This window comes from Kitasatospora sp. NBC_01302, from assembly GCF_035976515.1.
Classification (GTDB): domain Bacteria; phylum Actinomycetota; class Actinomycetes; order Streptomycetales; family Streptomycetaceae; genus Kitasatospora.
Genome location: NZ_CP108404.1, coordinates 7,880,290 through 7,995,632, shown reverse-complemented (window position 1 = coordinate 7,995,632; position 115,343 = coordinate 7,880,290). Strand labels below are relative to the sequence as shown.

Annotated in this window: 85 protein-coding genes and 4 pseudogenes (2 of these 89 only partly in view); 44 read left to right on the top strand and 45 right to left on the bottom strand. The window is 73.5% G+C overall.

What is annotated here, in order from left to right:
- The 5 genes and pseudogenes from OG294_RS34825 to OG294_RS34805 form a co-directional block, all read right to left on the bottom strand.
- Positions 1 to 4,530, bottom strand: partial view of an SDR family NAD(P)-dependent oxidoreductase gene (locus OG294_RS34825; protein WP_327070547.1) — the 5' portion only. Its footprint begins 2,472 nt before the window's first position; 4,530 of the gene's 7,002 nt are visible here — the first part of the coding sequence; its start codon is at positions 4,528 to 4,530; its stop codon lies beyond the left edge, outside the window.
- Between the two features lie 327 nt (positions 4,531 to 4,857).
- Positions 4,858 to 5,180 (bottom strand): annotated as a pseudogene (locus OG294_RS34820) (hypothetical protein); the annotation flags it as partial.
- Between the two features lie 102 nt (positions 5,181 to 5,282).
- Positions 5,283 to 6,056 (bottom strand): class I SAM-dependent methyltransferase, encoded by a 774-nt coding sequence (locus OG294_RS34815; protein WP_327070546.1) that lies wholly within the window; start codon positions 6,054 to 6,056, stop codon positions 5,283 to 5,285.
- A 180-nt stretch (positions 6,057 to 6,236) separates the two neighbouring features.
- Positions 6,237 to 7,628 (bottom strand): C39 family peptidase, encoded by a 1,392-nt coding sequence (locus OG294_RS34810; protein WP_327070545.1) that lies wholly within the window; start codon positions 7,626 to 7,628, stop codon positions 6,237 to 6,239.
- 61 nt (positions 7,629 to 7,689) lie between these two features.
- The gene (locus OG294_RS34805) at positions 7,690 to 8,145 is read right to left on the bottom strand and encodes a MarR family winged helix-turn-helix transcriptional regulator (RefSeq protein ID WP_327070544.1); all 456 of its coding nucleotides are present in this window, start codon (positions 8,143 to 8,145) and stop codon (positions 7,690 to 7,692) included.
- 151 nt (positions 8,146 to 8,296) lie between these two features.
- Between OG294_RS34805 and OG294_RS34800 the strand changes: the two genes are divergently transcribed.
- The 4 genes and pseudogenes from OG294_RS34800 (at position 8,297) to OG294_RS34785 (ending at position 12,804) form a co-directional block, all read left to right on the top strand.
- Positions 8,297 to 9,799 carry an MFS transporter gene (locus tag OG294_RS34800; RefSeq protein ID WP_327070543.1) on the top strand — a complete coding sequence of 501 codons (1,503 nt, stop codon included), beginning with the start codon at positions 8,297 to 8,299 and terminating at the stop codon, positions 9,797 to 9,799.
- A gap of 62 nt (positions 9,800 to 9,861) precedes the next feature.
- Positions 9,862 to 10,560, top strand: a pseudogene (locus tag OG294_RS34795) (type 1 glutamine amidotransferase domain-containing protein); the annotation flags it as partial.
- Positions 10,555 to 11,874, top strand: coding sequence for an aldehyde dehydrogenase family protein (locus OG294_RS34790; RefSeq protein ID WP_327071780.1), 1,320 nt, complete (start codon positions 10,555 to 10,557; stop codon positions 11,872 to 11,874). The pseudogene OG294_RS34795 and the gene OG294_RS34790, both read left to right, overlap by 6 nt.
- Positions 11,875 to 12,012: 138 nt before the next feature.
- Positions 12,013 to 12,804 (top strand): maleylpyruvate isomerase family mycothiol-dependent enzyme, encoded by a 792-nt coding sequence (locus OG294_RS34785; RefSeq protein WP_327070542.1) that lies wholly within the window; start codon positions 12,013 to 12,015, stop codon positions 12,802 to 12,804.
- A 61-nt stretch (positions 12,805 to 12,865) separates the two neighbouring features.
- On the opposite strand, the gene OG294_RS34780 is transcribed toward OG294_RS34785, so the two are convergent.
- A complete protein-coding gene (locus OG294_RS34780) occupies positions 12,866 to 13,801 on the bottom strand; it encodes a hypothetical protein (protein ID WP_327070541.1) in 936 nt (311 codons plus the stop codon).
- Between the two features lie 245 nt (positions 13,802 to 14,046).
- Between OG294_RS34780 and OG294_RS34775 the strand changes: the two genes are divergently transcribed.
- The gene (locus OG294_RS34775) at positions 14,047 to 16,491 is read left to right on the top strand and encodes a hypothetical protein (RefSeq protein WP_327070540.1); all 2,445 of its coding nucleotides are present in this window, start codon (positions 14,047 to 14,049) and stop codon (positions 16,489 to 16,491) included.
- A 79-nt stretch (positions 16,492 to 16,570) separates the two neighbouring features.
- On the opposite strand, the gene OG294_RS34770 is transcribed toward OG294_RS34775, so the two are convergent.
- A complete protein-coding gene (locus OG294_RS34770; protein WP_327070539.1) occupies positions 16,571 to 17,785 on the bottom strand; it encodes a glycosyltransferase in 1,215 nt (404 codons plus the stop codon).
- Positions 17,786 to 18,009: 224 nt separating this feature from the next.
- Between OG294_RS34770 and OG294_RS34765 the strand changes: the two genes are divergently transcribed.
- A complete protein-coding gene (locus OG294_RS34765; RefSeq protein ID WP_442789278.1) occupies positions 18,010 to 20,427 on the top strand; it encodes an immune inhibitor A domain-containing protein in 2,418 nt (805 codons plus the stop codon).
- 68 nt (positions 20,428 to 20,495) lie between these two features.
- Complete coding sequence (locus OG294_RS34760) at positions 20,496 to 21,584, top strand: MsnO8 family LLM class oxidoreductase (protein ID WP_442789380.1); 1,089 nt, start codon at positions 20,496 to 20,498, stop codon at positions 21,582 to 21,584.
- Positions 21,585 to 21,596: 12 nt separating this feature from the next.
- Here OG294_RS34760 and OG294_RS34755 read toward each other — a convergent pair whose 3' ends face one another.
- The 3 genes from OG294_RS34755 to OG294_RS34745 are packed head-to-tail and all read right to left on the bottom strand — an operon-like array spanning position 21,597 to position 23,916.
- Positions 21,597 to 22,490 carry a fructosamine kinase family protein gene (locus tag OG294_RS34755; protein WP_327070537.1) on the bottom strand — a complete coding sequence of 298 codons (894 nt, stop codon included), beginning with the start codon at positions 22,488 to 22,490 and terminating at the stop codon, positions 21,597 to 21,599.
- The gene (locus OG294_RS34750; protein WP_327070536.1) at positions 22,487 to 22,744 is read right to left on the bottom strand and encodes a phosphopantetheine-binding protein; all 258 of its coding nucleotides are present in this window, start codon (positions 22,742 to 22,744) and stop codon (positions 22,487 to 22,489) included. The genes OG294_RS34755 and OG294_RS34750 overlap by 4 nt, the downstream gene beginning before the upstream one ends.
- Positions 22,745 to 22,800: 56 nt before the next feature.
- A complete protein-coding gene (locus OG294_RS34745; protein ID WP_327070535.1) occupies positions 22,801 to 23,916 on the bottom strand; it encodes an S-adenosylmethionine:tRNA ribosyltransferase-isomerase in 1,116 nt (371 codons plus the stop codon).
- A 202-nt stretch (positions 23,917 to 24,118) separates the two neighbouring features.
- Between OG294_RS34745 and OG294_RS34740 the strand changes: the two genes are divergently transcribed.
- From OG294_RS34740 to OG294_RS34725, 4 genes are read left to right on the top strand one after another with little or no spacing between them, the layout of a single operon-like run.
- Positions 24,119 to 26,119 carry a condensation domain-containing protein gene (locus OG294_RS34740; RefSeq protein WP_327070534.1) on the top strand — a complete coding sequence of 667 codons (2,001 nt, stop codon included), beginning with the start codon at positions 24,119 to 24,121 and terminating at the stop codon, positions 26,117 to 26,119.
- Positions 26,116 to 28,059, top strand: a complete 1,944-nt coding sequence (locus OG294_RS34735; RefSeq protein ID WP_327070533.1) for an ABC transporter ATP-binding protein — start codon at positions 26,116 to 26,118, stop codon at positions 28,057 to 28,059. The genes OG294_RS34740 and OG294_RS34735 overlap by 4 nt, the downstream gene beginning before the upstream one ends.
- Positions 28,056 to 29,921, top strand: a complete 1,866-nt coding sequence (locus OG294_RS34730; RefSeq protein WP_327070532.1) for an ABC transporter ATP-binding protein — start codon at positions 28,056 to 28,058, stop codon at positions 29,919 to 29,921. Before OG294_RS34735 ends, OG294_RS34730 begins: the two co-directional genes overlap by 4 nt.
- Positions 29,899 to 31,680, top strand: coding sequence for an amino acid adenylation domain-containing protein (locus OG294_RS34725; RefSeq protein WP_327070531.1), 1,782 nt, complete (start codon positions 29,899 to 29,901; stop codon positions 31,678 to 31,680). Before OG294_RS34730 ends, OG294_RS34725 begins: the two co-directional genes overlap by 23 nt.
- Here the strand turns inward: OG294_RS34725 and lepB are convergent.
- Complete coding sequence (lepB, locus tag OG294_RS34720) at positions 31,677 to 32,588, bottom strand: signal peptidase I (RefSeq protein ID WP_327070530.1); 912 nt, start codon at positions 32,586 to 32,588, stop codon at positions 31,677 to 31,679. The two genes, OG294_RS34725 and lepB, sit on opposite strands and share 4 nt — an antisense overlap.
- A 174-nt stretch (positions 32,589 to 32,762) precedes the next feature.
- Here lepB and OG294_RS34715 point away from each other — a divergent pair, with 174 nt between their 5' ends.
- Together OG294_RS34715 and OG294_RS34710 are read left to right on the top strand one after the other, a co-directional pair.
- The gene (locus OG294_RS34715) at positions 32,763 to 33,164 is read left to right on the top strand and encodes a hypothetical protein (protein WP_327070529.1); all 402 of its coding nucleotides are present in this window, start codon (positions 32,763 to 32,765) and stop codon (positions 33,162 to 33,164) included.
- Between the two features lie 156 nt (positions 33,165 to 33,320).
- Positions 33,321 to 33,488 carry a hypothetical protein gene (locus OG294_RS34710; protein WP_327070528.1) on the top strand — a complete coding sequence of 56 codons (168 nt, stop codon included), beginning with the start codon at positions 33,321 to 33,323 and terminating at the stop codon, positions 33,486 to 33,488.
- Positions 33,489 to 33,560: 72 nt separating this feature from the next.
- On the opposite strand, the gene OG294_RS34705 is transcribed toward OG294_RS34710, so the two are convergent.
- Positions 33,561 to 36,623: an AfsR/SARP family transcriptional regulator gene (locus tag OG294_RS34705; protein ID WP_327070527.1), complete on the bottom strand. Its 3,063-nt coding sequence runs from the start codon at positions 36,621 to 36,623 to the stop codon at positions 33,561 to 33,563.
- A 368-nt stretch (positions 36,624 to 36,991) separates the two neighbouring features.
- Here OG294_RS34705 and OG294_RS34700 point away from each other — a divergent pair, with 368 nt between their 5' ends.
- Positions 36,992 to 38,596, top strand: a complete 1,605-nt coding sequence (locus OG294_RS34700) for a helix-turn-helix domain-containing protein (RefSeq protein WP_327070526.1) — start codon at positions 36,992 to 36,994, stop codon at positions 38,594 to 38,596.
- Between the two features lie 108 nt (positions 38,597 to 38,704).
- On the opposite strand, the gene ddaH is transcribed toward OG294_RS34700, so the two are convergent.
- The 11 genes from ddaH to OG294_RS34645 form a co-directional block, all read right to left on the bottom strand.
- Complete coding sequence (gene ddaH / locus OG294_RS34695) at positions 38,705 to 39,526, bottom strand: dimethylargininase (protein ID WP_327071778.1); 822 nt, start codon at positions 39,524 to 39,526, stop codon at positions 38,705 to 38,707.
- A 68-nt stretch (positions 39,527 to 39,594) separates the two neighbouring features.
- Positions 39,595 to 41,025 carry an MFS transporter gene (locus tag OG294_RS34690; RefSeq protein ID WP_327070525.1) on the bottom strand — a complete coding sequence of 477 codons (1,431 nt, stop codon included), beginning with the start codon at positions 41,023 to 41,025 and terminating at the stop codon, positions 39,595 to 39,597.
- Entirely contained in the window at positions 41,019 to 42,683 is a 1,665-nt protein-coding gene (locus tag OG294_RS34685) for an amino acid adenylation domain-containing protein (RefSeq protein ID WP_327070524.1), read from the bottom strand. The genes OG294_RS34690 and OG294_RS34685 overlap by 7 nt, the downstream gene beginning before the upstream one ends.
- Entirely contained in the window at positions 42,676 to 43,428 is a 753-nt protein-coding gene (locus OG294_RS34680; protein ID WP_327070523.1) for a thioesterase II family protein, read from the bottom strand. Before OG294_RS34680 ends, OG294_RS34685 begins: the two co-directional genes overlap by 8 nt.
- Complete coding sequence (locus OG294_RS34675) at positions 43,425 to 44,963, bottom strand: condensation domain-containing protein (protein WP_327070522.1); 1,539 nt, start codon at positions 44,961 to 44,963, stop codon at positions 43,425 to 43,427. The genes OG294_RS34680 and OG294_RS34675 overlap by 4 nt, the downstream gene beginning before the upstream one ends.
- A 44-nt stretch (positions 44,964 to 45,007) precedes the next feature.
- Positions 45,008 to 47,059, bottom strand: a complete 2,052-nt coding sequence (locus OG294_RS34670) for a cytochrome P450 (protein WP_327070521.1) — start codon at positions 47,057 to 47,059, stop codon at positions 45,008 to 45,010.
- Positions 47,056 to 48,675 carry a condensation domain-containing protein gene (locus tag OG294_RS34665; protein ID WP_327070520.1) on the bottom strand — a complete coding sequence of 540 codons (1,620 nt, stop codon included), beginning with the start codon at positions 48,673 to 48,675 and terminating at the stop codon, positions 47,056 to 47,058. Before OG294_RS34665 ends, OG294_RS34670 begins: the two co-directional genes overlap by 4 nt.
- Entirely contained in the window at positions 48,672 to 50,570 is a 1,899-nt protein-coding gene (locus tag OG294_RS34660; protein WP_327070519.1) for a non-ribosomal peptide synthetase, read from the bottom strand. The genes OG294_RS34665 and OG294_RS34660 overlap by 4 nt, the downstream gene beginning before the upstream one ends.
- On the bottom strand, positions 50,567 to 50,785 hold the full coding sequence (locus OG294_RS34655) for an MbtH family protein (RefSeq protein WP_327070518.1): 219 nt from the start codon (positions 50,783 to 50,785) through the stop codon (positions 50,567 to 50,569). Before OG294_RS34655 ends, OG294_RS34660 begins: the two co-directional genes overlap by 4 nt.
- A gap of 61 nt (positions 50,786 to 50,846) precedes the next feature.
- Positions 50,847 to 55,391 carry a non-ribosomal peptide synthetase gene (locus tag OG294_RS34650; RefSeq protein ID WP_327070517.1) on the bottom strand — a complete coding sequence of 1,515 codons (4,545 nt, stop codon included), beginning with the start codon at positions 55,389 to 55,391 and terminating at the stop codon, positions 50,847 to 50,849.
- Between the two features lie 26 nt (positions 55,392 to 55,417).
- The gene (locus OG294_RS34645; protein ID WP_327070516.1) at positions 55,418 to 60,313 is read right to left on the bottom strand and encodes a non-ribosomal peptide synthetase; all 4,896 of its coding nucleotides are present in this window, start codon (positions 60,311 to 60,313) and stop codon (positions 55,418 to 55,420) included.
- A 205-nt stretch (positions 60,314 to 60,518) separates the two neighbouring features.
- Here OG294_RS34645 and OG294_RS34640 point away from each other — a divergent pair, with 205 nt between their 5' ends.
- Both OG294_RS34640 and OG294_RS34635 read left to right on the top strand, forming a co-directional pair.
- On the top strand, positions 60,519 to 60,782 hold the full coding sequence (locus OG294_RS34640; RefSeq protein ID WP_327070515.1) for a CopG family transcriptional regulator: 264 nt from the start codon (positions 60,519 to 60,521) through the stop codon (positions 60,780 to 60,782).
- Positions 60,779 to 61,192: a DNA-binding protein gene (locus OG294_RS34635; RefSeq protein WP_327070514.1), complete on the top strand. Its 414-nt coding sequence runs from the start codon at positions 60,779 to 60,781 to the stop codon at positions 61,190 to 61,192. Before OG294_RS34640 ends, OG294_RS34635 begins: the two co-directional genes overlap by 4 nt.
- Before the next feature lie 98 nt (positions 61,193 to 61,290).
- Here the strand turns inward: OG294_RS34635 and OG294_RS34630 are convergent, their stop codons facing one another.
- The 5 genes from OG294_RS34630 to OG294_RS34610 form a co-directional block, all read right to left on the bottom strand.
- Positions 61,291 to 62,625 (bottom strand): hypothetical protein, encoded by a 1,335-nt coding sequence (locus OG294_RS34630; protein ID WP_327070513.1) that lies wholly within the window; start codon positions 62,623 to 62,625, stop codon positions 61,291 to 61,293.
- Between the two features lie 656 nt (positions 62,626 to 63,281).
- On the bottom strand, positions 63,282 to 64,904 hold the full coding sequence (locus tag OG294_RS34625; protein ID WP_327070512.1) for a GDSL-type esterase/lipase family protein: 1,623 nt from the start codon (positions 64,902 to 64,904) through the stop codon (positions 63,282 to 63,284).
- A 92-nt stretch (positions 64,905 to 64,996) separates the two neighbouring features.
- Entirely contained in the window at positions 64,997 to 66,424 is a 1,428-nt protein-coding gene (locus OG294_RS34620) for a hypothetical protein (protein ID WP_327070511.1), read from the bottom strand.
- Positions 66,425 to 66,473: 49 nt separating this feature from the next.
- On the bottom strand, positions 66,474 to 67,616 hold the full coding sequence (locus OG294_RS34615) for a transglycosylase family protein (RefSeq protein ID WP_327070510.1): 1,143 nt from the start codon (positions 67,614 to 67,616) through the stop codon (positions 66,474 to 66,476).
- A gap of 477 nt (positions 67,617 to 68,093) precedes the next feature.
- Positions 68,094 to 68,237, bottom strand: coding sequence for a hypothetical protein (locus tag OG294_RS34610; RefSeq protein ID WP_327070509.1), 144 nt, complete (start codon positions 68,235 to 68,237; stop codon positions 68,094 to 68,096).
- Between the two features lie 273 nt (positions 68,238 to 68,510).
- Here OG294_RS34610 and OG294_RS34605 point away from each other — a divergent pair, with 273 nt between their 5' ends.
- The gene (locus OG294_RS34605; protein ID WP_327071777.1) at positions 68,511 to 69,497 is read left to right on the top strand and encodes a helix-turn-helix transcriptional regulator; all 987 of its coding nucleotides are present in this window, start codon (positions 68,511 to 68,513) and stop codon (positions 69,495 to 69,497) included.
- A 161-nt stretch (positions 69,498 to 69,658) separates the two neighbouring features.
- Here OG294_RS34605 and OG294_RS34600 read toward each other — a convergent pair whose 3' ends face one another.
- Positions 69,659 to 70,069: a hypothetical protein gene (locus OG294_RS34600; RefSeq protein WP_327070508.1), complete on the bottom strand. Its 411-nt coding sequence runs from the start codon at positions 70,067 to 70,069 to the stop codon at positions 69,659 to 69,661.
- 133 nt (positions 70,070 to 70,202) lie between these two features.
- Positions 70,203 to 72,062 carry a hydroxysqualene dehydroxylase gene (locus OG294_RS34595; protein ID WP_327070507.1) on the bottom strand — a complete coding sequence of 620 codons (1,860 nt, stop codon included), beginning with the start codon at positions 72,060 to 72,062 and terminating at the stop codon, positions 70,203 to 70,205.
- A 351-nt stretch (positions 72,063 to 72,413) separates the two neighbouring features.
- Between OG294_RS34595 and OG294_RS34590 the strand changes: the two genes are divergently transcribed.
- The 4 genes from OG294_RS34590 (at position 72,414) to OG294_RS34575 (ending at position 76,780) form a co-directional block, all read left to right on the top strand.
- A complete protein-coding gene (locus tag OG294_RS34590; RefSeq protein ID WP_327070506.1) occupies positions 72,414 to 73,907 on the top strand; it encodes a purine-cytosine permease family protein in 1,494 nt (497 codons plus the stop codon).
- 154 nt (positions 73,908 to 74,061) lie between these two features.
- Positions 74,062 to 74,775 carry a spermidine synthase gene (locus OG294_RS34585; protein WP_327070505.1) on the top strand — a complete coding sequence of 238 codons (714 nt, stop codon included), beginning with the start codon at positions 74,062 to 74,064 and terminating at the stop codon, positions 74,773 to 74,775.
- Positions 74,776 to 74,828: 53 nt separating this feature from the next.
- Positions 74,829 to 76,238, top strand: a complete 1,410-nt coding sequence (locus OG294_RS34580; RefSeq protein ID WP_327070504.1) for a PLP-dependent cysteine synthase family protein — start codon at positions 74,829 to 74,831, stop codon at positions 76,236 to 76,238.
- 197 nt (positions 76,239 to 76,435) lie between these two features.
- A complete protein-coding gene (locus OG294_RS34575; RefSeq protein WP_327070503.1) occupies positions 76,436 to 76,780 on the top strand; it encodes a hypothetical protein in 345 nt (114 codons plus the stop codon).
- 19 nt (positions 76,781 to 76,799) lie between these two features.
- Here the strand turns inward: OG294_RS34575 and OG294_RS34570 are convergent, their stop codons facing one another.
- The gene (locus OG294_RS34570; RefSeq protein ID WP_327070502.1) at positions 76,800 to 77,759 is read right to left on the bottom strand and encodes an aminodeoxychorismate lyase; all 960 of its coding nucleotides are present in this window, start codon (positions 77,757 to 77,759) and stop codon (positions 76,800 to 76,802) included.
- A gap of 210 nt (positions 77,760 to 77,969) precedes the next feature.
- Here OG294_RS34570 and OG294_RS34565 point away from each other — a divergent pair, with 210 nt between their 5' ends.
- From OG294_RS34565 to OG294_RS34530, 8 genes are all read left to right on the top strand, one after another.
- Positions 77,970 to 78,704 (top strand): alpha/beta fold hydrolase, encoded by a 735-nt coding sequence (locus tag OG294_RS34565; protein WP_327070501.1) that lies wholly within the window; start codon positions 77,970 to 77,972, stop codon positions 78,702 to 78,704.
- 248 nt (positions 78,705 to 78,952) lie between these two features.
- On the top strand, positions 78,953 to 80,014 hold the full coding sequence (locus OG294_RS34560; RefSeq protein ID WP_327070500.1) for a 3-oxoacyl-ACP synthase III family protein: 1,062 nt from the start codon (positions 78,953 to 78,955) through the stop codon (positions 80,012 to 80,014).
- A gap of 5 nt (positions 80,015 to 80,019) precedes the next feature.
- Positions 80,020 to 80,943: a hypothetical protein gene (locus OG294_RS34555; protein ID WP_327070499.1), complete on the top strand. Its 924-nt coding sequence runs from the start codon at positions 80,020 to 80,022 to the stop codon at positions 80,941 to 80,943.
- Positions 80,940 to 83,003: a fatty acid CoA ligase family protein gene (locus OG294_RS34550; protein WP_327070498.1), complete on the top strand. Its 2,064-nt coding sequence runs from the start codon at positions 80,940 to 80,942 to the stop codon at positions 83,001 to 83,003. Before OG294_RS34555 ends, OG294_RS34550 begins: the two co-directional genes overlap by 4 nt.
- The gene (locus tag OG294_RS34545) at positions 83,000 to 84,043 is read left to right on the top strand and encodes an NAD-dependent epimerase/dehydratase family protein (RefSeq protein WP_327070497.1); all 1,044 of its coding nucleotides are present in this window, start codon (positions 83,000 to 83,002) and stop codon (positions 84,041 to 84,043) included. The genes OG294_RS34550 and OG294_RS34545 overlap by 4 nt, the downstream gene beginning before the upstream one ends.
- 109 nt (positions 84,044 to 84,152) lie before the next feature.
- The gene (locus tag OG294_RS34540; RefSeq protein ID WP_327070496.1) at positions 84,153 to 87,413 is read left to right on the top strand and encodes a non-ribosomal peptide synthetase; all 3,261 of its coding nucleotides are present in this window, start codon (positions 84,153 to 84,155) and stop codon (positions 87,411 to 87,413) included.
- Positions 87,410 to 88,096 (top strand): formyltransferase family protein, encoded by a 687-nt coding sequence (locus OG294_RS34535; protein WP_327070495.1) that lies wholly within the window; start codon positions 87,410 to 87,412, stop codon positions 88,094 to 88,096. Before OG294_RS34540 ends, OG294_RS34535 begins: the two co-directional genes overlap by 4 nt.
- A 138-nt stretch (positions 88,097 to 88,234) precedes the next feature.
- Positions 88,235 to 88,612: a nuclear transport factor 2 family protein gene (locus OG294_RS34530; protein WP_327070494.1), complete on the top strand. Its 378-nt coding sequence runs from the start codon at positions 88,235 to 88,237 to the stop codon at positions 88,610 to 88,612.
- 81 nt (positions 88,613 to 88,693) lie between these two features.
- Here OG294_RS34530 and OG294_RS34525 read toward each other — a convergent pair whose 3' ends face one another.
- Positions 88,694 to 89,266, bottom strand: coding sequence for a hypothetical protein (locus OG294_RS34525; protein WP_327070493.1), 573 nt, complete (start codon positions 89,264 to 89,266; stop codon positions 88,694 to 88,696).
- A 307-nt stretch (positions 89,267 to 89,573) separates the two neighbouring features.
- On the opposite strand from OG294_RS34525, the gene OG294_RS34520 reads away from it, so the two are divergent.
- Together OG294_RS34520 and OG294_RS34515 are read left to right on the top strand one after the other, a co-directional pair.
- Positions 89,574 to 90,410, top strand: coding sequence for an isocitrate lyase/PEP mutase family protein (locus OG294_RS34520; RefSeq protein WP_327070492.1), 837 nt, complete (start codon positions 89,574 to 89,576; stop codon positions 90,408 to 90,410).
- A 232-nt stretch (positions 90,411 to 90,642) separates the two neighbouring features.
- Positions 90,643 to 91,251, top strand: coding sequence for a helix-turn-helix domain-containing protein (locus tag OG294_RS34515; protein ID WP_327070491.1), 609 nt, complete (start codon positions 90,643 to 90,645; stop codon positions 91,249 to 91,251).
- 189 nt (positions 91,252 to 91,440) lie between these two features.
- On the opposite strand, the gene OG294_RS34510 is transcribed toward OG294_RS34515, so the two are convergent.
- Positions 91,441 to 93,705: a tetratricopeptide repeat protein gene (locus OG294_RS34510; RefSeq protein WP_327070490.1), complete on the bottom strand. Its 2,265-nt coding sequence runs from the start codon at positions 93,703 to 93,705 to the stop codon at positions 91,441 to 91,443.
- 17 nt (positions 93,706 to 93,722) lie between these two features.
- Entirely contained in the window at positions 93,723 to 94,982 is a 1,260-nt protein-coding gene (locus OG294_RS34505; RefSeq protein WP_327070489.1) for a hypothetical protein, read from the bottom strand.
- Positions 94,983 to 95,694: 712 nt separating this feature from the next.
- Here OG294_RS34505 and OG294_RS34500 point away from each other — a divergent pair.
- Positions 95,695 to 96,270, top strand: a complete 576-nt coding sequence (locus OG294_RS34500) for an HD domain-containing protein (RefSeq protein ID WP_327070488.1) — start codon at positions 95,695 to 95,697, stop codon at positions 96,268 to 96,270.
- A gap of 374 nt (positions 96,271 to 96,644) precedes the next feature.
- Here the strand turns inward: OG294_RS34500 and OG294_RS34495 are convergent, their stop codons facing one another.
- Positions 96,645 to 96,857 (bottom strand): DUF397 domain-containing protein, encoded by a 213-nt coding sequence (locus OG294_RS34495; protein WP_327070487.1) that lies wholly within the window; start codon positions 96,855 to 96,857, stop codon positions 96,645 to 96,647.
- Positions 96,844 to 97,731, bottom strand: a complete 888-nt coding sequence (locus OG294_RS34490) for a helix-turn-helix domain-containing protein (RefSeq protein ID WP_327070486.1) — start codon at positions 97,729 to 97,731, stop codon at positions 96,844 to 96,846. The genes OG294_RS34495 and OG294_RS34490 overlap by 14 nt, the downstream gene beginning before the upstream one ends.
- 300 nt (positions 97,732 to 98,031) lie before the next feature.
- Between OG294_RS34490 and OG294_RS34485 the strand changes: the two genes are divergently transcribed.
- The 4 genes and pseudogenes from OG294_RS34485 (at position 98,032) to OG294_RS34470 (ending at position 100,160) form a co-directional block, all read left to right on the top strand.
- On the top strand, positions 98,032 to 98,451 hold the full coding sequence (locus OG294_RS34485) for an ATP-binding protein (protein ID WP_327070485.1): 420 nt from the start codon (positions 98,032 to 98,034) through the stop codon (positions 98,449 to 98,451).
- 9 nt (positions 98,452 to 98,460) lie between these two features.
- Positions 98,461 to 98,890: pseudogene (locus OG294_RS41260) on the top strand (transposase); the annotation flags it as partial.
- Positions 98,891 to 99,045: 155 nt separating this feature from the next.
- Positions 99,046 to 99,230: pseudogene (locus OG294_RS41255) on the top strand (transposase); the annotation flags it as partial.
- 351 nt (positions 99,231 to 99,581) lie between these two features.
- Positions 99,582 to 100,160: a hypothetical protein gene (locus OG294_RS34470; RefSeq protein WP_327070483.1), complete on the top strand. Its 579-nt coding sequence runs from the start codon at positions 99,582 to 99,584 to the stop codon at positions 100,158 to 100,160.
- Positions 100,161 to 100,307: 147 nt separating this feature from the next.
- Here the strand turns inward: OG294_RS34470 and OG294_RS34465 are convergent, their stop codons facing one another.
- Together OG294_RS34465 and OG294_RS34460 are read right to left on the bottom strand one after the other, a co-directional pair.
- On the bottom strand, positions 100,308 to 100,658 hold the full coding sequence (locus OG294_RS34465) for a hypothetical protein (RefSeq protein ID WP_327070482.1): 351 nt from the start codon (positions 100,656 to 100,658) through the stop codon (positions 100,308 to 100,310).
- 100 nt (positions 100,659 to 100,758) lie between these two features.
- Positions 100,759 to 101,142 carry a bleomycin resistance protein gene (locus OG294_RS34460; protein ID WP_327070481.1) on the bottom strand — a complete coding sequence of 128 codons (384 nt, stop codon included), beginning with the start codon at positions 101,140 to 101,142 and terminating at the stop codon, positions 100,759 to 100,761.
- Between the two features lie 146 nt (positions 101,143 to 101,288).
- Here OG294_RS34460 and OG294_RS34455 point away from each other — a divergent pair, with 146 nt between their 5' ends.
- Together OG294_RS34455 and OG294_RS34450 are read left to right on the top strand one after the other, a co-directional pair.
- The gene (locus OG294_RS34455) at positions 101,289 to 102,545 is read left to right on the top strand and encodes a GNAT family N-acetyltransferase (protein ID WP_327070480.1); all 1,257 of its coding nucleotides are present in this window, start codon (positions 101,289 to 101,291) and stop codon (positions 102,543 to 102,545) included.
- A 9-nt stretch (positions 102,546 to 102,554) separates the two neighbouring features.
- The gene (locus tag OG294_RS34450; protein WP_327070479.1) at positions 102,555 to 102,689 is read left to right on the top strand and encodes a hypothetical protein; all 135 of its coding nucleotides are present in this window, start codon (positions 102,555 to 102,557) and stop codon (positions 102,687 to 102,689) included.
- Between the two features lie 31 nt (positions 102,690 to 102,720).
- On the opposite strand, the gene OG294_RS34445 is transcribed toward OG294_RS34450, so the two are convergent.
- The gene (locus OG294_RS34445) at positions 102,721 to 103,722 is read right to left on the bottom strand and encodes an ArsR/SmtB family transcription factor (RefSeq protein ID WP_327070478.1); all 1,002 of its coding nucleotides are present in this window, start codon (positions 103,720 to 103,722) and stop codon (positions 102,721 to 102,723) included.
- 193 nt (positions 103,723 to 103,915) lie between these two features.
- On the opposite strand from OG294_RS34445, the gene OG294_RS34440 reads away from it, so the two are divergent.
- Positions 103,916 to 104,833 (top strand): aldo/keto reductase, encoded by a 918-nt coding sequence (locus OG294_RS34440; protein WP_327070477.1) that lies wholly within the window; start codon positions 103,916 to 103,918, stop codon positions 104,831 to 104,833.
- A gap of 102 nt (positions 104,834 to 104,935) precedes the next feature.
- On the opposite strand, the gene OG294_RS34435 is transcribed toward OG294_RS34440, so the two are convergent.
- From OG294_RS34435 to OG294_RS34425, 3 genes are all read right to left on the bottom strand, one after another.
- Complete coding sequence (locus OG294_RS34435) at positions 104,936 to 105,577, bottom strand: DUF2461 domain-containing protein (RefSeq protein ID WP_327070476.1); 642 nt, start codon at positions 105,575 to 105,577, stop codon at positions 104,936 to 104,938.
- 101 nt (positions 105,578 to 105,678) lie between these two features.
- Entirely contained in the window at positions 105,679 to 106,338 is a 660-nt protein-coding gene (locus OG294_RS34430) for a hypothetical protein (RefSeq protein ID WP_327070475.1), read from the bottom strand.
- A gap of 112 nt (positions 106,339 to 106,450) precedes the next feature.
- A complete protein-coding gene (locus OG294_RS34425) occupies positions 106,451 to 107,086 on the bottom strand; it encodes a hypothetical protein (protein WP_327070474.1) in 636 nt (211 codons plus the stop codon).
- A gap of 320 nt (positions 107,087 to 107,406) precedes the next feature.
- On the opposite strand from OG294_RS34425, the gene OG294_RS34420 reads away from it, so the two are divergent.
- The 5 genes from OG294_RS34420 to OG294_RS34400 all read left to right on the top strand — a co-directional run bounded on the left by OG294_RS34420 (position 107,407) and on the right by OG294_RS34400 (position 112,631).
- Positions 107,407 to 109,257 (top strand): gamma-glutamyltransferase family protein, encoded by a 1,851-nt coding sequence (locus tag OG294_RS34420; RefSeq protein ID WP_327070473.1) that lies wholly within the window; start codon positions 107,407 to 107,409, stop codon positions 109,255 to 109,257.
- A gap of 176 nt (positions 109,258 to 109,433) precedes the next feature.
- Positions 109,434 to 110,276, top strand: a complete 843-nt coding sequence (locus tag OG294_RS34415) for a siderophore-interacting protein (RefSeq protein WP_327070472.1) — start codon at positions 109,434 to 109,436, stop codon at positions 110,274 to 110,276.
- 234 nt (positions 110,277 to 110,510) lie between these two features.
- On the top strand, positions 110,511 to 111,824 hold the full coding sequence (locus OG294_RS34410) for a DUF3533 domain-containing protein (protein ID WP_327070471.1): 1,314 nt from the start codon (positions 110,511 to 110,513) through the stop codon (positions 111,822 to 111,824).
- 76 nt (positions 111,825 to 111,900) lie between these two features.
- A complete protein-coding gene (locus tag OG294_RS34405; protein ID WP_327070470.1) occupies positions 111,901 to 112,041 on the top strand; it encodes a hypothetical protein in 141 nt (46 codons plus the stop codon).
- Positions 112,038 to 112,631 carry a hypothetical protein gene (locus OG294_RS34400; protein WP_327070469.1) on the top strand — a complete coding sequence of 198 codons (594 nt, stop codon included), beginning with the start codon at positions 112,038 to 112,040 and terminating at the stop codon, positions 112,629 to 112,631. Before OG294_RS34405 ends, OG294_RS34400 begins: the two co-directional genes overlap by 4 nt.
- Positions 112,632 to 112,669: 38 nt before the next feature.
- Here OG294_RS34400 and OG294_RS34395 read toward each other — a convergent pair whose 3' ends face one another.
- From OG294_RS34395 to OG294_RS34385, 3 genes are all read right to left on the bottom strand, one after another.
- A complete protein-coding gene (locus OG294_RS34395) occupies positions 112,670 to 113,914 on the bottom strand; it encodes an MFS transporter (protein WP_327070468.1) in 1,245 nt (414 codons plus the stop codon).
- A 158-nt stretch (positions 113,915 to 114,072) separates the two neighbouring features.
- On the bottom strand, positions 114,073 to 114,870 hold the full coding sequence (locus tag OG294_RS34390) for an HAD hydrolase family protein (RefSeq protein ID WP_327070467.1): 798 nt from the start codon (positions 114,868 to 114,870) through the stop codon (positions 114,073 to 114,075).
- A gap of 42 nt (positions 114,871 to 114,912) precedes the next feature.
- Positions 114,913 to 115,343, bottom strand: the 3' portion of a protein-coding gene (locus OG294_RS34385; protein ID WP_327071776.1) for a phosphoribosylaminoimidazolesuccinocarboxamide synthase. 271 nt of this gene lie beyond the right edge of the window; 431 of the gene's 702 nt are visible here — the last part of the coding sequence; its start codon lies off the right edge, out of view; the stop codon is at positions 114,913 to 114,915.

Genomic DNA, 115,343 nt, shown 5'->3' with positions numbered 1-115,343 from the left:
CACGCGGTGCGGCCGCTCGCCCAGGACCGACGAGACCAGCCGGCACAGCACCGACCCCGGACCGGCCTCGACGAACACCCGGGCACCTGCCGCGTACATGGCCTCGATCTGCTCGGCGAACCGCACCGGCGCGCCGATCTGCGCCGCGAGTTCGGCCCGGACCCCGGCCGGGTCGGCGGGGTAGCCGGCCGCCGTCCGGTTCGCGAAGACCGGGAACTCCGGGGCCCGCACGGTGCGCTCGGCCAGCGCCCGGGCGAAGCGCTCGCCCGCGCCCGCCAGCAGCGGGCTGTGGAAGGCACAGGCCACGCGCAGCCTGGTCACCCCGTGCCCGGCTTCGCGCAGCAGCCGGCCGGCCGTGGCCACCTCGGGCGTCGGACCCGAAATGACCGTCTGCTTGGGTCCGTTGTGGTTGGCCGCGACCACCTTTCCGGCCAGCCCAGCCGCCGTCAGCACCTCGTCGACCGCCGCGACCCCGGCGGTCACCGCCGCCATCGACCCGGGGTCCGCGCCCTCGCCGACCGCCTCCAGCATGGCCCGCGCCCGCTCGGTGCCGAGCCCCGGCAGCTCCTCGGCCGACAGTGCCCCCGCCGCGCACAGCGCGACCAACTCGCCGTAGCTGTGCCCGCCGGCCAGCTGTGGCCGCACCCCTGCCAGCGCCAGCAGCTCGTACGCCACCAGCCCCGCCATCCCCAGCGCGGGCTGCGCCACCCGGGTGTCGGTCACCGCGTCGCGCTGCGCCGCGCGCGCCTCGGGGGTGAAGGCCAGCGGCGGGTAGAGCGCTTCCGCACAGGCCCCGCCGAGCCGCAAGTGCCGCTGCACACCGGGGAAGGCGGCGAACAGCTCCGCGAACATCCCCGGCCGCTGGCTGCCCTGCCCGGGGAAGAGGAACGCGACCGCGCCGGTGCCACTCCCCTCCGGTGTGCCACTGTCCTGCGGCGCCTGGCTGCGTTGCGCCATGTAGAGGCCGTGGTCCGGGCTGTGCTCGCCGTTCGCCGCTCGCCGCAGCAGCGCCGTGAGTTCGGCCAGGTCCGAGGCCACCACCGCGACCTGCACCGGCCCGTGTCCCGCCTCCGCGCGTCGCGAGGCCGCCAGCGCCAGGTCCCGCAGCCGCCAGGGCGCGCCGTCCGCCTCGGCCAGCCGCAGCAGCTCCGCCGCGCCGCGCAGCGCCCGCTCCCGGTCGGTGCCACGGAAGGTGAACAGTTCGGCGGGCCACTCCTGCAGGCCGTGCACGGGCGTCGGACCGTCGTAACCACGCAGCACCGCATGGAAGTTGGTGCCGCCGAAGCCGAAGGCGCTCACCCCCGCCACCCGTTCGGCCGGTGCCGCCGCCCACGGCCGGGCCTCGGCGTGGAAGGCGAACGGGCTGCTGTCCTTCTGCCAGGCCGGGTTCGGCTTCTCCAGGTGCAGGGTGGGCGGTTTGATCCCGGTGTGCAGCGCGAGCGAGACCTTGATCAGGCCCGCCAGGCCCGCCGCGCACTTGGTGTGGCCGATCTGGGACTTCACCGACCCGAGCGCGCAACTCCCGGGCGCCGCGCCGTCCTGCGCGAACACCGCGCCCAGGACGGCGAGTTCGGTCCGGTCGCCGACCACCGTCCCGGTCCCGTGCGCCTCCAGCAACCCGACCTGCGCCGGCGCGACCCCCGCCCCGCGGTAGGCCCGTTCCAGCGCCAGCCGCTGCCCCTCGGGCCGGGGCGCGGTCAGACCCAGCGAACGCCCGTCGCTCGCACTGCCGATGCCCTGGACCACCGCGTACACCCGGTCGCCGTCCCGCTCCGCGTCCGCCAGGCGCTTCAGCACCAGGCAGCCGACGCCTTCGCCGAGCGCGATGCCGTCCGCCGAGGCGTCGAAGGGACGGGAGCGGCCGGTCGGCGAGAGCGCGTGCACCGAGGCGAAGAGCAGGAAGTCATTGATCCCGTTGTGCAGGTCCGCACCGCCGCAGAGCGCCAAGTCGGCCGCGCCCGCCGCCAGTTCCTTGCAGGCCACGTCCAGCGCCGCCAGCGAGGAGGCGCAGGCCGCGTCCACCGTGAAGTTGGCGCCGCCCAGGTCCAGCCGGTTGGCGATCCGACCCGCGATGACATTGGAGAGCATGCCGGGGAAGGAGTCCTCGGTGAGCGCGGGCAGTTGCTCGGCGATCGCCGGCGGGACCTCGCCCAGGTAGGCCGGCAGCACCGCGCCCAGCACGCCCGCGTTCGACAGGTCGCTGCCCGCCTCGGCGCCGAACACCACGCTGGTGCGGGACCGGTCGAAGCTCCGCCCGCTGCTGCCCTGGCGCTCCCCGCCCGCGTCGTACCCCGCGTCCACCAGCGCGCGCCGCGCCGCCTCCAGGGCCAGCAACTGCACCGGCTCGATGCTGCCCAGCGCGGCGGGCGGGATGCCGTAGCTCAGCGGGTCGAAGGGGATCGGCGGCAGAAAACCGCCCCACTTGGACGGCGTCCTGCCCACGTCGCCGTCCGCCGAGTAGTAGAGCGCCGGGTCCCACCGCTCGACCGGCACCTCGGTGACCGCGTCCACGCCTGCCACGATGTTGGCCCAGAAGGCGGGCAGGTCGGGCGCCTGCGGGAACATGCCGGCCATGCCGATCACGGCGATGTCCAGCGGCTCCACCGCCGCTTCCTCCGCTTGATGCTCCGTCAGTTTGTCTGTCCTGCCAGCCAGGAACTCCGCCGCGCCGGTCGTCACCGCGGCATGCAGCCCGGCGAGCGTCGTGGTCGCCGAGCGCAGCACGGCGACCTGCCCCGCCATGAACATCCCGCGCGCCAACTGCTTCTGCTCGTCGACCTCGACCAGCTCGCCCGACACCCGGTCGACGCCCTTGCTGGCGATCCGCAGCCGCCCGACGTTCAGCCGCTCCAGGTGCTCCCAGGCCTCCCGGTCCGGCACGCCCTCGGTCCGCAGCCGCTCCCTGGCCTGCCCGAACTCCACCGTGAACGGGCTCGGCAGGCAGCGTGTGGCGTGCCCGGGTGCCGTCTGCAGCAGCTCCGTCGCCCGCGCGGCCAGCACCTGGCGCTGGAACTGCTCCTGCACCGCGCCGTGCGCCACCGCCTCCTCGGTGCAGAGATAGGCCGTTCCCATCAGCACGCCCGCCGCCACACCACGCTCCGCCAGCGGTGCGGCCATCGCCGCCACCATCGCCGCCGAGCGCTCGTCATGCACGCCGCCCGCGAACAGCACCTCCAGCTGCGTGCCTTGAGCCTCCTTCGCCTCGTCCAGGAAGTCCTCCAGCACCGCCAGCTGCGCCTCCCAGAGCGGGAAGCTGCACCGGGGCCCGACGTGCCCGCCGCACTCCGACCCCTCGAAGACGAACCGGCGCGCCCCGTCGTCCAGGAACTGCCGCAGCAGCCCCGGCGAAGGCACATGCAGGAAGGTCCGGATACCCGCCGTCTCCAATACCCGCGCCTGCGCGGGACGTCCGCCGGCGATCACCGCATGGGTCGGCCGCGCCGCCAGCACCTCGGCCAGCTGCGCGCCCCTCACCTCCTCCGACGCGAACCCCAACACGCCCACGCCCCAGGGGCGTCCCTCCAGGGCCACCGCCGTCCGCCCCAGCAGCTCGCGGCTCTGCTCCGCACCCGCCAACGCGAGCGCCACGAACGGCAGCGCGCCCGCCTCGGCGACCGCCGCCGCGAACCCGGGCTGGTCACTGACCCTGGTCATCGGCCCCTGCGCCACCGGGAGTTCGGTACCGAACGCCACGCTCAGCGGTGCCCCGGGCCGCAACAGCGCGGCGCCTGCCTCGGCCCCCCGGACGGCTTCGCCGATGGCCCGCAATGCCCGCCGGACCGTCCCCCACCGCTCCGCGAACACCTTCGCCAGGAAACCGTCCTGACCAACCATCAACTCCTTTCTTCTCCGCAGCACCCGCCGGCCGTCGACGACCAGCGTCTCGGAGCCGTCCATGCCGCGCACCGCCGCCGCATCCTCGGGCGACACCCCTGACTCGTCCAGCAGCGCGAGCTGGCTGTCCAGCACCACCCCGGCCGCCCCGCCGGCCACCGCCGCCACCGCCGTACGCAGGCCGATCCCGCCGCAGGCCCACACCGGCACGTCCACCTCGGGTGCCGCCAGCAGCTGCTGCAGCAGGACGAAGGTGCTCAACTCGCCGACCCGGCCACCGCTTTCACTGCCCCGAGCGATCAGCCCCCGGGCTCCCGCCCGCACCGCGGCCACCGCCTGCCCGAGCTCGGTCACCTCGACCAGCAGCCGGAACTGGCCCGCGACGTCCGCCGCCTCCCAGCCGGGCACCTCCCCGGCGAGCACCACCGTCTCCGGTCTCGCCCCGCCGGACACCCCCAACTCCTCCGGCAGGAGCCCGCATCCGGGCCCGACCCGCACCCCGAACCCGCCGCCCAACCGCTCCCTGAGCGCGGCCACCGCCTCCCGTGCCCGCCGGTCCCCCGTCCCCAGGTCCAACACCCCGAGCCCGCCGGCCCGGCAGACGGCCTCGGCGAGCCCGACATCCGGCTGACAGAAGGGGGTGATCCCGATGACGAGGTCGTGCGGAAGTCCTGTGCGCGGGGGCGCGGGCCTCATGGGCTCTCCGAAAGTGTGAGTCTTGCGGCGCGGTGCGGGCACGTGCGGGCGACTCCGACCGGCACAGCACGTCGCGAAGCACCCCGACCCACAAGCCAGGGCACCCTCGCGCGATTCCGCTGTCCGGTTGTAGATTGACGCTACCGGCGGGTAGTGCCAGCCAGGTTAAGCCCACATTGCGCGCTCATGTCAATACGCTGCGCACATGCCCGACCCGCCGGTGCACGAACGGTAGCGCTCCCCAACCACCGGGCGCCGTTGCCGACTTGTACGACCAGTGCCACACTGCCCAGATGCCCCTCCGCCCCGCTCCCCCCACCCCCTCGGTCACCCCCGGCCCCGCACACCCCAACCGCCGCCACCCGCCCCCAGCGACCGCGCGAACCCCGCGAGCCCGGCGAAGTCCGCCTCCCGCAGCCCGGCCCGCGGGTTGACGTGATGCAGCAGCGCCCGCCCGCCGTGCTCGGCTGCCACATAGGCGTGATCCGCCGCCCCCTGCTCGTCGTCCACCCAGGCAAACGGCCGGCCGGCGGCATACCGCACCAGCGGCTCACACTTCCAGTGCACCCGTCCGGCCGTTCCCGGGGCTCGGTAGCACCCTCATCGCCGTGGATCACCCCGGCAACGGGCAGCCCCGCTTCGCGGGCGACCCGCTCGCACATCGGCTGGCGGGTCACCACTGGCTCACCCTGGGCCGTGCAGAGGTAGACGACAGCGGTGGGCTTCACGGGCAGTCTGTCGACCGTGCGGGGTCAGGCTGGTGAGGTGCCGCGCCAGAGGTTGGCGCCGGAGGCGAGAACGATCGGGTCCATGGTGGTCAGCTCCGCTCGTACTCGGGCTTCGAACCCGGCTCGGGAATCCGCTGGGAGTGCGTCGATGAAGGCCCGGGAGCCGTGCGAGAGCGCCCAGTTCCAGAACGTGTCGGCGTCGGGGACGGGAAGACGCTGCTCGATGGCGGTCCCGCTCACGTTGGTGAAGCCCGCCGTCGCGAGAAGCCGCTCCTCGTCCAAGGGTCGGCTGAGCCGTCCCTCGCCGACGGGTATCAGCGGCTGGAACTCGCGGAAGAGGGCGCTGTAGAACTCCCACTCCGGCGCGTCCTCGACCGCGCCGGGGACGGAGAAGGAGAAGACCCCGCCGGAGGTGAGGACTCGACGGATCTCCCGGGCTGCCGCAGCCGGATCATCGAGCAGGTGGACGACGAATCCTGCACAGACCAGGTCGAAGGAGCCGTCCGGGAAGTCCAGCTGGTGGGCATCCATCACCCGCGCCTCGTGGACGTGCGGGTACTGGACCGAGATCCGCTCGACCATGCCAGGGGCGCAGTCCACCGCTGTCACCCGGCAGCCGCGGGCGAGCGCGACGGCGGTCAGGGCGCCGCGACCGGCGCCCAGGTCCAGGACACGGGTGCCGGGGACGGGGGCGAGCCACTCCATGTGCTGTCGGCCGAACCCGGCGAAGAACGGCAGTACCTCGTCGTACACCGAGGCCACTTGGTCGAAGAGGGCGGTTGCCCGTGCTGCGCTCATGGCCGGTGATCATGACAGAGGGACAGACAGGGTGCACCCGCATTTCCCGGCCGGGCACGCGGTCCGGGGCGGTGAGGAGCTGCCGCGCGGGTACCGGAGGAGGTGCAGGGGCTTCGTGGGGTGAGCGGCAACGTCGCGGCAACGCAGCATCGCTGATCAAGCGTCAGCTCGGCTCGGGGCTCAGCGCACTCCGCAGGAGGCGAGGGCCTGGGTCTGGGTCGGGTCGGGGTCGGTCGGGAAGTAGAGGTAGCAGATGCCGCCGCTGCCGTCCGCCACGGTGCCTGCCGCGTTCGTCCATTTGGTGCGCAGCCAGACGTTCTCGAACTGGCGCCGCTGGTAGACGCGTCGAACGGCGTCGTCGGAGGGTGAGGCGGGGTCGTTGGCGATCACGTCGCCCTGGGCGGTGAAGCCGACGAGCACCATCAGGTGGCCTGCGGTGTCGTAGCCCGCGCCGTCCAGTTCGCCGCTGCGGAACGAGACGGAGGTGATCACCGGGATGCCCGCCTGGATCAGCTGCTCGGCGTCGGTGAGCGAGCGCAGCCGGGTGACGACGGCCTGCAGGCCGGGGTAGGTCGCCGCGTAGGCGGCGTTGAACGGCCAGTTGCCGCAGCCCTGGTACTGGTAGTCGTAGGTGCCGCGGGCGGCCTGGCAGACCTGGGGGTCGGCGTAGTCGGGGCTGACCCAGGCGAGGTCGGCGGGGGTCGGCGCCTGGCCCCAGTAGGCGATGACCATCTGCGAGGAGGTGGGGCTGCACCAGGCCTCGCCGCCGCTGTCGTACTGCGGGTACTGGCCCCGGTGGATCTCCTGCGAGTAGCGCGGCACGGGCAGTTCGCGGGCGGCGGGCAGGCCGGGCGCGGCGGGCGGCACCTCGGTGCGTTCGGGCAGGTCGGAGGCGAGCAGGCCCAGGCGCCGGACGGTGGGGGTGAGGGCGGTGCCGGGCGTGCGGTAGAGGGTGAGCCGCAGCTCGCAGCCGGCCAGGCGCAGCCCGCTCGCGGGGGTGTCGATGGCGAAGGTGTCGGTGCGGATGCTGCTGCGCCCGTCCTGCTGGGCGTCGACGCTGGTGCGGCGGATGTCCTGGTCGCCCGCGGCCCAGTGGCCCATCACGTACCAGGGCGTGCTCGTGCCGTCGGTGTAGCTGCCGCGCAGCTCGACGGCGAGCCACGTGCCGGCGGGGGTGTGGGCGTTCCAGGAGACCACGGCCTGCGCCGCCGGGACGGCGAGCGGCTGCGCAGGCGAGGTCCAGCTCGCCCACTCCCAGCTCGCGGTCGCGCCGGTGTGCGGGTCGGTGAGGTCGACGGCGCCGGCGGCCGTCTCGATCCGCAGGCCCTGGGGGCCGTCGCCCGAGCCGCCCGGGAGGTCCTCGACCACGGTGCCCTGGGCGGCGCCGGCGCCCCAGTCGGCGGCGGTGGTCCAGGCCCGGAACTCGACGGCGGGGGTCACCTCGGCGGGGCCGGCGTCCGGCGCCGGACGGCTCGGGGCGGTCGCGGCCGACGCGCGGGGCGAGACGGCGGCTGCGGTGACGGCGACGGAGGCGGCGGCCAGCAGGGAGCGGCGGGAGGTGTGGTTGGGCACACCCCCTCAACGCGGGGCGGCCCGCCGGGGTCACGGACCGGTGGGCCGGACAGGGTCCGGATCACCCGGGGAAGACCAGTCCCAGCAGGCGCTGGAGGGCGTGCCGGTCCGCCTCGTCGAGCTGCTCCAGGCCGGTGAGGCCGGACACCAGCTCGGCGCGGATCTCGCGGACGGCCTGCTCGCCCTCCTCGGTGAGCAGCACGTTCTTGATCCGCCGGTCGGCGGGATCGACCTCGCGGCGGACCAGTCCGCGCGCCTCCAGGCGGTCGACGATGCCGGTGACGTTGGAGGCGTCGCAGGCCAGCAGGTCGGCCAGGGTGCGCATCGGGCGGGGCTCGCGGAGCAGGCTGAGCGTCTTGCCCTGCATGAGGGTGAGGCCCCGGTCGGCCGCGAGCGTGGCGAAGTGCCGGTAGTAGGCAGCCGCGGCCCGGGCGACCTGGTCCATCAGCTCGACCGGGGTGGGCGCGGCGACGGCAGCCGCGGGGGCGGCGGCGGGCGGGGTGGCGGACTGCGTCATGGGTCGAGTGTAGGCGAGATTGGTTGACATCCTCAATCTTTCAGGTCTACCGTCATCTCATTGGTTGAGGACATCAACCTTTCAAACGGCAATGGTCCAGGTTCCCCCCGACCGCCACCGTTCGCCGTGCACCGTTCGCAGAGGACCCCCCATGAGCCACGCCATCGCCGCCACCAGACAGCGCGGCAGCACCCCCCTGATCCTGGCCCTCGGCCTGGCCGCGATGGTCGTGGCCATGGCGCAGACCCAGGTCGTCCCGATCCTCGCCCTGCTGCAGAAGCAACTGCACACCGGCGCCGCCGGCGTCAGCTGGGTGACCACCGCCGCGCTGCTCTCGGCCGCCGTCTTCACCCCGCTGCTGGGCCGGGTCGGCGACCAGTACGGCAAGAAGCGCACGCTGCTCGCCGTGCTCGCGGTGATGGTGGTCGGCTCGGTGATCGCCGCGACCACCACCTCGCTGACCCTGCTGATCGTCGGCCGGGTGCTCCAGGGCTCCGCCACCGCGATCTTCCCGCTGGCCCTCTCGGTGATCCGCGACGAGGTGCCGCAGGAGAAGCTGCACGGGGCGATGGCGCTGGTCAGCGGCACGCTGGCGTTCGGCAGCGGGCTCTCGCTGGTGGCCACCGGGCTGCTCACCCAGGGTGCGCACCCCAACTACCACCTGGTCTTCTGGTTCTCCACCGCGCTGACCGTGCTCGCACTGGCCGCCGTCGCCGTCGTCGTCCCGCACGGCGGCTCGCCCACCGGGGGCCGGATCGACGTGCTGGGCGCGCTGAGCCTGGCCGTCTTCCTGGTCCTGCTGCTGCTCGGCATCTCGCAGGGCCACGAGTGGGGCTGGTCCTCGGTCCGCACGCTCGGCTCGCTGGCCGGCTCCGCGGTGGTCGCCGCGCTCTGGGTGCTGATCGAACGGCGGGTGCGCGAACCGCTGGTGGACATGCGGATGTTCGTCCACCGCCAGGTGCTCTTCACCAACCTGGCCGGGCTCTTCGTCGGCTTCGCCTCGTTCGCCCAGTTCATCGGCATCTCCTACCTGGTGCAGATGCCGGGCCGGCTGACCGGCTACGGCTTCACCGCCTCGGTGCTGCGCGCCTCCGTCGAGTACCTGCTGCCCAGCGCGCTGATCGCGCTGGCCGCGGCGCCGGTCGGCGGCCGGCTGGTGCGGCGGATCGGTGCCAGGCACACCCTCGCGGTGGGCGCGCTGATCGGCGTGGCGGGCTTCGCCTGGCTGGCCTTCGGCCACGGCGCCGAGGGCTCGGTGATCGTGGCGGGCATGCTCACCGGCATCGCGATCTCCTTCGGCTACGCCGCGATGCCCGCCCTGATCGCGGCCAGCGTGCCGCTGCAGCAGACTGGCATCGCCAACGGCATCAACTCCATCTCGCGCTCGGTCGGCAGCTCGATCGCCAGCGCGGTGGTGACCTCGCTGCTCGCCTCCAAGACGGTGAGCTACGCCGCGCTCGGCGGGGCCGCGCTGCCCGCGGAGAGCCAGTTCACGCTCAGCTTCGTGATCGCCGCCGGGGCGCTGCTGCTGGCCGTCGTGGTCGCGCTGGCGGGGCTCAGCAAGCACCACCGGCCGCACCTCGCCCTGGTGGCGGACGACGAGCGGCGCGAGCAGCCCACCCCTGCTCCCGCCACCGCCACCAGCACCTCCTGACCCCCCACAACCGCTCGCACCGCAATCCCGCACTTCAGCAACTTCCGCACTGGAGCAGCACCATGACTTCCGCCCTCTTCGTCGTCACCGGCGCCACCGCGTGGACGCTGGCCGACGGCACCCCGCACCCCACCGGCTTCTGGGCCGAGGAGCTCGCCGAGCCGCACCGGATCTTCACCGAGGCGGGCTTCGAGATCACCATCGCCACCCCCGGCGGGGTCCCCGCCACCGCCGACCCGGGCAGCCTGAGCGCCGAGGCCAACGGCGGCGCCGCGGGCGGCGGCCGGGAGAAGGCCGCGTGGCTCGCCACCTACCTCGACGCCATCGGGGCGCAGCTGGCGCACCCCGCCGAGCTCGCCGAGGTCGACCCGGACGCCTACGACCTGGTCTTCTACCCCGGCGGCCACGGCCCGATGGAGGACCTCGCGGTGGACGAGGCCTCCGGGCGGCTGCTGACCCGGGCGCTCGACTCGGGCAAGCCGCTGGGCGTGGTCTGCCACGCGCCGGCCGCGCTGCTCGCCGCTCGCCGCGAGGACGGCAGCTGGCCCTTCGCCGGCTACCGGATGACCGCCTTCAGCAACGCCGAGGAGACGGCGGTGGGCCTGGCCGACCGCGCCCCGTGGCTGGTCCAGGACCGCCTGGTCGAGCTGGGCGCCGAGTTCGTCGAGGCCGCGCCGTTCACCCCGCACACGGTGACCGACCGCAACCTCTACACCGGCCAGAACCCGGGCTCCTCCGCCGGGCTGGCCCACACCCTGGTCGCCGCCGTCTCCACCGACCCGGCCACCGTGGTGGCGCGGCTGCGCGGCGCCTTCACCACCGGCCGCACCAGGCCGATCGACTGGCGGCTCGCCCAGCTGCGCGCGCTGCGCGCCCTGCTCACCGAGCAGTCCGAGGCCTTCCTGGCCGCGCTCAAGGCCGACCTCGGCAAGAGCGCGACCGAGGCCCACCGCAGCGAGATCGGCTTCACGCTGAACGAACTCGACCACACGGTCGAGCACTTGGCCGACTGGCTGCGCCCGCGGCCGGCCACCGTCCCGGACGGCTTCCGGCCCGCCGGAGCCCAGGTGGTGCGCGACCCGCTCGGCGTGGTGCTGATCATCGCGCCGTGGAACTACCCGCTGCAGCTGGCCCTCGCCCCGCTGGTGGGCGCCCTGGCGGCGGGCAACACCGCCGTGGTCAAGCCCAGCGAGCTGACCCCGGCCACCTCCGCGGCGCTGGCCAGGCTGCTGCCGCGCTACCTGGACCGGGAGGCGGTGGCCGTGCTGGAGGGCGGCGTGCCGGAGACCACGGCCCTGCTGGAGCAGCGCTTCGACCACATCTTCTACACCGGCAACGGCCAGGTCGGCCGGATCGTCATGACGGCCGCCGCCAAGCACCTGACCCCGGTCACCCTGGAACTCGGCGGCAAGAGCCCCGTGGTGGTCGAGCCCGGCGCCGACCTCGCGGTCACCGCCCAGCGGGTGGCGCGCGGCAAGTTCCAGAACGCCGGGCAGACCTGCGTGGCCCCGGACTACGTGCTCGCCATCGGCGAGACCGCAGGTGCCCTGGAGGCGCACCTGCGCGAGGCCGTGCAGGCGCTGTACGGGGCGGACCCGGCCGGCAACCCGGAGTACGGACGGATCGTCAACGAGCGCCACCACGACCGGCTCACCGCACTGCTCGCCGAGGGCCGGATCGTCACCGGCGGCGGCCACGACCGCGCCACGCGCTACCTCGCGCCGACCGTGCTGGCCGACGTCTCCCCCGAGGCGCCCGTGATGCAGGGCGAGATCTTCGGCCCGATCCTGCCGGTCATCGCCGTGCCCGACCTGGACGCCGCGATCGCCTTCATCAACGAGCGCGACAAGCCGCTCGCGCTCTACGCCTTCACCGACTCGGAGCAGACCAAGCAGCGGCTGGCGGTGGAGACCTCCTCCGGCGGGCTGGTCTTCGGCCTGACCGTCTCCCACCTCGCGGTGCCCGAGCTGCCGTTCGGCGGCGTGGGCGAGAGCGGCATGGGGCGCTACCACGGCGAGTACTCGATCGACACGTTCAGCCACGCGAAGGCCGTGCTGGACAAGCCGCTCGGCTGATCCGCTCGGCTGAGCCACCCGGCCGACCCGCTCGGCCGACCGCGGCTGCGCACCGGCCGCCGCAGCGGCTGCGAGAAGATACCGGTCCCCGGTCGAGCGATCGGCCGGGGACCACCACCCTCCTGTAAGGACAAGCAGATGAGCACTCCGCACGGCTCGGACCGCACGCCGGCCGCCGTCGACCACCGCGCGGCCGTCGCCGCGCAGACCGCCCGCTTCGTCGAGGCGGTCAAGGGCGCCGACCTGACGACCCCCGTCCCGTCCTGCCCCGGCTGGACGCTGGCCGACCTGCTCCAGCACGCGGGCAGCGTGCAGCGGTGGTTCGCCGTGCTGCTGAACGGGCAGATCCAGGAGCGGCCCACCAGCCGGGAGGTGGACCTGCGCCTGCCGGCGGGGCCGCAGGGCCTGGCCGACTGGCTGTCCGCGAGCGCGCAGGTGGCCGCGGAGGCCTTCGCCGCCACCCCCGCCGACCTGCCGATGTGGGCGTGGGGCGCCGACCAGCACGCCCGGTTCTGGGCCCGCCGGATGCTCTTCGAGACCCTCGTGCACCGGGTCGACGCCGAGGTGGCGCTGGGGATCCCGTCGGCGATCGACACCGAACTCGCGGTGGACGGCGTGGACGAGTTCCTCGTCAACCTGCCCTTCGCGAGCTTCTTCGCGCCCGGGACGGCCAAGCTGCGCGGCGAGGACAGGTCCATCCGGTTCAGCTGCACCGACGCGGACCGCGACTGGCTGGTCCGGCTGCGCCCCGACGGCTTCGGCCTGGACGGCACCGGCGCCACGGACGTGCCCGCCGACGCCACCGTGCGCGGGAGCGCCGCGGACCTGCTGCTGCTCGCCTACGGCCGGCTGGACCGGGCGGACGAGCGGTTCGAGGTCCAGGGGGACGAGGAGCTGCTGGCGCACTGGTTCGCCAACTCCGCGTTCTGAGCCGTGGAGAGGCCCTGAGCCTTCCTGGCGGGCGGGCGCGCGCCGAGGTGCGCCCGCCCGCTCACCGGAACGCGTCGAAGCGCCTGCGCAGCCGCCCCGGCTCACGTCGCACGACGGCGAGGTGGAGCGAGCTGCGCGGGTCGGCCGAGTCGCCGTCGGGGTACTGCGCGAGGTAGGGCGCGCCCGCCCACGCGTCGTTGGTGGCCTCGAAGTACGCGCGGGCGTCGGGGTATCCGGGCGGCACGGGGCGGTACTGCCAGCGCACGCCGCCCGCGGAGCGGCGGACCGCCTCGCCCAGGTACCAGGCGGCACCCGCGACGAACTCCCGCTGTTCGGGCGCCTCGAACGCCTCGGCCGTGGCGATCCGCCCGAGCAGCAGCTGCTCCAGTGCGTCGATCGAGTCGCGGCTGAAGTCCCAGGCGGCTGAACCACCGCAGTCGGCCGCCCAGTCGGCGAAGGCCGCCGCGCGCTGCGCCAACCAGCCGGTGAGCCAAGGGTCCTGGGCCTCGGTGGCGGGGTCGGCCTCGTCGACGCCCGGGGTGTGCCGCTTGGTCGGCCTCCAACCCGGGTGCGCGGCCTGGTGGTCGGCCACCGCCGCCGCCAACGCCGCGTGCGCGCGGCGCAGTTCACCACTGCCGCCGGAGCGCCTGGCCCGGCGCAGCAGCTCCATCGGGGAGACCGGGGGCAGGCCGAGCGCCGGGTCCGGGCAGACCAACGGCAGGTCGTGGTCGGGGCTGTCGGGGTCGTGGTCCCACGCCCAGTGTCCGCCGCCGACCCGCAGCAGCGCCTCGCCCAGGTAGCCGAGCGCGGAGTCCACCAGGCCGCTGTCGGTCGGCGGCGCGCCGCCGGGCGGGACGTTCGCCAGCAGGACCGCCTCCAGCCCGTCCAAGGACCCGGGCGAGAAGTCCTGCACGAAGCCGCTCGGCAGGAACCAGCCCAGGCGCTCCAGCACCGGGTTGAGCGACTCCAGCCAGTCGTCCAGCTGATCGTCCGCCATCGGCTCGCCTCCGCATCCGCATTCGCATCCGGTCCAGCACAGCGGCTCCGAACCTACCCGACGCCCTCCCCGCGCGGGCCGAGTCGTGCGGGCGCCTCCACCGAGGATTCACAGCACCACCTGGCAACACGCCCGACAAGACGTCATCCCCCTTGGTACGGTGCCGACTTCGGAAAGCACCCACCAGGGCCGGGCGTTGCCGACGGGAGCAGGGGCGGCGGCGCTCACGGCCGAGGAGAGGCAACGTGAGACGCTTATTACGCTCGGGGGCACTGCCGGGAGCACGGTTCGCCGTGGTCGTCATGGTGACGGCCTTGCTCGCCGTGCTGATCGGCTGGCCGGTGCGGTCCGCCGTCGCCGCCGCGTCCAACCGGTGCGCGGACCTGTACAGCATCACCAAGCCGACCCCGCCACGGGATCAGCTGCCCGGGTTCACCCCCGCCGGCTCCACTCCGCCGAGCTATCCGCTGGGCAGCTACCCGTACGACAACCCCGGTGAGAACGCCCGGGCACTGCCGGCCATCACGGACCCGAACATCCTCAAGGAGTACGGCACCGACACCAACGGCAAGACGCCCGGCACCCCCGACCACGTGTACGCGGCGTGGAACCGGTACCTGGCGCGCAAGGCGAAGGAGGGCAAGTCGCCGCTGCCGTGGAGCAAGTGGCTCGGCCAGTACGTGCCCAACATGGGAAACAACAACCGCGGCAAGGCCTTTGAGCAGTACGCGGTGCAGACCATCGGGCTGGGCGACGACTGGCTCTGCCAGGAGCGGATCCCCGGCGGCCCCCAGGACCGCATATTCGACGCGGTGAACCACGACGAGAAGATCGCCTACGAGTTCAAGTCCGGCAACACGGTCGTCAAGGCCCAGGTGCAGAAGGACGCACAGATCGAGGCGGAGACCGGCTACAAGATCGAGTACGTCTTCGGCAGCAAGCCGCGGCCCAGCGCGGTCAAGGCCCTGACGTCCAACGGGTTGAGCGATCCGTACACCGTCGAGGCGACTCCGGTGCAGTCCGATCCGGGGACGGTCGCGCCGGGTTCGCCGGCCTCCCAGCTCATGGAGCCCGATCCCGCGGCCGACCCCTCGTCGGGTGCCTTCAACGACCTGACCGGCGGGTCCGGCGACAGCCAGGACCAGGCCAACGCGATCGAGGACGCCGACCAGGACCTCGAGGACCTGTCCGGCGCGGCCGACCAGGCGGCGATCCGGCCCGGCGGCATCGACTTCTCCACCATGCAGCTGCGCTACGTGTCGCTGGCGCCGGACAACGCCGGTCTCCAGTACTCGTTCCAGACCGACGACAACCCCAGCGACACCCCCTCGTTCGGCGGTCTGCAGGACGCCCAGCTCACCTCCGACGCCATGTTCACCTGGCTGGCGCTGGACCCCTCGACCTTCTGGGTCAACCTCAACCCGGACCAGCCCGACAAGATCGTCGACCCCCGGCTGGCGAGCACCGACGCCGGACGGATCCTGCTCTCCTCCGACCTGGAGCTCAAGCACACCGTCGCCGCCCTGCAGGTGCCCGGCGCCGGCAACCCCACCGGCACCGAGTACTGGAAGGAGCTGAAGGGCACCGCCGACACGCCCCCGTGCACGGGCAGCTACCGGGTGTGGATCGAACCGGACACCGCCACCGTCCGCGACACGGGCAGTCAGCTGTACGTGCTGGACGCCCCGTTGAAGGTCGAGGCGCAGCGCCTGCAGATCACCACCCCGGGCCCCGGCCGCCCCTGCACACTGCCCCAGAGTCTGCAGGACTACAACCTCTCGGTGCTGCAGAAGGTGGTCGTCCCCCAGGCGGAGAAGCTGGTGAACACCGACCCGGGCTTCGCCGACCTGCGGCGGGTGTACTACAGCCGGGTGATCGCCGAGTGGATCCGCGAGCGGGACGCCGTCACGCCCGGTCCCTTCCACTCGATCATCAACAGCGACGACGTGAGCCGGTGGCCCGCGCGCACGCCGTGGAACCCGGCGGACGTCTACGCCGACTACCTGAAGTCGTACAAGGACGGCGACGCGTCGTTCTCGATCACCTACCCGGTCAACGGCGTGCCGGAGCAGTTCAAGTACGCCGTCGGCGGGGTCGACTTCGGGCAGGCGCCGCACCAGCCGATCCCGGAGCAGACCTTCCAGACCACGTACAGGACGCTGCCGGTCACGGTCACCCAGTCGCAGCAGGCGCCGGTGCACTACGAGGACACGCCGGTCAGCTGGCTGGGCGGCGGCAGCGTCGCCACGACACCCACGCCGCCCCCGACCCAGCCGCCCACGCAGCCACCGACGGGACCACCCACCGGGCCACCGACCGGGCCACCCACCCAGCAGCCGACCCAGCCGCCCACGCAGCAGCCCACCCAGCCACCGACCGCACCGCCCACGAGCGGGCCGACGAGCGGTGCGCCGAGCCCGAGCGCGGGGCCGAGCGGACCGACGGCCGGACCGACCGGCGGGTCCGGGCAGAGCCCGACGCCCACCCCCGCGGGAGCGGTGTGGAGCGCGCCCAGCGCCCCGCCGACCCGGCCGTCCACCGGGCCGGGCGCGGCTCCCCCGGCGCGGGCGCTCGCCTTCACCGGCGCTGACGTGGCGCGGTTCGCCGTGGTGGGCGGCACCCTGCTGATCGCCGGGGCCGGCCTGCTGCTCTGGGGCCGACGCCGACGGCCCGGCGCCGGTACCCGGTAGCGGCGCCCGACAGCCGGCCCGCCGTGCGGCGGCCCGGGGAGCGGCAGCCCTCCGCTCCCCGGGCCGCCCCGGCCGGGCCCTATCCCCACCCCGCCTCCGTCGCCGTCCGCTCGATCAGCTCGACCGCGCGCCCTGCCCCGTCCTCCGCCGCCAGCCGCCCGGCCAGTGCGGTGGCCCGGGTCCGGTGGACGGGGTCGCCGGTGGCACGGGTGATCGCGGCGGCGAGGCGGTCGGCGGTCAGCGACTTGAAGGGGATCGGGGCGGTGCCGGCGCCCAGCCGGGCGAGCAGGTTGGCCCAGAAGGGCTGGTCGCCGAGGACCGGGACCGGCACCGCGGGGACGCCCGCGCGCAGCGCCGCCGCCGTGGTGCCCGCGCCCGCGTGGTGGACCACGGCGGCCATCCGGGGGAAGAGCGCCAGGTGCGGGAGCTCGCCGACGGTGATGACGTCCTCGCCCGTGCCGGACAGGCCCGCCCAGCCCGCCTGGACGACGCCGCGCACCCTGGCCCGGCGCAGCGCCCGCACGGCCAGCTCGCTCAGCCGTTCGCCCTCGCCGCCGCCCATGCTGCCGAAGCCGATGAACACCGGCGGCGGGCCGGCCTGCAGGAAGTCCGCCAGTTCGGCCGGCAGTTGATGATCCGTCAGTTGCGCATCGAAGGGCCACCAGTTGCCCACCACGTCGAGCCCCGAGCGCCAGTCCGCGGGCCGGGGCAGCACGCTCGGGCTGTAGCCGTACAGGACCGGCCAGCCGGCTGCCTCCTGGCGCCGCCGGGTGGCTCCGGCGGTCATCGGCGGCAGGCCGAGCCCGGCCCGCAGCCTGGTGACCGTCGGGCCGTAGACCCGGTCCACCAGGCGCAGCGAGACGTGCCCGGCGGCGCGGTTGCCCCACCGGCCCAGCGAGCGTCCGGCGCCGACGGCCGGGGCGAACTCCGCTGTGGGATGGACCGGTTGCAGGTACACGCCGATACTCGGGATGCCGTGGGCCTCGGCGAGCGACCAGCCGAGCGGCGCGGTGGTGGGGGCGAGCAGCAGCAGGTCGTCGCCGGGTGCGACGGTGGCGGCCACGCCCTCCCCCAGCTGCCGGACGAAGTCGGTGGCCTGCCGCAGCGGCGACAGCTCCCGCCGCAGTTCGCCGGGCAGCGCCCGGAACTCCAGGCCGCCGGCACCCACCAGCTCGGCGAAGCGCGGCTGGGTGGCGATCGCCACCTCGTGTCCGGCCTGACGCAGCTGCACCCCGAGGCCGGTGAAGGGCGCCACGTCGCCCTGTGATCCGCCCGCCAGGAACAGGATCTTCATCGGACTCCTCGCCGGGTGCGGCAGCTGAGCCCGACTCAGCCACCGGGAGATCGGACGGCATTCACCGTACGCCCGGGGACACCGCGGCAGCCGCAGGGGTCCGGTCGCCCGGCGAGCCCACGCACTGTAGCGCCCTGCCATGCCCGGATCAAGGGCTTTCATTTTTGCCATTCCTTGGGTGAAATATGTCCTCAACTTGGCAGTTTCAGTTCACCGGTCGGCTCATGGCCAGGCCCGGCAAGGGGAGGACGTCAACCACGTTGAAGCCGCACAGGACCTTGAAGTCGCATCCGACCAGGCGGACAGCCGCCGCGGTCACCAGTACCGCGCTGCTGGCCACCCTCGGCCTGAGCCTGCTGCCGGCCACCGCGGCAGCGGCTCCCGCCGCTCCGGTCGCCGTCACCGACCCCGCCGACGCCGCCCAGGCCGCCCGGGTCGAGCACGACCTGCCGGGACCGTTCACCGAGAAGGTGGCGGCCGAACAGAAGGCCGCCACCGAGCAGTTGCTCGCCGGCACCGCGAAGGTCGAGCAGCATGGCGGCAGCAGCAGCGTGAAGCTGGGCCGTGACAAGTACGTCGAGCTGGCCCGCGAGCGCACCGACAAGATCTTCACCATCCTGGTGGACTTCGGCGACCAGGTGGACAGCACCACCAAGCTGCCCGACGGCAGCGCCAAGTACGGCGGCACCCCGGGGCCCGCGCACAACAAGATCCAGCAGCCCGACCGCGCCGTCAACAACTCCACGGCCTGGCAGGCCGACTACAACCAGCAGCACTACCAGGACCTGTACTTCGCCAAGGACAAGCCCTCGCTGAAGACCTACTACGAGAAGCAGTCCTCGGGCCGCTACTCGGTGGACGGCCAGGTCAGCGACTGGGTCCGGGTGCCCTGGAACGAGGCCAGGTACGGCTCCAACTTCTGCGGCGCGCACATCTGCAGCAACGCCCAGGACCTGATCGTCGACGCGCTGAACGCCTGGGTCGCCGACCAGAAGGCCAAGGGCCGCAGCGACGCCGACATCAAGGCCAACCTCGCCGAGTACGACCAGTGGGACCGCTACGGCTCCCACCACGACGGCAACTTCAACCAGCCCGACGGCTACATCGACCACTTCCAGATCGTGCACGCCGGCGAGGACGAGTCGGCCGGCGGCGGCGCGCAGGGCGCCGACGCGCTGTGGGCGCACCGCAGTTACGTGCACGGCTCGGAGAACGGTCAGACCGGCCCGGCGGGCAACAAGCTCGGCGGCGTGCAGATCGGCGACAGCGGCTACTGGGTGGGCGACTACACCATGCAGCCGGAGAACGGCGGGCTGGGCGTCTTCGCCCACGAGTACGGGCACGACCTCGGTCTGCCCGACCTCTACGACACGGTGGGCCCGGGTGACAACTCGGTCGGCTTCTGGTCGCTGATGTCGTCGGGCTCCTGGCTCGGCGAGGGCAAGGACAACATCGGCGACAAGCCGGACGACCTCGACGTCTGGAGCAAGCTGAAGCTCGGCTGGCTGCGCTACGACAAGGCCGCCGCGGGCAAGGAGTCCACCCACCACATAGGCCCGGTGGAGTACAACAACAGGCTCCCGCAGGCCCTGGTGGTCGACCTGCCGAAGAAGAGCGTCACCACGACGATCAACACCCCGTACGCGGGCAAGAGCGAGTGGTGGAGCGGCAGCGCCGACAACCTGGACGTCGCGCTGACCCGCGACCTCGACCTGACCGGCCGCACCTCGGCCACCCTGACGGCCCAGGCCTGGTGGGAGCTGGAGCAGGACTTCGACTACGGCTACGCCGAGGTCTCCACCGACGGCGGCGCCAACTGGCAGGTGCTGGCGGGCACCTTCAACGGCACCGCGCTGCCGAAGAACGCCGCCGGCAAGGCCGCGCTGACCGGCAGCACGAACAACGCCTGGGGCCGGCTGTCCTTCCCGCTCGACGCGTACGCCGGCAGGGCGGTGAAGATCCGCTTCCACAACACCACCGACGGCGGCCTGCACCTGCGGGGCCTGGCGCTGGACGACATCGCCGTGACGGCGGACGGCGCGACCGTCTTCAGCGACGGCGCGGAGAACGGGGACGCCGGCTGGACGGCCAACGGCTTCTCCCGGATCGGCGGCACCTTCGTCAAGGACTACGACCAGTACTACCTGGCCGAGAACCGCCAGTACGTCTCCTACGACGAGACCCTGCGCACCGGCCCGTACAACTTCGGCTCCGCCGCCAAGCCCGGCTGGGTGGAGCACTACGCCTACCAGCCCGGACTGCTGATCTGGCTCTGGGACACCTCGCAGAGCGACAACAACGTCAGCAGCCACCCGGGCCACGGCCTGATCCTGCCGATCGACGCGCACCCCGCCCCGCTCAAGTGGGCCGACGGCACCCTGATGCGCCCGCGCATGCAGGGCTACGACTCCACCTTTGGCTCGCGGCGCACCGACGGCCTCAAGCTGCACAAGGCCGACGCGCTCACCACGGTCCCGCGCTCGCGCGGGGTGGACGAGTTCAACGACCACGAGCGGACGTACTGGGACGCCTCCGACCCGAACAGCAGCGTGATCGTGCCGGACACCGGCACCAGCATCGAGATCGAGAACGAGAGCGCCAACTACCTGGAGACCTGGATCCGGGTGCGCCCGGTCGACTGACCGCAAGCACCGCCCGCGCCGGGGCCCGCCGCAGCCGCGGTGGGCCCCTGGCCGTGTCCGGCGCGGGAATGCGGTCGGCGGCCTGCGGTGTTCACCCCACCGTGACGACAGCGACCTCGGGGAGCACGGCGGCGACCTCCGGGAGCGGCCCCGCCCCGGGCTACCGGCTCTCGGTGCTGGACCGCTCCCGGATCCGGCAGGGGCAGCCGCCGGCCCAGGCGCTGCGCGACACGGTGGCCTTCGCCCAGCAGGCGGAGCGCTTCGGCTACCACCGCTTCTGGGTCTCCGAGCACCACGGCGTGCCGGGGGTGGCGGGCTCGGCACCGACCGTGCTGGCCGCGGCGGTCGCGGCGGCGACCAGCCGGATCCGGGTCGGCACCGGGGGCGTGATGCTGCCCAACCACCGGCCGATGGTCGTCGCCGAGCAGTTCGGGGTGCTCGCCTCGCTCTTCCCCGGCCGGATCGACATGGGGCTCGGCCGCTCGGTGGGCTTCACCGACGGGGTGCGCCGGGCGCTGGGCCAGGGCAAGGACGCCGCCGACCACTTCGCCGAGCAACTCACCGAGCTGCTCGGCTACTTCGACGCCACCCGGAGCGCCCCCGAGGTGCACGCCCGGCCCGCCGAGGGTCTGGCGGTGCCGGCCTTCGTGCTGGCCACCGGCGCGGGCGCGGACATCGCCGCCGAGGCCGGCCTGCCGCTGGTCATCGGCGGTGTGCGCGGTGAGGAGGCGATGCTGGCCGCCGTCGACCGCTACCGCGAGCGGTTCCGCCCCTCGGCGCGGGCGGCGGCACCGTACGTGGTCGTCTCCGGCACGGTGGCGGTGGCCGGGACGGCAGTGGCGGCGCGGGAGCTGCTCGTCCCCGAGGCCTGGTCGAGCGCCTGGTCGCGCACCCACGGGGAGTTCCCGCCGCTGGCCCCGGCGGCGGAGATCCTGGCGCGCACGATGAGCCCGCGCGAGCGCACCGCCTACGAGCAGGCGCTCGACGGGCACATCGCCGGGACGCCGCCCGAGGCCGCGGCCCGGCTCGCCGCCCTGATGGAGCGCACCGGGGCCGACGAGTTCCTGGTCACCACCAGCACCTACGACCGCGCCGCGCTCCTCGACTCCTACCGGCTGCTGGCCGCGGAGCTGGGCCTGGCAGGCCGTCCGATGTGACGTCGGACGGGTTCACCCCGCGAACCGGCGCACGGTGCGGCGGATCTGCGTCACGTGGTACTCGTTCGGGCCGAAGTGCGCCAGCACGCTGAGGTGTTCGCGCAGATGGTAGAGCGGCATCCGGTCCTGCCAGCCGTCGGACAACGGCTGCAGCTCCTGGTAGGCGGCGAAGAAGCCTTCCGGGATCCCGCCCACGCAGTACGCCATGCTCAGCTCGGACTCGGCCCACAGCCAGCAGACCGCGGGGTCGATGAAGACCGGCTCGCCCTGCGCGGTCGCGAGCAGGTTGCCGTGCCACAGGTCGCCGTGGTTCAGCACGGCGGGGGCGGGCGGGACCAGGTCGGGCAGCCGCTCGCAGAGCCGGGTCAGACCCGCCCGGTCGGCGGGGTCCAGCGCGCGCTCGGCCTCCGGCTCGGCGAGGTAGCGCAGGATGCGCTGTTCGGCGAAGAACGCGCAGCCGTCCTCGGACCAGTCGTTGCGCTGCCGCAGCAGGCCGAGCCAGCCGTTGCGGTGCCAGCCGAACCGGGTGCCGGAGATCGCGTGCAGGCGGGCCAGCGCCCGGCCCGCCTCCTCCCAGACGGCGGGGGCGTGCGGGGCGGTCGGCGCCACCTCCTCCAGCAGCAGGTGGCGCGGGCCCACCTCGATCACGTCCGGGGTGCGCAGCCCGCCCTGCTCGCGCAGCGCGGCCAGGCCCTCGGCCTCGATCGGGAACATGTCGGGCGGCACCCGGTCCGAGGCCTTGACGACGAGCCGGGTGCCGTCCTTCAGGGTCACCCGCCGCACGTCGTGGGCGGCGCCGCCGCTCAGCGGCTCCGCGTGCACCACGTCGCCGAGGTAGGCGCTGTCGTAGCCGGACCAGCGCTCGCCCTCCGCCACCGGCTCCTCGCCGCCGGGCCGCCCGGTCATGCGGGGCCCGCCCCGGTGAGGATCTCCGCCAGGGCCTGCCAGAGGGTCTCGGCCGAGTAGAAGTTCGGCCGCAGCAGCGCGGTGTCCGGGATCACCGCGTCGAAGCCCAGCTCGAGGTCCAGGACGAGGTTCACCGACCCGAGCGAGTCGAGTCCGAAGTCGGTCAGCGGCGCGTCGAACGGCAGCTCGGTGGTGCCGGGCACGCCGAGGCTGGCCCTGATGACCGCCTCGAAGGTGCTGTTCGGGAAACCCATGGGTCCCTCTCGTCTGCTTCGGTGTCGTCGTTGTTCCGGCCGTTCCCCGCTGCTTGTCAGGCAATCAGCATGGAGTCCCCGAACTCGTTGAAGAGGTAGCCGTTCGGGACGACCTCGTCGCGGTAGAGGTCGAGCAGCTCCTGGCGGCCGGTGAAGGCCGAGGTCAGCCGGAGCTCCGAGCTGCGGGGCATGTGCAGGTTGGTCAGGAAGGCGTCGCAGGCCTTGAAGCGGTGGCCCGGGCCGAGGATCAGGTTGGTCCAGCCCGTCCCCGGCCAGACGCGTCCGCTGCGCTGGTCCGCCACGGTCTCCAGCGCGCGCAGCGCCGAGGTGCCGCAGACCACGATCCGCCCGCCGGCCCGGCGCCGGTCGTTGATCTCGTCGGCGGCGGCGGTGGACACCTCGTAGCGCTCGGGGCGCGGGAAGGGCAGGCTGGGACCGCTCGCACCGGCCGGCACCTCGACGTCCGCCCCCTCGGCCCAGGCGACGTCGGCGCCGAACCAGTCGCGCAGGTAGCCGTGCTGCCAGCGGGCCGCGATGTGGTGGGTGACCTCGACCACCGCGGTGCCCCGCCCCTTGAGCGCCTCGATCAGCTCAGGGGTGAAGTGGCGTGCGGCAGAGGGGAAGAGGGTCGCACCGGGCCGGCTGGCGAACGAGGTCTGGTAGTGCGCGGGGTCGATCGGGCGCTCCACCAGGTAGTCGGGGTAGGCGATCTCGCCGATCTCGTCCAGCACCTCGGTGCCGCCGGGCTCGAAGGCGATCCGCCAGACTCCGGCGCCCTCGTCGCGCAGCAGGGTGCCGACCACCTCGCGCTCCTCGCCGAAGCGCAGCGCGGCGCCCACCTCGGCAGTCGAGGCGGGCAGCACCAGGCAGTGCCAACTGCCGTCGTCCATCGGGGAGAAGACATTGACCACGACGGGCGAGCCGTGCGCGTCCCGGCCGCGCAGCAGCGAGGGGACCACCCGCGCGTTGTTGACCACCAGCACGTCGTCCGGCGAGAGGAACTCGCCCAGCTCGTCGAAGCGCCGGTGGTGCACCTTGCCCGCAGCGCGCTCCAGGACCAGCAGTTTCGCGGCGCTGCGCGCACCGCCGCGCACCTCGGCGGGCTGCTGCGCGATGAGCCGGCTGCTGAAGTCGAAGTCGTACTGGTTGGCCGTGTCGGGCAGGTCCTTCATGGGCGCACTCCCTGGCGGTCCGCGAGGTCGGAGCCTTCATGTCAGCACTAAAGCGGTTAAGCGGTCAAGGGTGTTGACACGAGTGATTCTCCGTACCTGATGCACCGTCAGCACCAGGTGCAATTCCCTTGACAGCTAAACCGCTCAAGTGGTTCAGTCGGTCCGGCCGATCCGCCGCAGCTCAGCGCAGATGGAGAGTCGCATGAGTGCCGAAGCCGAGCCGCCGCCCGGCGCACCGCCGGCCCCACCGGCACCGCTGATGTGGTCCCAGGAGATGTACTGGTACATCTACCGGATGCCGCTGCCCGAGGTCGACAGCGTGAAGACCGCGCTGTGCGTCCCGGCCCCGCACCCCGGGGTCTCGCAGGCCACGGCGCTCGCGGCGGTCCGGTCCCTGATGCTGCGGCACGAGGCGCTGCGCACGCTCTGCCCGACGGACGCACACGGGATCCCGTTCCAGTCGGTGCGCACCGAGTTCGAGGTGCCCGTGCCCCTCCGGCGCCAGGGCGACGACCCCGCCGACATCCGCGCGGTCATCGACGAGCTGGCCGGGCCGCGCCTGGACCAGGCGGTGGACCTCCCGCTGCGGGTCGGCCTCACCCTGCACGGCGACCAAGTCGCGACCGTCGTGCTGCTGTTGAACCACATAGCGGTGGACAAGGCCAGCGCCCCGATCCTCACCGAAGACCTGACACGGCTGCTGGACGCCCCCGCGACCTGCGCCGAGGCCGCGGTTCGCCCGGCGCCCTGCCCGGCCGAGGCGCCGCGCGGGCTGCAGCCGGCCGAGCAGGCCAGGCGCCAGGCGCTGGGCAGCCAAACCGTTCTGGGCGCACGGGCGTTGCGGTACTGGGAGGAGGTGCTGCGCGAGCTGCCGGCCGCACCGTTCCCCTGGTCCGCCCCGGCCGCCGGCGCAGAGCACTACCACCAGGCCGTGCTGCGCTCGCGCCCGTTGCTCACCGCCCTGCACCGGCTGGGCCGACGCGAGCGCAGCAGCGCCTGCGACCTGCTCGCCACGGCCTTCTGCCTGGCCCTGTCCGCGCTCTCGGGCAACAGCCGGGTGGCGTTCAAGATGAACTTCTCCAACCGGTTCCCCGAGGTCAGGCAGTCCGTCGGCTGCTTCTTCCAGGAGGCGCTGGTGCACGTCGAGGCGCCGGGCCGGGCCACCGTCGGCGAGTTGGCGGCGCGCACCCAGCAACGGCTGCTGGCGGGCAGCCGCCACGCCCGGTACTCCTACCTGGACTGCCGGGACACCAGGGCGCGGGTGGAGGCCGCCCGTGGGCTCTCGTTCCGCCTGGCCACCTCCTTCGACTGCGCCGACGGCTGGGACCAGCGGCCCGCGACGGTCGACGGCATCGCCAACCCAGCTTCCGAGGAGGAGAGTTCGCTCAGCCGGCGGACCTGCGAGTGGCAGGACGACTACAACGACCTCTTCTTCCGCAGCTACCCCCAGGACGACGCGGCGGTACTGGATCTCGTCGTCCACACCTCGGTCGCCGGGCGGGCGGAGACCGGTCGGCTGCTGCACGGGATGGAGCGGTTCCTGATCGCCTGGGCCGAGGACCCGCGGCTGGCGGCGGCAACCGTCACCGAGGCCGTCGAGCGCTTCGCGCTGCCCGTCACCCGGTACGGCGACGGCTGGGTCCTGGTCGACCACTGCTGGGTCGACGCCGCCGCGCTGGCACGACTGCTCTGCGCGGTCGACGGGGTCACGGCCGCCGCGCTGGTGGTCCGGGAACGGCCGGGGCACGCGCCGGTCCTGGTCGCCCAGGTGACCGGTCCGGGCGCGCGCCGCCCGGAGCTGCGGCCGGACCTCCGGGCGGCGCTGCTGACCGCCCTGCGGAGGCGGCGGGACGTCGTCTGCCCCCACGAGTTCGTCTGGTGCGAGCGGCTCCCGCAGTCCCCCGCGCCCATCGCCACCGCCCACCGCCCGGCAACCGACAACGCCCGGCCCCTCGTCAACGCCCCTTCGGGCGAGCCCGGTTCGCCCGAGCAGCGGTTCGTCACCGCGCTCGCCGCCGCGCTCGGCCCCGGCCCGGTCGACCTGGACGCCTGCTACGCCGAGCAGGGCGGCCGGGCCGTCCTGGCGGCGGCGGTGATCGAGCGGCTGGAGCAGCTGGGGTGCGCCGGCCCCACCCCGGACGATCTGCTCGGCCCGTGGCCGCTGCGCTCGCTCGCCGCCCTCTGCACCCCGCACCCGGAGTGACCGCCATCGAGAGCCTCGCCGACCGCCTGCGCAGCCGCCTGCGCACCAGATACGCCGCCCTGCCGCTGCTGCGCCTGCTGCCCACACCCGTGCTGGTCACGCTGGTCGCGGTGTCCGCGGGGATCAGCGCACTGCCGGCGGCCTCCAGCGTGGTCTCCCGGGAGCTGGTCCTGCGGCTTCAGCACAGCGGCACCCGGTGGAGTGCGGCGGTGGCGGCGCTGGTGCTGTTCTGCGTGCTGCTGCTCGCCCAGCAGGCGGTGATCCTGCTGCTGGAGCCGCTGCGGATGCACGCGGCCCGCCTCATCGACGGCCGGTTCCGGCGCTGCATCGGCGAGTTGGCGCTGGCCCCGAGCGGCACCGCCCACCTGGACGACGCCGACACGGCCGGGCGGCTGACCATGGCCAGCACCGAGCTGCAGATCTTCACCGCCGGCTGGGCGGCCGTGGGCCATGTCGCGCAGTTCTGCCAGACCCTGGGCGGGGCGGTCTGCCTGGCGCTGGTCGCGCTCTCGGCGCCCTGGTTCGCGCTGGGCTGCCTGGTGGCGCTGGTTTTGTGCCGGTGGACCACCACCCGGATCTACGTGGGGATCAACTGGATGTGGGTGCGCACGGCCGGGCTGAGCAAGCGCACGCAGTACTGGGCGCAGTTCGGCCGCAGCGTGCAGAACGCGAAGGAGATCCGCGTCTACGGCCTGACCGGCTGGCTGGTGGCGCACTTCCACGCGGCGGCCATGGCGCAGGAAGGACCGATCCTGCAGGCGCGGTGGCGGGCGCTGGGCTCCACCTGGCAGCCGCTGCTGGCCGCGGCCGCCGCGCTGTTCCTCGGGCTCGCGGGCATCGTCTCCAGCAGCGGGCAGCAGGCGGGGGTCATCGCGCAGAACGTGACCGCGCTGATCGCGGCGCTCGCGCTGGGCCAGATCGGCACCGGCGGCTTCTCCGTCGAGCACGGCCGGCCGATCGTGCAGACCGCCGCCGAACTCCGCCGCGAGCTCGCCCCCGGCCCCCGGGCGGCACGCCCCGACCGCGGCCCCGACCACGACCCCGGGCCCCGGCCACCGCTGCCACCCTCGCCGCTGCTCCGCTTCGAGCAGCTGGGCTTCGGCTACCCGAACGCCGCCCGGCCCGTGCTCCAAGGCCTCAGCCTGGAGGTGCGCTCCGGGGAGGTGCTGGCGGTCGTCGGACTGAACGGCGCCGGCAAGACCACGCTGACCAGGCTGCTCGCCCGCTCGCTGGAACCGGATGCCGGGCGGATCACCGCCGACGGGACGGACATCACCCACTGGCCGGTCGACCAGTGGCGCCGCTCGCTCGCCCTGGTGAGCCAGGCGTTCCTGCGGCTGGACCTGTCGGTCCGGGAGAACGTCGAGATCGGCGCGCCGGAGCGGCGCGGCGACGACGCCTTCTTCGCCGCCGTGGCGGGCGAGCTCGACCTGGACGACATCGTGGCCGCGCTGCCGGACGGCTGGCGCACCCCGCTGTCCCGCTCCCGCACCGGGGGCACCGACCTGTCCGGCGGCCAGTGGCAGCGGATAGCCCTGGCACGCGCGATCTTCGCGCTGCGCGCGGGCCGCGGCGTCCTGATGCTGGACGAGCCGACCGCGCACCTGGACGCACAGGCCGAGTTCGAGGTCTTCGAGCGCCTGATCACCGCGGCCCGCGGCGCGACGGTCATCCTCATCTCGCACCGGCTGTCCACCGTGCGGCTGGCCGACCGGATCGCCGTGCTGAGCGATGGCCGGATCACCGAACTGGGCACCCACGACGAGCTGGTGGCCGAGGGAGGCGACTACGCGCAGCTGTTCGCCCTGCAGGGCCAGCAGTTCACCGACGCCGCACTGCCCGGAGACGACACGCCGCCGCCGGGAGCCGACCCGCAGCTGCCCGCAGACGACACGCCGCCGCCGGGAGCCGACGCGCCGACGCCGGGGGTCCCCCGGTGAGCGCGCGACCGGGTGTTCCCGCCCGCCTCGCCCGGCTCTGCTGGCAGGTCAGCCGGGCCCGCTGCTGCCTGATCCTGCTCACGGTGCTGATCGGCGCGGCCGGCCAGCCGGTGGTGGGCCTGCTGCTGCGCGAGGTCACCGAGGACGTGCTCGCCGGGCACCGCCGCTCCGCGCTGCTGGCCGCCGCCCTGACCGCGGTCGTCTGGGCCCTGGCCAACCAGGTCCAGGACGTGCGCAACCTGCTGCTCAACGACGTGCGCGCGCTGGCGGGGCTGCGGATCGACGAGGAGGTGCTGCGCCTCACCTCGGACATCCCCGGCATCGGGCACCTGGAGGACGCGCAGAGCCTGGACCGGATCGGCGTCATCAAGGGCGTCGTGGTGGTGGACGCGCTGGCCGCGGCGGTGGAGACGGCCGGCTCGGTGCTCGGGATCGGTGCCACCCTGGCCGCGCTGGCCACCGTGTCGCCGCTGCTGCTCGCCACCCTGCCGCTGGCGCTGCCCACCCTGTGGTTCAACCGCCTCGGCCAGGCCAGGCTGCGCCGGGCCGCCGACCGGGCCGCCGAACCGCAGCGCACCGCCGACCAGTTGCTCGCCACGCTGCTCGATCCCGCCACGGCGACCGAGGTCCGGGTCACCGGCGCCGGGGAGCTGCTGCTCGACGTCTACCAGGAGCGCTGGGAGCAGTCCAGCCGGATCCGGGTGCGGGCCCGCGCCCAGGCCGCCGTGCTGCTGCTGGTCGGGCACCTGGTCTTCGTCCTCGGCACCGCCGCCGCGCTGGGCTACCTGGCCTGGCGGATGAGCCGTGGCCAGGCCGGCGTCGGCGACCTGGTGCTGTTGCTCGCGGTGACCAGCCAGCAGCAGGGCCTGGTGCAGGCGACCGTCGCCGGCTTCACCCGGACGGCCGACGGCCTGCACGCGGCCCGGGCGGAGCGCTGGCTGCGGGACCGGGCCGCGGCCACCGGGCCCGCGCCTGTGCCTGCTCCTGCCCCTGCGCCTGCGCGACCCACGGCCGCCGAACCCACGCTCGCCGTCCCCGCGCGCCTGGCGAGCGGCATCACCCTCGACGCGGTGAGCTTCCGCTACCCGGGCACCGAGCGCACCGTGCTGCACGAGGTCAGCGCCGCCTTCCCGCCCGGGTCGGTGGTCGCCCTGGTCGGGGCGCACGGCTCGGGGAAGACCTCCGTCGTCAAGCTGCTCACCGCGATGTACCGGCCGCAGTCCGGCGTCATCAGGCTCGACGGGCAGCCGCTGGACCGGCATGACCACCAGGCCTGGCGGTCCCGGATCGCCTGCGGCTTCCAGGACTTCGTCCGGTTCCAGACGCCGGCCCGGGAGGCCGTGGGCACCGGCGACCTGCCGCGGATCGACGACCTCGGCGAGGTGTCCCGGGCCGTCCGGCAGGGCGGCGCGCAGGCCGTGGTCGAGCGGCTGGAGCAGGGCCTCGACACCCGGCTCGGCACCCTCTTCGACGGCGTGGAACTCTCCGGCGGCCAGTGGCAGAAGCTCGCCCTCGCCCGCACCTGCATGCGGCAGGACCCGCTGCTGGTGGTGCTGGACGAGCCGACCGCCGCGCTGGACCCGCGCAGCGAGTACGAGGTCTTCCGGCAGCAGATCCGGCTGGCCCGCGAACTGGCCGGGCGCAGCGGCACGGTGACGCTGATCATCTCGCACCGGTTCTCCACGGTGCGGGCCGCCGACACCATCCTCGTGCTGGCCGAGGGCGCCGTGGTGGAGCAGGGCAGCCACGAGCAGCTGATCACCGCGGGCGGCGAGTACGCCCGGATGTACGGCCTCCAGCAGGCGGCCTACCGTGCGCGACCCGAAGGAGGTCCCGACGATGCCGAACCGGGTGCCGGCTGACCCGACACCGCACCGGCCCGCGGCCAGGTGGCTGCCGGTCGCCAACGACCGCGGCCAGCGCTCGATCTGGCGCACCGGCCGGGCGCTGCCGCCGGGCTGGCACCCCTGCGGCCCACCGGGCGACCGCGCGGCGGCGCTCGACGTGGCGGCGCTCGATGTGGCGGCGGCCGACGTCCCGGCACCCGATGCGGGGGCCCGCGACGCGACTGCCGCCGGGCCCCGGTCGACGATCGACCGCCGGTTCGCCGCCACCGCCCGGCGCCACCCGGAGCGGTCCGCGGTCACCCACGGCGCCGCGCAGCTGAGCTACCGGGGCCTGGCGGCGCGCGCGGCCGGGGTGGGCGCGGGCCTGACCCGGCTGGGCATCGGCCGCGGCACCGCCGTCGGGGTCTGCCTGGACCGCGGCGTCGACCTGATCGCCGTCGTCCTCGGCGTGCTGGGCACCGGGGCCGCCTACGTCCCGCTCGACGGGCGCTACCCCGCGGCGCGGCTGGCGTTCATGGCCGAGGACGCCCAGGTGACCTGCGTGGTGGCCGATCCGGCGTACAACGAGGCGCTCTGCGAACTCGCGGTGCCGGTCATCGGCCCGGCCGACCTGACCGACCGGACCGAGCCGGCCGACCGGACCGACCTGACCGGCACGGACACCGCCGGCCAGGAGAGCGCGAGCCAACCCGACGACCTCGCCTATGTGCTCTACACCTCCGGCTCGACCGGCCGTCCCAAGGCCGTCGAGGTCACGCACCGCAACTTCCTCCACTTCCTGGACGGGATCGGCACGTTGCTGCCCGCGGGCGCCGCCGAGCGCGTGCTGTTCAGCAGCCGGCTCTCCTTCGACGTCGCGGGACTGGAGCTGTTCCTGCCGCTGACCCGCGGCGGGCGCTGCGTGATCGCACCCGACCTGTGGCTGCCCCGGCCGCGCGCGCTCGCCGCCCTCGTCAACGGGGTCCGGCCCTCCCTGGTCCAGGCGACGCCGGTCGGCTGGCGGCTGCTGCTGGACGCCGGCGCCCGGTTCGACGCGGAGCAGACCCTGCTGTGCGGGGGCGACGTGCTGCCGACCACCCTGGCAGCGCGGCTGGCGGCACTGCCCGCGACCGCGTTCAACGTCTACGGGCCCACCGAGTCGACCGTCTGGGCGACCGCCGGGCCGATCGACGCCGAGGCGCCTGCCGGGGCACCTGCCGGGGCACCGGGGGCCAGCATCGGCCGGGCGCTGCCGCACGCCCGGGTGTACGTCCTGGACGGCGACCTCGAACCGGTGGCGCCCGGCGCCCTGGGCGAGGCCTTCGTCGCCGGCCCCTGCGTCAGCGCCGGCTACCGCGGCAAGCCCCGGCTCACCAGCGAGCGGTTCCTGCCCGATCCGTGGAGCCCCGAGCCAGGCGCCCGGATGTACGCCACCGGGGACATCGTGCGTCTGGTCGCGGGCTCGCTGGAGTTCTCGCACCGCAAGGACACCCAGGTGAAGATCAACGGCATCCGGGTCGAGCTGGGTGAGGTGGAGTCGGTGGCGACCGCCGTCCCCGGCGTCGCGGCGGCGGTGGCCCTGGTGATCGACACCGCCGCGGGCAACGCCCTGCACCTGATCGCCGAGGCCCCGCCGGGGGCAACCGGGCTGGCGCAGGCACTCCGTGCCGAGCTGGAGCTGCGGCTGCCCGCGGCGATGGTCCCCAAGTGGATCTCCCTGCTCGACGCGCTGCCCTTCACCCCCAACGGCAAGGTCGACCGTGCGGCACTCCGAGCAGGAATTCCGTCTGACTAGTCTCCCTGCTCCGCGCCCTGGCGCCGACGCCGGCGGACCAGGGCGATCGGCAGTACGCCCACGGCGGCGAGCACGGGCGGCGCGGCGTCGGCCGCGGCGGTGGTGAACGTCTGGTGATAGGTGGCCGGGACGGGGAGGGTGGCCCAGCGGCCGACCGGCCAGGCCACCACGAACGCCCGGCCCACCACCTGGTTCACCCCGACGGTGCCCCCGTCGACGTTCTGGTTGTAGCGCGAGTCGCCGGAGTCCTGACGGTGGTCGCCCATCACCCAGAGCCGACCCTTGGGCACCTTGATGGGACCAAACGGCATGTCGTCGCAGGGCGTGTTCCCGGCATAGATGTAGTTGTCGTCCAGTGGCTTGCCGTTGACCAGCACCGGCCCGCCCGCGTGGCACTCGACGGTGTCCCCGCCGACCGCGATGACCCGCTTGACCAGGTCCTTCTCGTCCCCCGAGGGCATCAGCCCGACGAAGCTGAGCGCCTGCTGCACGACGTTCTGCTTCTTGGCCTTCTCGTTGCGCAACCAGCCGCCCGGATCGTGGAAGACCACCACCTCGCCGCGCTGCGGCTCGGCGCCGAACCAGGGCGTCAGCTTGTCCACCAGGATCCGGTCCCCCGGCTGCAGGGTGTTCTGCATCGACTCCGAGGGGATGGAGAACGCCTGCACGAAGAAGGTCTTGATCACCAGCGCCAGCACCAGGGCGATGCCCACCAGGAGCGGCAACTCCTGCCAGAACGGGCGCGACGTGCGACGCTTCGCCGCCGGCGCCGCTTCGACCACCGGCTCCGGCTCCGGCTCCGGCTCCGACTCAGGCTCCGTCCCCGGTTCAGGCTCCAAGTCCGCTTCCGGCGGCGGCGTCCGGTCCTCCTGCGCCGAGGCTCCCCCGCTGCCCGTCGTCTCCCCCACCTGTACTCCTCCGCTCGTACCAGTGAACGAATCTGACCGTGCGCCATCACCTCAACCCGCCGCACCGACCGAGAGTTCCCCCGGCACACGATCGTGCGGGAACGGACGGGGAGGCGATCGGGATCGGGCGGTGGGACGGTCAGGCTGACCGGTTCCCTGCCGTAGGAGGCTGCAGTGACAGATCCCCCCGACCAGCCCGGCGCGGCCCGACTGCACGCCGCGCTCGACGAGCTGGCCGCCGTGGAGGAGTGGGCCCGGCGGGTGCGGGACGGTGGCGGTGCGGTGCGCGAGGAGCCGGCGGGACTGGTGAGATCTGTGGGACCAGTGGGATCAGTGGGATCGGTGGTGCGGGTGGAGACGACGACCGGGGGCGGGATGCACCGGGTGGTCGCGATCAGCCCCGCGGCGCAGCGCGGCGAGGAGCAGCTCGCCGCGGTGCGCTCGGTGGTGCGGGCGCTGCTCGATCTGGCGGGCCATCAGGAGGGGTCCGCCTGTACCGAGGTCGCGCTCACCGCGGACGGCCCACGGATCGTGGCCTGCCGGCTCGGCGGGTCCGCCGGGCCGCACACGCCCTAGCGTGTCTCACAATTCCCGCCAGGCGCGCGACGCGAATTGTGAGACACGGCCTAGGGTCCCCGGTGTCCGGGCGGTAACCCGGTGGGAACGGTTCGGGAAGTGCCGTGGCCACCATGGGTGGTGTCAGGAGCGCAGCACCTCATCAAGGGACGTGACATGGGACGCAAGCTGGCCGCACTGTTCGGGATCGTCGTCGCCTCGCTGGCCCTCGGCCTCGGCACCGCCGCCGGAACGCTCCACCCGCACCAGGCGGGCGGGCAACGGGTGGTGGCCGAGGACAAGGGCCCGACGAGCATCACCCCGAACGCCCCGCTCATGCCCTGAGCGCCCCCGGCCCCACCCGCACCACCCGCCACCCCGCCTCACCCCGCCCCGACCCGCCGCCCCCGCGGCGCGTCACTCGCGCCGGCGCTCCGCCGGCACCCCCAGCGCCGCGAACAGCCGCTCGGCCTGCGCCTGGTGGCCGGCCGCGCCCGACCGGCCCAGTGCCTCGGCCGCCCGGGCCAGGCCGGCCAGCGCGTAGGCCTCCTCGGTGCGGTAGTCGATGGCCGCGGCGAGGCGGTACGCCCGGGTGTGCAGGTCCAGCGCCGCGGCGTGCTCGCCACGGCGGTGCAGCAGCCGCCCCGCCGTGTTCGCCACCTTGGCCCGGCGCAGCGGCGAGGAGCTCGACTCCACCAGCGCCAACGCCTGCGCGAGGTGGTCCGCGGCCCGTTCCGGCCGCCCGAGCCGGTGCGCGACGTCGGCCGACAGGGCCAGCGCCAGCGCGACCTGGCCGGGCTCCTTGGTCTCGTCGCACAGGTCCCGGGCCTGGCGCAGGTGCTGCTCGGCCTCCTCGTCGGCCCGCAGGCCCAGCAGCGCGGCGGCCAGATCGGTCAGCGCCACCAGCTCGTTCTCGTGGCGGTCCAGCCGCCGGCCCAGTTCGACCGCGCGGCGGGCCGCCTCGGCGGACTCCTCGTAGCGCCCCCACTGCTCGTACAGCGCGCTGAGCAGCGTCAGGCTCTCGGCCTCGGCCCGCACCGATCCCAACTCCCGTTCGTGGGCGATCGCCTGGGTCAGGTGGGCGAGCGCCTCGGGGAACCGGCCGAGCAGGCTCTTGTAGAGGCCGAGGGTGCTCTCGCTGTGCGCCTCGGTCTGCCGGTCGCCGAGTCTGGCGGCCACGTCGCGGGCCTCCTGGGCGACCTCGACGCCCTCGGCGAAGTGCCCCAGCTTCCAGCAGGCGACGCCGAGGTTGGCCAGGCTCACCCCGAGCAGCGCCAGATCGCCGAGCCGGCGCGCGGCGGTGACCGCGATCCGGCCCAGCGCCTGGAACTCGTCCAGGTGGCCGCGGGCGTGCAGTTGGAACATCACGTTGCGGGCCAGGCAGACGGTGTGCCGGTCGTGGCCGTGCCGCTCGGCCAGCGCGACGGCCGAGCGCAGCGCGGTGTGCTCCCGGGTGAACCAGGCCTGGGCCCGGGCGGTGTCGGCCAGGTCCGGCAGTTCGGCGCCGGCCCGGGGCATCCCGGCCAGGCTGCTGCGCCGACCGGGGAACAGTTGCTCGCAGGCCGCCTCGGTGGCCGTCAGGTAGTAGTCGAGCAGCCGCTCCACCGCGTCCGCGTCCGCCGCCCCGGTCGGGGCGCCGCGCAGGCTCTGGGCGAAGCTGCGCACCAGGTCGTGGAAGGTGTAGAGGTCGACCTCCGGCTGCTGCAGCAGGTGGACGTCGAGCAGCAGCTCCAGCACCGACTCGGCCGCCCGGGTCCCGGTGCCCAGCAGCGCGGCGGCCGAGTAGACGTCGATCTCGCCGCCGGGGTGCAGGGCGAGCAGCCGGAACGCCGCGCGACTCTGCTCGTCCAGGGTCTGGTAGGACAGCCGCAGCGTGGCGGCCACGCTGCGTTCGCCGGAGCTGAGTTCGTCCAGTCGCCGGGTCTCGTCGCGCAGCCGGTCGGCCAGGTAGCGCAGGGTCCAGCGCGGGCGGTTGCGCAGCCGGGCGGTGGCGATCCGCAGGGCCAGCGGGAGGTGGCCGCAGAGCCGGGCCAGTTCGGCGGCGGCCTGCGGCTCGGCGGCGATCCGGGCCGCGCCGAGGATCTCGGTGACCAGGCTCGCGCTCTCCTCGGGCGCCAGCACGTCGATGGAGATCCACCGCGCGCCGTCCAGGTCCACCAGGCGGGCCCGGCTGGTGACCAGCACCAGGCAGCCGGGCGAGGTGGGCAGCAGCGGGCGCACCGCGGCGGCGTCGACGGCGTTGTCGAGCAGCAGGAGCAGCCGCCGGCCGACCAGGGTGGCCCGCCACAGCGCGGTGCGCCCGGCCACGTCGTCCGGGATCCGGTCGCCGGGCAGACCGAGCGCCCGCAGCAGGGTGTGCAGCGCGGTGCCGGCGCCGACCGGCGGCTCGCCGGGGGCGTGGCCGCGCAGGTCGATGTGGAGCTGACCGTCCGGATAGGCGGCGGCCAGCCGGTGCGCGGCCCGCACGGCCAGCGAGGTCTTGCCGCTGCCGCCCATGCCGTCGATGGCCACGATCGGGGTGCGCGGCCCGCCCTCCTGCCGGGCGCAGGCGACCAGTTCGGCGAGTTCGCGCTCGCGGCCGGTGAAGTCGGCGAGGTCATAGGGCAGGGTGCTGGGCGAGTCGGGGCCGGGCGGGAGCAGCGGGGCCGCCGGGGCCGGGTGGGCCGCTGCTGACGGTGCTTCGGCCGGCGCCGGGGGCGGCGGCGGAGTGAGGGCCTGCGGTTCGGGGCTGTCGCGCAGGATGCCCTGGTGGATCCGGGCCAGGCCGGGCCCGGGGTCGATGCCGAGCTCCTCGACCAGCAGTTCGCGCACCCGGCTGTACTCCTCCAGCGCCTCGGCCTGCCGCCCCGAGCGGTAGAGCGCGAGCATCAGTTGGCCGCGCAGGGTCTCGCGCAGCGGGTGCTGGTGGACGAGCTGGCGCAGGTCGACCACCAGCTCGGCGCTCTCGCCCAGGCCCAGCCGCAGCTCGAAGAGCTGCTCGGCGGCGGCCAGTCGGCGCTCCTCCAGCGCGGTGGCCGCGGCCTGGATCACCGGGCCGCCGGCGCCCGAGAGGACGGGTCCGCGCCAGAGCGCGAGCGCGCCGCGCAGCGCCTCGACCGCCTCGGTGGGCCGACCCGCCGCCGCGGCCTGCCGGGCGGTGCGGACCAGGGCGGCGAACTCGGTCAGGTCCAGCTGCCCGTCGGCGATCTGGGCCCGGTAGCCGGGGCCCTCGGTGACCAGGATCTCGCCCCCGTCCAGCATGCTCCGGCGCAGCTCGGCGACGGCCTTGCGGACCTGGTGGGAGGCGGTGGCGGGCGGGTCCTCGGACCAGACCGCGGCCACCAGCCGGGAGACCGGCAGCACCTTGCCGGGCTCCAGCAGCAGGGTGACCAGCACCCGCTCCCGGATCGTCCCGCCGAGCCGGAGCCTGCGTCCGTCCTCCCAGCCCTCCAGCGGGCCCAGGATGTTGAAGCGCAGCCCGCTCCGAGCGCCCGCAGGCATAGTTCCCCCTACCCCTTCTCACCCCGCAAAGATCGCCGCAGTCGAATATCGCCGCGGCCCAACATCCGATCATCGAACTGAACTGGCCCCCGCTGGATGATAAGCCGCGCACTGATCACGCGGTACTGGCTGGGGATGCCGAGGGTGCCGGGAAGGGCCGAGCGGCGCCCGCGGATGCCAGGGAATGCCCGGGGAGGCCACGGGATGCCAACGGGTGCCAAGGGATGCCAGTGGGAAGCCGCAGCGGACGGCGGTACCGCACCGGGAAAAGATCGGGAAGCGCCTCACCGAAGCTGCTGCCATCGGACGCCCCGCCCGGACCGGGCCCGGACCGGCCCCAGGATCTCACCAACCACGGAGGTCATCTGATGCACGCTCAGGCTCCCGCCCAGGCCCAGGCTCCGGCCCCGGCCTCGGCTCAAGCTCCGGCTACGGCCGCTCCGGCCGCTCTCGGTGCTCTGCTGCGCAGCGCACGCCGCGGCGCCGGCCTCACCCAGGAGCAGCTGGCCGGCCTCTCGACGGTCAGCGTCCGGGCCATCCGGGACCTCGAACAGGGCCGGGTCCAGCATCCGCGCAAGGACACCATCCGGCTGCTCGCCGACACCATGCGGCTCAGCGGGCCCCGCCGGGCCGCCCTCCAGCTCGCGGCCGCGAGCGCCTCGGCCGGCAGCACCCTGGGCGGGCTCTACGGCGTCGAGCCGGCCCCGCCGCCCGCCCCGCTGCGTCCGCTGGCCGGGCGCGGGGCGGAGCTGCGGGCGCTGACCGGACTGCTCGGCGCCGAGCACGAGCGGCTGCTCACCGTGGTGGGCCTGCCCGGTGTCGGCAAGTCACGGCTGGCGCAGGAGGCGGCGCTGTGCTTCCACGCCCAGGCCCAGGCACCGGTGCTGTGGGTGCCGATGGACCGCACCGCCGAGGAGCCGGCCACGCCGCGGCGGCCGCAGTCGGCGCTCGTCGGCCGGGTCAGAACGCTCCTCGGACAGGGCGGGCACGGCGGCAGCCTGGACGAACTGGCGGACGTGATCCGGGACCGGCCGACCCTGCTGGTGCTGGACGGCTGTGACGCGGCGCCGGGCGGCCGGGGCACCGAGGTCCGCGGTGGCGACGTCGGGGGTGTCGACGCGTGGGGTGTCGACGCGTGGGGTGTCGACGCGTGGGGTGTCGACGCGTGGGGGCCCGGGCTGCTGGGCCTGCTGAACTCCTGCGAGCGGCTGAAGGTGCTGATCACCACCCGCCGCCCGGAGCGGGCGCTGGACGGCCGGGTGCTGCCGCTGGCCCCGCTGCCGCTGCCGGCCGGGCCGCCGGATCCGGCGCACCCCGGCCGGCCCGGAGCGGCCTCCCCCGCCGGGCCGGGTGGGCCGGCCGTGGAGCTGATGCTCTCGTACGTCGGCCACCTGCGCCCGGACCTGCTGCCGACCGAGTCGGTGGTCGCCACCGTGGCCCGGATCTGCCACGCGCTGGACGGACTGCCGCAGGCCCTGGAGGCGGCCGGCTCCTGGCTGCTGCTGTACTCCCCCGAGCAGTTGCTGGAGATCGTCCGCAGCACACCGCTGGCACTCATCGACGGCGCCGCCCCGGCGGTGCCCGGCGGGGGCCCCGGGCTGAGCGGGCTGCTGGCCGACACGCTGCGCGGACTGAGCCCGCGGCTGGCGGCGCTGCTGCGCGCGGTGGCACCGCTGTCCTGCCCGTGGACGGTGGAGGCCGCCGCCCGGGCGCTCGGCAGCACGCCGACGGCGGTGGCCAGGGACGTGCACGCACTGCTGCTGCACGGCCTGCTGCGGCAGCTGCCGGCCGTGCCGGGCGGGCCGGCCCGGTTCAGTGTGCTCAACCTGGTCCGGCAGTTGGGCGCGGCGCAGCCGACGGCGCCCGGCACACCGTCGGCGTCCTGCACGCCGTCGGCGCGGGCGGCCGTGGCGACGGCGGTGGCGACGGCCGTCGTCGAGCCGTCGCCGGCGCTGGCCGGGGTGCCCGGGTAACGCTGATGAGGCCGTGACGGGGGTGAGGCGGGTAAGGCAGGTGAGGCGGCTGAGGCGGCTGAGGCGACTGAGGCGACTGAGGCGGCTGCAGCCTCCCGCGGCAGCCGGTCACCGAGCGGCATCGGCGGGCCGCAGCTCCAGCGTGCAGCACTTGACGCTGCCGCCGCCCTTGAGCAGTTCGCTCAGGTCCACGCCGATCGGGTGGAAGCCGCGCTCCGCCAGCTGCCGGGCGACCCCGCGGGCCGCCTGCGGCAGCACCACGTTGTACCCGTCGCTCATCGCGTTGAGCCCGAACGCCTCGGCGTCCGCCCGCTCGACCAGCACGGCATCGGGGAACAGGCGCCGGAGCAGGGCGCGGCTGTGCGGCGCGAACGCCTCGGGGTGGTACATGATCTCCTTTCCGTCCAGCACCGCGAGCGCCGTGTCGAGGTGGTAGAAGCGGGGGTCCACCAGCTCCAGGCCGATCACCGGGCGGCCGAACACCTCCTCGGCCTCGCGGTGCGCCTCGGGCGCGGTGCGGAAGCCGTAACCGGCCAGGATGGAGTCGCCGCAGGCCAGCAGGTCGCCCTCGCCCTCGTTGATGTGGCGCGGCCGGTGGATCTCGGTGAAGCCGCGCTCCCGGAACCAGTCCAGGTAGGCCTCGCCCTCGGCGGCCCGCTCGGCGTTGCGGAACCGGGCGCCGAGCACCTTGCCGTCCACCACCGTGGCCCCGTTGGCCGCGTACACCATGTCGGGCAGCCCCGGGCGCGCCTCGATCAGCTCGACGCTGTGCCCGAGGGCGAGGTAGAGCCGGTACAGCTGCTCCCACTGGGCGGTGGCCCGTGCGGCGTCCACCGGCACGCTCGGGTCCATCCACGGGTTGATCGCGTAGCTGACCTCGAAGGTGGTCGGGCGGCACATCAGCAGCCGGCGGGGACGGGCTCGGCGCACCGGCGGCGCACCGTCGGCGGCGGGCACGGGGGCGGGCACGGGGGCCGTGGCGGGCGTGAGCAGGGAGACTAGCCGGGACATGGGGTTCCTTCCGGGACGGCGCAATCAGCAGGGGTGACAACGGAGTCGAGCGCGCTCCGGCGGCGCAGCGGCGAGCAGCCGAGCAGCAGGGCGGGCAGCAGGGCGGCGGTCATGACGCACCACAGGGCGCCGCGCGGACCGAGCAGCGAGCCGAGTGTGCCGCCGGCCAGGGCACCCAGCGGGATCGCCCCGAAGACCAGGAAGCGCATGGTCGCCGAGATCCGGCCGAGCAGGCGGCGCGGTGTGTGCCGCTGACGGAAGCTGCTGACCACCACGTTGTAGACGACCAGCCCCGCCATCGGCACGATGGCGCCGGGCAGGAAGTACGCGGTGGCCGGGCCGGATCCGGTGAGCGGCAGCAGCAGGCCGAACGGGGCGGTGGCGGTCAGGCTGTAGACGATGGCGCGCGGCTCGCCCAGCCGCCGGGCCAGCGGGGCGGCGGCGAAGGCGCCGGCGATCCCGCCGACACCGGTGGCGGCCATCAGCAGCCCCACGGCGGCGGGCGCCAGGTGGACGGTGCGGACCAGGAAGACCACCAGGATCGCCTCGTAGGCGGTCATGGCCAGGTTGGCCAGCGCGGCGACGACCGTCAGCAGCCGCAGCACGCGGTCCCGCCGCACGAAGCCCAGCCCCTCGCCGATCTCCCGCCAGACCGAGGCGGCCGGACCGCTGCGGGTGCCCGCTGCGGGCTCCGGGGCGAGCAGCAGGCAGACGGTGGAGGCCACGAACGAGCCGGCGTTGACCAGCGGCCCGACGGCGGCGCCGAGCAGTTGGGCCAGGGCGCCGCCCAGGCCCGGCCCGGCGATCTGCGCCGAGGACTCACTGCCCTGCAGCCTGCTGTTCGCGGCCACCAGGTCCTCGGGCGGCACGATGAGCGGCAGATAGACCAGGTAGGCGGTGCTGAAGAAGACGTTGGCCAGGCCCAGCACCACGGCTGTCGCAAAGATCTGACTGATCGTCAGCACATGGGCGACCGAGGCGAGCGGGATGCTCAGCAGGGCGGCGGCGGAGGCGGTGTTGCAGCAGATCATCAGCCGCCTGGGGCTGTACCGGTCGACCCAGACCCCGGCGGGCAGGCCGACCAGCAACCAGGGCACCCACTGGACGGCGGTGATCAGCCCGACCTGGAAGGCGGTGGCGTGCAGCGTGACGGTGGCCAGCAGCGGGAGGGCCACGCTGGTGATCGCGGTGCCGAACTTGCCGGCGGACTCGCCGATCCAGAGCAACCGGAAGCTGCGGTTGGCCGCCAGGCCGCCACGCCGCGCGGGGACGGGAACCGGGGCGGGGGCGGCAGCGGGAGCAGGGGCGGGTGCGGGGGCGGGGGCGGCAACAGGAGCAGGTGCGGGGGCGGGGGCAACAGCGGCGGCCGGGGCGATTTCAGCGGCGCCCCGCCCCCGGCCCGACCGGGCGGTCAGCACCGCGCGCCGATCCCGGCGGCCTCGCGCCGCTCGGCGACCGGCTCCGGGCTCAGCGTGCGCAGCAGTGCGGGGCGGTCGATCTTGCCGTTGGCGTTCAGCGGCAGCGCGGCCAGGTGGACGAAGCGGCGCGGCACCATGTGGGCCGGGATCCGCTGCCGCAGCCAGGCCTTGACCCCGGCGCGGGGCAGCGGCTCGCCGGTGTGGCAGGCCACCAGCTCGGGGCCGCCCGCCGCGGGCACCGCCAGCACCACGGCCTCGGCCACGCCGGGGTGACGGCGCAACGCGGTCTCGATCTCGCCCAGTTCGACCCGGTAGCCACGGACCTTCACCTGGTTGTCGAGCCGCCCGAGGTGGACCAGGGTGCCGTGCTCCCAGCGCACCCGGTCGCCGGTGCGGTAGTAGCGGTCGGCGGCGGGCTCGTCGGCGTCATCGGCGGGGCCGTCGGCAGGTGCCGCGGCGGTTGCGGTGGTGGTGGCAGTTGCGGTTGGGGTGGCGGTTGCCGCGGCGGGGCCGGGCCCGCTCAGGAACCGGCCGCGGTTGTCGGCCGGGTCGAGGTAGCCGTCGAAGCGCTGGCTGCCGCGCACGCACAGCTCGCCCTCGGCCGCCTCGCGCCCCTGCTCGTCCAGCACCAGGTGGTCCAGGTGCGCGTGCACCGGCCCGATGGGCACCGAGTCGTTGGAGGTCTGCGGCCAGCGCTCCCGCTCGGCGGGGAGGCGGTACTCGGTGACGGTGACGGTCAGTTCGGTCGGCCCGTAGATGTTGGCGATCACGCTGCCGGGTGCCACCGCGTGCCAGGCCTCGGCCTGACGGTACGTCAGCTGCTCGCCGGCGAAGATGCTGTAGCGCAGCGCGTGCACCAGCCCGGTCGGCAGATTGCCGAGCGCCGCACTGACCGAGACCAGTGAGGGGACCGAGAACCAGTGGGTGATGCCGCGCTCGACCAGATAGGTCACCGGGGTGAGCAGGTCGCTGCGCTGCGGGACGACCAGGGTGGCGCCCGCGCCCCAGGTGACGAAGAGGTCGAAGAGCGAGGGGTCGAAGGTGAGGTCGAAGGTCTGGGAGGCCCTGTCCCCGGGGGCGAGTTCGAAGCGGGCGATGTTGTGGGCGATGTAGGGGGCGATGTTGCGGTGCCGGATCGGCACGCCCTTGGGCCGGCCGGTCGACCCGGAGGTGAAGAGCACATAGGCCAGGTCGTCCCCGGTCGTCCGGTACGGCGGCAGTGCGGCCACCGGCTCGCCGGTCAACTCCTCGTCGCCGAGCGCCAGGAGCGGTGGTCCCGGCTCCGCGTCCGCCGACTGCCAGCGCTCGGCGCCCGCCCGGTCGGCGATCAGCAGCTGCGTCCCGGCCAGGGCGCAGACCGCCCGGTTGCGCACGGCGGGGTGCTCGGGGTTGAGCGGGGTGACGGCGGCCCCCAGGCGCTGCGCGGCCAGGTAGCCGGCGTAGGCGACCAGGCTGCGCGAGGCGAGCAGCGCGACCCGCTGCGGCGGGCCGCCGTGCCGTGCCAGGATCCGCCCGGCCAGCTGGTCGGTGATCCGGCTCAACTCCTGGTAGCTGTAGGCGCTCCCGCCCACCTCCAGGGCCGGCGCGTGCGGCTGGCGGGCGACGGTGCGGGCGAACCACTCGTAGAGGGTGGCGGCGGGTGCGGACGGGTCAGGCATGGAGCACCTCGGCTCGGGGAGCGGCCAGCCACCGCAGCCGGGCGGCGGCGGACTCGGCGCAGGTGAACAGGAAGTCGTGGCCGCCCTCGAACACCGCGAAGGCGGTCGGGGCGCTGGTGTACTCGCGCCAGGCGCGCAGCGCGGTGCCGCCCGGCGCGGCCGGGTCCCCGCTCGCGTGCCATACGTGCAGCGGGACGGCGAGCGGGGCCTGCGGGCGGGCGGTCCCGGCGGCCGTGTAGGCGTCGATGGCCTGGTAGTCGCCGCGCCACTGGTCGACCAGGCGGCGCAGCAACTCGGGTTCGGCGGCCAGCCCTTCGGGCAGCGCACCGCCGGTCACCTTGCGCAGCAGCGTCTCGTCGGCGAAGCCGTCGTCGGCGTGGCACGGCTGGCGGTGCGGCGGCAACTGCCCGGCCACCACCAGCGCGCGGACCACCCCGGGCCGCAACGGCGCCAGCTCGCGGACGAGTTCGAGTGCGATGTAGGCGCCCAGACTGTGCCCGACCACCACCAGTCCCTCGGGACACGGCCCTTCGGCCAGCTGCCGGGCCAGTGCCCGGGCCCGGTCCGGGATCGCGGGCGCCTGCCCGCTCTCCCCGGCGGCGCCCGGGCGGCGCAGCGCCACCGAGACCGGGAACCCGCAGAGCGCCTGGGTCAGCGGCCGGGCGCTGCGGGCCGTGGCGCCGATGCCCGGGATCAGCAGCACCGCCGGGCCGCCGGCGGGCGGCAGGGGCTGGAGGCGGATCACCGGGCCGCCCCGTCCAGTGCGGCGGCCAGCCCCGTCAGCAGCGCGGCGTAGCCGGTGGCCAGCGCCTGGGCACCGGCGGCTGCCGGGGCCGTCCCGGCGCAGCTGAGGACGGTCACCAGGTGGGCGCCGTCGACGGCGGCGTTCACCTCGACCGGGTGGGAGAGCAGGTTGTCCGGGTGACGGTCGGCCCCGATCGCCTCGCCGGCCTCGCCGAACAGCTCCTCGGCCCGCTCGGTGAACCGGCCCAGGTAGTTGACCAGCACGGCGGCCTCCGCCGACGGATCGAACTCGGCTGCCCTACCGTGCAGTTCCTGGTCGGCGGACTTGACCAGGGTGTGCGGCGCGGCGCCGTCCGGGGTGAGCCGGATGGTCTGCAGGCGGGTGAACCAGCCGGTGGTCCGGCTGAGGTCGAGCCGCGCTGCGGGGCCGGCGTCCCGGCCGTGCCGCTCGATGTCGACGGCCACCTGCTCGATGCCGTGGGCCTGGGCGACCGCCTGCGCCGCGGCCGCCACCACCACCGCGTCCAGGCCCACCCCCAGCTCGGAGCGGGCACGGCGCAGCAGGGTCTCGGTCGTCCGTGCGTCGGTGCGCACGGTGGCGGTGGTGGCCCGGGAGGCTGATGCGTGCGCGAGTTGACGATGCGTCAGTTCCGTCTCCGGGAGCGCGGTGAGCTGCCGGGCCCAGGCGCCGTACGGGCTGGTGGCGGCCGGCAGGTCGAGCGGCTCGCCCCGCTCCAGGCGGCGCACGCTCCTGGCGAGGTCGCCGCGCAGGATCCGCCAGGAGGCGCTGTCCACCGCCAGGTGGTGCGCCGTGACGAAGAGCCGCTGCCCGGCGGCCCCCAGGTCGAAGAACGCGGCCCGCACCAGCGGCCCGGTCACCGGGTCGAGGGAGCGCTGCAGCCGGGTGGTCGTCGCCAGGAGCGCCGCAGCCCGCCGGTCCTCCGGCTCGGCGGACAGGTCGTGCCGCTCCAGGGCGAGGCCCACGCTGCCGGCCAGGCGCAGCCGGCTGCCCTCCGGGGTGCGGTGCAGGCGCAGCCGGAAGGAGTCGTGGTGGTCCAGCACGGCGGTCAGCGCGGTGTCGAGCAGCGCGGGGTCCAGGCCGTCGGCGCGCCACAGGACCGACTGGGTGACGTACTGCGGGTGCGGCTGGGCCAGGCAGAACCGCACCTGGGCGGCGGTGAGCGGAAACTCGGCGGGAGAGGCCGGCGGGGCGGCCGCCGTGGCGGCGACGGCGGTCCGGCCCCGGTCCGCGATGCGCGCCGCCAGTTCGGTGACCGTCTGGTACTCGATCAGCTCCAGCGGGGTGAACTCCAGCCCCTCCTCGCGGGCCAGCGCCACCGCCTCGATGATCAGCAGCGAGTCGCCGCCCAGGTCGAAGAAGTTGTCCGACGGCCCGACCGGCACGCCGTCCAGCACCTCCGACCAGACGGCCGCCAGCAGCTCCGCCGCCGCGCCGGCGTCCGTATCCGTGCCCGTTCCGGTGTCCATGCCCGCGTCCATGCCCGCACCCGCGTCCGTGTTCATGCCCGTCCTCATGGCTTCTCCTTCCGTTGTTCCCGGGCCCACCCGGGTGACGCCGGTCATCGGGCAACCAGCCGCACCGGCAGCTCATCCAGGCCGAAATTGATGATCGACTTGTTGTGCCGGGGGCGGCCGATCAGCTCCACCTCGCGCACCTGGTCCCGCAGGGCCGTGAAGATCGCGGCGAGTTCGGCCTTCGCCAGGGCCGCGCCGAGGCAGAAGTGCGGGCCCCAGCCCAGGCCCAGGTGCCGGTTGGCCGCCCGGTCCAGCAGCAGGTCCTCGGGCCGGTCGAACTGGGCCGGGTCGTGGTTGGCCGCCCAGGTCCACACCACCACCTTCTCCCCCGCCTTGATCTCGGCCGCACCGAGGCGCACGTCCCGGGCCGCGGTGCGCAGCACGTGCAGCCCCGAGGAGGTCCAGCGCAGCAACTCGTCCACCGCGTCGGCCGGTTCGACCTCCCCCTCCCACAGTGCCCGGAGCTGGCGGGGGTTGCGCAGCAGCGCCAGCATGCCCATCGCGGCGGTGTGCCGCACCGTCTGGACGCCACCGACCAGGATGTTGTCCAGATTCAGCACCACGTCCTCGATCGGCAGCAGGCCGCCGTCCACCCGGTGCGTGGCCAGCACGCTGACCAGGTCGTCGGCCGGGCGGGCCCGGTGGGCGATGGTGTGCATGAACAGGTAGCGGATCAGGTCCTGGTGGCCGGAGCGGCGCTCCTGGGGCGTGTCGCCGAGGAAGGCGCGGTCGGAGAGCGCGACCACCTTGGCGCGGTCGGCCTCCGGGATGTCCAGCAGGTCGCACATCACCGCCAGCGGCACCGGGGCGATCGTGTCGACGAAGTTGACCTCGCCCCGGGCCAGCCCCGCGCGGACCGCCTGCCCGGCGATCTCGGCCAGCCGCGGCGCGTAGCCGGCGGTGTTGCGTGCGTTGAAGAACGGTGTCAGCGGGTTGCGGATGGTGCGGTGCACCGGCGGATCGGTGAACGCCATCATCGTGCCGGAGCCGGCCGGCGGCGTGCCGTCCGGGGAGGTGCCCAGCAGCGAGCCACCGAGCGAGCTGAAGTTCTCGGCGTCACCGAGCACTTGGGCCGCGTGCTGGTAGGAGAGGACCGCCCAGGTGGGCCCGTCCCCCGCGACCGTCATCCGCCGCACCGGGCCCGCCGCGCGCAGCGCGTCGATCCGGGCCGCCACGTCGGGGCCCGCCCAGAAGGTGGTGTCGGTCAGGTCCAGGTCCAGATCCGGGTCCAGATCCGGGTCCGGGTCCGGGTCCGGGTCCGGGTCCGGGTCCGGTGCCTGCTCCGGGCGGGTGGGGACGGAGGCGGGCCGCACCGGGTGCGCCGGCTCGGCGTTCGCCGCATCGGCGACCGAGCGCAGCAGTGCGACCGGCCCGGGTTCGGTGGGCACCGCGAGCAGGTGGCCGCCGGCCACCACCGTGGTCGCCACCGGGCGCTCGCTCACCGCGCCCCAGGCCGCCAGGTCCGGTCCCGCCACCAGCGGATCGCCGGCCCCGACCACCGCGTGCAGCCGCACCTCGGGCGGCAGTTGGCCGGGGCGGTACCGGTAGCCGCGGCACAGCGCCAGATCGGCGCCGGTGACGGCCAGGGTGAGCGCCTTGAGTTCGGCGTTCTGCTCGATCACCCGGTCGGCGTCGGTGGCGGACAACAGGGCGGCGGCGTCGATCTGCTCGGGCAGCTCGGCGGCCCAGCGCTGCGGGGCGTGGGCGGAGGCCGGGACGAAGAACCGGGGCCGGTGCCCCGGCGGCAGCGCCCTGGCCACCTCGTAGCCGAGCAGGGCGCCGAAGCTCTGCCCGTAGAGCCCGAAGGCGATGCCCGGGTGGGTGTGCGGCAGCAGTGCGCCCACCACCTGGCGGACCAGCTCATCGAAGTCGGCGGGCAGCGGGTCGCGCAGCCGGGCGCCCCGGCCCGGCAGCCGCAGCCCCCAGACCTCGATCCCCGGGGCCAGCTCGCGGGCCAGCGGGGCGAAGGCGGTGGCGTCGCCGCCCGCGTGCGGCAGGCAGAAGAGCCGGGTGCGGGCCGCCGGGGCCGGGGCCGGCAGCAGGAACCAGTCGTCGACCACCTGGGGCCGGTCCGTCGGGCTCAGCACGGTGGTCATCGCGTTGCCTTCCTCTCCGATGCGTCGTCACGCACGTCGTCACGCACGTCGTGACGTTCCGCGTCACACACGTCGTCATGTACTGCGGCAGGTACGTCATCAGGGACGTCGTCAAGGCCGGGCAGCGGCGTCGCGCCGTCCAGCAGCGGGCCGAGCACGGTGTCGGGGTGGCGGCCGAGCAGGCCCAGCAGCGCGGCGTACTCGTCACGGATCCGCTCGGCGCGCGCCTCGCCGTAGCGGCGGGCGTCGACGGTCAGGCAGCCCTGGATCCGGTCGGGCCCCTCCTCGCGCAGGTCGAGTTCGAGATCGAAGCGGGCCTCGTCGTCGTGCAGGATCCGGACCTCCGTGACGGCCAGTCCGTGCCAGTCGTCGGCGTCGCCGCCCACGCTGCGGTCACCGACCAGCTGGCACATCACCTGGGCCAGCGGCTGCACGCCGGGGCGCCGGGGCACACCGAGCGCGCCGACGATCCGGTCGAACGGCAGCAGGTCGTGGTCGAGCGCCGCCGCGACCCCGGCGTGGGCCGCGCGCACCGTCTCGGCGAAGGTCGCCTCGGTCCGCAGCCGACTGCGCAGCGGCAGCAGGTTGACGAAGTAGCCGACCACGTCGTCGAGTTCGGGAAACGGACGACCGCAGCTGGGTACGCCGGTGACCAGGTCGGTGCGCCCGGTGGCCCGAGCCAGCCAGAGGGTGAACGCCGCGTGGCAGACGGCGAACGGGGTGCTGGCCTCGCGGGCGGCCAGGGCCCGTACGCCGCGCACGGTGGCGGCCGGCAGGTCGAAGTGGAGCGAGCGGCCGGTGCGCCGGCCGCTGCGGTCCACCGCCTGGTCGGCTGCTTGGCCGGCTGCCCGGTCCGGCGGTGGGGTCGACTCCTGCGGCGCCTGCGCCAGGGTGCGCCGCCAGTGGTCGAGCGCGCCGGCGTAGCGCGCCGACGAGCTCAGCCCGTCCTGCTGCCAGGCGGCGAAGTCGGCGTACTGGTAGTGGAGTTCCGGGAGTCCGGCGGGCCGGACGCCGACCCTGGCCGAGTAGTGCGCGGCCAGGTCTCGCAACACGATCCGCATCGACCAGCCGTCGACCACGAGGTGGTGGAAGGTCAGCACCAGCGCGTGGTCCTCCCGTGCGAACCGGAGCAGCCGGGCCCGGATCAGCGGGCCGGTCGCGAGGTCGAACGGCACCGCCAACTCGGCCCGCGCCGCCTGCTGGACCTGCGCCTCGCGCTCCTCGGGCGTGTGGCCGGGCAGCTCCTGCGCCACCAGGACGGCCGTGGCGCCTCCGGGCGGGTGCAGCACACCCTGAGGGCGCCCGCGCCGCCCGGTGCGGATGGTCGTGCGCAGCGCCGGGTGGCGGGCCACCAGGTCCGCCAGCGCCTGCTCCAGCGCCGGGGCCTGCAGCGCGCCGCGCAGCCGCAGCGCGGTGCACACGTGGTAGGTGGTGGCGTCGGGCCACAGCTGCTGGAGGAACCAGAGCTGCCGCTGCCCCTCGGTGAGCGGGACTTCGCCGTCCTGCCCGGTGCCCCGCGGCAGCGGGCTGGCGGGCGCGGCGTCCGGGTCGAGCAGGGCGGCCAGCAGCTCGCGCATCACGTCGTCCGGGCCGGCCTGCAGCGGGGTGGTGCTCATGACGCCAGCCTGGCGAGCAGCTTGGGCAGGTCGGGTTCGGCGCCCGCGCGGTCGAGATCGCCCCGCACGCCGGCCGTGAACTCCGCCAGGTCGGCGGCGGCGAGCAGGCTGCCGAGGGTGACCTCCACCCCCAGGGCCGCGCGCAGCACGTGCACCAGTCGCACCGCGAGCAGGGAATGCCCGCCCAGGGTCAGGAAGTTGTCGCTTCCCGTCACCTGTCCGACGCCCAGCAGCCGGGACCAGGCGAGGCCGATGAGCCGCTGCAGCGGGTCCTCGTCCGGCTGCTGCCGCTCCAGCGCCGCCGGCGTGTCCGCGCCGGGGTCCGGCGCCGGCAGTGCCCGGCGGTCGATCTTCCCGTTGACGGTCATCGGCAGCGCGGGCAGTACGGCGACGGTGCCCGGCACCAGGTACTCGGGCAGCTTCGCCCGCAGCTGCTCCCGGATGCCCTCGGGGTCGGGCGCGCTGCCCTCGGCGGCCGTGAGGTAGGCGGCCAGCCGCTTGTCCCCCGGCGTGGGCTCGTGCACGGTGACCGCGCAGGTGGCCACCGCCGGGAGCGCGGCGAGCACGGTCTCGATCTCGCCCAGCTCGATCCGGTAGCCCCGGATCTTCACCTGGCCGTCCCGCCGTCCGACGAACTCCAGCCTGCCGTCCGGCAGTCGGCGCACCAGGTCGCCGGTGCGGTACATCCGCGCGCCGGGTTCGGCACTGAACGGGTCGGGCAGGAACCTGCCGGCCGTCAGGGTGGGCCGGTTGAGGTAGCCGTGGCCCAATGCGGCTCCTGCGACGTACAGTTCGCCCGTCTCGCCGTCCGGGGTGGGCCGCAGCCGCTCGTCCAGCAGGTGGACGGTCCGGTCGCCGACCGCCCGCCCGATCGGCAGCGACTCCCCGGCCAGGTCGGCGGGCCCGAGCGGCTGCACGGTGGTGAAGACGGTGGCCTCGGAGGGGCCGTAGCAGTGCACCAGGTGGGTGTCCGGGTAGCGGCGCGCGATCTGCCGGGTGTACTCGACGCTGGCGCTCTCGCCGCCGAACAGCAGGTGCCGCGGGGCGGTGGCCGGGCCGCCCTGGGTGAGGGCGAGCAGGTTGAAGGCGGCCGTGGTGAGGAAGAGCACGCTGGCGCCGTGCTCGGCCGCGGTGTGGGCGGTGGCGATGGGGTCGGAGTTGCCGTGGCCGGGGATCAGCACCCGGCCGCCGGAGAGCAGCGCCGGGTAGAGGTCCAGGATGTGGCCGTCCCAGGAGAGCGCCGCGTGCAGCACCGCCGTCGCCCCGGGGCCCCAGTAGGCGTACCGCTCGCCGGCGAAGAAGCCCGGCACCGCGCGGTGCGGCACCAGCGTGCCCTTCGGCAGGCCGGTGGAGCCCGAGGTGTACGGCACGTACACCACGTCCTCGGCGGAGAGCGCCAGCCCCAGGTCCCGGGTGTCCTGCCCGGCCAGCTCCGGGTCCGCCAGGTCCAGCACCCGCACACCCAGCCGGGGCGCCGCCGCCGGATCCGCGCTCACCAGCACCACCGGCGCCGCGTCCCGCACGAAGTGCGCCAGCCGCTCGCCCGGCACTCCCGGCTCCAGCGGCACGTACGCCGCACCGGCCTTCAGCACACCCAGCATCGCCGCCACGCACTCCAGCGACCGCGCCACGTGCAACCCCACCCGGTCACCCACGCCGACTCCGTGACCACGCAACCACCAGGCCACCTGGTTCGCCCGCGCGTTCAGCTCCCCGTACGACCACTCACCCGCACCCGGCGCACTCAGCGCCACCGCCTGCGGGCACGCCCGCACCTGCTCCTCGAAGAGCCCCACGACCGTGCCCGTGGTGCCCGGACCCGCCCCCGTGGTGGCCAGACCCGTCCCCGTGGTGCCCAGGCCCGCGCCGGGCCCGATCTCCAGTCCGATGGTCATCGCACGGACTCCTCGGCCCGGCGCCGCTCGACGGAGTCCCGCAGGCTCTTGGGACGGATGTCCGACCACACCTGCTCGACCCGGGCCAGGCAGTCGGCCTCGCTGCCGCTGGTCCCCTCGGCCCGCCAGCCGAGCGGGAGCTCCAGCTCGATCGGCCAGAGGGAGTACTGCTCCTCCTCGTTGACCACGACGTTGAACTCGGTGAAAGCGTCCATGACGGCTACTCCTCTGCTGATGGTTCGTCAGGTGTGGTGAGCACGCGTGGGTCCGGCGGGTTCACCGGCCCGCGGCGATGGCGTCCAGCGCCGCCAGGTAGGCGGCCGCGTACTCGGCCGCCGCCCGCTCGGGCAGCCTGGCCCGGTCGTGGTCGACCAGCAGCAGGCCGTCGTCCGAGGTCGGGTCCAGCACCACCGCCGCGCTGAGCGCGAAGTTGGTCGGCTCGTGCCGCATGGTCGGCTCGAAGCGCAGGCTGTCGCTGACGATCTGGGCGCTGCCCTCGGCGAGCCGGCCCAGCGCGTGGAAGCGCAGGAAGCCGAAGTTGCTGTCCAGCGCGGTGCCGGCCATCAACCGGGCCAGGGTCGCGAACGGCATCCGCCGGTACGGCAGCATCGCCGTCTCCTGCTCGTGCAGCAGCCGGGCCAGCGCGCCGGGGTCGCCGTCCACCGCCGCGCTCACCGGCACGGTGTTGAGGAAGAGACCGAGCGCCTCGGTGCCGCCGTCCTTGGCCAGCCGGCCGTTGACCGAGAGACCGCTGGTCACCCGCGGTGCGCCGGTGATCCGGCCCAGTGCCACCAGGTGGGCGGCGAACGCGGCGCTCTTGGGCGTCCCGCCGCTGGTCGCCGCGGCCAGCCGCAGCACCGCGCCGATCCCGGGCAGCAGCCGCTCGGTGCTGCGCACGCCCAACTCCCCGGCCACCGGGGCGAGATCGGCGCGCGGGTGCAGGGTTCCGTCGACGCCCGCCAGCCGGTCGCGCCAGAACTCCAGCGCGGCCCGGTCATCCGCCGCCGCGCGCTCGGTGGCGACGAACTCCCCGAAGCCGGACTTCGGCGCGGCCAGCGGCGGACGGTCCGGGTCGGCCAGCAACTCGGCGTGGCGGCGCAGCAGTTCCGACAGCAGCGAGGTGAAGCTCCAGCCGTCCAGGATCGCGTGGTGCTCGGCGATGGTCAGCTGGAAGGCGTCCTCGGCGAGCAGGTGCACGCTGGCCGCGAAGAGCGGGGCCTCGGCGAGCGCGAAGCCGGTGCTCCGCAGCCGCTCGAACTCCTCGCGCACCGCCGCCTGCCGCTGCTGCTCCGGCAGCTGCCGCAGATCGGCGACCCGGACCGGGGCCGGGAGCGTGCCGTGCACCAGCTGGAGCGGTTCACCGAAGGACATCAGGTCGATCGAGGTGCGCAGCACCGGGTGGCGCTCCATCGCCTCGGTGACGGCCTGCTCGAAGAGCGCCCGGTCGAAGGCGCCGGTCACCAGGTAGCTGTTGACGTTGTGGTAGCTGTCGGTGCCCCCGGACAGCTCCATGTGGTAGGCCATGGCCAGCTGCATGGTCGCGGTCGGGTAGGCGTCCACCACGCCGTCCGGCAGGGCGGCCCGGTCGGCCGCCGTGATCAGTGCGAACGGCGGTTGCTCCAGCGGCTCTTCACCGCTCGCCAGGTCCGGGGTGGCCGCCGCCGCGAGGGCGGCGACCGTCGGCCCCGCGAAGAAGTCCTGCAGCCGCACGCTCCAGCCCGCCGCCCGCAGCGCGCTCGCCACCCGCACCGCGCGCAGCGAATCCCCGCCCAGGTGGAAGAAGTTGTCGTGGGCGCCCAGCTCCGCCGCGGCCACGTCCAGCACCTGGGACCAGATCTTGGCCACCAGCACCTCCAGTTCACCGCTCGGCGCCACCCGCTCGCCCTCGGCGTGGACCACCAGGGCGCCCGAGGGCTCCGGCAGCGCGGCCCGGTCGATCTTGCCGTTGGTGGTCAGCGGCAGCACGGGCAGCACGGTGAAGCTGGCCGGGACCATGTACTCGGGCAGCGTGGTGCGCAGGTGGCGCCGCAGCTCGGCGAGGTCCGGTCCGCCCTCGGCTGCGCTGGTCAGGTAGGCGGCCAGCCTGCGGTCCCCCGGCGCGGGTTCGTGCACGGTGACCGCACAGCTGGCCACGGACGGGTGGGCGGCGAGCGCGCTCTCGATCTCGCCCAGCTCGATCCGGTAGCCCCGGACCTTCACCTGGCCGTCCCGCCGGCCCAGGTACTCGAGGCCGCCGCCGGGCAGCCGGCGCACCAGGTCGCCGGTGCGGTACATCCGCGCGCCTGGCACCGGACTGAACGGGTCGACCAGGAAGCGCTGCGCGGTGAGGCCCGGCCTGTTGAGGTAGCCGTGCGCCAACGCCTCGCCGCCGATGAAGAGTTCACCCGGCACCCCGAGCGGCACCGGTCGCAGCCGGTCGTCGAGCACCGCCTGGGTCAGGTGCCCGAGCACCGAACCGACCTGGCTGCGGTCGAAGGCCTGCGCCGTGTCCGCGCCGATGTCGAAGGCGGTGGCGTGCACCGTGGTCTCCGTCGTCCCGTACAGGTTGCACAGCACCGCGGGCGGCGGCTGCGGCAGGCCGAACCAGCGGCGCACCGCGGGCGGGTCCAGCGCCTCGCCGGCCAGCAGGACCCGGCGCAGCCGGGGCAGCGGACGTGGGCGCTCCTCCAGCGCGGTGGTCAACTGCCGGAAGGCGGAGGGGGTCTGGGAGAGCAGGGTGACCTGCTCACGGGCCAGCAGCGCGGCGAACTCCTGCGGCTCGCGGCAGGTCAGGTAGGGGACGACGACCAGGGTGCCGCCGTGCAGCAGCGCGCTCCAGATCTCCCAAACGGAGACGTCGAAGGCGTAGGAGTGGAAGAGCGTGGCCACGTCGGTGGCGCCGATCTCCAGCCGCCGCGCGGTGTCGGCCATCAGCTCGCCGACGCTGCGGTGGGCGATCTGCACCCCCTTGGGCCGGCCGGTGGAGCCGGAGGTGAAGATGAGGTAGGCGACGTCGTCGGCGGTGGCCCCCGCCTCGGGCCGGTGCGCGGGGCGCCGGGCGATCGCCTCGGCCTCCCGCTGCAGGTGCACGGTGCGCCAGGGGCCGTCGGCCGCGCCGTCCGGCTGGTCGGTCACCACCACCCGCACCCGGGCGTCGGCGAACGCGAAGGCCCGCCGCTCGCTCGGCGCGGTGAGGTCGACCGGGACGTAGGCAGCGCCGGTCTTGAGCACGGCGAGGATCGCCACCACCGCCTGCGCGGTGCGGTCCAGGTAGAGGCCCACCCGGTCGCCGCGCCGCACCCCCGCCGCGTACAGGTGGTGGGCCAGCCGGTTGGCCTCCTGGTCCAGCTCGGCGTAGCTGAGCGAGCGGGCGGCGTCGGTGAGCGCCGGGGCGGCGGGTGCGCGGTCGACCCGTCGCTCGAAGCCGCGGTGCAGCGGGAGGTCGGCGCCGGCCGGCTCGGCGGGCCGGGGCAGCAGGGCCGGGAGTCCGGCCGGCGGCACCAGGCCGAGCACGCCGAGCGGGGTGTCCGGTGCGCCGATCGCCTGGTCGAGCAACTCCCTCCAGGCTTCGGCCAGTCGGGCGATGGTGGCCCGGTCGAACAGCTCGGTGGCGAACTCCACCTCGCCGTGCAGCTCGCCGTCGTCGTAGGTGGACCAGATCAGGTCGAACTTGGTGGTGCCGTTGGGCTGCGACCGGCCGCGGCCGGTGGCGGAGCCGAGCCGCAGCCCGGCCGGGTCCTGGGTGTGCGCGCCGAACAGCAGCTGCACCAGCGGAGGTTGGCTGCCCGACCGGTCCACCGCCACCTCGTTGACGATGCTGTCGAACGGGGTGTCCAGGTGACCGTAGGCGTCGAACGCGGTGTCCCGGGCCTGCTCGACCAGCTCGCGGAAGGTGGTCTGCGCCCCGGCCCGCAGGCGCAGCGGCAGCACGTTGACGAAGTAGCCCATCAGGTGGTCGAGTTCGGGACGGCTGCGGGTGGACACCGGAGTGCCGATCACCAGGTCCTGCTCCCGGGTGTACCGGTGGACGAGGGTGGCGAAGGCGGCCAGCAGCACGGTGAACGGGGTGGCCCCCGACTCGCGGGCCAGCTCGCCCACCCGGGCGGCGGTGCCGGGCGTCAACGGGTAGTGGTAGGTGTCGCCGCGTGCGCTGGCCCGGGCCGGGCGGGGGCGGTCCGCGGGCAGCGTGGTGACGGCCGGGGCACCGTCCAGCTGCTGCCGCCAGTAGGCCAGATCCCGCTCGCGCGGAGTGGACCGCTCCCAGGCGCTGTAGTCGCCGTACTGCACGGGCAGTTCGGGCAGCTGCGGGGTGCGGCCGGTCAGCGCGGCGTCGTAGGCCTCGGTCAGCTCCCGCTCGAACAGGCCCATCGACCACTCGTCCCAGACGATGTGGTGGAAGACCGCGACGACGGTGCTCCGCTCGCCGTCCGCGGCGCCGTGCCGGATCAGCCGGACGCGCAGCAGCGGGCCCTCGGCGAGGCTGAACGGCTCCCCGGCGTCCTGCGCCACGGCCGCCGCAGCCGCAGCCGTGCGCTGCTCGGCGGGCAGCGCAGTCAGATCGGTCAGCGCGATCCGCACCGGCAGTTCGGCGTGGACCAGCTGGCACGGCTCGTCCCGGTCGGTGGCGAAGGTGGTGCGCAGCGCTTCGTGCCGCGCGAGGATGGTGTCCAGCGCCTGCTGCAGGATGGCGAGTTCGACCGGCCCGTCGAGGTCGAGCACCCAGGGGATGTTGTAGGCGGGGCTGCCCGGGGTGAGCTGGTCGAGGAACCACAGCCCGCGCTGCAGGCCGGACACCGGTGCCCGGTCGGCGTTCCGCCGGTTCAGGGCATGGTAGTTGCCCATGATCACTCCAATTCTGTGGGCCGGCCTCAGGCCAGCTGGGCGGCGAGGGCCGAGACGGTCTTGCAGCTGAAGACCAGCCGGGGCGGGACCTCCCGGTCCAGCGTCTCGGCCAGCAGCACCGCGACCCGCACCGCGCGCAGCGAATCCCCGCCGAGCTGGAAGAAGTTGTCGTCGGCGCCGATCTCCGGCAGGCCCAGCACCTCGGACCAGGCCTCGGCGATGCACCGCTCCAGCTCGCCGGCTGGGGCCCGGCGGCCGGCTGCCGGGTCCACCGGTGGCCCGGCGGCGGGATCGGGCACGGGGAGCGCCTTGCGGTCGATCTTCCCGTGGGCGGTCAGCGGGAGTTCGGGCAGCAGGGTGAAGCCGGCGGGCACCATGTACTCCGGCAGCCGCGCCAGCAGGTGGCCGCGCAGCTCGGCGGCCTGCGGCAGCGCGCCCGGCTCGGCCGTGACGTACGCCGCCAGCCGCTTCTCGCCCGGCGTCGGCTCGTACACGGTCACCGCGCAGGTGGCGACCTGCGGGTGGGCGGCGAGCGCGCTCTCGATCTCGCCCAGCTCGATCCGGTAGCCGCGCAGCTTCACCTGACCGTCCCGGCGGCCGATGAACTCCAGGGTTCCGTCCGGCAGTCGGCGCACCAGGTCACCGGTCCGGTAGAGCCGCGCGCCCGGTTCGGCGTCGAACGGGTCGGGCAGGAAGCTGCGGGCCGTCAGCGCGGTTCGGTTCAGGTAGCCGTGACCCAAAGCCGGTCCGGCGATGTAGAGTTCGCCCTCCTCGCCGGTCGCACTCGGCCGCAGCCGCTCGTCCAGCACATGGACGCTCCGGTCGCCCAGCGCACGGCCGATCGGCACCGCCGGCCGCTCCAGATCCGCCGGCCGCACCTGGTGCATGGTGGCGGCCACCGTCGCCTCGGACGGGCCGTAGAGGTGCACCACATTGACGTCGGGCAGCTCGGTGAGCATCCGGCGGAAGTGGTCGGCGGGAATCCGGTCGCCGCCGAGCAGCAGGTCCCGCAGGTTCTTCAGCAGGCCAGGATCGGCCGTGACCACGGCGCCGAAGGCCGCCGCGCTGAGCAGCAGGACGGTGGCACCGTGCTCGGCCGCGAACTGCGCGACGCCGATCGGGTCGCTGGTGTCGCCCGCCTGCGGGATCAGCACCCGCCCGCCGGAGAGCAGCGCCGGGTACAGGTCCAGCACATGGCCGTCCCAGCTCAGCGCCGAGTGCAGCACCGCCGTCGACCCCGGCCCCCAGGAGGCGTACCCCTGCCCCGCGAAGAACCCCGGCACCGCCCGGTGCGGCACCAGCGTGCCCTTGGGGACCCCGGTGGAGCCGGAGGTGTACGGCACGTAGAACGCGTCCTCGGGCGACAGCTCGACCACGGGATTGCCGCGCTGCTGGGCAGCCAGCTCCCGGTCCGCGAGGTCCAGCACCCGCACCCCGAAGCCCGCCGCCGCCACCGGGTCGGCGCTCACCACCAGCACCGGCGCCGCGTCCCGCACGAAGTGCGCCAGCCGCTCGAACGGCACCCCCGGCTCCAGCGGCACATACGCCGCACCAGCCTTCAGCACACCCAGCATCCCCGCCACGCACTCCAGCGACCGCGCCACGTGCAACCCCACCCGGTCACCCACGCCCACCCCGTGACCACGCAACCACCAGGCCACCTGGTTCGCCCGCGCGTTCAGCTCCCCGTACGACCACTCACCCGCACCCGGCCCACTCAGCGCCACCGCCTGCGGACACGCCCGCACCTGCTCCTCGAAGCGCGCGACCACCGTCGCGGCACCGGCCACCGGCTCGCCGACCGGCGCCGCTGGGTCCGCGGCGTAGCGGGCGAGCGAGTCGATCCACTCGCGGCAGAATGCGGCGATGGTCGCCCGGTCGTACAGCCGGGCGTCGAACTCGATCCAGCCGCGCAGTGCCGTGCCGGGGTCCTCGATCATCCAGACCTGCTCGAACTTGGCCACCTGGTGCGCGTGCAGCCGCCTGGCCCCGGTCAACTCGCCCAGCCGGACGGCCGATCCACTGGCGGGGTGCAGCTCGAAGGCGGTCTGGAAGAGCGGGCTGACGTCGAGCCGGCGGTCGTCCAGCACCGCGTTGACGATGCTGTCCAGCGGCGTGTCCCGGTGCGCGTGGGCGTCGAACGAGGTGTCGCGGACGCGCCGGACCAGGTCACGGAAGCCGAGGTCCGCGCCGACGCGCACCCGCAGCGGCAGCATGGTGACGAAGTAGCCGATCAGCGCGTCGAGTTCGGGACGGCTGCGGGTGGTGACCGGGGTGCCGACCACCAGGTCCTGGTCCCGGGTGTGCCGGTGCACCAGGGCGGCGAAGGCGGCCAGCAGCACGGTGAACGGCGTGGCGTCCTCGGCGCGGGCCAGTTCGCGGATCCGCCTCGCGGTCCCGGCCGGGATCTCGAAGCGCAGGCTGTCCCCGCGCGGAGCGTCCTGCTCGGTGCGCGGCCGGTCGGCGGGCAGCACGGTGACCGCCGGGGCGCCGCGCAACTGCTCGGCCCAGTAGTCGAGATGCCGCTGCTGCGGGGTCTCTTGCTGCCAGCTGCTGTAGTCGGCGTACTGCACGGGAAGTTCGGCCAGATCCCGCTCCTCGCCGCGCACCGCGGCGGCGTACAGCTCGCCCAGCTCGCGTTCGAAGACGCCCAGCGAGGCCTCGTCCCAGATGATGTGGTGGAAGACCGCGACCAGGGTGCTGCGTTCGACTCCGTGCCGGATCAGCCGCACCCGGAAGAGCGGTCCCTCGGCCAGGTTGAAGGGCGCCCGCGCGTCCTGCTCGATCGCCGTCGTCGTGGCGGCCTCGCGCTCCTCCTCCGCGGCGCCCGTCAGGTCGCTGACGGCGATCGGCACCGGCCGCTCGGCGTGGATCACCTGGCGCGGCTCGCCGCGCTCGGTGGCGAAGGTGGTGCGCAGCGCCTCGTGCCGCGCCACCAGCCCCTCCAGCGCCACCTGCAGCGCCTTCGGGTCCACCGGTCCGGCCAGCTCGAACACCCACGGGATGTTGTAGGCCGTCGAGTCCGGGTTGAACTGCGCGTGCGTCCACAGGCCGCGCTGCAGGCCGGACAGCGGAGCGGTCGCGGCCCTGCGCCGGGTCAGCTCCGGCCCGGCCGCGGGCGCACCGGCCGCGGCCATCGCCGCCGCCAGCTCGCGGACGGTCTGCGCCTCGAAGACGGTGACGTGGGAGACGTCCGCGTACGGGGTCTCCAGCATCCGGCCCGCGACCCGCAGCGCGGTCAGCGAGTCCCCGCCGAGGTTGAAGAAGTTCTCGTCCAGGCCGATGCCCTGCACGCCGAGGATCTCGGACCAGACACCGGCGATCAGCCGCTCCAGCTCGCTGCCCGGCTCCTCGTGCGCTGCGTGCCCCGTGTGCCCTGCGTGCCCCGCCTGCCCTCGATCCTCCGCCGGAGCGGGCAGCGCACGGCGGTCGATCTTGCCGTTCGCGGTGAGCGGGAGCGCGGGCAGCACGGTGATCGTGGCCGGGACCATGTACGCGGGCAGCGTCGCCCGCAGGTGCTCCTGCAGCTCGTCCGCCCGCGGGAGGCCGTCTCCCTCGGCCGTGACGTACCCCGCGAGGCGCCGGTCCCCCGGCGCCGGCTCGTACACGCTCACCGCGCAGGTCGCCACCTGCGGGTGCGCGGCCAGCGCGCGCTCGATCTCGCCCAGCTCGATCCGGTAGCCGCGCACCTTCACCTGGTCGTCCCGGCGCCCACCGAACTCCACGGTGCCGTCGGCCAGTCGGCGCACCAGGTCACCGGTGCGGTACATCCGCGCACCCGGCACCGGGCTGAACGGGTCGGGCACGAAACGCTGAGCGGTGAGGCCGGGCCGGTTCAGATAGCCGAGCGCCAGCGCCGTGCCGCCGATGCACAGCTCACCGGCCGCTGCTTCGTGCATCTCCTCGTCCAGCACGTACAGTTCACGCTGGCCGATGGCCCGTCCGATCGGCACGGACCGGCCCGCCCCGGCCTCGCGCACCTCGTGCACCAGGCTGGTGATCACCGCCTCGGTCGGCCCGTAGGCGTTGAGCAGCGGGATCCCGGTCTCGCGCAGCCACCGCTCGGCCGAGGCCGCGGGCATCGTGTCGCTGCCGCAGACCATCAGCCGCAGGCTCGCCAAGTCGCCCGCGCAGTGGTCGAGCAGCGCGGTGAACTCCTGCCAGTACCCGGCCGGCAGGTTCGCCACCGTGACGCCCTCGCGCCGGATCAACGCTGCCAGCTCCGCCGGCGCGGTCACCCGCGCCCCGGTCATCGCCAGGCAGGCCCCGGCGGTCAGCGCGGTGAGCACCTGCTCGACCCAGACGTCCACGTACGGCGCGCTGAACTGCAGCACCACGTCGTCCGCCGTGATCCCGAACCGCTCCCGCACGGTGGCGAGATGCCCGTCCAGCGTCCCCCGGGCGACGGCCACGCCCTTGGGCGTCCCGGTCGTCCCGGAGGTGTAGATGATGTAGGCGGTCTCCCCCGGCCCCGCGACCGTCCGGGCCGCGTCACCACCGCGCTCGTCGTCCGGCGCCAGCAGCACCGCCCCGCTGTCCGCGAGGATCGCCGCCACCCGCGCCTGCGGCGCCTCGGGGTCCAGCGGCAGGAACGCGACGCCGGCCTTCAGCGCGGCCAGCAGCGCGACGACGTACTCCACCCGGTCCGCCGCCCGCACCCCGACCACCCCACCGGACCCGGGCACCGACCGCGCCAGCCGCCCGGCCAGCGCCGCACTGCGCCCCTCCAGCTCGGCGTAGTCGACGACCCGACCCCCCACTCGGATCGCAGCCCGCGAGGGCGCATGCCGGGCAACGGCAGCGATCAGCTCCAGACACCCGGGCGCCCCGGCGACGGGCCCCGGCAGCGACGGTGGACTCACTGGGCTCGCTGAACTCAGCGGACTCACTGGACTCGGCGGCGAACTCTTCAACTCGGCCATGCCCCAAGCCAACCGCCCGGAGCCTGCCGCCAAGGGCAGTGCACGAGGCAGAAGAGCGGCAGTTCGACCTCCGCACAACTGCCGCTATGGACGGCAGTCGCTCTCGTCTCGCGCAAACAGGCCCGTCCGCCGAAGGCCCCATGAGAGCACCTGTCGGCTGAGCGAACCCCGACAGCGGAGTAGCATGCGAGGTAGCATAAGGAGCATGAGCGAGCCTACCCAGAAGTACTCGATCACCATGCCCCGCGACATCGCCGAAGCCGCCCGCGTCCGCAGCGGCCCCTCCGGCCTGTCCGCCTATGTCGCCGCGGCGGTCGCCCGGCAGATCGAGCGGGACAACCTCAACGAACTGATCGCCGTTGCCGAGGCCGAACACGGCCCCATCACCGCCGAGGAGATCCAGCAGAAGCGCGACCTGCTGCGGCGCGCCCGCGAGGAGCAGCACGGCGACGCGGCGAGCGCGGCATGACGCGCGAGGCCGCTGTGCCCGCGGGCACCCTCGTCCTGGACAGCGAAGGGCTCGCCAAGGCCGTACTGCGGGATCGCGAGGTCACCGGCTGGCTCGCGCTGGCCCGGGCGGACGACATGCGCGTGATCACCAGCGCCGCCACTCTGGTGGAGGTCGTCCACCCCCGGATCAACCGTCCGGCCCTGGAGTGGACGCTCTCCCGCCTGGTGGTCGAGCCGGTGACGGAGGCGATCGCCCGCCACGCGGCAGCCCTCCTCGCCGACGCCGCGTTGCACGGCCACAAGTACGCCATCGACGCGATACTGACCGCTACGGCACTCGCCGCTCCGGGACCGGTGACGGTTCTCACCTCCGACCCGGATGACTTGAGCACGCTGTGCGGCAAGCGCCTCACGGTCATCAAGGTCTGACTGGCCGCATGGACCCCGGCCCGCCGGGGTCCACTCCCGAGTCCGTACACACACCTCGGCACCGGCCCGAGTGGGCTGCTCGGATCAGAACGTGCCGTTCAGAACCTGCCGAGGCCGTGCGGTGAGCCGAGGCCGGTGGGGCCGTCCCAGCCGGGGCCGGACTGGCAGATCTTCTCGCCCCAGCCGAGCCGCTGGCAGATGGCCGGCGATCCGCCGTCGGTGGTGACGTCGTGGAAGACCGAGGCCGGGGCCCGGTAGAGCGCGCCGGGGCCGACGGTGCCGGTCGAGTGCCCGCTGCTGCGGACGTACCAGGCGGCGACGAACGGCGAGGAGGCGCTGGTGCCGCCGCTGACGAGCCAGTTGTTCGGCTTCCCGGTGGAGGGCGCGTAGGTGTCGTAGACAGCGGGGCCGCTCGCCGGGTCGGCGACGGCGGACAGGTCGGTGGCGGCCCGGTGGCCACCGCAGTTGGCGGCGACCGAGGCGGGCTGACCGGCCGCGGGGGGCAGGGTCAGGGCGCAGCCACCGGTCAGGTCGTGCCACGCCGTCTCGGTGAACTGCGTCCGGGAGGCGTCGACGGGCTTCAGCGAGGTACCCCCGACCGCGACCGCCCAGGGCAGCTCCGCCGGCCAGGTGTAGCTCGTGTCGACGACGGTCCCGGCCTTGGCGGCCGCGTCGGAGCCGGCGGCGGTCGTGCCGGGACTGCTGATGTCGCCGCTGGAGGCGAACAGCGGCACCCCGGGATGGCGCACGGCCTTGCTGTAGTCCGCGTCCGCCGTCGAGGCGTCGAGGAACTCGACGTCGCTGAGGCTGACCGCGTTGGCGCCCAACCGGACCGCGGTCTGGTAGGCGACGGCGTAGTCGGCCGCCTTCTCCGCGGGCAGCAGCTCACCGGTCGCGTCGATGTCGGGCGTCTGCACCACCATGATGTGGCAGTCCGGGCAGGCCGCCGAGGCCATGTCGACGTCCAGCGAGGTCTCGACGGCCGCTTCCTCCTCGGCCGCCTTGAACTCCGTGGTCGTCCCGGGCACAACCGGAGGCCCGCCGTGGAAGTCGGTGACGGTGAGACACCCGCTGGCCGTGGTGCACGCGGGCAGCCCGTACTGCTTGCGGTAGGTGGCGAGATCGGACTCCAGGTGCGTGTTCGCGCCGGTGCTGATGAGCGCGATGGTGCCCTTGTGCCCGACCGAGGCCCGCGGCAGCGAGTACGCCTTGGCGAGGTCCGTCGCACCGAGCCCGACCGGGGTGTCGGTCGACAGCACGGTGTCCGAACCCGGGCTCGTGGTCACGACGTCCGCGTGACAGCCCGACGCGCACATCGTCCGCACCCCGTGGCTGCTGAGCAACGTGCCCTCGTGGACCTGGAGTTGCAGGCTGGCGACGTCCGACGAGGCCTGGGCCGGGGTGGCCTGGGCCACCCCGGTCGTCAACGCCATCGTCGCCACGACCGGCAGCGCACAGGCCAGCACGAGACCACGTGAGCGCCTGAGTGTTCCCCGGTGAGAACGCAATTCTCCTCCTCGGCAGGTCGGCAGCACCACCGCTGCCGCTGACGCCGCATCCTGACCGACGGATGTTGGGAACTTGTCCGGAACCTGTGGTGATCCGGTCAGGCGGCCTGGACACGACCACGACGTGGCCACCGCCACCGCCACCGTCGGCGGCACGATCAATCGCTGTCCGGCTGCCGAAGCGCAGTGATAGACATCCGGCGTGCAGAAGATCATCGAGTTCCCCGACCTGCTGCGGCTGATCGACGACCGGTCGACCGCCTTCCGTACCGCGATCGCCGCCGCGCCCAGCCTCGACGTGCAGGTGAGGAGCTAACACATTGCCCCGATGAGGCAAGTCCTTGTCCGCAAAAGATCGTTGTCTGAGCAATCGGGAAGGGGAAGGGTTCGCCGTGCTGGTGCGGCGGCCGTTCTGCACAACTGGCGGCCGGGCGGCTGGAATGCGGACCACCGTTCTCGGTGACGGCGTGGCTTTCGGGGTTGGCAGGTTGGGTGACTCGGTAGCGCAGACGAGACGTCACTGATCTCCTGGACCAGTGACGTCTCGAACGGGACCGTGCAGTTCTTGGTCTGACGTATCGTCAGTTGGTGAAGTCGGCGGTGAGGCCGATGGAGTCGGCGCCGCCGGCGGGTTCGGCCCAGGTGTTCCAGCTGTGGGTGTTGTAGTCGGCGTCGATCTCGGTGAGGCGGTTGTTGCTGTTGATGGCGAAGATGTGGTTGACGTTGGTGGCGCTGGAGGTGGCGCTGGTGAGGCGCTTGAGGCCGCTGCCGCCCATGTTCGACCAGCCGCTCCAGCCGGATCCGCCGTAGTTGCCTTCGGTGTTGTAGAGGCTGCCGTCCATGCCGATGGCATCGAGGTGGACGGTGTTGCCGAAGGCGGCGGCCGTGACGTCCTGGCCGGTGAAGCCGCCCGCGGACACCGCCCAGCTGCCCCACGCCCCGGCGCAGTAGTCGGCGTCGAGTTCCTGGAGCTGGTTGTTGCTGTCGATGGCGAAGATGTGGTTGACGCCGTCGGTGGTGGCGCTGGCGAGGTGCTTGAGGCCGGTGCCGCCGTGGTCCGTCCAGGCGTTCCAGCCACCGTTGGGGAAGATGCCGTCGGAGTTGTGGAGGTGGCCGTCGGTGCCGATGGTGGCCAGGTGAACCATGTCACCGTAGGAGGAGGCGGTGACGGCCTTGGAGTTCGCGCTTCCGGGGACCTGGTTCCAGCCGGACCACTGGCCGGTGGCGTAGTTGCCGTCCTTCTCGTACACGTAGCCGTCGTTGCCGATGGCGAAGACGTGGTTGACCGAGTAGGTGGCCGCGCTGGCCGCCTCCTTGATGCCACTGGCGCCCATGTCGCTCCAGCCGTTCCACGCGCCGGCCGAGTAGTTGCCCTCGGTGTTGTGCAGCCCACCGTCGGGGGTCAGGTCGACCAGATGGACGGTGTTGGACGACGTCGAACTCGCCTGCGGAGCGCCGCCGGTGAACCATCCCGCGGTGTAGGCCTGGTCGAGCGAAGTGTAGAAGTTCTGTGCCAGCAGCGCGTACCCGGAGTCGTTGGGGTGCAGGCCGTCGGCCATCTGCGCCGGGTGCGAGGAGTCCGCCTGGTTGGTCGCGGTCAGCGCGGGCGCGTCGACGAACGTGAAGTGCTTGCCCGCCGCCTGCTCGGCCGACTCCACCTGCTTGAGCTGGGTGTTGTACTGGGCGATGGGCTGGGAGAGGCCCTGGTAGTTCCACCCCGGCGTGGTCGGGATGAGGCCCTGCATGATGACCGTCACCCCCGGCTGGTCGGCGAAGATCCGGTCGATCAGCTGGTGCGCGGTGTTGGCTGCGGTGTTCTGGTCGACCCCCTGGTTCAGGTCGTTGATGCCGATGTGCAGCAGCACGACGTCGGGGTGGGCGGCGGCCAGCCAGCCGTCGACCCCGCCGAGGATCTGGTCGGTCCGGTAGCCCGGGTGTCCCTCGTGGTCCGGGTCCGCCATCGCACCGTGCTGCTGCGAGCCGACGAAGTCCACGGAGTACCGCGACTGGCCCGCGACCAGGTTCGCCAGGGGCAGCCGGTAACCCCCACCGGTGCAGCTGCCCTGACCGTAGGTGATCGAGTCACCGAGCGGCATGACGCGGACGGACGGCGGCTGGGCAGCCGCTGAGGCGGTGGCCGGGGTGGCGACGGCGCCCGCTGCGAGGAGAGCGGCGGCAGCGGTCAAGGTGGCCAGGCGTTTCATCGAGTCTCCAGGCAGGCGTGGGCGGCCGGTCGCCCGGCGGGTGGGCATCGGGCGACCGGAGGGGACGGTTGTTCGGGTCGGTTGGTGATGAGTCAGTTGGTGAAGTCGGCGGTGAGGCCGATGGAGTCGGCGCCGCCGGCGGGTTCGGCCCAGGTGTTCCAGCTGTGGGTGTTGTAGTCGGCGTCGATCTCGGTGAGGCGGTTGTTGCTGTTGATCGCGAAGATGTGGTTCACGTTGGTCGCGGCTGAGGTCGCGCTGGTGAGGCGCTTGAGGCCGCTGCCGCCCATGTTGGACCAGGTGCCCCAGCCGGATCCGCCGTAGTTGCCTTCGGTGTTGTAGAGGTTGCCGTCCATGCCGATGGTGTCGAGGTGGACGGTGTTGCCGAAGGCGGCGGCCGTGACGTCCTGGCCGGTGAAGCCGCCCGCGGGTGTGCCCCAGCTGCCCCAACTGCCGGTGGCGTAGCTGGCGTCGATCTCGCGGAGCTGGTTGCCGGAGTCGACGACGAAGATGTGGTTGACGTTGTCGGAGGTGGAAGCGCTGGCGATGTGCTTCAGGTTGGTGCCGCCGTGTGCGCTCCAGCTGGTCCAGCCGCCGTTGGGGAAGGCGCCGTCGGCGTTGTACATCTGGCCGTCGGTGCCGATCGCCGCGAGGTGGACGGTGTTGCCGCTGGAGGAGGCGGAGATGGCGGTGAAGGTGTGGCCGTCGCTGATGGGCTGGAACCAGCCGGACCACTGGCCGGTGGCGTAGTTGCCGTCCTTCTCCCAGATCTGGTTGGTGCTGCTGATCGCGAAGACCCGGTTGGTGGATCCGGTGGAGGCGCTGGTGACGTCCTTGATGCTGCTGGCGCCCATGTCGTTCCAACTGGTCCAGCCGCCGCCGGAGTAGTTGCCCTCGGTGTTGTGCAGCCCACCGTCCGGCGTCAGGTCCACCAGGTGCACCGTGTTCACCGCCGCAGACGGCACCGTGGGGTCGTCGACGATGTTGTTGTAGCGCCAGGGCACGTAGCCGTTGCTGTTGAGGTAGTCGAGCGTGTAGGTGTCCAGGTGTGCCTGGGTCCCGGGCGTCGACTCCGTGTAGACGTTGGCGGAGGTGTGAGTGCTGTCGGTCCAGCCGGCGAACAACACGACGTGGATGTTGTAGTTGCCGTTGTCGTAGCGGTCGAGCATGTCGCCGGGCTTGAGAGCGTCGAAGCCACTCAGCTGGGTCGAGACACTGCGCAGGGTCTGGGTCGTGAGGCTGCTGCTCAGGTGCCAGGCCATCGAGACGTAGCCGGAACAGTCGGAACGGTAGGTCGATCCGGAGCCGTCGGAACTGTAGACCGACTGGCTGTACGGGACGCCCTGGTTGACCCAGTACTGGGCGCGGCTGAGCACCTCGGAGCGGGTGATCTGGCCGTCGACCGAGGAGGTCGTGGCAGCGTAGGCGGCGGGCTGGGCGATCACCGCGGTGCTGACGGCACCGCCGAGCGCGATCGCGGTGGCGAGGGCGACACGGGTGATCTTGGAGGCGCGAGAAGGCATGGTGAAGGAACCCCTGGAGTCGGAAGGACGAAGAAGGCGTGATCGGACGTCAGCTGGTGAAGTCGGCGGTGAGGCCGATGGAGTCGGCGCCGCCGGCGGGTTCGGCCCAGGTGTTCCAGCTGTGGGTGTTGTAGTCGGCGTCGATCTCGGTGAGGCGGTTGTTGCTGTTGATCGCGAAGATGTGGTTCACGTTGGTCGCGGCTGAGGTCGCGCTGGTGAGGCGCTTGAGGCCGCTGCCGCCCATGTTGGACCAGGTGCCCCAGCCGGATCCGCCGTAGTTGCCTTCGGTGTTGTAGAGGTTGCCGTCCATGCCGATGGTGTCGAGGTGGACGGTGTTGCCGAAGGCGGCGGCCGTGACGTCCTGGCCGGTGAAGCCGCCCGCGGGTGTGCCCCAGCTGCCCCAACTGCCGGTGGCGTAGCTGGCGTCGATCTCGCGGAGCTGGTTGCCGGAGTCGACGACGAAGATGTGGTTGACGTTGTCGGAGGTGGAAGCGCTGGCGATGTGCTTCAGGTTGGTGCCGCCGTGTGCGCTCCAGCTGGTCCAGCCGCCGTTGGGGAAGGCGCCGTCGGCGTTGTACATCTGGCCGTCGGTGCCGATCGCCGCGAGGTGGACGGTGTTGCCGCTGGAGGAGGCGGAGATGGCGGTGAAGGTGTGGCCGTCGCTGATGGGCTGGAACCAGCCGGACCACTGGCCGGTGGCGTAGTTGCCGTCCTTCTCCCAGATCTGGTTGGTGCTGCTGATCGCGAAGACCCGGTTGGTGGATCCGGTGGAGGCGCTGGTGACGTCCTTGATGCTGCTGGCGCCCATGTCGTTCCAACTGGTCCAGCCGCCGCCGGAGTAGTTGCCCTCAGTGTTGTGCAGCCCACCGTCCGGGGTGAGGTCCACCAGGTGCACCGTGTTCACCGCCGCAGACGGCACCGTGGGCGCCGGGTAGGGGTCCACGCCGTCATTGGTGAGTCCGGCCTGCGCCGCGCAGCTCCACTGGCTCGGCCCGGCGCTGCGGAGCACCTGTTCGGCTATGAGGATCTGCTGCTGCTCGGTGGCCTGGTAGGGGTACTGGGCATACATGTCGCCGTGGTAGGCCAGCCAGGTGCTCTCCGCGAACTGGAGACCCCCGTAGTAGCCGTTGCCGGTGTTGATGCTCCAGTTGCCGCTGCTCTCGCACTGGGCGACCTTCTCCCAGGTGCTCACGGACGCAGCCGAAGCCGATCCCGCACAGGCCATGGGCAGGGCAGCGACAAGAAGGGACGTGGCGGCAGCGGCCAGCGCGGGCCGCACTCGGTTGCGTGAGGGCATGACAGTCTCCTGCTCTTCGGATGATGGTCGGTCGGTGCGGTGGCGCGCGATGGGGCCAGGAGCTCGGCTGCCTGCTCGGCTAGGTGCTCACTGCTGGACCGGAGATGACGGAGTATCGACGCGCGGCCGGCATGGTGCCGAGGACGTGCGTGAGGAGGTCTGACGCCTGCTGTCGCGCGGCGGTGTCGGACGAGGCGCGGATGAACAGGGCGGCACCCAACCCGTGGGGCGCGCACTGCACGCGTACGTGTTCAACTGCGTGGTACGGGGCCGCGTGTGCCCACAGTGCGTCTTCGAGGGCGGCAGCCTCCTCGCGCGTCCCGGGCACTCTCGGCGAGCCGGCGAGTGCCAGGTGGACGAGGAGCATGCCGGTCAGTCCCAGCCGATGCCGTTGGCGACGGGGGCGGAGGCCGTCGCCGCGGACGCCACGCCGCTTTGTGCCGCTGACGTCACTGCCAGACCGGACAGCAGGAGCGCGGCGAGCGTGACCGACAGACGGCGGGTGGTGCTGGACATGGCTGTGCCCCCGAAGTAGGTAGAGCGGATGCTGGTGAGGACCGGATCGCGGGCAGTGGAACCGTTGCCCTGCTTGGCCTTGCTGCCGTTCCGGTGAGCACCATCCTGGTTGGCCGGGATGCCCCGCGAAAGAGTCCAGGGCGGGCAGCATGCGGACAGGCAGCATGCGGACAAGCCCTGCCGACTCGAGGTAGTCGGTTGCCAAGGAGACGGGCTCCCTGCCAAGATCGTGATCGAACTGGGGTTGATGTGCGTCTGTCGGGGGCGGGTTACGTGCTTTCTGTGCTGGGTTTGGACACCACGAGCGAGGCGGTGTACGCGGGGATGCTCGCGGACCCCACCGGCGGCGTGGAGGATCTGTGCCGGCGACTCGCGCTTCCCGAGATGTCCGTACGCGAGGCCCTCGACAAGCTTGCCGACCTGCAGTTGCTGCGGGTCTCCCGGGATGTGGCCGGCGCGCTGCGGCCGGTCAGCCCCGCACTGGGACTGGAACTGATCCTGCGACGCCAGGAGGAGGATCTCCGGCGCCGCCAGCAGGAACTCGCCCTGAGCAAGGCCGCCGCCGCACTCGCGGTCTCCGAGTACGCCGCGCTGGTACCGAACACGGCAGCCGACGGCGCCGAGCGCCTGCTGGGTCTCGACGCCATCCAGGCCAAGCTGGAGGTCCTCGCGCAAGAGGTCGCCCGGGAATGCCTGTCGGTGATGCCCGGCGGCGCCCAGTCCCAGGCCAGCCTCGACGCCTCGCGGGCACTGGACGCCGACGCGATGGCCCGTGGTGTCGACCTGTTGACGTTGTACCAGGACAGCGTCAGGAACGATGCTCCGACGTTCGAGTACGCCCACTGGATGGCAGAGCACGGCGGCGAGGTACGCACCTGCCCGACGCTGCCGCCGCGCATGCTGATCTTCGACCGCGAAGTTGCGGTCGTGCCCATCGACCCGGCCAACACCCGACTGGGCGCGCTGTGCACCCGCGAGCCGGGAATAGTGACGTCCCTGGTCGCCCTCTTCGATCAGACCTGGCAGACGGGCGTCCCGCTGGGCGCCGACCAGCCGCAGGAGTCCGGCTCCGGTCTCACCTCGGGCGAGCGGGAACTGCTGAAGCTGCTCGCTGCCGGACTGACCGACGACGCGGCCGCCAAGCGGCTCGGAGTGTCCGTCCGCACAGTCCGACGCCTCATGGCAGCACTCATGGAACGCCTCGACGCATCCAGCCGGTTCGAAGCAGGGCTCAAGGCGGCCCAGCGCGGCTGGCTCTGATCAGACGACCCGGTCGGGAACAGCTCTACGGACGACGTCAGTGAGAACTCCGGACAAGGGTGCGAGGCTCCTCGGTCGAGGCCGGCAGATGATGCTGCAGGCCGGGCTGAGGAAGGCTTCGTGGATGTCGTCGCGGATCTCCCGGCGGATGCCTGGTGCGGTCAGCCACCGCACAGGTCCGAGCCCGCGAACATGCCCGCGTTCATGCGGTGCATGTAGCTGATGTCGGCCCAGCCGGGCGCGACCCCGCCGACCACGGCGACGCCCCAGAGCAGCACGGCCGCCGGCAGTGCTCCGCGGCGCGGTCGCGCGGTGCGCCACGGGCGGCGCGCGGCGATCCACACGAGCGGCGGCAGGCCGGCCAGCACCAGGCCGGCCGCGAGCCAGGTGTACGCCGTGAGGCCGGGCGGCAGCGCGAGCGGGGTGCAGTGGATGTCCCGCCCATAGTCCGGCCGGTGGGCTTCGTAGCCGAGGTGCGCGAGCAGCCCGGCGCCCAGGCCGGCCAGGCTGAGCACTGCCGAGGCGAGGACGGCCGAGGCGGCGCGGCGTGCGGTGGGGCCCGACCTGTTCACCGGGAACCGTCGGCGCTCGAACCGACCTGGATGGCAGCCCTGTTGAGCGCCGGCGGATGGAGCGATATCGACATGTCTCCCCCTGGAACGGTCGGCCGGCTCAAGCAAACGATCATCGTAGTGGATGACCGGCTCACCCCAGGTCGAAGGTGTTCGGCAGGCCGAGCCGGTAGCGGGTCTCGTCGACCAGCTTGAGCGGCTCCAGCTCCGGGGGACGGAAGAGCAGCCAGATCGGGCAGCGCTCGGCGGTGGAGCGGTCGGCGTCCAGGAGGGCGTTGACGGCGCGGCGGGCGGACTCGTTGGCGCCCTCCATGGTGGCGAGGTCGACGTCGGTGCGGACGTAGTCGCCGGCCAGGAAGAAGTTGCCGACCGCGGTCGCGGCGGAGGGTCGGTTGTAGAACGTTCCCGCGGGGTGGATCAGCAGTTGCTCGCGGTTGGCCGGGGCGGGGCCGCCGAGGCCCGTGACGGCCGGGTCCATGAACCACGAGTGCACGTCGGCGTCCACCAGCCAGGTGGCGCCCGGCCGGTTGAAGGCCCGCTTGGCCTGGGCCCAGACCTCCTGGACCACCTCCTCGCGGGTGCACTCCTTGGCGGTCCTGCCGTACAGGATCCCGGGCTCGTCCCACTCCGAGACGCAGACCGACAGGCAGTCGGTGACCGTTCCGTCGCCGTAGGCGGCCGGGAGGTTCCGGTCCCAGAACTGCGCCTGGTTGACGGTGGTCAGGGACCACGGGGAGTCGAGGCAGGCGGCGTGTCCGTGCACCAGCCGCACGGGCCGGCGCAGGTAGTACTGGACGCCCGTCATCCAGTCCGTCCGGATCGCGTCGCAGCGTGCGAGTTGGGGGTCGGCGGCGCGCAACTGCGGGCCCCAGGTGAGGCGGGCGTGCTCCACCGGCAGGGCGGAGAGGTAGTAGTCGGCGGTCACCGTCCAGGGCGTGCCGCCGCCCGTCGGCGCGACGCGCACCCCGGTGATCCGCCCGTCGGCGCAGAGGACCTCCTGGACCTCCGTCCCGGTGCGGAACTCGACGCCGAGCGAGGCCAGGTGGGCCGTCCACGGATCGATCCAGGCTTCGCTGGTCGGGGCGTTGAGCACCCGGTCGGGCTGCCCGTCGACGCCGCGCCCGAGCAGCCCGTTCAGCAGGAAGGCCTCGATGATCGTGCGGGCCACGGTGCGGGTGCTGGCCTGCTCGGCCTTGGTCGCGACCAGGTCGCGGGTCAGCCCCACCCCGAGCAGGCGCTGGTAGTCGTGGGACATCCGGCCGGCCTTGATGAAGTCCCACCAGGGCACCCGCTCCCACTGCTGCTCGCGGCGCAGGTCGCAGCTGGTCAGGTGGACCAGGACCCGGTCGACGAAGTAGGCGAGCTCGTCGGCGGGCAGGTGCAGCACCTCGTCGAGCACGCCGGTCAGCGTGCGGCGCAGCGCGTCCGGGGCGAGATCGCGCGGGTCGAGCGGGCGGGTGAGGGTCTGGAACGGGAGCAGCAGGCCGGGGCGCGGGGCGTCGTAGGCGAGCAGCGTCTGGGTGCCGTCGCGCAGGTTGTCGTGGACGCCACCGGGGTTGCCGGGGTACGGGATGCGGCGCAGGGTGTCGGGGAGGTTGCGGTAGAAGCCGGGGAAGAAACGGAACCCGTGTTCGCCGGGCAGCGGCCGTCGGCCACCGGCCGCGCTGCCGGGCACGTCCATGCTCCGGGCCTTGCCCCCGAGCGCGGCGTAGTACTCGTACACGGTCACCCGGTAGCCGCGCTCGGCGAGTTCGTGCGCGGCGCTCAGTCCGGAGACCCCGCCGCCGAGCACGGCCACGCTGCGCCCCGAGCGGTCGGCCCCACCGCCGCCCGGCACCGCAGTGGCCGCCACGGCGGGCGACGGCGCGGCGACCGACGGCGCGAGGGCCAGCGCGCCACCCACCGCAGCCGCCCGGTGGAGGAACTGGCGCCTGGTCCGGCCGCTGGTCGCGGCGGTCTCCGGGTTCTCCGTGGCCCGGTTCTCGGCCCCCATGGCACGCACCCCTTGGCTACTGTGAGCGACTGGTCGGCCTCAGTATGCACAGGTCGCGATCCGCGGTCGGGCTCCGTCACCGGTTCGGGGCGCATGGGACATTCGTTCGTCAATCCACCGGCGACTGTGACCACGGTCACAACAGGACGAAATGGCCAAGCCCCGCCGCCCCCGCCCGCCCCAAAGGCGGCGCTTTTCGTATCTTCCGGTACCCCCAGGGAGTAACGGCATCAATCGGGTGACATCTGGAACAAAGTACGATGGCTTAACTCGCGTGCTACGCGCGAAGAGTTCCATAAATGTTCCACTTGTCCGTTTTACTCCCCGCTTCACACGCACGGAGCCACCCTCATGGACAACCTGTCCACCGCCGACACCGTTGACGGCGCGATAGAGACCCGCGGTATCGAACCCGTCCCGGACCACGAGCGTCACGGCAGAGTCCGCGAGCTCTTCCCCACCTGGGTCGCGGCGAACATCAGCGTTCTGCTTCTCACCATGGGTGCGGCCCTGGTGGTGTTCAACCAGCTGAACTTCTGGCAGGTGCTGATCGTCGCGGCCTGCGCCGCGGCCATCTCCTTCGGCATGGTCGGCGTCATCTCGGTCTCCGGTAAGTGGGGCGGGGCCCCGGGTGCCACGCTCTCGCGGGCCACCTTCGGGGTGCGCGGCAACCTCTTCCCGGGCGCGATCCTGTGGATCGCCCGGTTCGGCTGGGAGACGATCAACGCGGTCACCGGCGCCTACGCCGTGCTGACCGTGCTCGACCTGCTCTTCGGCATCAAGAGCAACACCGCGCTGATCGTCGTCACGCTGTTCCTCTTCGTCGCCTGCACGTTCCTCGTCTCCGGCATGGGCCGCAAGGCGCTGAACGTCTGCAACACCTGGTCGACGTACCTCTTCGGGATCTTCAGCGTCCTGGTGCTGGGCTACCTGATCGTGCACATCCACTGGAGCGAGGTCTTCTCCAAGCACGCGGGCACCACCGCGATGATGATCGCCGGTGTCGGGACGATCGCCGCCGGCGGCATCAGCTGGGTGCCCACCGGCCCGGACTTCGCCCGCTACCTGCCGCACGCCACCTCCGGCAAGAAGATCGCCGGTGTGACGGTCTCCGGTGCCGGCCTGGTGATGGTGCCGATGGTGCTGATGGGCGCCGTGATGGCGGTGGCCTCCCCCGGCCTGGCCCAGGCCTCGGACCCGGTCTCCTTCCTCGGTGACCTGCTGCCGACCTGGCTGGCCGTGCCGTACCTGCTGACCGCGATCGTCGGCATGCTGCTGATCAACAGCCTCTCGATGTACTCGGCCGGCTTCACCGCCCAGACGATGGGCGTCAAGCTGCCGCGTGCCATGGCCGTGAGCATCAACGCCGTGATCTCGCTGGTCGGCGGTCTGATGCTGATGCTGGTCGCGAAGAGCTTCCTCGGCTCCTTCATCACCTTCCTGATCCTGCTGGCCGTCTCCTTCTCGGCCTGGATCGGCGTCTACGCCGTGGACATGTTCCGGCGCCGGACGCGGGCGGTGCGCTACGACGCCGCCGCGCTGATGGACACCACCCGCACCAGCCGCTACTGGTACAAGGGCGGTTACTGCTGGCAGGCCATGGTCTCCTGGGTGCTCGCGCTGGCCCTCGGGCTCGCCTTCACCAAGTGCGACTGGTTCGCCGGCCCGTTCTCCAGCACCCCGATCGGCAAGTACGGGCTGGCCTGGGCGGCGACCATCGTGATCTCCGCCGCGATCATGGCCGTGCTCCCGGCGCCGCGCGAGAACACCTCGGGCACCGCCGAGGTGAGCGCCGACGCGAAGGCCGAGCAGGCCGAGAGCACCGAGCAGCCGGTCACCGTCTGACGCCCTGCGGCGCGGACACCGGACGCCGAACGCCCCGACCGGCTGGTCGGGGCGTTCGGCGTTCCCGATACGGGGGTGCTGCCCGCCCCCGGGCGCGGCTAGAGTCGGCCGGAGCGACGACACCGACCACCCGCACGCACCCGAGGTACCACGCATGTCTCTGCTGCCCGACGTCTCCGACCTGCCCGACCGCGACCAGCAGCAGCCCCCGGTCACGCTCGACCGGCGCGACGGGCCGCACGGCGAGGTGGTGCTCCGCCGGCGGGGCGGGGACCTGGAGATCATCGCCAACGGCTGCTTCCTGATGGACACCGCCGACGGCCGCTCCGAGCGCCTGCTGATCCAGGCCGCGCTGGACCGGCTCACGGCGGAGCGCCCCGCCGTCCTGATCGGCGGCCTCGGCGTCGGCTTCTCGCTCGCCCACGCCGCCGCCGAGCCGCGCTGGGGGCGCATCGCCGTGGTGGAGCGCGAGGAGGCGATCATCGACTGGCACCGCACCGGGCCGCTGGGCGCCTTCTCCGCCGGGGCGCTGGACGACCCGCGGGTGGCGGTGCTGCACACCGACCTGCTGGCCTACCTGGACGGTCCCGGGACGGACACCGCGACCTACGACGCGCTCTGCCTCGACATCGACAACGGCCCGGACTGGACGGTCACCGAGTCCAACTCCGGCCTCTACCGGCCGGACGGGCTGGCCGCGATCCAGCGCCGGCTCAACCCGGGCGGTGTGCTGGCCGTCTGGAGCGCCCAGCCCTCCGCCGCCTTCGAGCAGGCGCTGCGCGCGGCCGGCTTCGCCGAGGTGCACACCCTGGAGGTCACCGTGGCACGCGGCGTGCCGGACGTGGTGCACCTGGCACGCCGGGTCTGAGCACCGGTTGTCCCTCCGTCGGCCGCCGTTGGTCTGCGGATAGTCTGCGCGCCATGGACACCCACGAATCGCTGCTCGAACTGATCGGCAACACACCACTGGTGCGCCTGCGCACGCCCGACACCAGCGCCGCGGTCTACGCCAAGCTGGAGTACCTGAGCGCGGGCGGCAGCGTCAAGGACCGGATCGGCCTGCGGATGATCGAGGAGGCCGAGCGGTCCGGGGCGCTGCGCCCGGGCGGCACGGTGGTGGAGGCCAGTTCGGGCAACACGGGTGCGGGGCTCGCCATGGTGGCGGCGGCCAAGGGCTACCGGGCGATCGTGGTCCTGCCGGACAAGACGAGCGGCGAGAAGATCGCCACCCTGCGGGCCTACGGCGCCGAGGTGGTGGTCCGGCCCGGCGGGCTGCCGCTGCAGGATCCCGAGCACATCCTGAACGTGGCCACCAGGATCGCCGAGCAGACGCCGGGCGGCTGGTTCGCCGGACAGTACGGCAATCCGGCCAACCCGGAGGCCCACTACCGGACCACCGGGCCGGAGATCTGGCGGCAGACCGACGGACGGATCACCCACCTGGTCTCCTGCGTGGGCACCGGCGGCACCATCAGCGGCACCGGGCGCTTCCTCAAGGAGGCCAGCGGCGGCACGGTGCGGGTGATCGGCGCCGACCCGGCCTCCTCGGTCTACTCCGGCGGCGACGGGCGGCCGTACTTCGTCGAGGCCGCCGGGCGGTTCCGCCACCCCGAGACGACCGAGGACCTCTGGCCGGACTCCTACCACCAGGAGGTGGTGGACGAGATCCTGCCGGTCCCGGACCGCGACTCGCTGCTGACGATCCGCCGGCTCGCCCGCGAGGAGGGGCTGCTGGTCGGCGGCTCGGCCGGCACGGCGGTCACGGCCGCGCTGCGGGTGGCGGCCGGTCTCGGGCCGCAGGAGCTGGTGGTGGTGATCCTGCCGGACTCCGGACGGCAGTACCTGTCCAAGTACTTCAACGACGAGTGGATGCTGCGCCAGGGCTTCCTGGACGGCGACCCGACCGCCCCGCGGGTCGGCGACGCGGTGCCGCAGGCGCTGCGCGAGCACCCGCTGCCGTACCTGCACCACCACAGCACGGTCGGCCAGGCGCTGGAGGTGCTGCGGGCCCGCCGGGACGCGGGGGCCGAGCCGGTGCTGCCGGCCGGCCCGGCGCCGGTCGCCCCCGGCCGCCAGCCCACCACCGCCGAGCTGGCGGGCGCGGTGTCGTTGGAGCAGCTCGCGGCGGCCCTGGCCGAGGGCAGCGCCGCGTCGAGCGATCCGATCAGCGGCCATCTCGGGGCGGCGCTGCCGCTGTTCGGCACCGGTGAGAGCGCGGCGGCGGCGCTCACGGCGCTCGCCGAGCGGGGCGCGGGACCGGCCGTCGTGGTGCACGACGGACACGGGGTCGGGCTGATCGGACCGGCCGAACTGCGGGCGCTGCTGGGGTGACAGCTGCTCGTTGCGATCCCGGAACATCCGACGGGTCTGGTAATGCGACGAGATGTCCACCGTGATTTTCGGACACCGTGGAGTCGCGGGCGCCCGGGACTGTTGCCCGGCGGTGCGCGGCCGGATGCTTGTCCTCGACACGGGCGCCACCGGACGCTCGTCCGGCGGGAACTGTCGGACAAGTCCTAGGAGCATTGATGACGGAGGAACTGACCCTGCTGGCGGAGGCGGGCGCCGCGGCACTGGTCACCGCGATGGCCACCGACCTGTGGCAGGGCACCAGAGAGGCCGCGCTCGGGCTCTTCCACCGGTCCGAGCGCGGGCAGCGCTGTGCGTTCGAGGACCGGCTGGACCGCAACGCCGCGCTGGTCCGGGCCGCCGCCAGCCCGGACACGGTGCGGCGGGCGCTGTTCGGCTTCTGGGCCCAGGAGCTCGCGGCGCTGCTGCGCCAGACCCCGTCCTGTCGCGAGCCGCTGGCCCAGCTGGCCGGCCGGGTCAGCGCGGCCCTGACGGCCGACCAGGTGGAGACCGCCTTCGAGTGACGGCGGGACGAGCGCCCGGTCAGCCGGCGGCGGCCGGTGCCACCACCGCCCGCACCAGGTCCGCGATCCGCGCCTCGTGCGGGCTCGGCGGGCACGGCACACCGTCGAGACTGCGCACCCGGGCCGCGAGGCGGACGCTGGAGAGCAGCCAGATGCCCTCGGCCGCGCGCAACTCCCCGGCGGACAGCCGGGCGTACTCGCACGCCCAGCCCGCCGCGGCGGCCGCCGCGAAGAAGGCCTGGAGCGTGATGCTGGGCAGGATGCCGAGTTCGGGCGCGGGGCTGACCAGCCGGCCGCCGCTGACCAGCAGGACGGCGGCGGTCGGCGCCTCCAGCACGGTGCCGTCCTCGGCGAGGAAGATCGCGTCGTCCGCCTCGTGCTCGCGGGCCCAGCGCTGGGCGGCCATGTTGACCGCGTAGGAGAGCGTCTTGGCGCCGTTCAGCAGCCAGGGCGCCTGGCCGGGCGGGGCGACCACCGTCCCGCGGGTGAGGGTCAGTGCCCGGACGCCGTCGCGGCGCGCGCGCAGGGTGCTGTCCGGGACGGGATCGACGAGCACGTACGCGGTCTCCCGGTCGGTGCCCTCCGGGCCCCGGGTCAGCACCAGCCGGGCGTAGGACTCGCCGGCCGTGCCGTGGTGGGCGGTGCCGACGGCCAACGCGCGCCGCCAGTCGGCCCGGTCGGGTGCGCGCAGGCCGAGCGCGGCGGCCGACCGGGCCAGCCGGTCGAGGTGCGCGTCGAGGTGGACGGGGCGGCCGTCGGCGACCAGCAGCGCCTCGAACACGCCGTCGCCGCGCAGCGCGGCCAAGTCGTCGGCGCGCAGGGCGGGTCGGGTGCGGTCCGCGATGGTGCCGTCCAGCCGCACGAGGGTGCCGGCGGACGGACGGACGTCGGTGCCGGGCACCGCGGCGCCGGGCTGGTCGTCCGGGTGCGGGCACTGGTCGAGGGCCACGGGGGCCGCGGCGCGGGCGTTGTTCTCCATACCGGGCATCCTGCCCGCCGGCCGCGCCGGCCGCCATCGCGGCGAGCCGTGACCGCTGCCGCCGTTCACCCCGCCGGCCCCGCCGCACCGGACCCGCCGGGCACCGGCCGGCCCCGACGTGTCACCGGCCCGCTGTCGGTGGCGCCGAGTACGGTGGCAGTCGACCACGCAGATACCGGGCAGGTGCCGCGCAGGGCCACGGAGGCGACGATGACCAGCTACGTTCTCGTGCCGGGTGCCGACGGCCGGGCCTGGTACTGGCACCGGCTGGTGCCCGAACTGCGCGCGCGGGGGCACCAGGTGGTCACCCTCGACCTGCCCGCCGACCCCGCCGCCGACCTCGACACCTTCGCCGACGCGATCACCGCGGCGATCCACCGGTCGCGAGGAGAGCAGAGCTGTGACCCGCTGGTCGTGGTGGCCCAGTCGCTCGCCGGCTTCTCCGCGCCGCTGGTCTGCGAGCGGCTCCCCGTCGCCGAGTTGGTCCTGCTGAACGCCATGGTCCCGGCGCCGGGCGAGACGGCGGGGCAGTGGTGGGAGCGAACCGGCCAGCCGCAGGCCAGGGCCGCCTACGCCACCACCACCGGCCGGGATCCGCAGGCGGAGTTCGACCTGCGGGTCGACTTCTTCCACGACGTGCCGGACGAGCTGACCGAGTACGCCCTGGCGCACGAGGTCGGCGGGCCCCCGGCCGCGCTGTTCGCCCAGCCCTGGCCGCTGGACGGCTGGCCCGAGGTGCCCACCCGCGTGCTCCAGGGCCGGGAGGACCGCTTCCTGCCCCTGGCGTTCCAACGCCGGGTGGCGCGCGAACGGCTGGGCCTGACCGTCGAGGAGATCCCCGGCGGCCACCTGGCCGCGCTCAGCCGGCCCCGCGAGCTCGCGGCCCACCTGCTCCGGACTGACGACGCATCAGACGATGCAGCAGGGGCAGTCGACCATCACTGACGCCGCCTCATGTGCACGATGGGGCATGTGAGTCGCGCGAGTCACGTGAGGTGCGTCACTTCGGTGAAGGATTAGCGCTTTCCTTGTCCACGTCTGGGTAGCTTGATGGTCGCGCCGAGTGATCGACTGTCGGGGGGCCGCCCTCGGCGTGCCATGAGCCGGGATGCGCGGGGGCCGGCCAGCGAACGGGACCGGCATGCGGACCGGCCCGATCACCAGACGAGCCCGGACAACAGACGGAGGGGACCATGACGTCCGACGCGGGGCACAGCCGGTTCGAAGCGCTTGGCGCGTACCTGCCACCGACGATCCAGTCCACACCCGAGCTGGTCGCCACCGTGGTGAACGTCCCCGACGTGCCGCTGGAGCGGATCACGGGTGTGCGCGAGCGGCGGGTGTACGACCCCCGCCCGGAGGCGGGCGAGGACTCCTACGGACTGGCGCTCAGGGCGGCGCGCAACGCGCTGACCAACTCCCGCTACGACGGGGCCGATCTGGACGTGGTGATCTCGGTCTCGATCACCCGTTTCAAGGACGGCGACGACTTCTACTTCGAGCCCTCCTTCGCCGGGCTGCTGGCCAAGGAGCTGGGCGCCCGGCGGGCGATCCACTTCGACCTGTCCAACGCCTGCGCCGGCATGATGTCCGGCGTCTACCTGCTGGACCGGATGATCCGGGCCGGGATGGTGCGCACCGGCCTGGTGGTCAGCGGCGAGCAGTGCACCCGGGTCGCCCAGACCGCCGCCCGCGAGATGGCCGACTCCTACGACGCGCAGTTCGCCTCGCTGTCGGTCGGCGACTCGGCGGTCGCCGTGGTGCTCGACCGCTCGGTGGACGAGGCCGACCGGATCCACTACGTGGACCTGACGACCTCCTCCGAGTTCTCCCACCTGTGCCTGGGCATGCCCAGCGACCGGAGCGAGGGCATCGCCCTCTACACCGACAACAAGAAGATGCACAAGGAGGACCGGCTGCGCCTGTGGCCGTCCTTCCACGGGGACCAACTCGCCAAGCAGAGCCGTACGTTCGCCGACGAGGCGTTCGACTACGTGATCCAGCACCAGGTCGGCACCCGCTTCGTGGAGTTCATGAACGCCACCGGGGCCAAGGAGTTCGGCACCGACACCCCCGAATCCCTCACCGGCTGCGAGGTGTTCGGCAACACCGCCACCACCTCGCACTTCCTGGTCCTGCACAAGCACCTGACCGAGGGCACCGCCCGCCAGGGGGCCAAGTTCCTGATGGTCCCGGCCGCCTCCGGAATCGTCGTCGGCGCCCTGTCCGCAACCATCACCAACCTGGGGGTGTGACCCGTATGACCACCGTCATCAAGGCCGCCACGACCACCACCGCACCGGCCGACGAGGCCGCCTCCGCGGTGCTCCTGGCCGGGCGCGCCGCCCAGGACTGCCTGACCGAGGCCCAGTTGTCCCCCGACACGGTGGGCGTGCTGATCAACGTCGGCGTGTACCGCGAGAACAACACCTTCGAACCCGCCATCGCCGCCCTGGTGCAGAAGGAGGTGGGCATGAACCTGGACTACCTGGCCCACCGGGTGCCGGGAGCCGCCGCCTTCTCCTTCGACCTGATGAACGGCGCCTGCGGCGTGCTCAACGCGATCCAGGTCGCCCAGGCGCTGCTCAGCACCGGCAGCACCGAGCGGGTCCTGGTGACCGCCGCCGACGTGCACCCCGGCGGGCGCGCCGCGCTGGACGCCGACTACCCGTACGCCGACCTCGGCGCCGCGCTGCTGCTGGAGCGCTCGGCGCAGGCCGAGGGCGGCTTCGGACGGGTCCAGCTCGCCGGCTCCGAGCAGCCGTCGGCCATCGCCGGCTACCTGCCGACCGCCGGCATGGGCAGCACCGGGCGCGGCCGGATAGCCGTCCGGCGCGACGAGGGCTTCGCCGACCAGCTGCTCGACCTGGCCGCCGAGACCGCGACCGACTACGCGCGGGCCGAGGGGATCGACCTGCACCGCACCCTGGTGGTCGCCTCCCGGCCCACCGCGGACTTCGGCGCCCTGCTCGCCGAACGGCTGGGCCTGCCCGCCACGCTGGTGCTGACCCCCGAGCTGCCGCAGGGCACCACCGGCCTGCCGCACACCGCCGCCCCGATCCTGGGCTACCTGCAGGCCGTCGAGCAGGGGCTGCCGGCCGGCGTGGACCAGTTCCTGTTCCTGGCCGCGGGCGCCGGACCGAGCGTCGCCTGCGTCAGCTACCGCCCGCAGGACGCCAGTTGAGCACCACCCAGGAGTCGGTCAGCGCCGACCTCGGCCTCGCCGAGCAACTGGCGCGCAACGCCCGGGCGTTCCCCGAGAAGACCGCGATCAGCTACCCGGACGGCCGCGAGTCCGACGGCAGCGTCCGCTACCGCCATCTGACCTACCGTCAACTGCAGTCCGACGTCGAGCGCTTGTCGGCCGCCTTCACCGCGCTCGGGATCGAGCACGGCACCAAGACGGTGCTGATGGCCCAGCCCGGCCCGGACCTGTTCGCGCTGCTCTTCGCACTGCTGCGCAACGGCGCGGTGCCGGTCGTGGTGGACCCCGGCATGGGCATCCGGCGGATGCTGCACTGCTACCGGGCGGTGGGCGCCGAGGCGTTCATCGGGCCGCCGCTGGCCCACGCGGTGCGGGTGCTGGGCCGGCGCGCCTTCGCCCAGGTCCGCACCAACGTCACGCTGGGCCGCCGGTGGGGCTGGGGCGGCCGCACCCTGACCGAACTGCGCACCGGCGGCCGACGGCTCACGAGCCGCTCCGCGACTCCCGCCGCGGCTCCCGCGGTGCACGGCGAGGACCTGATGATGATCGGGTTCACCACCGGCAGCACCGGGCCCGCCAAGGGCGTGGAGTACACCCACGAGATGATGGCGGCGATGGCCCGCGCGGTGCAGAGCGCGCACGGGCGCCACCGCGAGGAGGTCTCGTTCGTCACGCTGCCGCTCTACGGCGTCCTCGACCTGCTCTTCGGCTCCACCCTGGTGCTGGCGCCGGTGGGGCCGGCCAAGGTCGGCAAGGCCGACCCGGCCCTGCTGGTGGCGGCGATGACCGAGCACCGCACCTCCACCATGTTCGCCTCGCCCGCCCTGCTGCGGCTGCTCGGCGGCTATCTGATGAAGCGTCAGCAGCCGGGTGGCGCAACGGAGCTGCCCGACCTGCGCAGCGTGGTCTCCGGCGGCGCCCCGGTGCCGCCGCAGGTGGTCGCCGAACTGCGGCAGGTGCTCGACGAGAAGAGCGCGATCCACGTGACCTACGGCGCCACCGAGGCGCTGCCGATCACCTCGATCGAGTCCGCCGAGATCCTGGGCGAGACCGCCGCCCGGGCCCAGCTCGGCGCCGGGACCTGCGTGGGGCGCCCGGTGCCCGGGACCGAGGTGCGGATCGTCCGGGTATCGGACGAACCGCTGCCGGAGTGGCACGCGGAGCTCGAGGTCGCGGACGGGACGGTCGGCGAGATCGTGGTGGCCGGCGCCTCCGTCAGCGCCGGCTACCACGCGGCCCCGAAGGCGGACGCCTCGCACAAGATCCGCGACGAGGCCACCGGCCTGGTCTGGCACCGCACCGGCGACCTCGGCCACCTGGACGACGAGGGCCGCCTGTGGTTCGGCGGGCGCAAGGCCCAGCGGGTCCGCACCGCCACCGGCGACCTGCACACCGTGCGCTGCGAGGGCGTGTTCAACGCCCATCCACTGGTGCGGCGCACCGCGCTGGTCGGCGTCGGCGAGCCGGGCGCGCAGCGGCCGGTGGTCTGTGTGGAGACCGAGGACGGCGTCACCGACGACCAGTGGATCGCGCTGGTACCGGAGTTGCGCTCGCTGGCCGAGGGCGTGCCGCAGACGGCCGCGCTGGACGTCTTCCTGCGCCACCCCGGCTTCCCGGTGGACATCCGGCACAACGCCAAGATCGGGCGCGAGCAGCTGGCCCGCTGGGCCGGACGGCAGTTGCACCCCGACCGCGCCCGGATCTGGGCCCTGCGGGCCGTCCCGCTGGCCGGCTGGGCCTACCTGGCGGCCGGGGTGGTCCACCCGGTCGACCGGACGGCCCTGAAGGCCCTGTGGTGGACCGACGCCTTCCTGAGCGTGGTGGTGCACGCCGCCCAGATCCCGCCGGCGCTGCCCAAGGGACGGGCGGCCGGATACGGGCCGTGGGCCACCGGGGCGCTCACCATGCTCTACGGCGCCACCTGGTGGAAGCAGCTGCCGGCACCGGGCACCCCGCGCCAGGGCCGACGCGGCCGGTCGCCCGCGACACCCGGCGGCACGCCCGCGACGCCCGTCGGCACGAGGGGGGCGGCCCGATGAAGGTCCTGGTGACCGGTGCCTCCGGCTTCCTCGGTGGCCACCTGGTCGACGGCGCGCTGCGGGCCGGGCACGAGGTGCGTGCCCTGGTCCGCCCGACCAGCGACCTCTCCTACCTCGCCACCCTGCCCGACGTGGAACTCACCTACGGCGACCTGGGCGACGCCGACTCGCTGCGCGAGGCGGTCAAGGGCGTGGACGTGGTGCACCACAGTGCCGCGCGGGTGGAGGAGCACGGCACCCGGGCCCAGTTCACCGAGGAGAACATCGGCGGCACCACCCGGCTGCTGACGGCGGCCCGGGAGGCCGGCGCGCAGCGGTTCGTCTTCATCAGCAGCCCCAGCGCACTGATGGGACGCTCCGACGGGGACCGGCTGGACATCGACGAGTCCACCCCCTACCCCGACCGCTGGCACAACCTCTACTCGGAGACCAAGGCCATCGCCGAGCGGCGGGTGCTGGCCGCCGACCGGCCCGGCTTCACCACCCTCTCGCTGCGCCCGCGCGGCATCTGGGGTCCGCGCGACCACTCCGGCTTCGTGCCGCGGATGGTGGGCAAGATGCTCACCGGCAACCTGCCCGACCTGTCCGGCGGCAAGCGGGTGCTGGTGTCGCTGTGCCACTGCGACAACGCGGTCGAGGCCGCGCTGCGGGCCGCCGAGGCCCCGGCCGAACGGGTCGGCGGACGGGCGTACTTCATCGCCGACCAGGAGCAGACCGACCTGTGGGCCTTCCTGGCCACACTGGCCGGCCTGTTCGGCGGCCGGCCGCCGACCCGGCGGATCCCGCCGCTGGTCCGCGACGCCCTGGTGGAGGCGATCGAACTGCTCTGGCTGATCCCGCCGTTGGCGGCGAGCCGGCAGCGTCCGCTGAGCCGCTACACGGTGGCGCTGCTCACCCGCTCCACCACCTACCGCACGGCGGCGGCCGAACGGGACTTCGGCTACGTTCCCGTGACGGACCAGGAGACCGGTCTGGCCCGGCTGCTGGAGTGGGTCCAATCGATCGGCGGCGCCGAGGAGTTCGCCCGGCCGGGCCACTGAGCGGCTGAGCGGCTGAGCGGCTGAGCGGCTGAAACTCCCGCAACACCCGGAACACCCGGTGGCACCGCACGACATCCCGTGGCCGGCGAGAACGGCCGGAAAGGCTCTGATGGCTTCCAACGACACGACACCGAGCGGCCGTTCGCAGCGGGAGGCGGTCTTCCGGCGTCCGGTGTCGCCGCCCGAGTGGTTCTACCTCGCCGCCCAGCGGCTGGGTCGGGCCATGGTGCAGCAGTTGGTCGTCGAGGGAGACCCCGGAAGCGAGCCGACCCCGCAGGCACTGCGTGCGGCGGTGGCGCAGGCCGCCGTGGCCTGCCCCGGCTCGCGGCTGGTGCGCCGGGGCCGCCACTGGGTCGACTCCGGCCGCCCGCCGCAGGTCCTGGTGGCCGCGCCCGGCAGCGCGCCGGATGCCGAACTGCGCACCGGCACCGCGGTCCTGGCCGAGCCGCTGGACGCGGAGGCAGGGGTCGGCTGCGAGGTCGTGCTGCTGCCCGGCGCGGCGGATCGGCCCAGTGCGCTGCTCTTCCGGGTCAGCCATGCCGTGATGGACGGGCACGGCGCGCAGCTGTGGGTGCAGGAGGTGTTCCGGGCGCTGCGCGGCGAGCAGCCCAGGCCCGCCCGCTCGCCGCTGACCGACCAGCGGCTGCTCGCGGAGGTCGGCGCCACCGGGCGGCGCCCCGCCCTGCTGCTCGACCAGCCCTCACCGCTGGGGCCCCTCCAGGGGGCCGCCGCCGGGCGCCCCGGCGCGGTGTGGCGGCGGCGCACGCTGCCCGGCCGGCACCGCTCGCTCACCGCCCGGCTGGCCCAGGCGTTCGCCGATGCCACGGGCGCGCCCCGGGCCCGGCTGATGGTGCCGGTCGACCTGCGCCGCCACATCGCCACCGGAGCCGCGGCCACCGGCAACCTGAGCCTGCCCGTCTTCCTGGACCTGCCCCGCGGCGGTGACTGGCGCACCGCCCACGCGGAGCTGCTCGGCGCCCTCGCCGAGCACCGCGAGCTGTCCGGCGGCTTCGAGAGCGGCCTGGCCCGGCTGCCGTTGCCGGTGGCCACCGAACTGCTGCGCGCGGGCCAGGCGGTGGCGTCGCGCCGGGACCGGCACATGGCCTCGGCGATCGTCTCCCACCTGGGCCGGGCCGAGCTGTCGCACTACTCGGGCGGCGGCTTCACCGCGCGCTCGCTCTACCTGCTGCCGGTGCACGCGCCACTGGTGCCGGTCTCCTGCGCGGCGGTCGAGCTGGCGGACCGCACCGAAGTCACCGTGAGCTGCCAGGGGCCCGACCGCGACCTCGGCGAGCGCGCCGACGAGCTGATGGACCGGCTGGCCGCGACGATCACCGGGTCGGCGCCCGCCGCGGCCGCCCGCCGCACCGCTCCCGACGCCACCGCACCTGAAGCCGCCACGCCCGCAGCCAGGACCGCCACTCCCCCCGCCGCCGCACCCGAACGCACCGCACCCGACGCCACCGTGGTCGAGCTGTTCCGCGCGCAGGCGGCCCGGACGCCGCAGGCCGTCGCGCTCGACGGCCCCGCCGGCCCGGTCAGCTACGCCGAGCTGGACCGCCGCTCGGACGCGGTGGCCGCGGAGCTGCTGCGCCGCGGCACCGCGCGGGCGGCCGTGGTCGGGCTGCTCGTCGAGCGCTCCCCGGCCGGCCTGGCCGCACTCTGGGGCATCCTCAAGGCCGGGGCCTGCTACCTCCCGCTGGACCCGCGACACCCGGACGCCCGGATCGCCGAGGTGCTCCAGGAGGCGGGTGCAGTCGCCTGCCTGACGGAGCGTCATCTTGAGCACCGGCTCACCGCCGCCACCGACACCCACGTCCTGGCCGTCGAGTCCATCCTGACGGCCGCGACCGAGGCCGCTGCCCCCACCACCGCCCCCGCGATCGATCCGGCGCAGCTCGCCTACGTGATCTACACCTCGGGCTCCACCGGTCGCCCCAAGGGCGTCCAGATCGAGCACCGCAGTCTGGCCGCCTTCGCCCAGTGGGCCACCGAGCTGTGCGGGATCGACGCGGACACCCGGTTCGCCTTCCTCGGCTCGTACTCCTTCGACGTCTCCGCCTTCCCGATCTTCCTGCCGCTGCTGCACGGCGGCACGATCGTGCTCGTCCCCGACGAGCCGAGCCGCCCCGCGCTGCACGAGCTGGTGACCCGGCACCGGCCCGACACGTTCGCGATCACCCCCTCCCACCTGGAGCTGATCGAGCACTACGACCTCGAACTCACCGGTGTGCGCACCCTGATGGCCGTCGGCGAGCAGTTCACCCGGGCCGCCGCCGACCGGGCCCGGCGCCGGGTCGGACCCGACACCCGGATCATCAACGGGTACGGCCCCACCGAGGCGACGGTGATCTGCCTGGCCCACGTCCTCGACGGCAGCGAGAGCGGACCGGTCGTGCCGATCGGGCTCCCCGGCCCGTTCGCGCAGGTCGAGCTCGTCGAGCTGGTCGACGGCGAGGAGCAGCCGATCGGCCCCGAGCGCACCGGCGCGGTGGGCGAGATCCTGGTCTCCGGGCTCCAGTTGGCGCGCGGCTACCTCGGCCGTCCGGACCTGGACGCCGAGCGGTTCCCGGTCGGCGCCGACCAGCTGCGCCGCTACCGCACGGGCGACCTGGCCCGCCGACTGCCGGGCGGCGCACTGGAGTTCATCGGCCGCAACGACGACCAGGTGAAGATCGCCGGCCACCGGATCGAACCCGCCGAGGTCCAGGCCGTCCTGGAGCGCCACCCGGCCGTGCGCCGGGCCGGCGTGGTGGCCCGCACCCGCTCCGGTGGCTCGGTGGCACTGTGCGCGTACGTACTGCCCGCCACGGACCAGAGCGAGGCCCACAGCGAGGCCGAACTCCCCGCCATCCTGCGCGAGTTCACCGCCGAGCTGCTGCCCGCCCACCTGGTGCCCGCGGTCGTGCTGGTGGTCGCCGAACTCCCCAGCACGGTCAGCGGGAAGACGGACTTCGCCGCCCTGCCGGATCCGTTCGCCGGGGAGGCCGATCCGTCCGCCGACGCCTCCGCCGACGAGCCCTCCGACTCAACCCCGCCCACCGCCGAAGCCGCCGGGCCCGCCGAGGCCGCCGAACCGGAGCAGTCGGACGTCACGGACCGGTTGACCGCACTGTGGTCCCGGATGCTCGGCACCGACCGGGCCCGGCTCGGCCCCGACTCCGACTTCCAGGAGCTGGGCGGCGATTCGCTCGCGGTCCTGGAGATGCTCTCCACCATCGCCGACGAGCTGCTCACCGCCCCGCAGGCGAGCCTGTTCACCACCGACCTGCGCGACCACCTCGCCGAGTTGACCATCCAGCGGGTCGGTGATGCGATCCACCGCGCCCGGCGGACCGCCCCGCGCCAGGCCACCGGAGCGTCGGCGTGATCCTCGTCGGAAGCGGCGCGCTGCTCAAGCGGGCCACCACCCATGCGCTGGCCACCGGCCACCGGGTCGACCTGGTGGTCACCAACGACCCGGCCGACGCCCCCGCGGGCGGGGTCCCCCACCTGGTGACCACCGACGTCAACACCGAAGCGGAGCAACTGACCGCCCGCTGCACCGACGGCGTGGTCTGGTCGATCAACAACTGGATGATCTTCCGCGCGCCCGTGCTCGACTCCGGCCTGCGGATCTACAACATCCACAACGGCCTGCTCCCGCAGCACCGCGGCCTGCCCTCGGCCGCCATCGCCTACGCCCTGCTGCAGGGCCACGCCGAGTACGGCGCCACCCTCCACCAGGTCGACGCGGGCATCGACACCGGCCAGGTACTGGCCGAGCAGCCCTTCCCGATCGCCCCCGACGCCCGCTACCACCAGGTCCTGCTCCGCGGCATCCAGGCCTGCCACCAGCTCTTCCAGCGCACCCTGCCCGCCATCGCCGCCGGCCACCCGCCCGAGCCGCCGCTGCCCCGCACCCCCCTCCCCGGCGCCTACTACGGCCGCAGGTCCCTGTGCGAACTCCCCGCCCACGCCGCCCATCCCGCCTACCCCCGCGCCACCGACGTCGGCGTCGCCGCCCCCTTCGTCCCCGAACTCGTCACGGCCCTGAGCGCCCCGAGCCCCTGACCCCCTGCCCCCTGCGTCGTGGCGTTCCGGCAGATCGGCACCGACGGCGGACTGCTGGTGCTGTGACCGGGATGGTCCACCGTGATCGGAAGGCGGCCCGCGGGACGAGCGCACGCGAAACGGCTGTTACGCTGGGGCATGCAGGAAGAGACCGCTCGCTCCGCGATCGACACGTTCATCTCCGCGTTCAACGCCTCGGACGACAGCTATGTGACTGCCCTGCTCTCCCAGGCCCTGACCTCGGACGTGGTCTTCTGGGGGCCGTTGGGCCGCAGCGAAGGCATCGCGGCGGTCGAGCGGTTCGTGCTGGACATCCGGCACCACCCGGCGGGGACCGGCAGGATGGTGCGCTGCTCAGAGGTGGACATGCCTGACGAGTGGGCCCGGTACCGGTGGGTCTTCACCATGCCGGATGGAGGCCCCCGCCTGGCGGGAACGGATGTCGTCCATCTGCGGCGGAGCCTCATCGACCAGGTCATCGTCTTTGCGGGCGAGATCGAGCCGTTCGCCTCCTGAGTCGTCCTCCTGTCGCTGTCCTTCTCCTGAACTTCCCGTTCGACCCCACCGAGGGTCCGGGCCAGGTCTGGCCCAGCCACATCATCGACCACGAGGGCAACGAGATGATGCGCCCGTACGCGCCGACCTTCTGACGCCCGGCCGTGCCGCCCTGAGGCCCGCACCGATTCGACGGTCGGGTTTCAGGGCCTGTCCGGGGGCATCCGGTGGGCCGCAGGACAGACCGCCCAGCGCGCCGCCGCCGAACAGCAGGGTCCGGAACGCCGCCGTCATCCGTCCCATCATCGACTGCGGCGTCACGGCCTGGCGCAGGCTGACGATGACGACCCCGGCCACGCCGAGGCCCAGGTAGGTGGTGAAGAAGGACAGCACGAAGATCCCGGTCATCACCGGTCGTGGCCCGGTGGCGGCGGGGATCAGGGCGGGGCCGAGCAGCAGGGCGGCCTGGGCGACCAGGTAGACCCGCCCGAGCGGGAACCGCGCGATGACCTTCCGCGAGATCAGCGCGCCGATCAGGCCGCCGACGGAGGCGGTCGCGAAGACGGCGCCGAGGTCGCCACCGCGCTGCAGCACCGCTGCACCGTCCTGGCCGACGCCCTGGCCCGCGAGCTGCCCGACTGGACGCTCCTGCGCCTGCCCGAGGGCGGCCTGCACCTGTGGCTGCGCCTTCCGCCGGGCCTCACGGAGGCGGAGGTCGCGGACGCGGCGCCGGCGCACCGGATCACCGTCAACCCCGGCCACCAGTACTTCCCGGCCGAGCCACCCGCCGCGCATCTGCGCCTCGGCTTCGCCGCCGCGGCCGAACCCGCCGACCTCACCGAAGCCGCCGCCCGGCTGGCCGCCGCCGTGGGCGGGTGGGCGGGTAGGTGAGTAGGCGGGTCAGCGCAGCGCCCCCGCACATCACACGGTCGGGTCGGAAAACCGCCGGACAGCCTCCGCCCCGACCTGCTGAACTGGCGTCATGACAAACCTGCACGACAAGGCCGTCCTCTTCCGCTCCCTGCACGCCGGTGACCAGGTGCTGGCCCTCGCCAACGTCTGGGACGCGGCCAGCGCCCGGCTGGTCGAAGCCGCCGGAGCCCGCGCGATCGCCACCACCAGCGCCGGGGTCTGCTGGGGGCTGGGCGCCGCCGACGGCGGCCGGCTCGGCCGCGACCAGGCCCTCGACCTGATCGCCCGGGTCACGTCCGCGGTCCGGGTCCCGGTGACGGCCGACATCGAGAACGGCTACGCGGACACCGCGGACGGCGTGGCCGAGACCGTCGCCGGCGTACTGGCCGCCGGGGCCGTGGGCGTCAACCTGGAGGACGCCCACCACTTCGGCGACAGCCCGCTGCGCGCCGTCGCCGACCAGTGCGAGCGGATCGCCGCCGCCCGGGCCGCCGCCGACGCGGCCGGGATCCCGCTCTTCGTCAACGCGCGCGTCGACACCTACCTGTGCGCCGTCGGCGACCCCGCCACCCGGCTGCGCGAGACCCTGGACCGGGCCACGGCCTATGTCGCGGCGGGCGCCGACGGCGTCTTCGTCCCCGGCGTCACCGACCCGCGGACCGTCACGGCCCTGGCCGGCGGCCTGGCGGTCCCGCTCAACGTGCTGGCCGGCCCGGGAGCCCCCACCGTCGCCGAGCTCGGCCGGCTCGGCGCGGCCCGGGTCAGCCTCGGCTCCTCGGTCGCCGAGGCCGCCTACGCGGTCGCCCGCCGCGCCGCCGAGGAGCTGTTCGGCGCGGGCACCTACACCGCGCTCGCCGAGCCGATCGCCTACCACGACCTCAACTCCCTCATGCACGCCCCCCGGTAGCGCCGACGGCTCCAGCCACCCGAACGGCCGTCCGGCGGCCCGGCACGGGCTCGTGCGTTCGCGAGCGGCGAGAAGGACCGGCAGCGATGCGGGCAATCATGGCGAACTCATCGTCCAAGAGGTGTTCCGCTGCCGGTTGTTGGCCCATCATGAGCTACCCCTGCACACAGCGTGCGGGACCGGGCCGCAAGGAGTGATCGACTCGATGGCGTGGAACCCGAGGAACACCCGAGTGGATGGTGCGCTCGCCTGGACGGACGGCGCGGTGGCCGTGCGGACGAACCACCGGCCGGCGCCGGAGACGGTCGACCGGGCCGGCTCGTGCAGCGTGCAGGCGATCACGGAACTGACCGACGCGGAGCGTGAGTTGGGTCTGGCACTGTACCGGTTACGGGCGGAGGGCGGACTGTCCCTCAGAGCCCTGGCGAAGCTGATGGGGTACAGCGCGCACAGCGTGTTCGCCGACGTGGAGAAGGCCCGGCGGTTTCCCTCCGAGTCGCTGATCCGCTGCTACGAGGAGCACTTCGACGTGCCGCCGGACTCCTTGATGGCCCTGCGCCGGCGGGCGCTGCGCGAGCGGGCCGTGCGGCTCACCGCGCGGTTCGCCGCCGCCAGCTCGGCCGGGCCCTCGCCGACGCCATCGCCGTCGCCGTCGGCCTCACCGTCGCCGTCACCGGCGCTGGCCGTGGCGCCGGTGGTGGCGCCTGCGCGGCCGTTGCCGACCGGCGGCACTCGCTTCGGCGCCGCCGTCCACGGCCTGCTCCCGTACCTGAGAAGAACCGGGCGATGTCTGGCGCGCACCCTGCGCGCGGGCCGGTCCTGGCCGCGCCGCCCCCGCTGACCTCGCCGGACGTCCCCGCGGGTCGCTGCAGGTCCCGTACGTCCTCGCACGTCCCCGCACGTTCCTGTACGTCCCCGCACATCCCCGCACATCCCCGGGGACCGTTGGCCCGTGCGGCCGGGCCCGGCAGAGCCCGGCCGCACGGTGGCGTCGGCGGCACCGGAGCATCGCTCCCGCGCCGCCGACGGGTCATCGTCCGGCCGCGGCCTCGGCCCGGCACTCCTCGCGGGCCGCGAGCACGTCCGGATCGTCGGGCAGCAGTTCGGCGGCGATGTCCAGCTCGGCGAGCGCGGCGTCCCAGTGGCCGGCGCTGCGCAGCGCGAACGCGTGGTTGTAACGCACGCCGGGATCGTCCGGCGCCAGCTCCACCGCGTGCCGCAGATCGGCGAGCGCGGTGTCGGCGTCACCCAGCTGGTGTGCCACGGCGGCCCGGCCGCAGAGCGCCGCGACCAGGTCGGGGTCGGCCGCGAGCGCCCGGTCGAACGCCTCCCGGGCCGCCGAGTGCTCCTCGCGGGCGGCGTGCACGTGACCGAGCACGGCCCGCAGGTACGCGTTGCCCGGCTCGCGCTTCAGGCCCGCCAGCGCGTCGCGCTCGGCACCGTCCACGTCCTCCAGGTCCAACCGGATACCGGCCCGGTTGACGTAGGCGTCCACGAAGCCGGGGTCCAGTTCGAGGACGTAGCCGAAGTCGGCGAGGGCGCCCTCGACATCCCCCGCGGCGTTCCTGACGTCACCGCGGTTGTAGAAGACCTCCGGGAACGGCGGCCCCAGCCGCAGTGCCCGTTCGTAGGCCTCCAGCGCCTCCTGCTCCCGGCCCATCCGGCGCAGCAGGTTGCCCAGGTCGAAGTGGTACTCCGGGTAGGACGGATCGACGGCGAGCACCGCCCGGTACTCCTCCAGCGCCTCGTCCAGCCGGCCCAGCCCGGTCAGCACCTGCGCCCGGTTGTGCCGCAGCACGGAGCGGTGCAAGTTGTGCTCGTCGGGGCCGAGTTCGCGGTCCAGCTCGGCCAGGCCCGCCGTGACGAGCTCCAGCGCGGCGTGCGGCCGGCCGCGGTGGCCCTCGATCAGCGCGAGCCCGTTGTGGTGGAAGACCGTGTTGAAGGCGCGCAGCCTGGGGTCGGGCAGCAGCGAGGCCATCGCGATGGCCTCGTTGATCCAGGCCAGGGCACGCTGGTGGTCGCGTCGGGTGGGCTCGCGGTGCCGGGTGTAGAGCATCGAGGTCGCGTAGGCGCACTGGATGTGGATCACCGGCTTGGTGGTCTGCGCACGGGCCTCGTCGCAGATCGCCTCGGCCTCCTCGGCGCGCCCCAGCGCGGACAGCGAGGTGGGCATCTTGCTGGTGAACTGCCACCACAAGTCCGGGCGTTGCTCCCAGTCGACGAGCGCGCGACCGCGCTCGCAGAAGTCGATGGTGGCGTCGTAGAAGCCGAGGAGCATGCAGGTGTCCATGGCGTGCGCCAGCGCCGGTGCGCCGGTTCCGACCGGGTCGCTCCCGTGCTCCCGGTGGTACGGGATCGCGCCGAGCGCCAGCGACGGCTCGGCGGCGGCGACCAGCTCGTCGGCGCGCTGGTCGTGCAGGCGTCGGCGCTCGTCCAGCGGGAGGCGCTGGTAGGCGTCGAGTGCGCCGGGGTCGTCGTCGGTCGCGTCCCCGGTCACGTAGCGTGCGGCACGGGCTCGCAGCGCCGCAGCGTCCGCCGCTGCCTCGTCCGGCACCGCCTCGCTCGACGCCGCCTCGCTCGACGCCGGCTCCGTCGGCACCGCCTCGCTCGACGCCGGCTCCGTCGGCACCGCCTCGCTCGACGCCGGCTCCGTCGGCACCGCCTCGACGCGCCGGCAGCCGCGCAGCAGCGCGGGCAGGTCCTCGCCCGCGGGCGTGCCCGGCTCCACCCACGGGTCGCGGGGCACCGGTTCGAGCAGCCGGGCCGTGCTCTGCACCACCACGGTCAGCACCGCGGGATCCATCCGCCGCAGCAGGACGGCCATGAACTCCTGGTCGGTGGGGTCGGCACGGTCCAGGTCGTCGACGACGAGCGTGCGGGGACCGAACCCGTCGACGGCCAGCAGGTCGCGCAGGAACTCCATGAGCCCGTGCGCGATCCGCAGGGTCCGCCAGCGCGAGTAGAACCGGGTGCGCTCCTCGGGCACGGCCAGCGAGGTCAGCGTCTCGCGCGTGGCGGGGACCAGGTCGCGCAGTTCCGGTGCGACGGTGAGGAGTTCGACCTCGTGCGCGGCGACCAGCTCCGGGTGGCGCTCCAGCGCGTCGGGGACGACGGCCCGCAGCAGGGTGCCGGCCACCGTGTAGGGGCCGCGCAGCCTGCGGTGCGCCGCGATCACGGGCAGCAGCAGCGGCGGCAGCGCGAGGGCGGCGCGGCACGCCTCACGGTCGCGTCGCCGTGCTCCGACCAGGGCCAGGTGTCGATCGGCGTCCGGTGCGGCGGGCCGAGTGGCGGACATGTTCTCCTCCAGGAGCGTCAGGACGGGGACGAGGCGGTGGCCGCGGCCGAAGCAGCTCGCCGACTCCGCCGTTCGCGCAGGAACAGGCCGCCTGCCACCACGACTTCGCCGACGCTCAGCAGCAGGAACAGCACGCTGTCGGTCAGCCCGGCGGCGCTGTGCGAGCCGTGCGCGGAGAGCCGGGCCAGCACCGTGGCGAACACCCGGACGGCGCTGGGCAGCAGGCCGAACGCCAGGGTGCCCAGGCAGAAGGCGTAACCGGCCACCATCAGCACCGAGTACCAGCGGGCCACCGACCGGTCGCGCGGGTGCCAGACCTCCGGGTCGAAGCGGGCGGGGCGCCCGAGCAGCGCGCACCAGCGGTTGGCGAGCAGCTGCTTGGCGGTCGTCTGCAGGTCGACGCAGCCGAGGACGGTGACCACCAGGTAGTACACGTCGGTCTGCAGGAAGAACCAGCACTGCCAGAGCAGCCGCAGCACCGTCAGGTAGGCCAGGGCGAGCGCGAAGGCGCCCACGAGCGGGAACGAACCGTCGCCGCGCCGGGTCACGGCGGCCAGCAGGGTGAGCCCGGCGAGGACGGCGATGTCGGTGAGGATGCCCGCCAGGATGGGCAGGAAGCGCTTGCGGCGCGGCACCCCCACCAGGCCGTCCAGTGCGGTCAGGAACACGAGATAGTACAGCCGCCGCCCCACCGAGAGCCGGGAGCGCAGCCCCAGCCTGCGGCCGGCCAGCGCGTGCGCGGCCTCGTGCAGCAGCACCAGCGGCATCTGGCTGAGGTACATCGTCACCATCAGCACCGACATGTAGTGGGTGAAGAAGAGGTGGTGGTAGCTCGGCACGAGTGCGGGCGTGCGCACCATGGCGGCCAGCCAGCCCGCGATCAGGGCCAGGTAGACGACCGCGCCGACCGGGGAGAAGACCGCCCGGCCCAGCCGGCTCCAGCGCACCGGCGCGGGCGGCGGGGCGACGGGCTCGTCCGCCCCGCGCAGGAAGCCCAACTCGCCGAGATCCGCGACGAAGTCCGCGATGTCGACCGACTCCCCGTAGGTCTCCTGGTACCACTGGGCGGCCTGCGAGCAGGTCTGCCCGTCGACCAGCCGGCGCAGCAGCGCGGCGCCGTCGGCCGGCAGCACGACGAACTCCCCCTCGTCCGGCCGCCCGACGGTCACGTCGTCGCCCTCGGGCAGGAAGGTGAGCGGGTGGAAGGCGAGCGGCCGCTCCGGCGCTCCCGGTCCCCGGACCTCGCCGGGGTCCACCGCCGCAGGCCTGTCTGGCATGGCTCCTCCGCGCGGAAGAAGGACAGTGGGCCACCGGCGACGGGTCCGCACAGAGCGCGGACCCGTCGCCGGCACAGATAGCTGACGAACTATCAGGCAGGACAGCCGCAGCCGCCGTACAGCGCGCCAACCGCGCTGGTGAGACGCACGGATCCGGCCTTCCGGATGGCGATCTTCTTCATCTGGTCCACCTCCCTCGACTTGGAATGACCCGGCACTCCTCCCGCGACGCCGCTCGACCACCCGACCGGCAGCGGGAACCGGGGCGAGGCCAATTTCTAGCACCCGATCCAGCCCAATCCGGTGATCCAGAACAGACTGAGAACAGACCGCGAGCAAGCCGAGAACTCCGTTCCGGGCCGGACACCACGATGGCTCCTCGGCCCGAACGGGCCGAGGAGCCATCGGTGTTCACGGAACGGCTCAGCAGTCGCCGGAGAGCCCCCCCACCGTGCAGCGCCGTCACGAACGTCCGCCAGGCCGCGGGCCCGAAGACCAACGCGGGCCCCTGCGGATCGACTTGAACCACCATGCCGGCGTCGGATCAACCTTGTTCACAGCCCCCTTGTACTGCCCGATGACGACCGGCCGCAGCGTGTTGCTCGATGGTGACGGCCTTTCGCAACAGTCCCGCCACGAGCTGGAGTCTTTGCACTACGGTCTGCGAGTGGGGGGGTTTCCACGACAACCGATCCAACGGCAAAGGACGGCCATGACGGACGACAGGCAGGCGAAGGGCACTGCGGGTTACCTGTTCGAGGCGGGCATGCTCAAGCGGGCGAAGCGCTCCGGCTGGTGGATCGCTGGAGTCAAGGACCCCGAGACGATCGCCGAGCACTCGTTCCGGACCGGCGTCGTGGGCGCGGTGCTCGCGATGATGGAGGGTGCCGACCCGGCCAAGGTGGCGCTGCTGTGCCTCTTCCACGACACCCAGGAGACGCGGATCAGCGATATCCCGCACATCGGCCGGCGCTACCTTTCTGCTGCCTCCAACGAGCGGGTAACGGCCGACCAGGTGAGCGCCGCTCACCCTGCCGTGACCGCCGGTGTGCAGGCCATCGTGGAGGAGTACGCGAACTCCGAGAGCCCGGAAGTCACGGTCGCCCACGACGCGGACAAGCTGGAGTGTCTGATCCAGGCCGTGGAGTACCGTGAGCAGGGATACCAGAATGTCCAGCCGTGGATCGACAGTAGTTTGGGCAGCCTCAAGACCGAGTCGGCGCGCACCCTCGCCGAGGCCGCGCTGACGATGACATCACTGGAGTGGCAGAAGGTCTACCTCGGTTGACCTCGCAGACACCCGCCTTCGGAACCAACAGCGCCCAGGCATTGGTGGAGATCGCACCGCTGTACGAGCAGGTATTCGCGAAGCGGCCGTAAATAGAGCGACCCCGCGACGGCTACAAGTCGTTCTGGACCACGGCTCCCGCCTTGCTCACTTGGAAAGGCCCAGCACTCGGCCCGCAAAGGCCGGTCAAGCGGCCGACAGTGGGGACAGGAACCGGGGCGAGACCCAATTTCTAGCAGCCGATCCGGGACTCGATGATTCAGAACAGACCGAGAACAGATCGCGAGCAAGCCGAGAACTCCGTTATGGACGCCAAAAGATGATGGCCCCTCGGCCCGAACGGGCCCAGGAGCCATCGGTGTTCACGGAACGGCTCAGCAGTCGCCGGAGAGCCCCCCACCGTGCAGCGCCGTCACGAACGTCCGCCAGGCCGCGGGCCCGAAGACCAACGCGGGCCCCTGCGGATCCTTGCTGTCCCGCACAGGCACCGCACCGGGGAGGCCTGCGCCGACCTCGACGCAAGCGGACTGCGCGTTACTGCGGCTGGACTTGAACCACCGTGTCGGCGTCAGATCAATCCTGTCCATAACTCCCTGCCACTTCGGAGATCAGGTGCCGTGACGCCTGCTCATCGAGCGCTGCTGCTCGAATGCTCTTGAAGGCGGCGTCATAGCGTTCGACTTCATGAGGCTTGTCCAAGTACAGGTCACCAGTAAAGCCATCCGCATAGACGGTCGGAGGCTCGGTCTCAGCCCCGTTTCCATCGAGCGGGAAGCGCAGGACTCCGAACGACCCCGACAGCACGCCGAGGTGAAAACCCGCACTGAAGGGGACAACCTTGATCGTCACGTTGGGCAACTCACTGACGATCAGGAGGCGTTCGAGTTGGCCGGACATGACGGACGGACCACCGATCGGGCGCCGCAGTACAGCCTCATTGATCACCGCATCGAAGGTCAGCGGCTCGGTGACCCTGGTGAGCAGCACCTGACGTGCCGTCCGCAAGCGAACGCGCCGCTCCACCTCTTCGTCGTCCTCGTCCGGCTTCCCGGCCCGGATGACGGTCCGCGCGTACTCCTCGGTCTGGAGCAGGCCGGGAACCAACTCGCTTTCGTACCAGTCGATCCGTGACGCAGCCTCCTCCAGTCCGATGAACAGGTCGAACCCCTCGGGGATCACGTCGCCATAGGCGTGCCACCACCCGCGGGCCTTCGTCTCCTTCGCGAGGGCCATCAGAGCCTCGGTCAACTGGCCCGGGGCGCCGTAGACCTTGCACATCGCTTCGACGTCGAGGCTGCGCAGCGAGGTCTGGCCGGTCTCGATCCGCCACATCTTCGCCTCGGACCACTCCAGCCGGCGTGCGGCCGCCCGCACCGTCATCCGCGCCTGGTTGCGGAGGTCGCGCAGATTCCGCCCGAGCTGCCTGCGCGGCACCGTCGAACCGGTGGGGCCGTTGTCCATGACTGTTCCCTTCCCTGTTGCCAGTTGAGGCACTCCTGGCATCCGAAATGAAAGCATTGGTGGACCCGATTCGCAACGAGCGTCATTTGTTCGAATAGGTCAATTCGAAGACCCCGAATGAAGTCTTGCAGATTGCCACCATCGGAGAGCATGCTACTCACAGTGGAGGACATCACGACACAAAGTGATCATGACGGTTCATCACCGGGCATCCCCGTGCTCGCGTCCGACCGTCGTCGGGGCACCCTCCGTTCACCCCCGACCCGCACAACAGGCGTTACTACACAAGGGGAATCCACCATGCACGAACCGATCGACCGGGCACCGATGCCGATCGCCCGCGACCACCGCTGGCTCCAGAAGAGCCACCACTCCCCGGCCGCCGCCCGCCAGCTGCTCCGCGACTTCCTGTCCCGCGTCGACGGAGGCGAACGGTTTGTCGACAACGGCGAGTTGTTGGTGACCGAACTGGTGACCAATGCCGTGCTCCACGGCACCAGGCCCGGCCAGCGGGTCCACCTCGAACTGGAGGTGGACCCGGACCGCCTGTGGATCGCGGTGGAGGACGCCTCCAGCACGCACCCCGTCCTGCGGGAGTCTCCTGACGGCTGCTCGGGCCGCGGACTGCTGCTCGTGGAGACGCTCTCCGAGAAGTGGGGATGGGGACCACGCGAAGGGGTCGGCAAACGCGTGTGGTGCAGTTGTCCCCCTGACTGCTGATCAAGGTCCGACGCCCGGGAGATCGTGAACTCGATCCTCTATCAGGGCAGGACCGGTTGCCAGTGGGCCCACCTCCCGCACGATCTGCCGCCGTGGAGCGCGACTACTACTTCGCCGCCTGGCGCGACGACGGGACCGATCAGGTCATCCACGAGCTCCTGCGCTGCCAGGTCCGCGAGCCGGCCCGGCGATCAGAGGACCCGGCCCTGGTGGTACTGAACACGCAGAGCGGCCGCGCGGCCTCCGGGGCCCCGCCACCACGACCGGCCGAGATCCGGCGAAACGGGCTCCCGGTCGCAAACGGGCCCCGGCCGTCGACGTGCTGGGCCTGGTCATCGCCGTCATCGTCCTGGCCGCGAACACGCACGACAACGCCGCGGGCATCGCCCTGCTGGACCGAGTCGCCGAACACGCAGGCGGCACCGTCCGAGCCTCACTTTGAAACGGACATCAACGCTCGAACCGCCATCTGACAACTGCGTTGCAGGCATTGACCGTTAACAGTCGGCTGCCCGCGCAGCTTCTGATTCCGGGCTCGAGCGCGAGCACGAGCGCGAGCACGGTCGGCCTGCTGGGCGATGCAGCCGCCCGTCCGCCCGAACCCGGCTCGTCGGCCCGGTCGTCCTCGTGTGGGACGACGTCCGCCTCCACCTGGCCAAGCCACTGCGGGAGTTCATCGAGGCGAACGCCGACCGGCCGGCCGTGTTCCAGCTGCCCACCTGTGCGCTCCGGACCTGAACCCGCAGGAGGGCATCCGGTCGCCGGTCGCGCATTCAATTTCAGTAGCGCACCCGCGTAGTTCTACCGATGCCGCTGACCGCCCGCCGCGCCACGATCGTGGAGGAGGCCGTGCGCGAGTCCGGACGCGAAACGTCATGACCTGAACGGACATGACGTGACGTTCGATGATCGGCCGCCAGGAAGCCATCGAGTTCGATACCCACATGCGGTGCCCTACCCTGTGCAGCGCGACGAAATGGAACGCCGGTTCGCCCAGCGTCGCGCCTGCGTGGTCACGAGCCGCCCGCCCATCGCGGGGCACGGCGAAGCCGCAGACCTGACCATCGGCGGAGCGGTACACCCGGCCTCCCCCGACCGGTCGGCACTACTCACCACTGGAGAACGCTCACATGCCCCGCCGTTCCGCCATCGCCACGCTCACGCTCTCCCTCGCCGTCACCGTGACGCTCACCGGCTGCTCGGCCATCGGCGCCGCGACGAAGCCGGGGCCCGCCGCGAGCACCGCAGCCACGGCGGACCTGTTCGCCGCACCGGCCATGGACCAGGCCGTCCAGGCGATAGCCAAAAAGGTGGGCGCATCGCCGATGAAGGTCCTCGAGCTCGACGTGTACGCGGACTACGTGCAGGTCGATGCCGTCGACCCCGCAAAGCCCACCGAGGTCAACAGGTTCACCTACCGCGACGGGCAGGTCCAGGACCCACGGCCCGTCGACATCAGCGACAGCGACCCCGGCGCCCTCGAGCAGAACATCTTCGACAGCACCTCGGTCAAGCCCGAGGTACTCGCCAAGCTGCTCGCCGACTCACCGGCCGCGGCGAACATCGAGGGCGCCAAGGCCTCCAGCGCCGCCGTCAAGCGCATGCTGCCGTTCTCGAGCGACATCCAGATCATCGTCGACGTCCAGGGCACTCGCGCCACCAAGCAGGTCAAGGCGACGGTCGACGGCAAGGTCATCGGGATCGACTGACGTCCCGTCGGATCCTCGACTCCGGTACGGGAAGAGCCCCTCAGTCGCCGGTCACGGCTGGGGGCTGCCCCGCCGGCGCATAGCAGCGCCAGGTCGGCCTGCAGCGCGGCCACCCGGGCCTCCGGCTCCTGACCTCCTGGACGCCTCTCAGGACCGGCCGGTCAGTCCCAGCTCGGCAGCCTGGAGCCAGGCCGCCCCCGCGGAGTGGACATGCAGGTCGACGACGACCTCCTCGCCCTCCCAGTGGCCATCGTCCGAGATCGCAAGGCCGATCAGTGCCAGATCACCGGCCTGGGTACGCAGCGCGTACTGCTCATGGGTCTCCTCGTCGAAGTCACCGTCCGGATCGTCACGCTCCCAAGCGGCCACCGCGGCCTCGGCCACCGCCCTGGGCAGTCGCACCGTGACACTGCCGACCTGGGCGTCGACGTGCGCGCCGATCGCTGCCAGCAACTTCGACTCTTCCCGATACAGGGCGTACCGCTCTTGATCCACCATAGGGCGAGGCTACTCGGCCTTCTCGACCTGCCCCGACCGGATCAGTCCGGCTCCGGTGACGACGACCACCCTGACGGCCTGCGCTGCAAGGCTCCCGGTCTCAGGGGCGAGGACGCACCGGGCTGCCGACGCGCAGCAGGTTGCCGCTGCGGTCGACGAGGGCGAACTCGCGCATCCGGTAAGCGGTGTCGGTGGGCGGCTCCAGACGGCTCCCGGTGGCCCGGTCGCTGGGCACCCCGATCTCGGCCCAACTGCGGTGGAGCGTATCCGCATCCCTGACCTGCAGGTAGCAACTGCCCGCCGTGGCCAGCGGATCCACCTCGGGGTGGTGCCAGAAGTGCAGCTCCACGGTGCCGCGCACCAGGATCAGGTAGTCGTCCTGCTCGGTTGACACCCCGCGCTGCTCAAAGCCCAGCCGGGCATAGAAGGTGAGCGTCTCGCCCAGGTCGCGGCTGGGCAGGATCGGCACCGCGTACTCGTCCATGCGTCCACCCTAGAGCTTGCCCGTCCTGGGCGGCCAGGTCCGTCGGATCCGCGAAATTGACTTGACCCGGCCGCAGGTCGACGCTGCACTGTGGGCCGGACACCAGCAGCCGTGGTGCCCGAATCCCAGGGGAGGCAGCAGCACCGATGGACATCCGTCCCACGACCGACCAGGACCTCGACGTCTTCGTCAGCACACTCCACACCGCGTTCGGGCTCCACCCGGACACCCCGAACGACGATGGCGGCGGCGTCTGGTGGTCGGCGTTCGAGATGGACCGCGGGCTGCTGGCCCTGACCGCGGACGGGCGGCCCGTCGGGACCGCCGCCGCGTACTCGTTCGAACTCACCCTGCCCGGCGGGACCATCGCCCCGGCCGCCGGAGTCACCGCCGTCGGCGTCCTGCCCTCGCACCGGCGCCGGGGCGTGCTCACCGCGATGATGCGGCACCAGCTCACCGAGCTGCGGGCACGCGGGGAGTTCCTCTCCGTCCTGCTGGCCGCAGAGGCCCCGATCTACGGCAGGTTCGGCTACGGACCGGCGACCTACACGGGACGGCTCACGGTGGCACGCCACCAGGGCGCCCTCGCCCCGCTGCGGGCGCACGGACGGGCAGACGCCCCGGCCACCGACCCGGCTGCCGGTTCGACCAGCGGCTCGACCACCGGCTCGGTCGAGGTGATGCGGCGTACCGAGTGCGGCGCGATCCTCGAAGAGGTCTACGACCGGTACCGCCGCGCCCAGCCCGGCGCCCTGTCCCGGCCGCACCGCTGGTGGACCCGCGGCGCGGGGCAGCCCCCGATCGCTCCGGCGCCGCGCTACGTCGCCGTCCACCGCGACACCGACGGCGTCCCGGACGGGTACGCCAGCTATGTGCTCAGCGAAGGCACTCTGACGGTCGACGAGACCATCGCCGCCGACGACGCCGTCTGCACCGCCCTGATCGAGTTCCTGCTCGGCCACGACCTCGTCTCCCAGGTCGCGTTCAAGCACTTCCCGCCCGGGCACCCGCTGCGCTGGCAACTGGCGGACTTCCGTGCCGCCCAGGTGAGCAACGACTCCGACTGGCTCTGGGTACGGCTCCTGGACATACCGCAGGCGTTGACCGCACGCGGCTGGTTCACGGACGGCGAGCTCGTCCTCGACGTCGACGACCCGTTCCTCGGCGAGCACCACCGCTACCTACTGACCGTCCGGGACGGCAAGGCCGACTGCGTCCGCACGGATCGGGACCCCGACCTCTCCCTGAACGTGAACGACCTCGGCTCGATCTACCTCGGCGGCACCGCGCCCAGCACACTCGTCCGCGCCGGACACATCCGCGCCCACCGCCCGGACGCGGCCACCCGCGCCGACATCCTCTTCCACGCCGAGCGGCACCCGCACTGCCTGCACTGGTTCTGACCCCACGCCATGGGAGCGTGGCGGTACTGGCACGCCGACGGCCGGCTCTCGGAGCTGGTCGTCCTGGACGAGAACGGCCGGGAGACGACCCGAAAGGGCTGGAACCCCGCCGGTGACCGGACCTTGGACGTCAAGACCCGCTGAACGGCGACGGGTGTCGGCCGTGGTCCACCACTTACCCGGCCCCTCGCGCGGCCGTCGCGGCGAGCACGGACTCGGCCACCGCGGTGCGGGCGTAGAGCACCGAGCGGCCCGCGCGGTGGGCGCTGGTCAGGCCCGCGTCGCGCAGGGCGGTGAGGTGTTGGGAGACGGCCGGGGCGGAGAGGCCGGTACGGCGGGCCAGTTCGGTGGTGGAGGCCGGCGTGTCGAGTTCGGTGAGCAGCAGGGCCTTGGAGCGGCCGAGCACGGCGGCGATCGCGGCGCTGCCGGTGACCGGCCGCGCCTCCCAGAGAGAGCCCACACCCCGTGCGGGGTAGGCGAGTTGGGGTGGCTCCGGCGGCGTGACCCGGGTGAGCGGGACCGATCCGGTGAAGGCCGAGGGGATCAGCAGCAGCCCGGCACCGGCCGTCGTCCGTGAGATCGGGTTGCTGCGACGACTCAGGCGCAGCACGTTGTCGTCCCAACCCACCGAGGTGTGCAGGTCGTTGAGGAGATGGACCGCACCGTGCTCGGCGACCTGCCGGGCCCGTTGGAAGACCTCCGCATCCAGCACGGCCCGGATCCGCGCCCAGTAGGGTGCCAGCGCGAGCTCCCAGTAGGTCTCGATCTCCTCGGCGAGCCTGCGGAGGTGGGCGGACGGCTCGGCGCGCAGGGAGCGCAGGCGCGGGCCGAGCGGGCCCTGCTCCTGCCGCAGGCGGTCGAGGTCCTGGCGGACCCGCTCGGCGGGGGCGGCGAGGATCGCGGCGAGCTCGGCGGCCAGGGTCGGCGCCGGTCCCGCCGGTGCCGGGTTGAGGAAGTCGGGGACGTACGCGTCGGGCCGGATCAGTTCGGCGAGCCACCCCCGGTCCAGCCCGGCGGCCACCGCCCGGGGCCGCACCTGGTCGATCCAGCGTTGGTGCACGGGGTGCGCGGCCCCCGAGTTCAGCAGCTTGAAGCTGGTCCCGAGCTCCCACATGGGCGAGACGGCGAAGCGCATCTGCGCCAGGTCGTTCGCCGAGAACGTCAGCTCCGCGGGCACGACGATCACTCCTCAGGAGACGTGAGAGCAGCGGGCAGCGGACAGGGATCAGCGATCGACAAACAGCGATCAGCGATCAGGGAACAGGGAACAGGGAACAGGGAACAGGGAACAGGGAACAGCTGACAGATTCTGGATTCTGTCATTGCTTAATCAATAGCTGTCCACCCTACCCCTCGCACATCATCCGATCATGACCCCACAGACCACCACCACCATCACCGCAGCATCGGCAGGCACGTGGCAGCTCGGCGACCGCTCCGTCAACCGGATCGGCTTCGGCGCCATGCGCCTGACGCAGTACGGCGAGGCCCTCGCCGAGGATGCCGTGCCGAGCGATCGCGGCCGAGCGATCCGGGTGCTGCGCCGCGCGGTCGAGCTCGGCGTGAACCACATCGACACGGCGTCCTTCTACTTCTCGCCGCTGCGCTCCGCCAACGAGTTGATCAGCCGGGCGCTGGCGCCCTACCCCGATGACCTCGTCATCGCCACGAAGGTCGGGCCGAGCCGGAGCCCTTCGGGCGAGTTCCTCCCGCACGCGACCCCCGACCGGTTGCGCGGCCAGGTGGAGGAGAACCTGCGCCAACTCGGCCGCGACCACCTCGATCTGGTGAACCTGCGGATCGTCGGCACCGACTCGGTCGCCGAGCGCTTCGGGGCACTGGCCGAGCTGCGCACGGCCGGGCTGATCCGCCATCTCGGGCTCTCCAACATCCACCCGCACCAGCTCGCCGAGGCCCGGGCCATCGCGCCCGTGGTCTGCGTACAGAACCGGTACGGACTGGGCATCCGGCCCGACCACGACGCGTTCCTGCGCGACTGCGGCCGACAGGGCATCGCCTTCGTGCCGTTCTACTCGATCGCCGGCACCGGCGGCCAGGCGGGCGTGCGGGGCGAAGCCGACGAGGAGGTGCTGGCCATCGCCCGGGAGCGCGGGGTCAGTGCGGCGCAGCTCCGGCTCGCGTGGACGCTGCACCGCGGCCCGCACGTGCTGGCCATCCCCGGCACCGGCGACCCGGACCACCTGGCCGCCAACGTGGCCACCGGGGCGCTGCGCCTCGACGGAGCGGAACTGGCCGCCCTGGAGACTGTGCACCAGCGCGGCGCGTGACCGCGGTCGCCCGGCGGGCCGGAAGGCTCAGCGCAGGCCAGGAGACTCAGCGCGGGCCGGAAGGCTCAGGGCGGCGCGTGACCGCCCGGCGGGCCGGAAGGCTCAGCGCGGCGGGAGTTCGCTGGGCCCGACGTGGCCGTCCAGCCAGTCCTTCAGCGGCTGCGAGGCGCGCAGGAAGGCGGTGACCCGACGGTAGGCCTCGGGAGTGCCGAGCCAGTCGGCGGGCTCCCACTCCTGCCAGGCGATCAGGCCCTTGTTGCGCAGCAGCGCGATCCGCGGGTGGTCCTTGGGGTAGCCGCGGGGCGCGGTCTTCAACGGGTCGCGTCCGGTGACCACGGGGCCGGCCTTGGTGACCCGGGCGATCACCCGCTCCAGCTCCGCGCCGGTCACGTCCTCGGCCACCGCGGCGCGGTAGCGCTCCAGTTGGTCGGTGGCCAGATGGTACATCCCGTTGCCGCAGGCCAGTCCGTCGGCGGAGAGCTGGATGTAGCCGCCGACCTCCAGGAAGGCGCCGATGTGCGTCTTGTACGGGGTCTTGTCGGCGCTGAACCGGATGTCCCGGTTGGGGCGGAAGATCTTGCCGGGGCCGAACTCCGGCTCCAGCCGGTCGAGCAGCTCCGCCATCGGTTGGCGCACCGCGCGCTCGTAGACCTCCCGGTGCTCCGCCCAGAAGGTCTTCGAGTTGTCGGTCTCCAGGCGCTCGTAGAACTCCAGCGCCTCGTCCTGCCAGCCTTCGAAAGTCACCGCCCCAGGCTATCCAACAGGAGGTCGCAGCAGTCCGAGGCCCTCGGTGAAATCGGCGGCGGGTCTCACCGCCGCCCGTGGGAATCAGGCGACGGCAGCCGTCAGTGGCCGCCCCGCGGCATCGAGCAGCCGGTACCGTCCGGGTAGCCGCCGTGCGCCACGGTCCGGACCTCGGTCAGGCTCATCGTCCCCTCCAGGCAGACCGGCGCGAGGTCGACGGTGTAGCCGACCCCGGTCGAGCCGTTCTGGTAGACGCGGAGCTTTGCCGGGGCGTAGCCGAGCCCGGCGAGTCGTCCCTGAACGTCACCGGGGACGAAGTCCCTGCCGGTGCGCAGCGGTTCGAGCGCCGCCGCGATCCGCTTGACCTCGGCCACGCCCTTGCAGCGGTCCTGGCCGAGCAGCGGGAAGGCATCCTGGTAGGCGTGGTTGTCCGCATAGTCGGGCGGCGCGTCCTGGCCCGGCCGGTCGGCCGCGCCCGTGGCCGCGCCCGTGGCCGCGCCCGTGGCCGCGGCGGAGGGCGATGGCGTCTCGCCGGGGCACCGCACATCGGCCGGCCCACCTGACGCGGACGCCTTCGCCGATGCCGTGGACGCACCGCTCACAGCGGACGCAGCGGGCGTGTCCGTGCCCGCCGTCGTGGTCACCCGCGTCGTCCCGCAGCCCGCCAGCACGAGCGCGGTGAGCGCGGCGAGGGAGGTGAGCGCGGTCAGCATCAACGGCCGAGCCGCACTGGCCGATCGGCGGGTTTCAGGAGTCAGCATGGCGTCGATCCTGCCAGATGGGACACGATCGACCGCTGCGGGGCCTGCCGCCGAGCCGTCACCACCTGACGACGGGTCAGTGCTCCACGACGGGTCAATGATCCACGACCGGTCAGTGCTTGACGACCGGCTCCAGGTAGAGCGTGTCCGTGCCGCCGGCGTCCGCACCTGCGGCGAGCTCATCGCCCGGCCAGTTCATCTTGACCGAGTGGGTCTCCCCGGGCGGGGTGATCGTCATGGTGGTCACCTTGGTGCCGGAGTGGCCCTTGGGGCTGGGGCGGTACGAGATGGTGAACATGCCGCCCTCCCCCTTGGCGAGGGTGACGGTGCCCGGCGTCTTGAAGCCGCGCGGCACCTGGGTGGTCTCGTTGGGGAGGGTCAGGTCGACCCCGGCGAAGCCGTACAGGGAGCAGGTGTCGCCCTTGTTGACGAGCGAGACGGTGACCGTCAGGTTGCCGTCCGCCCCCGGCGTGGGGCTGCCCGCCGAGACGTCGGGGATCAGGTTGCTCGTGGTGCAGGCGGCGTCCTTGGCGGCCGCGCCGCCCGTGGCCGGAGTCTTGGCGCCGGCGCCGCCCGAGGACGAGCCCGTGGTGCCGGTGCCGCCCGACGCCTTGCCCGTGCTCGCCGCCGACGCCGTCTGCCCGCCGTTCGTACTGGCGGAGACGGTCACGTCGTCCTGACAGGCCGTCATGCCGAGCCCCGCCACGACCACGACCGCACTTGCCGCCAGGGCACGCTGAACACGCATCTGAAGATCTCCCGTGAGTGGTGGACCGCAGCTCCCCGCCGCGAACAAGAAGAAGACTTCCACGCGCCGTCAGAGACCGTCCAGCCGCGAACGGCCGCCGGGACAGAGCCGTGACGGTGTCCCGGTTCTGTCCCAAAGCACCAGGTCACGCACCCTCGGCGGCCCCGCTGCCGCTTCCCGCCCCGCCGTCGCTCGGCCCACCGCCCCCGCACCACGCTCAACGCCCGCACCGGACGGCAGGTTCCCGCACGCGCAGGGCGGCGCGCCGCTGGGTAGTCATCTCCGGACACGGGGGCCGGAACCGACCACGAGGAGTCGCAGTGTTCACCACCCGACCCACCCTGCAGGGCACCTTCGGCATGGCGGCCTCGTCCCACTGGCTCGCCACGGCCACGGCGATGGCGGTGCTGGAGGATGGCGGCAACGCCTTCGACGCCGCCGTGGCCGCGGGCTTCACCCTCCAGGTGGTCGAACCTCACCTGAACGGCCCGGCCGGCGAGGTGCCGATCATCCTCGCCCCGGCCGGGGGACGCCCGCAGGTGCTGTGCGGGCAGGGCGGGGCGCCGGCCGGGGCCACCATCGAGCACTACGCCTCGCTCGGGCTCGCCGAGGTGCCCGGCACCGGGCCGCTGGCCGCCGCCGTCCCCGGCGCGGTCGACGCCTGGCTGCTGCTGCTCCGCGACCACGGGACCAAGCGCCTGTCCGAGGTGCTGCGGTACGCCATCGGGTACGCGGCGGACGGGCATCCGGCGGTGCCGGCCGTCGGGGCGGCGGTCGCGGCGGTGCGCGAGCAGTTCGAGACGCACTGGCCCAGCTCCGCCGCGCTCTACCTGCCGCACGGCCGCCCGCCCGCGCCCGGGGCGCTGCTGCGCAACCCCGCGCTCGCCGCCACCTGGCGGCGGCTGCTGGCCGAGGCGGAGGCTGCCGGGGCCGGGCGCGAGCAGCAGATCGACGCGGCCCGGCGGGTCTGGGGGCAGGGGTTCATCGCGGCGGCGCTGGCCGAGTTCGCCGCACGGCCGGCGATGGACACCTCCGGCGAACCGCATGCGGGGGTGCTCACCGGCGCCGACCTCGCCGCCTTCGAGGCGACGTACGAGGAGCCGGTCTGCCACTCGTGGCGCGACTGGACGGTCTGCAAGCCGGGGCTGTGGAGCCAGGGGCCGGTCTTCCTCCAGCAACTCGCACTGCTGCCCGAGGACTTCGGCCAGGGCGCCACGGCCTACGGCACCCCCGCGTACCTGCACACCCTGATCGAGGGCGGCAAGCTGGCGATGGCCGACCGGGAGGCCTGGTACGGCGACAACACCGAGCACGCCGAGGTGACGGTGGCCGACCTGCTCGACCCCGCCTACAGCGTCGAACGCCGGTCACTGGTCGGCGAGTTCGCCTCGGCCGAGCTGCGCCCGGGCCGCCCCGGCGGCCGGCTGCCCCGGCTCGGCCGGCGAGCCCTCGACGCACCCCGCCTCGGCGCGACGACAGCGCCCGGCCTCGGTGAACCGACCCTCGCCGAACCGAACACCGCCGAACCGACCCTCACCGAACCGGGCATCACCCCCGACGGCGCCACCAAGGGCGACACCTGCCACCTGGACGTGGTCGACCGCTGGGGCAACCTGGTCTCCGCCACGCCCAGCGGCGGCTGGCTGCAGTCGAGCCCGGTCGTCCCGCGGCTCGGCTTCCCGCTCGGGACCCGCCTGCAGATGGCCCAGCTCGAACCGGGACTGCCCAACTCCCTCGCCCCCGGCCGCCGTCCGCGCACCACGCTGTCGCCCTCGCTGGCCCTGCGCGACGGCGAGCCGGTGCTGGCGTTCGGCACCCCGGGGGGCGACGCCCAGGACCAGTGGAGCCTGCACTTCTTCCTCGCCGTCGCCCTGCGCGCCCCGGTGCGCGGCGGGCTCGACCTGCAGGGCGCGATCGACGCCCCGAACTGGCACCAGGAGAGCTTCCCGTCCTCCTTCCACCCGCACGCCATGCACCCCGCCCAGGTCACCGTCGAGGCCCGGGTCGGCGACGACGTCCTCGCCGAGCTGCGCCGCCGCCGGCACCGGGTCCGGGTCGCCGGGGCGTGGAGCGAGGGCCGGCTCTGCGCGGTGGCCCGCGATCCGCGGACCGGGATCCTGTCCGCCGCCGCGAACCCGCGCGGCATGCAGGGCTACGCGGCGGGGCGGTAGCCCGCACACCCAACCTCCCGCGCACCCAACCTCCCGCGCACTCCCCACTCGCGCACGCCCCACTCGCGCGCTCCATCACCCACGCACTCCACCACTCGCGCACTCCCCCCGGCGAAGTGCTAACTTAGGCATACCTAACTACTTGCAGACCTGCACGATTTCCCTGGGGGGACCCCATGACAGAGCAGCCGACCCGCAGAGCGCCGAGGGCCCGCGAGGCACAGGTCCTGCGCAACGAGCGGATCACGCCGCACATGGTGCGCCTGGTCCTCGGCGGTGCGGGACTGGACGACTTCGACGCCTCGGAGTTCACCGACCACTACATCAAGGTGCTCTTCGCGCCCGCCGGCGTCAGCTACCCCGAGCCCTTCGACCTGGCGCGGATCCGCGAGGAGTTCGCGCGCGAGCAGTGGCCGGTCACCCGGACCTACACGGTGCGGGCCTGGGACCCGGCGCTGCGCGAGCTGACCGTGGACTTCGTGGTGCACGGTGACGAGGGCCTGGCCGGCCCGTGGGCGGCCGGCGCGCAGCCCGGCGAGACGGTGCGGTTCCAGGGCCCCGGCGGCGGCTACGCGCCGGAGGCCGACGCCGACTGGCACCTGCTCGCGGGCGACGAGAGCGCCCTGCCCGCGATCGCGGCGGCACTGGAGCGGATGCCGGCCGGCGCCGTGGTGCACGCCTTCGTCGAGGTCCCGGACGCGGCGGAGGAGCAGAAGATCGTCTCGCCGGCAGCGGTCGAGCTCACCTGGCTGCACCGCGGCCGGCGCCCGGTGGGCGAGGCGCTCGTCGAGGCCGTGCGCGCGCTGGAGTTCCCGGCCGGCACGGTGTCGGCCTTCGTGCACGGCGAGGCCGGCTTCGTGAAGGAGCTGCGACGCCAGCTGCGGGTGGAGCACGGCGTCCCGCGCGAGCGGCTGTCGATCTCGGGCTACTGGCGGTACGGCCAGAGCGACGAGGCCTGGCGTGCGGCCAAGCGGGAGTGGAACGCCCAGGTGGAGGCGGAGCAGGAGCAGACCGGCTGACCCGGCGCCCGCCAAGGCCCCCGGCACCGCAACACCCTGCAGCCCGCTGCCGCAACACCCCGCCGCCCGCCACTGCAACACCCCGGCGACCCGCCGCCCGCCACCGCAACACCCCGGCCCCGCGCTCAGCCACCCGGGGCACCGCGACCGGCCGGCGGGCGGGTCACGGGGCGGCGGGCGCCGGGGGCGGCTAGCTTGCCGGTGGATCGCACCGATGCCACCGGGAGCAGCGCCATGACCACTCCGCCCCACCCCGCACCGGCGCAGGTGCGCGCCGGACAGGTCCTGCGCAACCCGAAGGCGTGGTACTTCCCCGGCGGCATCGTCGCCCTGCTGGCGCTGCTGCTGTCGCTGCTCTACCTGGGCGGTGTGGCGGACCCGAATGGCAACCTGCACCGGCTGCCGATCGGCCTGGTCAACGCCGACCGCGGCGCCACCGTGGCCGGCCACCCGGCGAACCTCGGTGCCCGGATCACCGCCGGGATCGCCGGCGCCCCCGACCCGAAGGAGCAGGTCTCCTGGCGGGTGCTGGACCCGGCCGGCGCCCAGGACCAGCTGGCCTCGGGACGGCTGGACGGTGTCCTGGAGGTCCCCGACGGCTTCACCGCGGCGGTCGAAGGGCTCGGCGCCACTGGCCCCCAGCCGCCCGCGCACCCCACCGTGAACGTGCTGACCAACCCCGGGGTGGGCAGCCTGGCCTCCTCGCTGGCCAGCTCGATCGCCCAGACGGCCGCCCACCAGGCCTCGCTGCAGCTCGGCGGGTCGCTGACCTCCGCCGCGGCCGCCTCGCCGCAGAGCGGCGCACCGGGCGGAACGCAGAGCGGCGCGGCCCGCCTGCTGCTCGCCGACCCGATCGCCGTCTCGGTCCAGGTCGGCCATCCGATCGGCTCCCACAGCGGGCTGGGGCTGACCGCGTTCTACTACACCCTGCTGCTGGTGCTCTCCGGCTTCCTGGGCGCCAACATCATCAGCAACGGCGTCGACGTCGGCCTCGGCTACGCCGACAGCGAGATCGGCCCCTGGCACACCCGCCGTCCCGTGGTGCCGATCAACCGCACCCAGACGCTGCTCGCCAAGTGGGGCATGTCGGTGGGGCTCGCCGTGGTGACCACCTCGCTGGTGATGGTCGGCGGCATCGCGATCATCGGCATCGACGCCTCGCACATCCCGCTGCTCTGGGTCTTCTCGTTCTGCGCGACCTCGGCGGTGGGCCTCGGCGTGCAGGCCATCAACGCGGCGTTCGGCGGCATCGGACAGCTCGTCAGCATGTTCGTCTTCGTCGCGGTCGCGCTGCCCTCCTCGGGGGCGACGATCCCGCTGCAGGCGCTGCCCACCTTCTACCGCTGGCTGGCCGTCTTCGAGCCGATGCGCCAGCTCAGCGACGGCACCCGGGCGATCCTCTACTTCGACGCCCGGGCCGATGCCGGACTCGTCCGTGCCTGGGTGATGATCGCCATCGCCGTGGTGCTGGCGCTGGCCTTCGGGCTGGCCGTCACCCGCTACTACGACCGCAAGGGCCTGCACCGGATGGTCCCCACGATCGTCTGAGCGCTTTTCGCATGATCATCCCGCCCCTCTAAGCTGCCCCTGACAGTGGCGGCGCAGCGGACCGAGGAGTGAAGCGGTGGGTCGGTGGAAGCGCTCGCGCCCTGGCGTGTGCGCCGACGCCGCGAGCCTCGACGTGTGCGCCGACGCCGCGAGCCTTCTCGACACCGCCTACCACTCCCCCGCCGCCGCAGCCTTCGCCCAGGAGTACGCCGCATGACCAGCACGCCCGTCCAGGCCGCCCCCGACTACGCCCGGCTCGTCACCGACCGGTTGGAGCCGAAGAACTGGATCATCCTGGTCACCCTGCTCGTGGGCTGGCACGCCGACCGCCTCGCCGGGATCGGCTGGGGCCTGGTCGCCGCGCTGTTCAGCGCCGTGATACCGATCCTGTTCATCAAGTGGGGCGAGCGGAAGGGCCACTGGGGCGACCGCCACGTGCGCCGCCGCCAGGACCGCCTCTACGTCATCCCCGGGATCCTGGTCTCCGTCGCGGTCGGCCTGACCCTCACGTCCTGCCTCGGCGGGCCCAGGGAGCTGACGGCGCTCGTCGTCGCGATGCTCGTCTCGCTCGTCGCCGTCCTCGCCATCACGGTGTGGTGGAAGGTCTCCGTGCACACCGCGGTGTCCGCCGGGGCCACCGCCATCCTCGTCCTGGCCTACGGACCCTGGGCCGTGCTGCTGTGCCCGCTGATCCCCGTCGTCGGCTGGTCGCGCGTGAAGCTGCGCGACCACACCCTCGCCCAGGTCGTGGTCGGCACCTTCGTCGGGGCGATCGTGGGCGGCGGCGCCTTCCAGCTGCTCCGCTAGACCCGCTGGATCCGCTGACCCGCTGACCCGCCGATCCGCTAGGACCTGCCCGTCGAGCCGGCGTCGGCCTCCGCCAGTGGCGCCGCCGCCGGCGGGTCGACCGGTGCCGGCACCGCCAGGCGGCCCCTGGCGACCGCGAGCACGGCCGCGCCCAGGGTCGCCCCGGCGGCGCCGCAGGCCGCCGCGGAGCGCAGTGTCCCGTCGGCCAGGGCCACCCCGCCCACGGCCGCGCCCAGCGCGATGCCGACGCCGATGAAGGTGACCAGCCAGGCGAAGGCCTCGGTGGCGGTTCCCGCCGGTGCCAGCTCGCCGACCAGGCCGAAGGAGACGGTCAGCAGGGGTGCGAAGAACACACCGGTGAGCACCGCGATCAGGCCGGCGCCGGCCGGCCCGGGGACCAGCGCCACCAGCCAGTACGCCCCGGCCATGCCGGTGGCGAGCAGCACCGCCTTGGCCGGGGCCGGCGCCGTCCAGCGGGCCGTGCCCAGCGCGCCGTAGCCGAGCGCCCCGACGAGCGCCCCGAGCGCCGACAGCGCCAGCAGGGTGCCCGCGCCGCCGGCCGGTCGGTACCGCTCCGCGTAGGCCACCGCGAAGACGTTGAACGTGCCGACCGCCACGCCGGACCCGCCGAGCGCGACCAGCAGGAGCAGCAGGCCCTTGCTGCGCAGCGGGCCGAGCCAGTGCGGTGCGGCGGGCAGCGCGGCCGGCGCCCAGTTCCGCGAGGGGGCCGCGGTGGCCATCCCCGCGGAGCCGAGCAGTCCGAGCAGCGCCGCGGCCCACAGGGTGAACCTGGCCGGGGCGCACGCGGCCATCCCCGCCACGACCAACGGACCGGCGATGAAGAGGAGTTCCTGCGCGCCGGCGTCGACCGCGTAGGCCGACTCGACCTCCTCGGCCTCGACCAGGGCCGGCCACAGGGTCCGCAGGCACGGCTCCAGCGGCGGTGCGGCGGCGCCGGCCACCGCCGCACCGGCCACGGCCGCCCAGGGCGTGCCGGGGACGGCGGCCAGCAGGGCGAAGCCCGCCGCCGCCAGGCAGGCGGATGCCAGCAAGGTCCTGGGCTGGCCGGTGCGGTCCACCAGCCGCCCCAGGACCGGCCCGCCGACCGCGCCCGCCGCCGCGAACACGCCCGTGGTCAACCCCACCAGCTGGTAGCCGTAGCCCTCGTGGCGCAGCGTCAGCGCGATGCCGAGGGCGGCCATCGCCCCGGGCAGCCGCCCGACCAGGGAACTGGCCAGCAGCCTCACGACGTGCGGCCTTCGCAGCAGGGCCAGGTACGGCATGCACTCTCCTTCGGTGTGCCCACGGGGCACGGTGGGTTCGGGGGGCCGACCCGCGGATCGGCCCGTCGGTCCGGCGGGCCCGAGCAGCCCGGCAGTCAGGCGGTCAGGCAGCCCAGCGGTCAGGCGGTCAGGCGGTCAGGCGGCACCGGCCCACCGGGTCAGTCCAGCAGCTGGTGGATCAGGTCGGCGACTCCGTCGTGGTCGTTGCTCGGCAGCATGATCCGCGCGGCCTGCCGCACCCGCGGGTCCGCGTTGGCCACGGCGGCGGCCAGGCCCGCCGCGCGCAGCATCGGGAGGTCGTTCGGCATGTCGCCGACCGCCGCGGTCCGCGCGGTGGCCACCGACAGGTGCCGGCCGAGCCAGTGCAGGGCCCGGCCCTTGTCCACCCCCCGTGCGGAGAGCTCCACGAAGCGACCGGTCGAGCGGGTGACCTCCAGGCGGTCGCCGACCAGATCCGCGACCTGCTGTTCGAGCGCGCCCGTCGTCAGATCGGCGTGGATCGCCAGGATCTTGACCACCGGGTCGTCCGGGCGGATCGCGGTCCGCACCGTGCGGACCGGGCGGTGCGGCCAGCAGTCCGGGACGAGCCGCTCGAACCCCTCCTCCAGCACCAGCCCGCCGATCGACTCCAGGCCCAGCACCAGGCCGGGGACCGCGGTCTGCAGCGCGCGGACCACCTCGGTGCACTCCGCCGCCCCGAAGCCCCGGCACAGCAGCAGGGCCCCGCTCTGCGCGTCCACGGTCACCGCGCCGTTGCTGCACACCAGCGGTCCGGTCAGCCCGTGGCGGCGGGTGAACCCCAGCGCGTCGCGCACCGGTCGCCCGGTGACGCAGACCACCGCGAGCCCCGCCTGCCGGGCGTCGGCGAGGGCCGCGAGACTCCCGGGGCTCAGCTGCCCCCGGGAGTCGAGCAGCGTGCCGTCCAGATCCGTGCAGAGGAGTTCAACCCGGTCCACGCGCGGTCTCCACGCCGTGGGGCGGCCGGTCGGCTGCTGCGGTCACCCGGTGATCCTGCGCACCAGGTCGGTCCAGGCCGCCACGATCTCCTCGGCGGCGGCGCCCTGCCGGAACAGGTCCTTGTCCAACGGGCGGCCCTGCGGGTCGCGCAGCCGCATGCAGTCGGGGGAGATCTCGGAGTTGATGACCGGCTGCCCGTCCGGGCCGTCGCCGATGACCAGGCAGAAGTCCCACAGGTCGAGCGGGGCGAGCCAGTCGCGCAGCGCGGCGTTGCAGGCCAGCGCCGTGCGGCGGTACGCCTCGGTGTCGACCCCGGCGGCCCGCAGGTAGTCCTCGCCGATGGGCTGGTCCTCCGGGTCGATGCGGAAGTCGAACTTCACCACCGGCGGCTCGAAGCGGTGCCCCTCGGGGAACAGGCCGGGGTACTTGACGGTGGTGGAGCCCGTCGCGAGGTTCTTGACGATGACCTCGA

What these genes read in the sequence shown, in the direction of transcription:
- OG294_RS34815 (WP_327070546.1), bottom strand. Translation starts at nt 6,056, where the DNA reads ATGAGCGCAGCACGGGCAACCGCCCTCTTCGACCAAGTGGCCTCGGTG.
- OG294_RS34805 (WP_327070544.1), bottom strand. Translation starts at nt 8,145, where the DNA reads ATGACGCAGTCCGCCACCCCGCCCGCCGCCGCCCCCGCGGCTGCCGTC.
- OG294_RS34800 (WP_327070543.1), top strand. Translation starts at nt 8,297, where the DNA reads ATGAGCCACGCCATCGCCGCCACCAGACAGCGCGGCAGCACCCCCCTG.
- OG294_RS34785 (WP_327070542.1), top strand. Translation starts at nt 12,013, where the DNA reads ATGAGCACTCCGCACGGCTCGGACCGCACGCCGGCCGCCGTCGACCAC.
- OG294_RS34780 (WP_327070541.1), bottom strand. Translation starts at nt 13,801, where the DNA reads ATGGCGGACGATCAGCTGGACGACTGGCTGGAGTCGCTCAACCCGGTG.
- OG294_RS34770 (WP_327070539.1), bottom strand. Translation starts at nt 17,785, where the DNA reads ATGAAGATCCTGTTCCTGGCGGGCGGATCACAGGGCGACGTGGCGCCC.
- OG294_RS34765 (WP_442789278.1), top strand. Translation starts at nt 18,010, where the DNA reads ATGGCCAGGCCCGGCAAGGGGAGGACGTCAACCACGTTGAAGCCGCAC.
- OG294_RS34760 (WP_442789380.1), top strand. Translation starts at nt 20,496, where the DNA reads ATGCGGTCGGCGGCCTGCGGTGTTCACCCCACCGTGACGACAGCGACC.
- OG294_RS34755 (WP_327070537.1), bottom strand. Translation starts at nt 22,490, where the DNA reads ATGACCGGGCGGCCCGGCGGCGAGGAGCCGGTGGCGGAGGGCGAGCGC.
- OG294_RS34750 (WP_327070536.1), bottom strand. Translation starts at nt 22,744, where the DNA reads ATGGGTTTCCCGAACAGCACCTTCGAGGCGGTCATCAGGGCCAGCCTC.
- OG294_RS34745 (WP_327070535.1), bottom strand. Translation starts at nt 23,916, where the DNA reads ATGAAGGACCTGCCCGACACGGCCAACCAGTACGACTTCGACTTCAGC.
- OG294_RS34740 (WP_327070534.1), top strand. Translation starts at nt 24,119, where the DNA reads ATGAGTGCCGAAGCCGAGCCGCCGCCCGGCGCACCGCCGGCCCCACCG.
- OG294_RS34725 (WP_327070531.1), top strand. Translation starts at nt 29,899, where the DNA reads ATGCCGAACCGGGTGCCGGCTGACCCGACACCGCACCGGCCCGCGGCC.
- OG294_RS34710 (WP_327070528.1), top strand. Translation starts at nt 33,321, where the DNA reads ATGGGACGCAAGCTGGCCGCACTGTTCGGGATCGTCGTCGCCTCGCTG.
- OG294_RS34705 (WP_327070527.1), bottom strand. Translation starts at nt 36,623, where the DNA reads ATGCCTGCGGGCGCTCGGAGCGGGCTGCGCTTCAACATCCTGGGCCCG.
- OG294_RS34700 (WP_327070526.1), top strand. Translation starts at nt 36,992, where the DNA reads ATGCACGCTCAGGCTCCCGCCCAGGCCCAGGCTCCGGCCCCGGCCTCG.
- OG294_RS34685 (WP_327070524.1), bottom strand. Translation starts at nt 42,683, where the DNA reads ATGCCTGACCCGTCCGCACCCGCCGCCACCCTCTACGAGTGGTTCGCC.
- OG294_RS34675 (WP_327070522.1), bottom strand. Translation starts at nt 44,963, where the DNA reads ATGAGGACGGGCATGAACACGGACGCGGGTGCGGGCATGGACGCGGGC.
- OG294_RS34670 (WP_327070521.1), bottom strand. Translation starts at nt 47,059, where the DNA reads ATGACCACCGTGCTGAGCCCGACGGACCGGCCCCAGGTGGTCGACGAC.
- OG294_RS34665 (WP_327070520.1), bottom strand. Translation starts at nt 48,675, where the DNA reads ATGAGCACCACCCCGCTGCAGGCCGGCCCGGACGACGTGATGCGCGAG.
- OG294_RS34660 (WP_327070519.1), bottom strand. Translation starts at nt 50,570, where the DNA reads ATGACCATCGGACTGGAGATCGGGCCCGGCGCGGGCCTGGGCACCACG.
- OG294_RS34655 (WP_327070518.1), bottom strand. Translation starts at nt 50,785, where the DNA reads ATGGACGCTTTCACCGAGTTCAACGTCGTGGTCAACGAGGAGGAGCAG.
- OG294_RS34650 (WP_327070517.1), bottom strand. Translation starts at nt 55,391, where the DNA reads ATGGGCAACTACCATGCCCTGAACCGGCGGAACGCCGACCGGGCACCG.
- OG294_RS34645 (WP_327070516.1), bottom strand. Translation starts at nt 60,313, where the DNA reads ATGGCCGAGTTGAAGAGTTCGCCGCCGAGTCCAGTGAGTCCGCTGAGT.
- OG294_RS34640 (WP_327070515.1), top strand. Translation starts at nt 60,519, where the DNA reads ATGAGCGAGCCTACCCAGAAGTACTCGATCACCATGCCCCGCGACATC.
- OG294_RS34635 (WP_327070514.1), top strand. Translation starts at nt 60,779, where the DNA reads ATGACGCGCGAGGCCGCTGTGCCCGCGGGCACCCTCGTCCTGGACAGC.
- OG294_RS34630 (WP_327070513.1), bottom strand. Translation starts at nt 62,625, where the DNA reads ATGGCGTTGACGACCGGGGTGGCCCAGGCCACCCCGGCCCAGGCCTCG.
- OG294_RS34625 (WP_327070512.1), bottom strand. Translation starts at nt 64,904, where the DNA reads ATGAAACGCCTGGCCACCTTGACCGCTGCCGCCGCTCTCCTCGCAGCG.
- OG294_RS34620 (WP_327070511.1), bottom strand. Translation starts at nt 66,424, where the DNA reads ATGCCTTCTCGCGCCTCCAAGATCACCCGTGTCGCCCTCGCCACCGCG.
- OG294_RS34610 (WP_327070509.1), bottom strand. Translation starts at nt 68,237, where the DNA reads ATGTCCAGCACCACCCGCCGTCTGTCGGTCACGCTCGCCGCGCTCCTG.
- OG294_RS34595 (WP_327070507.1), bottom strand. Translation starts at nt 72,062, where the DNA reads ATGGGGGCCGAGAACCGGGCCACGGAGAACCCGGAGACCGCCGCGACC.
- OG294_RS34590 (WP_327070506.1), top strand. Translation starts at nt 72,414, where the DNA reads ATGGACAACCTGTCCACCGCCGACACCGTTGACGGCGCGATAGAGACC.
- OG294_RS34585 (WP_327070505.1), top strand. Translation starts at nt 74,062, where the DNA reads ATGTCTCTGCTGCCCGACGTCTCCGACCTGCCCGACCGCGACCAGCAG.
- OG294_RS34580 (WP_327070504.1), top strand. Translation starts at nt 74,829, where the DNA reads ATGGACACCCACGAATCGCTGCTCGAACTGATCGGCAACACACCACTG.
- OG294_RS34575 (WP_327070503.1), top strand. Translation starts at nt 76,436, where the DNA reads ATGACGGAGGAACTGACCCTGCTGGCGGAGGCGGGCGCCGCGGCACTG.
- OG294_RS34570 (WP_327070502.1), bottom strand. Translation starts at nt 77,759, where the DNA reads ATGGAGAACAACGCCCGCGCCGCGGCCCCCGTGGCCCTCGACCAGTGC.
- OG294_RS34565 (WP_327070501.1), top strand. Translation starts at nt 77,970, where the DNA reads ATGACCAGCTACGTTCTCGTGCCGGGTGCCGACGGCCGGGCCTGGTAC.
- OG294_RS34560 (WP_327070500.1), top strand. Translation starts at nt 78,953, where the DNA reads ATGACGTCCGACGCGGGGCACAGCCGGTTCGAAGCGCTTGGCGCGTAC.
- OG294_RS34555 (WP_327070499.1), top strand. Translation starts at nt 80,020, where the DNA reads ATGACCACCGTCATCAAGGCCGCCACGACCACCACCGCACCGGCCGAC.
- OG294_RS34545 (WP_327070497.1), top strand. Translation starts at nt 83,000, where the DNA reads ATGAAGGTCCTGGTGACCGGTGCCTCCGGCTTCCTCGGTGGCCACCTG.
- OG294_RS34540 (WP_327070496.1), top strand. Translation starts at nt 84,153, where the DNA reads ATGGCTTCCAACGACACGACACCGAGCGGCCGTTCGCAGCGGGAGGCG.
- OG294_RS34530 (WP_327070494.1), top strand. Translation starts at nt 88,235, where the DNA reads ATGCAGGAAGAGACCGCTCGCTCCGCGATCGACACGTTCATCTCCGCG.
- OG294_RS34520 (WP_327070492.1), top strand. Translation starts at nt 89,574, where the DNA reads ATGACAAACCTGCACGACAAGGCCGTCCTCTTCCGCTCCCTGCACGCC.
- OG294_RS34510 (WP_327070490.1), bottom strand. Translation starts at nt 93,705, where the DNA reads ATGTCCGCCACTCGGCCCGCCGCACCGGACGCCGATCGACACCTGGCC.
- OG294_RS34505 (WP_327070489.1), bottom strand. Translation starts at nt 94,982, where the DNA reads ATGCCAGACAGGCCTGCGGCGGTGGACCCCGGCGAGGTCCGGGGACCG.
- OG294_RS34500 (WP_327070488.1), top strand. Translation starts at nt 95,695, where the DNA reads ATGACGGACGACAGGCAGGCGAAGGGCACTGCGGGTTACCTGTTCGAG.
- OG294_RS34495 (WP_327070487.1), bottom strand. Translation starts at nt 96,857, where the DNA reads ATGGACAGGATTGATCTGACGCCGACACGGTGGTTCAAGTCCAGCCGC.
- OG294_RS34490 (WP_327070486.1), bottom strand. Translation starts at nt 97,731, where the DNA reads ATGGACAACGGCCCCACCGGTTCGACGGTGCCGCGCAGGCAGCTCGGG.
- OG294_RS34485 (WP_327070485.1), top strand. Translation starts at nt 98,032, where the DNA reads ATGCACGAACCGATCGACCGGGCACCGATGCCGATCGCCCGCGACCAC.
- OG294_RS34470 (WP_327070483.1), top strand. Translation starts at nt 99,582, where the DNA reads ATGCCCCGCCGTTCCGCCATCGCCACGCTCACGCTCTCCCTCGCCGTC.
- OG294_RS34465 (WP_327070482.1), bottom strand. Translation starts at nt 100,658, where the DNA reads ATGGTGGATCAAGAGCGGTACGCCCTGTATCGGGAAGAGTCGAAGTTG.
- OG294_RS34460 (WP_327070481.1), bottom strand. Translation starts at nt 101,142, where the DNA reads ATGGACGAGTACGCGGTGCCGATCCTGCCCAGCCGCGACCTGGGCGAG.
- OG294_RS34455 (WP_327070480.1), top strand. Translation starts at nt 101,289, where the DNA reads ATGGACATCCGTCCCACGACCGACCAGGACCTCGACGTCTTCGTCAGC.
- OG294_RS34450 (WP_327070479.1), top strand. Translation starts at nt 102,555, where the DNA reads ATGGGAGCGTGGCGGTACTGGCACGCCGACGGCCGGCTCTCGGAGCTG.
- OG294_RS34440 (WP_327070477.1), top strand. Translation starts at nt 103,916, where the DNA reads ATGACCCCACAGACCACCACCACCATCACCGCAGCATCGGCAGGCACG.
- OG294_RS34430 (WP_327070475.1), bottom strand. Translation starts at nt 106,338, where the DNA reads ATGCTGACTCCTGAAACCCGCCGATCGGCCAGTGCGGCTCGGCCGTTG.
- OG294_RS34425 (WP_327070474.1), bottom strand. Translation starts at nt 107,086, where the DNA reads ATGCGTGTTCAGCGTGCCCTGGCGGCAAGTGCGGTCGTGGTCGTGGCG.
- OG294_RS34415 (WP_327070472.1), top strand. Translation starts at nt 109,434, where the DNA reads ATGACAGAGCAGCCGACCCGCAGAGCGCCGAGGGCCCGCGAGGCACAG.
- OG294_RS34410 (WP_327070471.1), top strand. Translation starts at nt 110,511, where the DNA reads ATGACCACTCCGCCCCACCCCGCACCGGCGCAGGTGCGCGCCGGACAG.
- OG294_RS34400 (WP_327070469.1), top strand. Translation starts at nt 112,038, where the DNA reads ATGACCAGCACGCCCGTCCAGGCCGCCCCCGACTACGCCCGGCTCGTC.
- OG294_RS34395 (WP_327070468.1), bottom strand. Translation starts at nt 113,914, where the DNA reads ATGCCGTACCTGGCCCTGCTGCGAAGGCCGCACGTCGTGAGGCTGCTG.